Source organism: Pseudomonas sp. 8(2025), from assembly GCF_052665325.1.
Map to the genome: position 1 here is coordinate 1 of NZ_JBQOIE010000008.1, position 112,341 is coordinate 112,341.

Annotated in this window: 99 protein-coding genes and 1 tRNA gene (1 of these 100 only partly in view); 38 read left to right on the plus strand and 62 right to left on the minus strand. The window is 64.0% G+C overall.

All coding sequences use genetic code 11. The annotated features are described in order from the left end of the window. Positions 1-275: hypothetical protein (locus tag ACUXVH_RS16250; protein ID WP_445495391.1), on the minus strand; the 275-nt coding region annotated here is incomplete at its 3' end. 27 nt (positions 276-302) lie between these two features. Continuing rightward, positions 303-2,045 carry a ShlB/FhaC/HecB family hemolysin secretion/activation protein gene (locus tag ACUXVH_RS16255; RefSeq protein ID WP_065364365.1) on the minus strand — a complete coding sequence of 581 codons (1,743 nt, stop codon included), beginning with the start codon at positions 2,043-2,045 and terminating at the stop codon, positions 303-305. A gap of 312 nt (positions 2,046-2,357) precedes the next feature. Here ACUXVH_RS16255 and ACUXVH_RS16260 point away from each other — a divergent pair, with 312 nt between their 5' ends. Beyond that, positions 2,358-2,633, plus strand: coding sequence for a hypothetical protein (locus tag ACUXVH_RS16260; RefSeq protein ID WP_011059888.1), 276 nt, complete (start codon positions 2,358-2,360; stop codon positions 2,631-2,633). A 61-nt stretch (positions 2,634-2,694) separates the two neighbouring features. Here ACUXVH_RS16260 and ACUXVH_RS16265 read toward each other — a convergent pair whose 3' ends face one another. Further along, positions 2,695-4,035, minus strand: coding sequence for a DEAD/DEAH box helicase (locus tag ACUXVH_RS16265; RefSeq protein ID WP_011059887.1), 1,341 nt, complete (start codon positions 4,033-4,035; stop codon positions 2,695-2,697). A 193-nt stretch (positions 4,036-4,228) separates the two neighbouring features. On the opposite strand from ACUXVH_RS16265, the gene ACUXVH_RS16270 reads away from it, so the two are divergent. Then, complete coding sequence (locus tag ACUXVH_RS16270; protein WP_011059886.1) at positions 4,229-5,527, plus strand: mechanosensitive ion channel family protein; 1,299 nt, start codon at positions 4,229-4,231, stop codon at positions 5,525-5,527. Positions 5,528-5,616: 89 nt separating this feature from the next. On the opposite strand, the gene ACUXVH_RS16275 is transcribed toward ACUXVH_RS16270, so the two are convergent. The 3 genes from ACUXVH_RS16275 to ACUXVH_RS16285 form a co-directional block, all read right to left on the minus strand. After that, positions 5,617-6,480, minus strand: coding sequence for a carboxylate/amino acid/amine transporter (locus ACUXVH_RS16275; protein WP_041116582.1), 864 nt, complete (start codon positions 6,478-6,480; stop codon positions 5,617-5,619). Between the two features lie 258 nt (positions 6,481-6,738). Continuing rightward, positions 6,739-7,338, minus strand: a complete 600-nt coding sequence (locus ACUXVH_RS16280) for an FMN-dependent NADH-azoreductase (protein ID WP_065364366.1) — start codon at positions 7,336-7,338, stop codon at positions 6,739-6,741. 158 nt (positions 7,339-7,496) lie between these two features. Next, positions 7,497-7,811: a hypothetical protein gene (locus ACUXVH_RS16285; RefSeq protein WP_011059883.1), complete on the minus strand. Its 315-nt coding sequence runs from the start codon at positions 7,809-7,811 to the stop codon at positions 7,497-7,499. A gap of 49 nt (positions 7,812-7,860) precedes the next feature. On the opposite strand from ACUXVH_RS16285, the gene ACUXVH_RS16290 reads away from it, so the two are divergent. From ACUXVH_RS16290 to aqpZ, 5 genes are all read left to right on the plus strand, one after another. Further along, positions 7,861-8,784 carry a LysR family transcriptional regulator gene (locus ACUXVH_RS16290; protein WP_011059882.1) on the plus strand — a complete coding sequence of 308 codons (924 nt, stop codon included), beginning with the start codon at positions 7,861-7,863 and terminating at the stop codon, positions 8,782-8,784. Positions 8,785-8,814: 30 nt separating this feature from the next. Beyond that, the gene (locus tag ACUXVH_RS16295) at positions 8,815-9,618 is read left to right on the plus strand and encodes an alpha/beta fold hydrolase (RefSeq protein ID WP_011059881.1); all 804 of its coding nucleotides are present in this window, start codon (positions 8,815-8,817) and stop codon (positions 9,616-9,618) included. 3 nt (positions 9,619-9,621) lie between these two features. Continuing rightward, positions 9,622-10,185, plus strand: coding sequence for a peptidylprolyl isomerase A (locus ACUXVH_RS16300; protein WP_011059880.1), 564 nt, complete (start codon positions 9,622-9,624; stop codon positions 10,183-10,185). Positions 10,186-10,275: 90 nt separating this feature from the next. Then, on the plus strand, positions 10,276-12,108 hold the full coding sequence (locus ACUXVH_RS16305; protein ID WP_053149644.1) for an ABC transporter ATP-binding protein: 1,833 nt from the start codon (positions 10,276-10,278) through the stop codon (positions 12,106-12,108). A 322-nt stretch (positions 12,109-12,430) separates the two neighbouring features. Then, the gene (aqpZ, locus tag ACUXVH_RS16310; RefSeq protein WP_011059878.1) at positions 12,431-13,129 is read left to right on the plus strand and encodes an aquaporin Z; all 699 of its coding nucleotides are present in this window, start codon (positions 12,431-12,433) and stop codon (positions 13,127-13,129) included. A gap of 16 nt (positions 13,130-13,145) precedes the next feature. On the opposite strand, the gene ACUXVH_RS16315 is transcribed toward aqpZ, so the two are convergent. Both ACUXVH_RS16315 and ACUXVH_RS16320 read right to left on the minus strand, forming a co-directional pair. Then, the gene (locus tag ACUXVH_RS16315) at positions 13,146-14,270 is read right to left on the minus strand and encodes a GNAT family N-acetyltransferase (RefSeq protein ID WP_011059877.1); all 1,125 of its coding nucleotides are present in this window, start codon (positions 14,268-14,270) and stop codon (positions 13,146-13,148) included. Between the two features lie 75 nt (positions 14,271-14,345). Beyond that, positions 14,346-15,245, minus strand: coding sequence for a LysR family transcriptional regulator (locus tag ACUXVH_RS16320; protein WP_065364367.1), 900 nt, complete (start codon positions 15,243-15,245; stop codon positions 14,346-14,348). 90 nt (positions 15,246-15,335) lie between these two features. Here ACUXVH_RS16320 and ACUXVH_RS16325 point away from each other — a divergent pair, with 90 nt between their 5' ends. Continuing rightward, complete coding sequence (locus ACUXVH_RS16325) at positions 15,336-16,703, plus strand: MFS transporter (protein WP_065364368.1); 1,368 nt, start codon at positions 15,336-15,338, stop codon at positions 16,701-16,703. Further along, a complete protein-coding gene (locus ACUXVH_RS16330; RefSeq protein WP_065364369.1) occupies positions 16,684-17,085 on the plus strand; it encodes a nuclear transport factor 2 family protein in 402 nt (133 codons plus the stop codon). Before ACUXVH_RS16325 ends, ACUXVH_RS16330 begins: the two co-directional genes overlap by 20 nt. A 104-nt stretch (positions 17,086-17,189) precedes the next feature. On the opposite strand, the gene ACUXVH_RS16335 is transcribed toward ACUXVH_RS16330, so the two are convergent. The 6 genes from ACUXVH_RS16335 to aceK form a co-directional block, all read right to left on the minus strand. Continuing rightward, positions 17,190-18,524: an OprO/OprP family phosphate-selective porin gene (locus ACUXVH_RS16335; protein WP_065364370.1), complete on the minus strand. Its 1,335-nt coding sequence runs from the start codon at positions 18,522-18,524 to the stop codon at positions 17,190-17,192. 425 nt (positions 18,525-18,949) lie between these two features. Continuing rightward, entirely contained in the window at positions 18,950-19,183 is a 234-nt protein-coding gene (locus tag ACUXVH_RS16340; protein WP_011059872.1) for an anti-sigma factor family protein, read from the minus strand. Beyond that, positions 19,177-19,791, minus strand: coding sequence for an RNA polymerase sigma factor (locus tag ACUXVH_RS16345; protein WP_011059871.1), 615 nt, complete (start codon positions 19,789-19,791; stop codon positions 19,177-19,179). The genes ACUXVH_RS16340 and ACUXVH_RS16345 overlap by 7 nt, the downstream gene beginning before the upstream one ends. Before the next feature lie 77 nt (positions 19,792-19,868). Beyond that, complete coding sequence (locus tag ACUXVH_RS16350) at positions 19,869-20,990, minus strand: beta-ketoacyl-ACP synthase III (RefSeq protein WP_019093329.1); 1,122 nt, start codon at positions 20,988-20,990, stop codon at positions 19,869-19,871. A gap of 274 nt (positions 20,991-21,264) precedes the next feature. Beyond that, entirely contained in the window at positions 21,265-25,176 is a 3,912-nt protein-coding gene (hrpA, locus tag ACUXVH_RS16355) for an ATP-dependent RNA helicase HrpA (RefSeq protein ID WP_011059869.1), read from the minus strand. 135 nt (positions 25,177-25,311) lie between these two features. Next, the gene (gene aceK / locus ACUXVH_RS16360; protein ID WP_011059868.1) at positions 25,312-27,033 is read right to left on the minus strand and encodes a bifunctional isocitrate dehydrogenase kinase/phosphatase; all 1,722 of its coding nucleotides are present in this window, start codon (positions 27,031-27,033) and stop codon (positions 25,312-25,314) included. A gap of 248 nt (positions 27,034-27,281) precedes the next feature. On the opposite strand from aceK, the gene ACUXVH_RS16365 reads away from it, so the two are divergent. Both ACUXVH_RS16365 and ACUXVH_RS16370 read left to right on the plus strand, forming a co-directional pair. Further along, positions 27,282-28,181, plus strand: coding sequence for a DMT family transporter (locus ACUXVH_RS16365; RefSeq protein ID WP_445495402.1), 900 nt, complete (start codon positions 27,282-27,284; stop codon positions 28,179-28,181). Between the two features lie 560 nt (positions 28,182-28,741). Continuing rightward, entirely contained in the window at positions 28,742-31,894 is a 3,153-nt protein-coding gene (locus ACUXVH_RS16370) for an autotransporter outer membrane beta-barrel domain-containing protein (RefSeq protein ID WP_445495404.1), read from the plus strand. A gap of 110 nt (positions 31,895-32,004) precedes the next feature. On the opposite strand, the gene ACUXVH_RS16375 is transcribed toward ACUXVH_RS16370, so the two are convergent. The 4 genes from ACUXVH_RS16375 to cysK form a co-directional block, all read right to left on the minus strand. Further along, positions 32,005-32,382: a hypothetical protein gene (locus ACUXVH_RS16375; RefSeq protein ID WP_053156843.1), complete on the minus strand. Its 378-nt coding sequence runs from the start codon at positions 32,380-32,382 to the stop codon at positions 32,005-32,007. Positions 32,383-32,730: 348 nt separating this feature from the next. After that, a complete protein-coding gene (locus tag ACUXVH_RS16380; RefSeq protein ID WP_019093320.1) occupies positions 32,731-33,594 on the minus strand; it encodes a DMT family transporter in 864 nt (287 codons plus the stop codon). Positions 33,595-33,946: 352 nt separating this feature from the next. Beyond that, positions 33,947-34,885 carry an aspartyl/asparaginyl beta-hydroxylase domain-containing protein gene (locus ACUXVH_RS16385; protein ID WP_011059858.1) on the minus strand — a complete coding sequence of 313 codons (939 nt, stop codon included), beginning with the start codon at positions 34,883-34,885 and terminating at the stop codon, positions 33,947-33,949. A 226-nt stretch (positions 34,886-35,111) separates the two neighbouring features. Beyond that, positions 35,112-36,086 carry a cysteine synthase A gene (cysK, locus tag ACUXVH_RS16390; RefSeq protein ID WP_011059857.1) on the minus strand — a complete coding sequence of 325 codons (975 nt, stop codon included), beginning with the start codon at positions 36,084-36,086 and terminating at the stop codon, positions 35,112-35,114. Positions 36,087-36,325: 239 nt separating this feature from the next. On the opposite strand from cysK, the gene ACUXVH_RS16395 reads away from it, so the two are divergent. The 3 genes from ACUXVH_RS16395 (at position 36,326) to ACUXVH_RS16405 (ending at position 39,582) form a co-directional block, all read left to right on the plus strand. Beyond that, positions 36,326-37,402: a DUF748 domain-containing protein gene (locus ACUXVH_RS16395; protein ID WP_065364374.1), complete on the plus strand. Its 1,077-nt coding sequence runs from the start codon at positions 36,326-36,328 to the stop codon at positions 37,400-37,402. Between the two features lie 143 nt (positions 37,403-37,545). Then, positions 37,546-38,391 carry an AAA family ATPase gene (locus ACUXVH_RS16400; RefSeq protein ID WP_011059855.1) on the plus strand — a complete coding sequence of 282 codons (846 nt, stop codon included), beginning with the start codon at positions 37,546-37,548 and terminating at the stop codon, positions 38,389-38,391. A gap of 12 nt (positions 38,392-38,403) precedes the next feature. Next, complete coding sequence (locus ACUXVH_RS16405; protein WP_445495409.1) at positions 38,404-39,582, plus strand: vWA domain-containing protein; 1,179 nt, start codon at positions 38,404-38,406, stop codon at positions 39,580-39,582. Positions 39,583-39,653: 71 nt separating this feature from the next. On the opposite strand, the gene ACUXVH_RS16410 is transcribed toward ACUXVH_RS16405, so the two are convergent. From ACUXVH_RS16410 to ACUXVH_RS16425, 4 genes are all read right to left on the minus strand, one after another. Continuing rightward, positions 39,654-40,571, minus strand: a complete 918-nt coding sequence (locus tag ACUXVH_RS16410; RefSeq protein ID WP_445495411.1) for a 5-oxoprolinase subunit C family protein — start codon at positions 40,569-40,571, stop codon at positions 39,654-39,656. After that, positions 40,568-41,272: a 5-oxoprolinase subunit PxpB gene (gene pxpB, locus ACUXVH_RS16415; protein WP_011059852.1), complete on the minus strand. Its 705-nt coding sequence runs from the start codon at positions 41,270-41,272 to the stop codon at positions 40,568-40,570. Before pxpB ends, ACUXVH_RS16410 begins: the two co-directional genes overlap by 4 nt. Continuing rightward, positions 41,269-42,021, minus strand: coding sequence for a 5-oxoprolinase subunit PxpA (locus ACUXVH_RS16420; RefSeq protein ID WP_445495414.1), 753 nt, complete (start codon positions 42,019-42,021; stop codon positions 41,269-41,271). Before ACUXVH_RS16420 ends, pxpB begins: the two co-directional genes overlap by 4 nt. A 71-nt stretch (positions 42,022-42,092) precedes the next feature. After that, positions 42,093-43,376, minus strand: coding sequence for an MFS transporter (locus ACUXVH_RS16425; RefSeq protein ID WP_011059850.1), 1,284 nt, complete (start codon positions 43,374-43,376; stop codon positions 42,093-42,095). A gap of 137 nt (positions 43,377-43,513) precedes the next feature. On the opposite strand from ACUXVH_RS16425, the gene ACUXVH_RS16430 reads away from it, so the two are divergent. Continuing rightward, positions 43,514-44,434, plus strand: coding sequence for a LysR family transcriptional regulator (locus tag ACUXVH_RS16430; protein WP_210692922.1), 921 nt, complete (start codon positions 43,514-43,516; stop codon positions 44,432-44,434). Positions 44,435-44,646: 212 nt separating this feature from the next. Here ACUXVH_RS16430 and ACUXVH_RS16435 read toward each other — a convergent pair whose 3' ends face one another. The 3 genes from ACUXVH_RS16435 to ACUXVH_RS16445 are packed head-to-tail and all read right to left on the minus strand — an operon-like array spanning position 44,647 to position 46,507. Continuing rightward, on the minus strand, positions 44,647-45,189 hold the full coding sequence (locus tag ACUXVH_RS16435; protein ID WP_011059848.1) for a DUF2937 family protein: 543 nt from the start codon (positions 45,187-45,189) through the stop codon (positions 44,647-44,649). 10 nt (positions 45,190-45,199) lie between these two features. After that, positions 45,200-45,976, minus strand: coding sequence for a class II glutamine amidotransferase (locus ACUXVH_RS16440; protein WP_011059847.1), 777 nt, complete (start codon positions 45,974-45,976; stop codon positions 45,200-45,202). Positions 45,977-46,009: 33 nt separating this feature from the next. Beyond that, positions 46,010-46,507 (minus strand): MFS transporter, encoded by a 498-nt coding sequence (locus ACUXVH_RS16445; protein WP_123430222.1) that lies wholly within the window; start codon positions 46,505-46,507, stop codon positions 46,010-46,012. 100 nt (positions 46,508-46,607) lie between these two features. Between ACUXVH_RS16445 and ACUXVH_RS16450 the strand changes: the two genes are divergently transcribed. After that, the gene (locus tag ACUXVH_RS16450; protein ID WP_445495418.1) at positions 46,608-48,662 is read left to right on the plus strand and encodes a S9 family peptidase; all 2,055 of its coding nucleotides are present in this window, start codon (positions 46,608-46,610) and stop codon (positions 48,660-48,662) included. A gap of 102 nt (positions 48,663-48,764) precedes the next feature. Beyond that, a complete protein-coding gene (locus ACUXVH_RS16455; RefSeq protein WP_011059844.1) occupies positions 48,765-49,238 on the plus strand; it encodes a cyclic nucleotide-binding domain-containing protein in 474 nt (157 codons plus the stop codon). A gap of 30 nt (positions 49,239-49,268) precedes the next feature. On the opposite strand, the gene ACUXVH_RS16460 is transcribed toward ACUXVH_RS16455, so the two are convergent. After that, the gene (locus ACUXVH_RS16460; protein ID WP_445495420.1) at positions 49,269-49,580 is read right to left on the minus strand and encodes a hypothetical protein; all 312 of its coding nucleotides are present in this window, start codon (positions 49,578-49,580) and stop codon (positions 49,269-49,271) included. A gap of 75 nt (positions 49,581-49,655) precedes the next feature. Here ACUXVH_RS16460 and ACUXVH_RS16465 point away from each other — a divergent pair, with 75 nt between their 5' ends. The 4 genes from ACUXVH_RS16465 (at position 49,656) to ACUXVH_RS16480 (ending at position 51,888) form a co-directional block, all read left to right on the plus strand. Next, positions 49,656-50,342 carry a spermidine synthase gene (locus tag ACUXVH_RS16465; protein WP_015634551.1) on the plus strand — a complete coding sequence of 229 codons (687 nt, stop codon included), beginning with the start codon at positions 49,656-49,658 and terminating at the stop codon, positions 50,340-50,342. Positions 50,343-50,391: 49 nt separating this feature from the next. After that, a complete protein-coding gene (locus ACUXVH_RS16470) occupies positions 50,392-50,769 on the plus strand; it encodes a YajD family HNH nuclease (RefSeq protein WP_011059841.1) in 378 nt (125 codons plus the stop codon). Between the two features lie 197 nt (positions 50,770-50,966). Beyond that, positions 50,967-51,434: an RNA methyltransferase gene (locus ACUXVH_RS16475; RefSeq protein WP_011059840.1), complete on the plus strand. Its 468-nt coding sequence runs from the start codon at positions 50,967-50,969 to the stop codon at positions 51,432-51,434. Between the two features lie 82 nt (positions 51,435-51,516). After that, positions 51,517-51,888 carry a YgaP family membrane protein gene (locus tag ACUXVH_RS16480; protein WP_011059839.1) on the plus strand — a complete coding sequence of 124 codons (372 nt, stop codon included), beginning with the start codon at positions 51,517-51,519 and terminating at the stop codon, positions 51,886-51,888. 44 nt (positions 51,889-51,932) lie between these two features. Here the strand turns inward: ACUXVH_RS16480 and ACUXVH_RS16485 are convergent, their stop codons facing one another. Together ACUXVH_RS16485 and ACUXVH_RS16490 are read right to left on the minus strand one after the other, a co-directional pair. Beyond that, a complete protein-coding gene (locus ACUXVH_RS16485) occupies positions 51,933-53,168 on the minus strand; it encodes a hypothetical protein (protein WP_445495424.1) in 1,236 nt (411 codons plus the stop codon). Positions 53,169-53,213: 45 nt separating this feature from the next. Then, a complete protein-coding gene (locus tag ACUXVH_RS16490) occupies positions 53,214-53,663 on the minus strand; it encodes a YcgN family cysteine cluster protein (RefSeq protein ID WP_015634549.1) in 450 nt (149 codons plus the stop codon). Between the two features lie 274 nt (positions 53,664-53,937). Here ACUXVH_RS16490 and ACUXVH_RS16495 point away from each other — a divergent pair, with 274 nt between their 5' ends. Continuing rightward, positions 53,938-54,531 (plus strand): nitroreductase family protein, encoded by a 594-nt coding sequence (locus ACUXVH_RS16495; RefSeq protein WP_011059836.1) that lies wholly within the window; start codon positions 53,938-53,940, stop codon positions 54,529-54,531. Between the two features lie 113 nt (positions 54,532-54,644). Here the strand turns inward: ACUXVH_RS16495 and ACUXVH_RS16500 are convergent, their stop codons facing one another. The 4 genes from ACUXVH_RS16500 to ACUXVH_RS16515 all read right to left on the minus strand — a co-directional run bounded on the left by ACUXVH_RS16500 (position 54,645) and on the right by ACUXVH_RS16515 (position 57,906). Next, complete coding sequence (locus tag ACUXVH_RS16500) at positions 54,645-55,577, minus strand: D-2-hydroxyacid dehydrogenase (RefSeq protein ID WP_011059835.1); 933 nt, start codon at positions 55,575-55,577, stop codon at positions 54,645-54,647. A gap of 120 nt (positions 55,578-55,697) precedes the next feature. Next, positions 55,698-55,991: a YcgL domain-containing protein gene (locus tag ACUXVH_RS16505; RefSeq protein WP_011059834.1), complete on the minus strand. Its 294-nt coding sequence runs from the start codon at positions 55,989-55,991 to the stop codon at positions 55,698-55,700. Beyond that, complete coding sequence (gene rnd, locus ACUXVH_RS16510) at positions 55,988-57,121, minus strand: ribonuclease D (protein WP_011059833.1); 1,134 nt, start codon at positions 57,119-57,121, stop codon at positions 55,988-55,990. The genes ACUXVH_RS16505 and rnd overlap by 4 nt, the downstream gene beginning before the upstream one ends. A gap of 122 nt (positions 57,122-57,243) precedes the next feature. Next, positions 57,244-57,906, minus strand: a complete 663-nt coding sequence (locus ACUXVH_RS16515) for a class I SAM-dependent methyltransferase (protein WP_041116529.1) — start codon at positions 57,904-57,906, stop codon at positions 57,244-57,246. A gap of 163 nt (positions 57,907-58,069) precedes the next feature. On the opposite strand from ACUXVH_RS16515, the gene ACUXVH_RS16520 reads away from it, so the two are divergent. After that, on the plus strand, positions 58,070-58,858 hold the full coding sequence (locus ACUXVH_RS16520) for a transporter substrate-binding domain-containing protein (protein WP_011059831.1): 789 nt from the start codon (positions 58,070-58,072) through the stop codon (positions 58,856-58,858). On the opposite strand, the gene cynR is transcribed toward ACUXVH_RS16520, so the two are convergent. Beyond that, positions 58,831-59,721: a transcriptional regulator CynR gene (gene cynR / locus ACUXVH_RS16525; protein WP_011059830.1), complete on the minus strand. Its 891-nt coding sequence runs from the start codon at positions 59,719-59,721 to the stop codon at positions 58,831-58,833. The genes ACUXVH_RS16520 and cynR overlap by 28 nt on opposite strands. Before the next feature lie 109 nt (positions 59,722-59,830). Between cynR and ACUXVH_RS16530 the strand changes: the two genes are divergently transcribed. The 5 genes from ACUXVH_RS16530 (at position 59,831) to ACUXVH_RS16550 (ending at position 64,434) form a co-directional block, all read left to right on the plus strand. After that, complete coding sequence (locus ACUXVH_RS16530) at positions 59,831-60,490, plus strand: carbonic anhydrase (protein ID WP_011059829.1); 660 nt, start codon at positions 59,831-59,833, stop codon at positions 60,488-60,490. A 36-nt stretch (positions 60,491-60,526) separates the two neighbouring features. Next, the gene (gene cynS / locus ACUXVH_RS16535; RefSeq protein ID WP_011059828.1) at positions 60,527-60,997 is read left to right on the plus strand and encodes a cyanase; all 471 of its coding nucleotides are present in this window, start codon (positions 60,527-60,529) and stop codon (positions 60,995-60,997) included. Between the two features lie 208 nt (positions 60,998-61,205). Then, entirely contained in the window at positions 61,206-62,390 is a 1,185-nt protein-coding gene (locus ACUXVH_RS16540; protein WP_161466750.1) for a cyanate transporter, read from the plus strand. 16 nt (positions 62,391-62,406) lie between these two features. Further along, positions 62,407-63,315 carry a DMT family transporter gene (locus ACUXVH_RS16545; protein WP_445495431.1) on the plus strand — a complete coding sequence of 303 codons (909 nt, stop codon included), beginning with the start codon at positions 62,407-62,409 and terminating at the stop codon, positions 63,313-63,315. A 180-nt stretch (positions 63,316-63,495) separates the two neighbouring features. Then, positions 63,496-64,434, plus strand: a complete 939-nt coding sequence (locus ACUXVH_RS16550) for a LysR family transcriptional regulator (RefSeq protein WP_072451020.1) — start codon at positions 63,496-63,498, stop codon at positions 64,432-64,434. Positions 64,435-64,437: 3 nt separating this feature from the next. On the opposite strand, the gene ACUXVH_RS16555 is transcribed toward ACUXVH_RS16550, so the two are convergent. The 7 genes from ACUXVH_RS16555 to ACUXVH_RS16585 all read right to left on the minus strand — a co-directional run bounded on the left by ACUXVH_RS16555 (position 64,438) and on the right by ACUXVH_RS16585 (position 71,257). Beyond that, positions 64,438-64,803: a 5-carboxymethyl-2-hydroxymuconate Delta-isomerase gene (locus ACUXVH_RS16555; protein WP_011059824.1), complete on the minus strand. Its 366-nt coding sequence runs from the start codon at positions 64,801-64,803 to the stop codon at positions 64,438-64,440. A gap of 82 nt (positions 64,804-64,885) precedes the next feature. After that, positions 64,886-66,073 carry a low temperature requirement protein A gene (locus ACUXVH_RS16560; RefSeq protein WP_015634542.1) on the minus strand — a complete coding sequence of 396 codons (1,188 nt, stop codon included), beginning with the start codon at positions 66,071-66,073 and terminating at the stop codon, positions 64,886-64,888. Between the two features lie 229 nt (positions 66,074-66,302). After that, a complete protein-coding gene (locus tag ACUXVH_RS16565; protein ID WP_011059822.1) occupies positions 66,303-67,223 on the minus strand; it encodes a LysR substrate-binding domain-containing protein in 921 nt (306 codons plus the stop codon). A 99-nt stretch (positions 67,224-67,322) separates the two neighbouring features. Next, positions 67,323-68,651: an MFS transporter gene (locus ACUXVH_RS16570; RefSeq protein WP_015634541.1), complete on the minus strand. Its 1,329-nt coding sequence runs from the start codon at positions 68,649-68,651 to the stop codon at positions 67,323-67,325. Positions 68,652-68,723: 72 nt separating this feature from the next. After that, complete coding sequence (locus tag ACUXVH_RS16575) at positions 68,724-69,656, minus strand: BKACE family enzyme (RefSeq protein WP_011059820.1); 933 nt, start codon at positions 69,654-69,656, stop codon at positions 68,724-68,726. 99 nt (positions 69,657-69,755) lie between these two features. Then, positions 69,756-70,544 (minus strand): SDR family oxidoreductase, encoded by a 789-nt coding sequence (locus ACUXVH_RS16580; RefSeq protein WP_011059819.1) that lies wholly within the window; start codon positions 70,542-70,544, stop codon positions 69,756-69,758. Beyond that, complete coding sequence (locus ACUXVH_RS16585) at positions 70,541-71,257, minus strand: GntR family transcriptional regulator (RefSeq protein ID WP_445495436.1); 717 nt, start codon at positions 71,255-71,257, stop codon at positions 70,541-70,543. Before ACUXVH_RS16585 ends, ACUXVH_RS16580 begins: the two co-directional genes overlap by 4 nt. Positions 71,258-71,554: 297 nt before the next feature. Between ACUXVH_RS16585 and ACUXVH_RS16590 the strand changes: the two genes are divergently transcribed. From ACUXVH_RS16590 to ACUXVH_RS16605, 4 genes are read left to right on the plus strand one after another with little or no spacing between them, the layout of a single operon-like run. Next, positions 71,555-73,675, plus strand: coding sequence for a 3-hydroxyacyl-CoA dehydrogenase NAD-binding domain-containing protein (locus tag ACUXVH_RS16590; protein WP_445495438.1), 2,121 nt, complete (start codon positions 71,555-71,557; stop codon positions 73,673-73,675). Positions 73,676-73,692: 17 nt separating this feature from the next. Next, entirely contained in the window at positions 73,693-74,874 is a 1,182-nt protein-coding gene (locus ACUXVH_RS16595; RefSeq protein ID WP_015634539.1) for an acetyl-CoA C-acyltransferase, read from the plus strand. Between the two features lie 10 nt (positions 74,875-74,884). Beyond that, a complete protein-coding gene (locus ACUXVH_RS16600; RefSeq protein WP_041116513.1) occupies positions 74,885-76,072 on the plus strand; it encodes an acyl-CoA dehydrogenase family protein in 1,188 nt (395 codons plus the stop codon). Between the two features lie 10 nt (positions 76,073-76,082). After that, positions 76,083-77,216 carry an acyl-CoA dehydrogenase family protein gene (locus tag ACUXVH_RS16605; protein WP_047284350.1) on the plus strand — a complete coding sequence of 378 codons (1,134 nt, stop codon included), beginning with the start codon at positions 76,083-76,085 and terminating at the stop codon, positions 77,214-77,216. Between the two features lie 312 nt (positions 77,217-77,528). On the opposite strand, the gene ACUXVH_RS16610 is transcribed toward ACUXVH_RS16605, so the two are convergent. The 3 genes from ACUXVH_RS16610 to ACUXVH_RS16620 are packed head-to-tail and all read right to left on the minus strand — an operon-like array spanning position 77,529 to position 81,636. Then, positions 77,529-78,497, minus strand: a complete 969-nt coding sequence (locus ACUXVH_RS16610) for an NAD(P)H-dependent flavin oxidoreductase (protein ID WP_019093303.1) — start codon at positions 78,495-78,497, stop codon at positions 77,529-77,531. Between the two features lie 31 nt (positions 78,498-78,528). After that, the gene (locus ACUXVH_RS16615; RefSeq protein WP_081002084.1) at positions 78,529-79,884 is read right to left on the minus strand and encodes an MFS transporter; all 1,356 of its coding nucleotides are present in this window, start codon (positions 79,882-79,884) and stop codon (positions 78,529-78,531) included. Between the two features lie 48 nt (positions 79,885-79,932). Beyond that, on the minus strand, positions 79,933-81,636 hold the full coding sequence (locus ACUXVH_RS16620; RefSeq protein ID WP_445495443.1) for a long-chain fatty acid--CoA ligase: 1,704 nt from the start codon (positions 81,634-81,636) through the stop codon (positions 79,933-79,935). Between the two features lie 322 nt (positions 81,637-81,958). Between ACUXVH_RS16620 and ACUXVH_RS16625 the strand changes: the two genes are divergently transcribed. Then, the gene (locus ACUXVH_RS16625; RefSeq protein ID WP_015634532.1) at positions 81,959-82,408 is read left to right on the plus strand and encodes a PaaI family thioesterase; all 450 of its coding nucleotides are present in this window, start codon (positions 81,959-81,961) and stop codon (positions 82,406-82,408) included. Positions 82,409-82,566: 158 nt separating this feature from the next. Next, the gene (locus ACUXVH_RS16630) at positions 82,567-83,355 is read left to right on the plus strand and encodes an IclR family transcriptional regulator (RefSeq protein WP_015634531.1); all 789 of its coding nucleotides are present in this window, start codon (positions 82,567-82,569) and stop codon (positions 83,353-83,355) included. 197 nt (positions 83,356-83,552) lie between these two features. Here the strand turns inward: ACUXVH_RS16630 and ACUXVH_RS16635 are convergent, their stop codons facing one another. The 13 genes from ACUXVH_RS16635 to dapA form a co-directional block, all read right to left on the minus strand. Beyond that, complete coding sequence (locus ACUXVH_RS16635; RefSeq protein WP_445495446.1) at positions 83,553-86,540, minus strand: two-partner secretion domain-containing protein; 2,988 nt, start codon at positions 86,538-86,540, stop codon at positions 83,553-83,555. 143 nt (positions 86,541-86,683) lie between these two features. Then, positions 86,684-87,826 (minus strand): fimbrial protein, encoded by a 1,143-nt coding sequence (locus tag ACUXVH_RS16640; protein WP_445495448.1) that lies wholly within the window; start codon positions 87,824-87,826, stop codon positions 86,684-86,686. Positions 87,827-88,046: 220 nt separating this feature from the next. Next, complete coding sequence (locus tag ACUXVH_RS16645) at positions 88,047-91,082, minus strand: two-partner secretion domain-containing protein (RefSeq protein ID WP_445495450.1); 3,036 nt, start codon at positions 91,080-91,082, stop codon at positions 88,047-88,049. A 75-nt stretch (positions 91,083-91,157) separates the two neighbouring features. Continuing rightward, positions 91,158-92,909, minus strand: a complete 1,752-nt coding sequence (locus ACUXVH_RS16650) for a ShlB/FhaC/HecB family hemolysin secretion/activation protein (RefSeq protein WP_445495452.1) — start codon at positions 92,907-92,909, stop codon at positions 91,158-91,160. Beyond that, positions 92,884-93,642 carry a fimbria/pilus periplasmic chaperone gene (locus tag ACUXVH_RS16655; protein ID WP_065364395.1) on the minus strand — a complete coding sequence of 253 codons (759 nt, stop codon included), beginning with the start codon at positions 93,640-93,642 and terminating at the stop codon, positions 92,884-92,886. Before ACUXVH_RS16655 ends, ACUXVH_RS16650 begins: the two co-directional genes overlap by 26 nt. Next, the gene (locus tag ACUXVH_RS16660) at positions 93,642-96,224 is read right to left on the minus strand and encodes a fimbria/pilus outer membrane usher protein (protein ID WP_019095804.1); all 2,583 of its coding nucleotides are present in this window, start codon (positions 96,222-96,224) and stop codon (positions 93,642-93,644) included. Before ACUXVH_RS16660 ends, ACUXVH_RS16655 begins: the two co-directional genes overlap by 1 nt. Positions 96,225-96,400: 176 nt before the next feature. Then, positions 96,401-97,144: a fimbrial biogenesis chaperone gene (locus ACUXVH_RS16665; RefSeq protein ID WP_065364396.1), complete on the minus strand. Its 744-nt coding sequence runs from the start codon at positions 97,142-97,144 to the stop codon at positions 96,401-96,403. 27 nt (positions 97,145-97,171) lie between these two features. Beyond that, the gene (locus ACUXVH_RS16670; RefSeq protein WP_011059800.1) at positions 97,172-97,738 is read right to left on the minus strand and encodes a fimbrial protein; all 567 of its coding nucleotides are present in this window, start codon (positions 97,736-97,738) and stop codon (positions 97,172-97,174) included. A gap of 568 nt (positions 97,739-98,306) precedes the next feature. After that, positions 98,307-98,396: transfer RNA gene (locus ACUXVH_RS16675), tRNA-Ser, on the minus strand. Positions 98,397-98,480: 84 nt separating this feature from the next. Next, positions 98,481-99,194, minus strand: a complete 714-nt coding sequence (purC, locus tag ACUXVH_RS16680) for a phosphoribosylaminoimidazolesuccinocarboxamide synthase (protein WP_011059799.1) — start codon at positions 99,192-99,194, stop codon at positions 98,481-98,483. Positions 99,195-99,222: 28 nt separating this feature from the next. Beyond that, a complete protein-coding gene (locus ACUXVH_RS16685) occupies positions 99,223-99,981 on the minus strand; it encodes an MBL fold metallo-hydrolase (protein WP_011059798.1) in 759 nt (252 codons plus the stop codon). 4 nt (positions 99,982-99,985) lie between these two features. Further along, complete coding sequence (bamC, locus tag ACUXVH_RS16690; protein ID WP_011059797.1) at positions 99,986-101,101, minus strand: outer membrane protein assembly factor BamC; 1,116 nt, start codon at positions 101,099-101,101, stop codon at positions 99,986-99,988. A 17-nt stretch (positions 101,102-101,118) separates the two neighbouring features. Next, the gene (gene dapA, locus ACUXVH_RS16695) at positions 101,119-101,997 is read right to left on the minus strand and encodes a 4-hydroxy-tetrahydrodipicolinate synthase (protein ID WP_011059796.1); all 879 of its coding nucleotides are present in this window, start codon (positions 101,995-101,997) and stop codon (positions 101,119-101,121) included. A 326-nt stretch (positions 101,998-102,323) separates the two neighbouring features. Between dapA and ACUXVH_RS16700 the strand changes: the two genes are divergently transcribed. Beyond that, entirely contained in the window at positions 102,324-102,884 is a 561-nt protein-coding gene (locus tag ACUXVH_RS16700; RefSeq protein WP_011059795.1) for a glycine cleavage system protein R, read from the plus strand. Between the two features lie 9 nt (positions 102,885-102,893). Next, positions 102,894-103,367, plus strand: coding sequence for a peroxiredoxin (locus ACUXVH_RS16705; protein WP_011059794.1), 474 nt, complete (start codon positions 102,894-102,896; stop codon positions 103,365-103,367). Positions 103,368-103,403: 36 nt separating this feature from the next. Here the strand turns inward: ACUXVH_RS16705 and ACUXVH_RS16710 are convergent, their stop codons facing one another. Beyond that, the gene (locus ACUXVH_RS16710) at positions 103,404-104,474 is read right to left on the minus strand and encodes an AI-2E family transporter (protein WP_011059793.1); all 1,071 of its coding nucleotides are present in this window, start codon (positions 104,472-104,474) and stop codon (positions 103,404-103,406) included. A gap of 40 nt (positions 104,475-104,514) precedes the next feature. Next, positions 104,515-104,754 carry a sulfurtransferase TusA family protein gene (locus tag ACUXVH_RS16715; protein ID WP_065364397.1) on the minus strand — a complete coding sequence of 80 codons (240 nt, stop codon included), beginning with the start codon at positions 104,752-104,754 and terminating at the stop codon, positions 104,515-104,517. 232 nt (positions 104,755-104,986) lie between these two features. Here ACUXVH_RS16715 and ACUXVH_RS16720 point away from each other — a divergent pair, with 232 nt between their 5' ends. Beyond that, positions 104,987-106,420, plus strand: a complete 1,434-nt coding sequence (locus ACUXVH_RS16720; RefSeq protein WP_011059791.1) for a M48 family metalloprotease — start codon at positions 104,987-104,989, stop codon at positions 106,418-106,420. A 75-nt stretch (positions 106,421-106,495) separates the two neighbouring features. On the opposite strand, the gene ACUXVH_RS16725 is transcribed toward ACUXVH_RS16720, so the two are convergent. The 4 genes from ACUXVH_RS16725 to rpoE all read right to left on the minus strand — a co-directional run bounded on the left by ACUXVH_RS16725 (position 106,496) and on the right by rpoE (position 110,316). Then, the gene (locus ACUXVH_RS16725) at positions 106,496-107,926 is read right to left on the minus strand and encodes a DegQ family serine endoprotease (protein WP_041116486.1); all 1,431 of its coding nucleotides are present in this window, start codon (positions 107,924-107,926) and stop codon (positions 106,496-106,498) included. Positions 107,927-108,150: 224 nt separating this feature from the next. Further along, a complete protein-coding gene (locus ACUXVH_RS16730) occupies positions 108,151-109,107 on the minus strand; it encodes a MucB/RseB C-terminal domain-containing protein (RefSeq protein ID WP_065364398.1) in 957 nt (318 codons plus the stop codon). Between the two features lie 8 nt (positions 109,108-109,115). Continuing rightward, positions 109,116-109,703, minus strand: coding sequence for a sigma-E factor negative regulatory protein (locus ACUXVH_RS16735; protein ID WP_011059788.1), 588 nt, complete (start codon positions 109,701-109,703; stop codon positions 109,116-109,118). Positions 109,704-109,734: 31 nt separating this feature from the next. Continuing rightward, entirely contained in the window at positions 109,735-110,316 is a 582-nt protein-coding gene (rpoE, locus tag ACUXVH_RS16740; RefSeq protein WP_007930230.1) for an RNA polymerase sigma factor RpoE, read from the minus strand. Positions 110,317-110,874: 558 nt separating this feature from the next. Here rpoE and nadB point away from each other — a divergent pair. Beyond that, on the plus strand, positions 110,875-112,341 hold the 5' portion of the coding sequence (gene nadB / locus ACUXVH_RS16745; protein ID WP_011059787.1) for an L-aspartate oxidase. The gene runs 150 nt beyond the window's last position; 1,467 of the gene's 1,617 nt are visible here — the first part of the coding sequence; it begins with the start codon at positions 110,875-110,877; its stop codon lies beyond the right edge, outside the window.

Sequence of the window (112,341 nt, forward strand, 5' to 3'; positions counted from 1 at the left end):
TGGCCGACGTTGTAGTCGCTGAACTTGTTGTGCGACAGGCCGCTGCCATTGGGCGTGGCAATGTTGACGATGGGCACGCCATTGCCGGCCTGTCCCAGTGTTGTGCCGCTGCCGTTGACCACGATGCCGTCGGCCATCGCCACCACGGGCTGCCAGAACATCACGTTAGCCAGGATGAACGCCAGACCGCGTTTGGACAGCCCCCAGAACGTATCCCGCGCTTGCAGGGTGGCGGAAGGCTGGCGGGCCAGAAAGGCGAACTGACGAGCGTCCATGTCGTATATCTCGGGCAAAGAGCGGAGTTAAAGGAACAGGTCCAGGCGGAAATAGATCGGGGCTTCCCGTTCACTCAGGGCTTCGGGCCGTTCGAGGGAATGGGCAAAGGTCACGCTGGCGGCAAGGTGCTTGCCCCGGGCGAAGAATTCGATGGAGTCGCTGGAGACCCGGCCATGCTGCTCGGCGTTGTAGCGGTCGTTGCGGATCGCGCCGAAGTCATAGCCCAGCCCCGCGCCGTATTCGGCGAACACCGGGCGCAGCCAGTCCCAGCCCACCGGACGAGTCCAGCGCAGGTCGTTGCGCCAGTAGTAGCCGCTGTCGCCGTTCAGGCTCTGGTCCTTGTAGCCGCGGATCGAGGACTGGCTGCCCAGGCTCATGCGTTGCGAACTGAACAGCACGTCCTCGCTGCGCTGGCCAGTGACCAGGCTGCTGAACACCAGGGATTCTTCCCCCAGCTTGAACGGCTGCAGGTAGCTGGCGGTGGCGCTGTACTTGCGATAACGGGCGTTGGCCTGGCGGTTGCCGAAACGGTCGCGCTGGTTTTCACGCTGGGCATCGAAGGCGCCGATGCCGTCCTGCAGCCCCAGGTCGAGGTTGAGAAAACCGCTGCCGATGCGCCGGCCATGGTTGATGCCGAACTGCGCCTCGCTGAGGCGGTTGCTGCTGTTGCTCAGTTTGCTGTCTTCGATGTAGTTGTTGGTGCGCAGGTAGCTCAGGCCGGTATTGAGCGAGGTTTTGCTGAGGGCGTCGCGATGGATCACCCGCTCCAGGCGCAACTGGTGATTCTGGCTGTCGCCGGTCTGCTTGAAGTTGAAGCCCACGGCCTGGGCCAGAGAACGGTATTCGCTCTGGCTGTAGCTGTAGCTGAGGTTCCACCAGCCAAACGGCAGGTTGTAATAGAGCATGGCGTTGCGCGAGGTTTTCTGGTGGTCGCTGATGGCGTCGTGGCCGCCGCGCAGCACCAGTTGGTCGGCCAGCCCCAGGGGGCTGTCCCATTCGAAGGAGCTGCCCCACTGCTGCTCGCCGGTGCTCTTCTGGCCCTCGTTGCTGCGTGATAGGCCAACGCGCCAGGGCTTTTGCGCGTTGTTCTTGACCAAGACCTCGCTGCCGCCCACGGCCTGGCCCGGGGCCAGTTCCATCTGCGCCTGGTTCGACGGCAGGCGGTTGAGCTGGTCCACCATCTGTTCGATCTGCCGCAGGTTGAGCAGCTCACCGCTACTGCCGGGGAAGGCCATGTTCAGCTCACGGGCACTGAGCTTGCTGTCTTCGGCGGCCTTGAGCCCTTCTAGCTTGCCCTCCACCACCAGCACTTGCAGGTGGCCGCTGGAGAGGTCTTGCTGCGGCAGGTAGGCACGGCTGGTGACCAGGCCTTTTTCGATATAGCGGTCGGTGATGACCTTGAGCAGTTCATTGAGCTGCGCTACCCCCAGGCACTGGCCGATGTAGGGCTGGAGCAGGCGCTCGCGCTCGGCAGCCGACAGCGAGTCGGCGCCCTTGAGCTGGATGTCCTTGATCGGGAAGCAGCGGCTGTCGGCCGGCGCCGTGGGCGCTACAGGCGCGGCGCTCTTGCCGGGCAGGTCCTTGAGTTCTTCGAGGCGCCGCTGCTGTTCTTCCAGCAGGCGGTTCTGGCGGTCGCGGATCAGGTCCTGGTCGCCGGGGTTGAAAGCCGGGCCCGGCAACGGCGCGGCAGTGGCGCTGGGCAGCGCAGTGACCAGCAGCAAGCAGGACAAGGCACAGCACAACCTCATCCCGAGGGTGGAGAGAGACATATTCGGTCCTTCGAAACGGCAGCAAGGGTAGAGAAAGGGCGCGCGATGTTAATGTGCCACCATTCTGACGTCAATTAAGCGCGAGCATCGTCGATGGATGGCTGGTTTTGCGGGGCACGCGCCCTGCTACAAGGCCGGATGCTAGAGCTATCGGCGGCGCCGGCAAATCAGATCCATCTGAATTGCCGAGTAAGAATTCCTGATCAGGCACGGCAATCAAAGCCGCGGCCACCGGCTCAATCCAACTGAACTTTCCCTGCCTCCGCTGCCTCAACCGGATGACTGCCCGTTCCGAATCACGAGGCCTACGCCATGAAGAACCTGAGCATTCTTACCCTCGCCAGCAGCCTGCTGTTCGCCCTGCCCACCTGGGCCTGCACCCCGGACGAAGCCACCGCCAAGCGCGAACAGCTGGCCCAGGAAGTCAGCAAGATCACCGAGCAGAACCCGGCCAAGGCCAAGGAGATCAACGCCGAACTGCAGAAGATGGACCTGAGCACCTCCAGCAAGGACCTGCCGGACAATTGCCAGTTGATCGACCAGCGGCTCAAGGAACTGGCCACTGCCGAGAAAAAGGCCGAGAGCTGACACCCGCAAAGCAAAAAGCCCGGACCAGGTCCGGGCTTTTCATCTGCATCAGGCGCCAGGCTTATTCAGCGGCGGGGGCCTGTGGCTTGCGGCGCTTGAGCGGCGCCAGGCCATCCTGGCTGACCAGGCTGTCGCTCTTGGGCCGATTGGCGGTCTTGCGCTTGGTCGGGGCCTTGGCCACGGCCTTTTTCTTGTCGCCCTTGGCGTCGGTCTTTTTCTTCTTCACGCCCACCGCCTTGCCGGAGGCCTTGACCTTCTTCGGCCCGCTGTAGGTGCCTTTGACTTCCTTGATGGTGCGGCGCTCGAAGCTCTGCTTGAGGTAGCGCTCGATGCTCGACATCAGGTTCCAGTCGCCGTGGCAGATCAGCGAGATGGCCAGGCCATCGTTGCCGGCACGGCCGGTGCGGCCGATGCGGTGCACGTATTCGTCGCCGCTGCGAGGCATGTCGAAGTTGATCACCAGGTCCAGGCCGTCAACGTCCAGGCCGCGGGCAGCGACGTCAGTGGCCACGAGGATCTTCACCCCGCCCTGCTTCAGGCGGTCGATGGCCAGCTTGCGGTCCTTCTGGTCCTTTTCACCGTGCAGGACGAAAGCCTTGTAGTCCTGGGCCACCAGGCGGCCGTAGATGCGGTCGGCCATGGCCCGGGTGTTGGTGAAGACGATGGCCTTCTGGTAGGTCTCGTTGGCCAGCAGCCAGTTGACGATCTGTTCTTTGTGCTGGTTGTGGTCGGCGGTGATGATCTGCTGACGGGTGGTTTCGTTCAGCTGGCTGACGCTGTTGAGTTGCAGGTGCTCAGGGTTGTTGAGGACCTTGGCGACCATTTCCCGCAGGCCGGAGCCGCCAGTGGTGGCGGAGAACAGCATGGTCTGCTGGCGGTTCGGGCATTCGTCCACCAGGCGCTGCACGTCTTCGGCAAAGCCCATGTCGAGCATGCGGTCGGCTTCGTCGAGCACCAGCACTTCGACTTCCTTCAAATCCAGGTTGCCGGCGTTGAGTTGCTCCAGCATGCGCCCCGGAGTGCCGATGAGGATGTCCGGCACCTTGCGCAGCATGGCAGCCTGGACCTTGAAGTCTTCACCACCGGTGATCAGGCCCGACTTGATGAAGGTGAACTGGGAGAAACGCTCGACTTCCTTGAGAGTCTGCTGGGCCAGTTCCCGAGTCGGCAGCAGGATCAGGGTCTTGATGCTGACGCGGATCTTCGCCGGGCCGATCAGGCGATTGAGGATCGGCAGGACAAAAGCCGCGGTCTTGCCGCTACCGGTTTGTGCCGTCACCCGCAGGTCACGCCCTTGCAGCGCGAGCGGAATAGCCGCTGCTTGCACCGGCGTCGGCTCGACAAATTTAAGCTCGGCCACGGCTTTGAGCAGGCGTTCGTGCAGGGCGAATTGGGAAAACACGGGTGCTACCTCGAAGATATGCAAAAAAACAGCTGCATAGGGTACCGGTTTCGAGCGCGAAGGCCGAGTTTCTTTGTGCAAACGGTGGCAAAGAGTTGGTTTTTTGTTAACCGATTTGTCCTTAACCGTAACTTTCCCAGGGTTAAATGCTCTAATCCCCCTCCTGTGCCTTATAGAAGAATCGTTTTAGCCCATGGATTTCAAACAGCTCTGGCTCAATACCCAGGATCTCTGGGGAGCACTCGACCAACACCCTCTCCTGCACGCCGGCATCGGCCTGGCCCTGTTACTGGTGGTCGCCCTGCTGGTCGGACGAGTGGCACGCTACCTGGTGCTGCACGCGGTCAAGCTGCTGGGCCGCCAGCCGGCCCTGCACTGGCTCAACGACCTGCGCCACAACAAGGTATTCCACCGCCTGGCACAGATGACTCCATCCCTGGTGATCCAGTTCGGCCTGCACCTGGTACCGGAGCTGAGCAAGACCAGCCTGCTGTTCCTCGGCAACCTGGCCATGGCCTTCACCATCCTGTTCCAGCTCCTGGCCCTGAGCGCCCTGCTCAATGCCCTGCTGGACATCTACGCGCGCACCGAACACGCCCGCACCCGCTCGATCAAGGGCTATGTGCAGTTGGCGAAAATGGTGTTGTACGTGTTTGGCGCGATCATCATCGTCGCCACCCTGATCGACCGCTCGCCGCTGTTGCTGCTGTCGGGCCTGGGCGCCATGTCGGCGGTGATCCTGTTGGTCTACAAGGACACCCTACTGTCCTTCGTGGCCAGCGTACAGTTGACCAGCAACGACATGCTGCGGGTCGGCGACTGGATCGAAATGCCCCAGGTCGGCGCTGACGGCGACGTGGTGGACATCACCCTGCACACGGTCAAGGTGCAGAACTTCGACAAGACCATTGTCTCGATCCCCACCTGGCGGTTGATGAGCGAATCGTTCAAGAACTGGCGCGGCATGCAGCAGTCCGGCGGCCGGCGGATCAAGCGCAGCCTGTACATCGACGCCAGCGGCGTGCGCTTCCTGCATGACGACGAAGAAGTGCGCCTGAGCAAGGTGCGCCTGCTCACCGACTACATCGGGCGCAAGCAGTCCGAGCTCAAAAGCTGGAACGAAGCCCAGGGCAACGTCGCCGCGCTGTCGGCCAACCGCCGGCGCATGACCAATATCGGCACCTTTCGCGCCTATGCCCTGGCGTACCTGAAGAGCCACCCGGAAATCCAGCCGAACATGACCTGCATGGTGCGCCAGATGCAGACCACGGCCCAGGGCATTCCCCTGGAGATCTACTGCTTCACCCGCACCACCGCGTGGGTGGATTACGAGCGCATCCAGGGGGATATCTTCGATTACCTGCTGGCGGTGATGCCGGAATTCGGCCTGAACCTGTACCAGCAACCCAGCGGCACCGACCTGCGGGCCGGCCTGCTGCCCGCGGTGCTGGGTGCCAGCCATGTGCCGACAGTAGAGAAGCAGGCTCTGTAACCCGGTAGGAGCTGGCTTGCCAGCGAAGGCGTTGGCCGGCCAGACGCAACGCTTGCGGGCCCTTTCGCCGGCAAGCCGGCTCCTACAGGTTAGGGCCTCAGGCGCGGCGCCGCGCCCCGGCGGCTGATCCACACCGCCCCCAGAATCACCAACCCGCCCAGCAACAGCCGCCCCAGGTCTTCGTGCTGGTTCCAGATCAGCAGGTTGATCAACAGCCCCACCGGCACATGCAGGTTGTTCATCACCGCCAGGGTGGCGCCCGTCACCAGGCACGCGCCCTTGTTCCACCAGTACATGCCCAGGGCCGTGGACACCAGGCCGAGGAACAGCAGCACCGCCCATTGCAGCGGCGCGTCGGGCAGGTAGTGGGCCTTGCCGAACAGCAGGAACGCCGGCAACACCACCAGCAGCGCCCCCAGGTAGAAGTAGCCGAAGCGCCGGTAGTGCGGCTCGTCGCTGGGGTAGCGCGCCACCAGGTGCTTGTACAGCACTTGCCCGGCGGCATAGGTGAAGTTGGCCAGTTGCAGCAGCAAGAAGCCCATGAAGAAGTCCGGGTTGACGCTGTCGTAGCGGATCACCACCGCGCCTGCCACCGCCACCAGCGCCGCCAGCAGGCCCCAGGGGTTGAAGCGCCGGTTCAGGGCGTCTTCGATCAGGGTCACATGCAACGGCGTGAGGATGGTGAACAGCAGTACTTCCGGCACTGTCAGCACGCGAAAGCTCAGGTACAGGCACACGTAGGTGATGCCGAACTGCAGCGCACCGATCAGCAGCATGCCGCGCATGAAGGCCGGGGCCACCCGGCGCCAGCGGGTCAGTGGAATGAACACCAGCCCCGCCAACAGCACCCGCACCAGCACCGCGAAGTAACTGTCGACATGCCCGGCCAGGTATTCGCCGATCAGGCTGAAGGAAAACGCCTGGATCAGCGTGACAAAAAGTAGATAGCCCATGTTCGCCTCGTCTTGAATGGCGGCGACGATAGCGGTTTTGCCCCCTCAGATGAAATCCCGGGCAAAAAAAAGCCCGATCTCGCTAGGCGTGCAATCGGGCGTCGGTACTGAAGGAGCAACCAGTACAAAGGGAGGTTCGATGCGCGAACCGGCTTGAAGGGGATGCGCAGGCGCTACTTGAACACCGGTGGATTATCTGCGGATTAACGGCGCCGCCCTGCCCTTCGCTGAGCGGCGCCTGGGCTCAAGAGTCGGGGCTCAGGCCACCTGGGCCAGCTTGGCATTGGCCTGGTTCAGGCCCTTCTCGTGGAAATCGCCCCCCAGGTTCAGGCCTTCGGCGTGGATGAACTCCACATCGTGGATGCCGATAAAGCCCATCACCTGGCGCAGGTAGGGTTCCTGGTGGTCCGCGGTGCTGCCGGCGTAGATACCGCCGCGGGCAGTAAGCACGTAGGCACGCTTGCCGGTGAGCAGGCCCTGGGGCCCGGTGTCGGTGTACTTGAAGGTCACCCCGGCGCGCAGTACGTGGTCGAGCCAGGCCTTGAGGGTGCTGGGAATGGCGAAGTTGTACATCGGCGCGGCCATGACCAGGACGTCGGCGGCCAGCAATTCCTCGGTCAATTCATTGGAGCGTTGCAGGGAGTCCTGCTCGGCGGCGCTGCGCTGCTCGGCGGGTTTCATCCAGCCCCCCAGCAGGTTGGCATCCAGGTGCGGCACCGGGTTGCGGGCCAGGTCGCGTACCATGATCGAATCACCCGGGTGGGCGGCTTGCCATTGCTGGATAAAGGTCTGGGTCAACTGGCGGGATACGGAATCCTGCTGGCGGGCACTGCTTTCAATGATCAGGACGCGGGACATGGCACAAATCTCCATCGGGGTATGCGTAAGTCGATGGAGCGCAGATTAAACAGAGTGATATCGATGAAAAAGCGCAAATAACTGCTATAACCAATCAACAAATTCGTTTATAAGCGGAGCCAGCCCTGCAGCAACCGGCCGGGCCGGGCCCACTTCGATCATTTGGCCTGGCAGGTCAGGTCCAGGCGCAGCTTGATGATCTTGCGATTGAACTTGGCGGTAACGTTCTTGCTCTGCCCTGCGGCGACTTCCACCTTGCGGGTGCGCGGCGCTTCGGGGCCATTGCGAAACACCACCGAGCACAGCGCATCGCTCTTGCCGTAGTTGTTCAACTGGATGGAGCCGATGTCTTCATCGGTGTCATAGGCCGTGTAATCGATGCTCTGGCCGTTGAGCTGCTTCTCGACTTCGATGGGATAGGCCCAGGCGCTCAAGGGCAACAGAGCCAGCAACACACAACAGAATTTTCTCATTCGGCAGTCTCCAGTAAGGAGCGCCAGCTTAGGACAAGAGGAGCCCCTCATGAAAGCGCCCCGCGTGACCCTGGATCAATGGCGCACCCTGCAGGCGGTGGTCGACCACGGCGGTTTCGCCCAGGCCGCCGAAGCGCTGCACCGGTCCCAGTCCTCGGTCAGCTACACCGTGGCCCGCATGCAGGACCAGCTCGGCGTGCCGCTGCTGCGCATCGACGGCCGCAAGGCAGTGCTCACCGAAGCCGGCGGCGTGTTGCTGCGCCGCTCCCGGCAACTGGTCAAGCAGGCCAGCCAACTGGAAGACCTGGCCCACCATATGGAACAGGGCTGGGAAGCCGAAGTGCGGCTGGTGGTGGACGCTGCCTACCCCAACGCGCGCCTGGTACGCGCCCTGACCGCCTTCATGCCGCAAAGCCGTGGCTGCCGCGTGCGCCTGCGCGAGGAAGTGCTGTCCGGGGTCGAGGAAGTGCTACTCGAAGGCGTGGCCGACCTGGCCATCAGCGGCTTCAACATTCCCGGCTACCTGGGTACCGAGATGAGCTCGGTGGAGTTCGTCGCCGTGGCCCACCCGGAACACGCCCTGCACCGCCTGCAGCGGGAACTGCATTTCCAGGACCTGGAAAGCCAGTTGCAAGTGGTGATCCGCGACTCCGGCCGCCAGCAACCGCGAGATGTCGGCTGGCTCGGCGCCGAACAGCGCTGGACCGTGGGCAGCCTGGCCACCGCCGCGACCTTCGTCGGCAGCGGCCTGGGCTTTGCCTGGCTGCCCCGGCACCTGATCGAGCGCGAGCTGCGCGAAGGCCTGCTCAAGGTCCTGCCCCTGGACCAGGGCGGCAGCCGCCACCCGACCTTCTACCTTTACTCCAACAAGGACAAACCCCTGGGCCCGGCGACGCAGATCCTCGTGGAGCTGCTGCGCACCTTCGACACCGCGCCCCTGGATGCGCCCTTTGCCGCCCCCGAGCAAGCCTGACGCCCCACCCACCAGAACAGGAGTTCTGCCATGGCCTATTTCGAGCATGAAGGTTGCACCCTGCACTACGAGGAATACGGCCGGGGCGAACCCCTGCTGCTGGTCCATGGCCTGGGCTCCAGCGCCCTGGACTGGGAAAAACAGATCCCCGCGCTCTCGGCCCGCTATCGGCTGATCGTCCCGGACATCCGCGGCCACGGGCGCTCCGACAAGCCCCGGGAGCGCTACAGCATCAAAGGCTTCACCGCCGACATCGTGGCGCTGATCGAGCACCTGAACCTGGGCCCGGCCCACTACGTCGGGCTGTCCATGGGCGGCATGATCGGCTTCCAGCTGGGGGTGGACCAGCCGCAGTTGCTCAAGAGCCTGTGCATCGTCAACAGCGGCCCCGAGGTCAAGCTGCGCAGCGCCAACGACTACTGGCAGTGGTTCAAGCGCTGGAGCCTGGCCCGGGTGCTGAGCCCGAGCGCCATCGGCAAGGCCCTGGGCCCGCGGCTGTTTCCCAAGCCGGAGCAGGGCGAGCTGCGGCAGAAGATGGCCGAGCGCTGGGCAAAAAACGACAAACGTGCTTATCTCGCCAGCTTCGACGCCATCGTCGGTTGGGGGGTTCAGGAACGTCTGTCACGAATCACCTGTCCAACCCTGGTCGTCAGCGCCGACCGCGACTACACCCCGGTGGCGCTCAAGGAGGCTTATGTCAAACTGCTGCCGGACGCGCGGCTGGTGGTGATCGAGGACTCCCGACACGCCACGCCGCTGGACCAGCCGCAGCGCTTCAACCAAACCCTGCTGGACTTCATGACCACAGTCGACACCACCACCCAGGATCACTGACCCATGCTGAAAAAAATCGCCCTCGTCGCCGGCTCCGTACTCTTCGCGGCCAACCTGATGGCCGCGCAACCGGCCAAGGCGCCCCACGTCCTGCTGGACACCAGCTTCGGCAAGATCGAAGTGGAACTGGACCCGGTCAAGGCACCGATCTCCAGCAAGAACTTCCTCGACTACGTCGACAGCGGCTTCTACACCAACACCATCTTCCACCGGGTGATCCCGGGGTTCATGGTCCAGGGCGGTGGCTTCACCGCGCAGATGGTGCAGAAAGACACCCGCGACCCGATCAAGAACGAAGCCTCCAACGGCCTGCATAACGTGCGTGGCACCCTGTCCATGGCCCGCACCTCCAACCCCAACTCGGCCACCAGCCAGTTCTTCATCAACGTCGCCGACAACGCCTTCCTCGACCCGGGCCGCGATGCCGGCTACGCCGTATTCGCCAAGGTGGTGAGCGGCATGGACGTGGTGGACCAGATCGTCAACTCCCAGACCACCACCAAGCAGGGCATGCAGAACGTGCCGATCGACCCGGTACTGATCAAGTCGGCCAAGCGTATCGACTGATACTTCGCAGCCTGTCCCGACGGCGGCGCCCTACCCGGCGCCCCGTCCGTTTTCTGCACAGGAGAGCCCGTACCCCGGGCTTCAGACCCCATGCTCTTTCGTCGTTTTGAACAACTGATCGACATCTTCCGCGACGCTCCCAGCGCCACCCCGCCCAACCGGGTCCTGCCCTTCTACTTCCACTACATCAAGCAAGTCTGGCCGAGCTTCGTCGCCCTGCTGGTGGTGGGCCTGTTCGTGGCCCTGATCGAGGTGTCGCTGTTCAGCTACCTGAGCACCATCATCGACCTGGCCCAGGGCACCCCCAGCGTCCAGGTGTTCACCGACCACGGCCTGGAACTGGCCTGGATGGCGGTGGTGGCGCTGCTGTTCCGGCCCCTGATGGTGGGCCTGCACGACCTCCTGATGCACCAGACCATCAACCCTGGCATGACCAGCCTGATCCGCTGGCAGAACCACAGCTACGTGCTGCGCCAGAGCCTGAACTTCTTCCAGAACGACTTCGCCGGGCGCATCGCCCAGCGCATCATGCAGACCGGCTATTCGCTGCAGGACTCCTCGGTGCAGGTGATCGATGCCCTGTGGCACGTGACCATCTACGCCATCGGTTCCCTGGTGCTGTTCGCCGACGCCGACTGGCGCCTGATGATCCCGCTGCTGCTGTGGATCGCCGGCTTCATCGGTGCCATGCGCTACTTCGTGCCACGCATCCAGAAGCGCTCGGTGGACGCCTCCGACGCCCGCTCCAAGCTGATGGGGCGAATCGTCGACGGCTACACCAACATCACCACCCTCAAGCTCTTCGCCCACACCCACTTCGAGCAGAGCTACGCCCGCGAGGCGATCGCCGAGCAGACCGAAAAGAGCCAGCTGGCCGGGCGCGTGGTCACCGCCATGGACGTGACCATCACCAGCCTCAACGGCCTGCTGATCGCCGGCACCACCGGCCTGGCCCTGTGGCTGTGGAGCCAGTCGCTGATCAGCGCCGGGGCCATTGCCCTGGCGACCGGGCTGGTGATCCGCATCGTCAACATGTCCGGCTGGATCATGTGGGTGATCAACGGCATTTTCGAAAACATCGGCATGGTCGAGGACGGCCTGAAGACCATCGCCCAGCCCCTGCAACTCACCGACCGCGAGCAGGCACCGAAGCTGGCGGTGGCCCAGGGCGGCGTGCGTTTCGAACATGTGGAATTCCACTACGGCAAGGCCAACCGGGTCATCAGCAACCTCAACCTGGAGATCCGCCCGGGGGAGAAGATCGGCCTGATCGGCCCGTCCGGGGCCGGCAAATCAACCCTGGTCAACCTGCTGCTGCGCCTCTACGACCTGCAGGGCGGCAAGATCCTCATCGACGGCCAGGACATCGCCGGGGTAACCCAGGAAAGCCTGCGCGAACGCATCGGCATGATCACCCAGGACACCTCGCTGCTGCACCGCTCGATCCGCGACAACCTGCTCTACGGCCGCCCCGACGCCACCGACGAGGAACTCTGGGAAGCAGTGCGCAAGGCTCGTGCCGACGAGTTCATCCCGTTGTTGTCCGACGCCCAGGGCCGCACCGGCTTCGACGCCCATGTCGGCGAGCGCGGGGTCAAGTTGTCCGGCGGCCAGCGCCAGCGCATCGCCATTGCCCGGGTGCTGCTCAAGGATGCGCCGATCCTGATCATGGACGAAGCCACCTCGGCCCTGGACTCGGAAGTGGAAGCGGCGATCCAGGAAAGCCTGGAGACCCTGATGCAAGGCAAGACCGTGATCGCCATCGCCCACCGCCTCTCCACCATCGCCCGCATGGACCGCCTGGTGGTCCTGGAACAGGGGCGCATCGCCGAGACCGGTACCCACGCCGAACTGCTGGCCCACGGCGGCCTGTATGCGCGCCTGTGGCAGCACCAGACCGGAGGCTTCGTCGGCATCGACTGAGCCTCTGTAGCCGCTGCCGCAGGCTGCGATCGGCCCCGCAGGGGCCGTAGAACCGGAGTTCGCGGTTCGTCTGGTAAAACGCGGCGGCCGCCTTGCGAGTCCTGCGGCAGCGGCTACAGGGTGCTAATCAGCTACAGAAAGTTGCCGCACAATGCGCCAGAGCCCCCGGTTTCAGGGGGCCCTGGCGTTTTTCATGGGCGAGTGGAATTGCGCCGAAAGCCTGCTGTACTCAGCCTAGGTTCCGGAGCGGAACCTGTAGTTAACCTGCGGGATGCATAACAGTTGTATCGCGTTGATAGGTTGACCTATCAAGGACTCTCTCATGTCTTTGTTCAAACGTTCTGTCACCGAATTGCTCGGTACGTTCTGGCTGGTCCTGGGCGGTTGCGGCAGCGCCGTGCTGGCGGCGGCCTTTCCCAACGTCGGTATCGGCCTGCTCGGGGTCGCCCTGGCCTTCGGCCTGACGGTGCTGACCATGGCCTTCGCCATCGGCCATATCTCCGGTTGCCACTTGAACCCCGCGGTGTCCGTCGGGCTGGTGGTGGGTGGACGCTTTCCGGCCAGGGAACTGCCGGCCTATATCGTCGCGCAGGTGATCGGCGGAGTGATCGCCGCGGCGCTGCTGTACTTCATCGCCAGCGGCAAGCCGGGGTTCGAACTGGCCTCGGGGCTGGCGTCCAACGGCTATGGCGCACACTCCCCCGGGGGCTATTCCATGGCCGCGGGTTTTGTCTGTGAGTTGGTGATGACCCTGATGTTCGTGGTGATCATCCTCGGCGCCACCGACAAACGCGCCCCGGCGGGGCTGGCGCCCATCGCCATCGGCCTGGCCCTGACCCTGATCCACCTGATCTCGATCCCGGTCACCAACACCTCGGTCAACCCGGCCCGCAGCACCGGACCGGCGCTGATCGTCGGCGGCTGGGCGTTGCAGCAGCTGTGGATGTTCTGGCTGGCGCCGATCCTTGGCGCAGTGATCGGCGGCGTGGTCTATCGCTGGCTGGGCAAGGAAGACGGCTGAGCAACGCCGGCGAGGGTCACGCCTGCCGATAGGGCAAGGCGTCCCTCGCCTCTTGCGCATAGGCGCGGATTCCGGCCTGTTCCTGTTGCAGGAAATCCTTCACCGCAGCCTTCAGCCCGGGATGGCGCAGGTAGTGCCAGGAGCGGGTGAGCACCGGTTCGAAGCCGCGAATCAGCTTGTGTTCGCCCTGGGCGCCGGCGTCGAAGCGCTGCAGCCCCTGGGCGATGGCGTACTCCATGCCCTGGTAGAAACAGGTCTCGAAATGCAGGCGGTCGAACTCCGCCAGGCAACCCCAGTAGCGCCCATAGAAACTGTCGCCGCCCACCAGGCTGAAGGCCATGGCCACCGGGCGCCCGCCCTGCTTGGCCAGGACCACGCGGATCGCTTCGGGCATACGCTCGGCCAGCAGGCTGAAAAATGCTCGGGTCAGGTAGGGTGACTGGCGCCGCACCGCGTAGGTGTTGGCGTAGCAGGCATAGACGAAATCCCACTGCGCCTGGTCCAGTTCATGGCCTTCGAGCCACTGGAAATCAATGCCCTGCCCCGCCACCTGCTCGCGCTCCTTGCGCATCTGCTTGCGCTTGCGCGAGCTCAGGGCATCGAGGAAATCCTGAAAGTCCCGGTAGCCACGGTTCTGCCAGTGAAACTGGCAGCCCAGGCGCTGCAACCAGCCCGGTTGCTGCTCCAGGGCCGCGTCGCTGAAATCGTCGGTGAAGTTGATATGGGCACTGGAAAGCCCTTCGATCTCCAGGTAGCCGGGCAGGCTTTTCAGCAGTTCGAGCGCATCTGCCTGGGTCGCTGCCAGCACCCGGGCGCCGCTCACCGGGCTGAACGGCACCGCCGTCAGCAGCTTGGGGTAGTAGTCGATTCCGGCCCGGTCGCAGGCATCCGCCCAGCCATGATCGAACACGTATTCGCCGTAGGAATGCCATTTGCGATAGCTGGGCAGCGCCGCCAGCAGCCGACCGTCTTCGACATGCAGCAGGTGCTCGGCCTGCCAGCCAGAGCGCGGGCCAAGGCTGCCGCTGTCTTCCAGGGCACTGAGAAAGGCGTGGCGCACAAAGGGTTGCCCGTCCTTGAGCAGGCCATCCCATTGCGCAGGATCGACGGCGGACAGGCTGTTCAAGGATTGCAGCGGCATCGGGGTCCCCGGAATTCAGATCGAACAACCCGGGGAGTATCCTCCATCCCCGGGTTCACCGAAACCGCCGCAGCGCTAGCGCCCCAGGTGCTCCGCCAGAAAGTCGATGAACACCCGGGACTTGCGCGGCAGGTGCGCACTGTTGGGAAACAGCACATGCACCGGCTGCGTGGCCAGCCGGTACTCGGGCAATACCCGCACCAGCCGCCCGTTGCCCAGGTCATCGAGGACCATCCACTCCGGCAGCACCGCCAGCCCCAGGCCGGCCAGGGCCATGGCGCGAATCGCCGTCGCCGAGTTGGACTCGTGCCCGGGGCTGACCTTGACCTCCACCTCGCCACGGCGCGGATGGCTGAAGGTCCAGCCCGGTGGCCCGCCCAGGTTGCTGTTGCCAATCCAGGGCCAGGCATCGAGCTCTTCAGGCTGCGTCACCTGCCGGTCCTTGAGCAGCGCCGGGCTGGCCACCAGGACAATGGCGTAGTCCGCCAGCTGGCGCCCCTTGAACCCCGAGTCCGCCAGGTGCCCGAGGCGGATCACCAGGTCGAGCTTTTCCGCCACCAGATCATTCAACGACGAGTTGAAGTGATAACTCAGGCGCACCTCGGGATAACGCGCGGTGAACAACGGCAGGATCGGCAACACGAACGCCTCGGCATACTCCGCGGTGGAGCTGATGCGCAACTTGCCACTGACCCGGTCGCGCCCGTGCAGCACATTGTCGAAGGCGGTGTCGATATTGGCGACAATCCCCTTGAACTCGTCGTAGAGGGCCTGGCCGGTCTCGGTCAGTGTCACCTGCCGCGTGGTGCGGATCAGCAAGGTGCTCGCCAGCGCTTGCTCCAGAGCCTTTATGTGCAGGCTGGCCATGGCCTTGCTGATGCCCAGGTACTGCGCGGCGCGGGTGTATGAGCCGAAGTCCACCACCGCAAGAAAGGTCTGTACCCGGTGCAGCTGGCCGTGAAAATTTTCGCTCATTGTCAAATCCTATTAAACAATGCGTCAAGTATAGGCACCTCGACACCCTGCCCCCAAGCTCCCTAAGCTGCGCGCCAAAAGGGAGACGGCATGACTTACAGATACAAAGTGGCGGTGGTATTCCTTCTCGGATTCTTCATCGACTGCGTCAACATTTTCATGTCGGCGGTGGCCCTGCCCACTATCGCCGCCCAACTGCAAGTGTCCAGCGCCGCCGTGGCCTGGGTCGCCAATGCCTACATCCTCGGCCTGACCCTGGTGATCGCCATCAGCACCTGGCTCGCGGCGCGTTTCGGCAACCGCCAGGTGCTCTGCGCCTCGATGCTGCTGTTCAGCGTTGCCGGGCTGATGTGCGGGCTGGCCGACAGCTTCATGCCACTGGTGTTCTGGCGGCTGGTCCAGGGCATGGCCGGCGGCCTGCTGATTCCCCTGGGGCAGGCACTGACCTTCAACCTGTTCCAGGGCACGCAACGGGCGCGGATCTCCACCCTGGTGATGGCCGTGGCGCTACTGGCGCCAGCGCTGTCGCCCACGGTGGGTGGGGCCATTGTCGACCACAGTTCCTGGCGCTGGGTGTTCTTCGCCAGCCTGCCGCTGTCGCTGCTGGCGGCGTTGCTGTCCTGGTGCTGGATCAACGCCGAGCGCTCGGCGCCACCGCCGCGCCCGGACCTGCGCGGCCTGCTGCTGGTGACTGCGAGCCTGGGCTGCCTGTTGCTCGGCATGTCGCTGTACGGCAGCGGCTACCCGGCCCATCAGGCCGCACCGGGCCTGGTTGCCGGCCTGCTATTGGCCGAGTGCTACCGGCGTCACTGTCGGGCCTGCGCCCGGCCCATCGTCGAACTGCGGCTGCTGAAAAATCCGCGCCTGGGCCTGTCGGTGGCTATCTATCACGCGATCCCCGGGGTCTTCACCGGGGTCAATCTGCTGAGCCTGTTCTTCCTTCAGGAGAGCCTGCACCTGAGCGCCCAGCACAGCGGCATGTTCATGCTGCTGTATGCCGCCGGCGCACTGCTGGCGATGCTCGCCTGCGGACGTTTGTACAATCGCCTGGGCGCCGCACGGCTGTTCGCCATCGCCCTGGTGCTGCACAGCGCCGGCATCGCCAGCCTGTACGGGGTCGACTCGCTGGCCGATCTGCCCCTGATCAGCCTGGCCTACCTGCTGATGGGCCTGGGCGGCGGCGCCGGTGCCAATACCGCGCAGACCACCGCCCTGCTGGACTTCGACGGCGCCGATACGCACAAGGCCAGCGTGATCTGGAACATCAACCGGCAGATGGCCTTCAGCCTCGGCGCGGCCTTGCTGCTGATGCTCTACAACCTGCTGCTGGGTTATCGGGGCGTCACCGGCGCCTACCACCTGAGCCTTTTGCTGGCCGCCGCAGCCGGCCTGCTACCCCTGTTGGCCCTGAACCGACTCCCACCACCCGAGGCCTCCCATGCCCAACTCGATCGCTAGACAGGCGCAATACAGCGTGCACTGGATTCACCAACTGATTCACAGCGTCTTCACCAACCAGCGCGGGGATGCCGAGGCCTGCATCGATCCCTTGCTGGGGCTGTTCGCCGAAGACTTCCAGATGGTCACCACCGGCGGCGCCATGGTCGGTCGCGAGCAGGTGGAACAGCTGTTTCGCGAAGGCCTGGGCCAACGCCCCGGTCTGGAAATCAGCATCAGCCAGGTGTGCTGTGTGTGGCAGGAAGGCCAGAGCGCGGCGATCCACTACAAGGAAACCCACCGCCTGGGCCAGGTCGAAAGCGCGCGCCTGTCCCTGGCGATCATTCGCGTGCAGGGCGATGCGGCGCAGTGGCTGTACCTGCACGAAACCGCCTGCCCTTGAGAGGCGCCCGTGCAGCGGGCAAAAAAAAACCCCGCCGGGGCGGGGTTAAAACGAGAGGAGCTATAACGGATGAGAAAGAGCTCTACCTGGGTGTTGCAACAGCGTTAGAACACGTACTGCACACGGGCTACGAGGGCATCGCCGCTGTCATCGCCAGCGTTGTTGGTGATCTTGTCGGTGTTGACCTTGATGTAGTTGGCGGAAATCTTGATCGCCTCGTTGGCGTACCAGTTGACCCCGATGGTGTTCATGGTGGCCTTGGCATCGCCGACGTCACGGGTGGCGGTGGCGGCTACGACGTTCTTGTCATCGACCTTGATGTTGTCGTAGCGGTAGAACACTTCCCAGGCACCGTACTGCTTGTTCTCGGGCTTGATGGTGTCGAACTTGGCGCCGTCGAGTTTGTACACCCGGGCCTCGCCGGTCAGGGTATAGGCCAGTTGGCCGTAGAAACCGGTGGCCTTGACGTCCTTGTAGGCGTTGCTGTCGGCCTGCAGCTTGCGGGTCAGGTATTCCGCCTGGGCCGAGAACGGGCCGGTGGCGAAGGCGAATTCACCGCCGAACACCCGGTCATTGTCATAGGCGCCAACGGCCGTCTGGCTCGACGCGTTGAGGCCGGCACCGCCGCCGAAGGTGGCACGGTTGCCGTTGGTGCCGGCATCGTTGCCGCCGTTGGTGGCGATACCACGCACGCCCAGGCGTGGGCGGATCCGCGAGTCGAAAGCGGTGTCGCTCACATCACGGCTGGCAAAGTCCAGACCGAAGTGCAGGACGTTGCCGGTCTCGTGCATCGGGGCGAACACGGCACGGGCGTTGAACTGCTTGACGCTGTCGCCGTCCTTGTCGTTGATATCCTTGGCCGCCACGCTGCCGGACAGGTAGGCCATGTCGGCGACCACCGAGCTGGCCTGCAGGCCCATGCCGTTCTCGTGGGAGTTGACCCAGTCGGCCAGCTCGTAGGCGGCGTTACGCTCCATGGCGGTGACCCACTTGGAACTGGTGGCCTTCTCCAGGCCGAAGTCTTCGTCGAAGCGGCCGGCGCGCAGGGTCACCGGCTTGAAGCCGACGTAGGAGATGGACGCCTCGTCGAAGTAACCGTCATCGGCGGTGCCCGAGTTGTGGGAGAAGTCGTAGTTGATCTGGTATTTCCAATCCTTGTAGGCGGTGCCGCCCAATTCCAGATAGGCGCGGCGGAAGTACGCGCCGTCGCCGCTGTCACCATTCTTGGTGTAGAACCCGTCGAAACGGCCATAGTCGGCTTGCAGACGACCGCCCAGCTTGAAGCTGAACGCGGAGTCGGTGGTAGCAACCTCAAGGCCGCCCTTGGTTTTGACTACGATATCGGCGCCGTCGGTGGTGACGGTGCCAGCGAAAGCCTGGGCGGTTACTGCCAGGGCCAGGGCGCTGGCGGCAAAACCGGCGAAGTGCTTACGGATCATCGAAGAGTTCCCCTAATTGGTGGTCTGTAGCGTTGGAAAACACGCGGGGTTGGCCCGCTGGTGTTGGGTGGGAATCTTGGCGAGGGGTTATTTCAGCCGGGTTGCTGATAGATAAAGATTTGATTACAGGGGAACTTTTTTACTTCGAAATGAAATAAGGCAAAAAGCCTGTACTAGAGCCTTTGCCCTGGGTTTTGCGGGGGAATAGGGGGACACAAGAACACTGTCACCTTTGATCGGATGACAGTTTCATGTGGCGTCTGTAGCCGTCGAGTCCCGGCGAGGCGGCGAACGGCTCCGTAGGAGACGCCGCGATCCTGAGGGCGCTGGAGGTTCGGCGGGAGACCGTCAAGCAAGGCCCTGCGGGCCTTTTCGCAGCCTCGCCGGGGCTCGACAGCGGCTACCGAGCCATGGGGGAGGCAGGATCAGCGGTGGTTCTGGCGCTCGGCGGCCAGACGCTCGGCCAGTTCGTCGAGACCTTCCAGGGGCGGCTCCGGAAGCACCCGCAAGGTGGCCTGGAGCAGGCGCATCTGGCGAATGAAACGCCGGCAGTTGGGGCAGAACAACAGATGATGGCGCACCATCAAGCGCTCGCGAAAGCTCAACTGGCCATCGAGATAATCGCTGGATCGTGCCACTTGTTCCTTGCAGGTCAGCATTGGCCGGTTTCCTCAAAATGCTCCACGGTGGCGAAGACCTTCAGACGCGCCCGGTGCAGCAGTACCCGGACATTGGAGAGCGTGAGCCCCAAAAGGTTACAGATCTCTTCCAGCTCCAGGCCCTGGCGTTCGCGCAACAGCAGGACACTGCTCTGCAACTCCGACAGGCTGAGCAAGGTGTGCTCCAGGCAGTCACGCAGTTCGGACTCGGTCAGCAGGGCCTCCGGGGTGTCTTCGTGCCAGGCGAAAGGCGCCACCAGCCAGTGACCATCGCTGGAGGAGAAACGCTCATCACCCACGGTGCCATGGGGCGCCGGCAGATCGTCGAGCAACACTTCCCGGCGGTTCTGCTTGTAGCGGCTCTTGGCCGCGTTGGCGGTGATGGTCAGCAGCCAGGTCTTGAGGCTGGAACGCCCCTGGAAACCCGCCAGGTTGCGCACCACCGACAGCCAGGCGTCCTGTACCACTTCGTCGGCGTGGCGGTTGCCGACAATGGCGTAGGCCACGGCGCGCATGGCGCTCTGGTAGGTGCCGACCAGTTCCTTGTAAGCCTTTTGTTCGCCCGCCAACAGGCGCTCTAGCAGTTGCGTGTCATCAGCAGCGGCCATTCGTGCCTCGTTCAATCATGCAGGTTTGAGGGGGTGTGACGCGCCAATCCCGCCCGACGCCACACCCCAACCCTGGATCAACGCTTGCGCAGCAACACGCTACCGATCGAATAACCGGCGCCAAAGGAGCTGAGCACGGCCAGGGAACCGCTGGCCAGGTCGTCCTGGTACTTGTGGAAGGCAATCACCGAACCCGCCGAACTGGTGTTGGCGTAGGTGTCGAGAATCACCGGCGCTTCTTCCACCGAGGCTTCGCGGCCCAGGAGCTTCTTGACGATCAGGTGGTTCATGCTGAGGTTGGCCTGGTGCAGCCAGAAGCGCTTCACGTCGCTGACGTTGAGCTGGTTTTCTTCCAGGTGCGCAGCGATCAGCTCGGCCACCATCGGGCATACATCGCGAAATACCTTGCGGCCTTCCTGGACGAACAGCTTGTCGCGGGCACCGATACCCTCTTCCGCGGCGCGGTTGAGGAAGCCGAAGTTGTTGCGGATGTTGTTGGAGAACTGGGTCAGCAGCTTGGTGCTGACGATGTCGAACTGGTGCTCGGAGGTGGCCAGGTCGGCTCGCTCGATGACCACCGCGGTGGCGGCGTCGCCGAAGATGAAGTGGCTGTCGCGGTCACGGAAGTTCAGGTGCCCGGTGCAGACTTCCGGGTTGACCATCAGGATCGCCCGGGCCTGGCCCAGTTGCACGCTGTTGCAGGCCGCCTGGATGCCGAAGGTCGCCGAGGAGCAGGCCACGTTCATGTCGAAGCCAAAACCCTGGATGCCCAGTGCGGCCTGGACTTCGATGGCGATGGCCGGGTAGGCGCGCTGCAGGTTGGAGCAGGCGACGATCACCCCGTCGATGTCGGCGGCAGTCTTGCCGGCCCGCTGCAGGGCTTGCTCGGCGGCGGCCACGGCCATCTGGCAGAGTACCGACCATTCGTCGTTGGAGCGTTCCGGCAGGCGTGGAGCCATGCGCTGCGGGTCGAGGATGCCGTCCTTGTCCATGACGAAGCGGCTCTTGATGCCCGAGGCCTTTTCGATGAAGGCGGCGTTGGATTCGGTCAGGGCCTGCACTTCGCCGCGCTCGATGGCGGCAGCGTTGTCACTGTTGAACTGGTGGACGTAGGTATTGAACGATTCCACCAGCTCTTCGTTGGAGATGCTGTTGGCCGGGGTAAACAGGCCGGTGCCGCTGATGACGACGTTGTGCACGGTCGTTCCTCTAATGTGTTGAGGCAGAAGGTATTGGCACTCACGTGCCAAACCGTAAAGGGACGACTCCCGCCAGGGGAGCCGTTTCTGGCATCGCTTTATTCCGATCCGCCCAGGCTGCCTGCGATGCAGAAAGCCGGGGCCGGCATTTATGACGGCGGAGTTTGCCATAACCTCCGCCATTTCGCCGCAACTGCAAGATCGACGGAGTCAACCCTGTACCGCCCCTGGCGGCGCTTTCGCTGGCACGCCAGCGCCTGCGAAGGGCTTTAGATCAGGCGTCGACCAGGCTCCACTGCTTGCTCAGGCGCTTGTCGGAAATCGGCACCTTGGTCCCCAACTGCTGGGCGAACAGGGACACCCGGTACTCCTCCAGCCACCAGCGGTACAGCTCCAGCTGCGGGTCGCGCTTGCCTTCCTGGGCATGCTTCTGGGCCCGGGTCTGGTACTGGCTCCACAGGCCCGTGAGCTCGCTGCTCCAGACCCGGTCCTTCTGCACCTGGCTGCCGAGTTTCTCGAAGCGCAGTTCCACGGCCTTGAGGTAACGCGGCAGTTCCTTGAGCCACAGGGCCGGGGTTTCCCGGACAAAGCCCGGGTACACCAGGTTCGCCAGCTGGGCCTTGATGTCGTTGAGGGCCACGGCCTGGGCCAGGTCGATCTTGCCCTTGAAGCGCTTTTGCAGGCCGTGCCAGAGCTTGAGGATCTCCAGGGTCAGGCGTGCCAGGCGCTCGGCGTGCTCGGTCCAGGCACCACGCTTGCGCTCGGCCAGGGAGGCCAGGCCCGCGCCATCCCGAGGCAGCACGGCCTCGCCTTCAAGAATGCAACTGTCGAGGCTGGCCAGGAGAATGTCCTCCACCAGCGCATCGACCCGGCCCAGTTCGCGGTACAGCAGGCCCAGCTCGGTAAGGCCCGGCAACTTGCCCCGCAGGAACTTGGCCGGCTCGGCCAGTTGCTGCAACAGCAGGCGCTGCAAGGCCCGGCGATGCTGGAACTCGGCTTCGGCAGCGGTGGAGAAGCGCCCTTCCTTGACCGTACCCGCCTCCTCCACCAGGGCCGGGTACACCGTCATCGACAGCCCGGCGATCTTCTGCTGGGTCTTTTCCGCCACCGCGGCAAATACCTTGGCTTGCACCGGTTGCTGGCTCTTGGCAGTCTGCGGCACCGCCAGGGCAGCCTGGCTGGCTTCGGCGAAACGCGCGGTCAGTTCGGCCAGGTCGCGGCCTTCGCCGAGGAACTTGCCCTGGGCGTCGACGATTTCCAGGTTCATCCGCAGGTGGCTTTCCACCTGTTGTTCGGCTTCGCTCCAGGCCTCGTCGCTGACCCGGGCACCGGTCATGCGCAGCAGCTCGCGGCCCAGGGCCTGGGGCAAGGAGCCCTCGGCGAAGACCATGCGCTGCAGGGCGGCCTTGACGAAGTCCGGCACCGGCACGAAGTTCTTGCGCAGGGCCTTGGGCAGGTTGCGCACCAGGGCGATGCACTTGGCCTCGATCAGCCCCGGCACCAGCCATTCCAGGCGTTCGGCGGGCAGTGCCGGCAGTAGCGGCGCCGGCACCCGCAGGGTTACGCCGTCCCGGGGATGGTTGGGTTCGAAGTGGTAACTCAGGGCCAGTTCCAGGTCGCCGATATGCAAGGTGTCCGGGTACTGCTTGGCGGTGACCTCGCTGGCCTCGCGAGCCAGCACGTCTTCCTCGCGCATGATCAACAACTGCGGGTTCTTCTGGCTGTGCACCCGGTACCAGCTGTCGAAGGTCGCGGTCTGGTGGATCTCCGCTGGCAGGCGTGCGTCGTAGAAGGCGAACAGGGTTTCCTCGTCGGCCAGGATGTCGCGGCGCCGGGCCTTGGCTTCCAGGGCATCGAGCTGTTCCAGCAGTTGGGTGTTGGCGCTCAGGCACTTGGCCTTGGACTGGATTTCGCCACGCACCAGGGCCTCGCGGATGAACAGCTCGCGGGACACCACCGGGTCCACCGGGCCGTAATGCACTGGCCGGCGGCCGACCACGATCAGGCCGAACAGGGTGATCTGCTCGTAGGCCACTACCTGGCCGCGCTTCTTCTCCCAATGGGGCTCGAAGTGGTTCTTCTTCACCAGATGGCCGGCCAGGGGCTCGATCCAGTCCGGCTCGATCTTGGCCACCATGCGCGCATAGAGCTTGGTGGTTTCCACCAGCTCGGCGGTCATCAGCCATTGCGGGCGCTTCTTGCCCAGGCCCGAGGACGGGTGGATCCAGAAGCGCCGCTGGCGGGCCCCCAGGTAGTCGCCGTCTTCGGTCTTCTGGCCGATCTGGCTGAGCAGGCCTACCAGCACCGCCTTGTGCAGTTTCGGGTAGTCCGCCGGCTCCTTGTTCAGGCTCAGTTGCAGGTCGCGGCAGATCAGGCTCAATTGCCGGTGCGAATCACGCCACTCGCGCAGGCGCAGGTAGTTCAGGAAATTCTTGCGGCACCAGTTGCGCAGCGGGCTGGCGGTGAGGGCCTGGCGCTGTTCTTCGAAGCCGCGCCACAGGTTGACCAGCCCGGCGAAGTCCGAATCCACGTCCTTCCACTGGGCGTGGGCCTGGTCGGCGGCCTGCTGGCGCTCCGGCGGACGCTCGCGGGGGTCCTGGATCGACATGGCGCTGGCGACGATCAGCACTTCCTGGAGGCTGCCGAGCTTGGCCGCTTCCAGCAGCATGCGGCCCATGCGCGGATCCACCGGCAGGCGCGCCAGTTGCCGGCCCAGTGGTGTCAGCTGGCTGTTGCGGTCGACTGCCGAGAGTTCCTGCAGCAGGTTGAAACCGTCGCTGATGGCCTTTCCATCCGGCGGCTCGATAAACGGGAAGGCGGTGATTTCCCCCAGGCGCAGGTGCAGCATCTGCAGGATCACCGCCGCCAGGTTGGTACGCAGGATCTCCGGGTCGGTGAATTCCGGCCGGCCGAGGAAATCTTCCTCGCTGTACAGGCGTACGCAGATCCCCGGTTCGACCCGGCCGCAACGGCCCTTGCGCTGGTTGGCGCTGGCCTGGGAAATCGCCTCGATGGGCAGGCGCTGGACCTTGGCCCGGTAGCTGTAGCGGCTGATGCGCGCAGTGCCGCTGTCGATCACGTAGCGGATGCCCGGCACGGTCAGCGAGGTTTCGGCGACGTTGGTGGCCAGCACCACGCGGCGGCCCGGGTGGGACTGGAAGATGCGCTGCTGTTCCGCCGGCGACAGGCGCGCGTACAGCGGCAGGATCTCGGTGTGCTTGAGCTGGGCCTTGCGCAGCATCTCCGCGGCGTCGCGGATCTCCCGCTCGCCGGGCAGGAACACCAGCACATCCCCGGGGCTGCGCCTTTCACTGCGTTCATGGGCGGCGATTTCATCCAGGGTGGCGAGGATCGCCTGGTCCACCGTGAGGTCGTCCTCGACCCGGTTGCCCTCCTCGTCCTGTTCCAGGGTCAACGGGCGATACCAGGTTTCCACCGGGAAGGTACGGCCGGAGACCTCGACGATCGGCGCGTTATCGAAGTGCTTGGAGAAGCGCTCAAGGTCGATGGTCGCCGAGGTGATGATGACCTTCAGGTCCGGGCGCCGCGGCAGCAGGGTCTTGAGGTAGCCGAGGAGGAAGTCGATGTTCAGGCTGCGCTCGTGGGCCTCGTCGACGATGATCGTGTCGTAGCGTTCCAGGTAGCGATCGTTCTGGGTTTCCGCCAGCAGGATGCCGTCGGTCATCAGCTTGATCAGGGTGCTGGAATCGCTTTGGTCCTCGAAGCGCACCTGGTAGCCCACCAGCGAGCCCAGGGGCGTGGCCAGCTCTTCGGCGACCCGGCTGGCCACGCTGCGGGCGGCAATCCGCCGGGGCTGGGTATGGCCGATCAGGCCATGCTGGCCACGACCGATTTCCAGGCAGATCTTCGGCAACTGGGTGGTCTTGCCCGAGCCGGTCTCGCCGGCAATGATCAGCACCTGATGCTTGAGCAGCGCCTCCTTGATCTCGTCGCGCTTGGCGGCAATCGGCAGGCTGTCGTCATAGCGGATCTGCGGCACGCTCTGGCGACGCGCCGTCACCAGGTTGCAGGAAGCCTGCATGCGCTCCAGCCACTGGGCGAGCTTGGCCTCGTCGGGCTTCTTGCGCAGTTCGAGCAACTGCCGGCGCAACCGGTGACGGTCGCCGAGCATGGCTTGATCGAGGTTTTTCAGCAGTTGGTCGATTGCAGGCGATTCGTCAGTCATCAGGTACGCAAGGGTCGTCTATTTAGGCAGGGCGCGATTGTCGCAGAAAAGTCCATGCAATACGTAGGAGCCGGCTTGTCGGCGAAGGGGCCAGTGAGGGCGCCCTCGCCGGCAAGCCGGCTCCTGCACGTCTATTTATTCGTCTTCCAGGCCTTGGCGCCGGTAAGGGAAGACATCGATCACCTTGCCGGCGCGGATGGCCTCCTGCAGGCCCTTCCAGTAATCGGCGTTGTACAGCTCGCCGTGCAGCTGGTCGAACAGCTTGCGCTGGCCGGCATCGGCGAACAGGAACGGCGGGAACTCCTCGGGAAACACGTCGTGGGGGCCGATGGAATACCAGGGTTCGGAAGCCATTTCATCTTCCGGGGTACGGGGGGCCGGAATGTGGCGGAAGTTGGCTTCGGTGAGGAAGCAGATTTCGTCGTAGTCATAGAACACCACCCGGCCATGGCGGGTGACGCCGAAGTTCTTCAGCAGCATGTCGCCGGGGAAGATGTTGGCCGCCGCCAGCTGCTTGATCGCCAGGCCGTAGTCCTCCAGGGCCTCGCGCACCTGGGCTTCGTTGGCATGCTCCAGGTAGAGGTTGAGCGGGGTCATGCGCCGCTCGGTCCAGCAGTGGCGGATCAGTACCGTCTGGCCTTCCACCGCCACCGTGGAGGGCGCCACTTCCAGCAGTTCCTCAAGGCACGCCGGGTCGAACTTGCTCAGGGGGAAGCGGAAGTCGGCGAACTCCTGGGTATCGGCCATGCGGCCCACCCGATCCACGCTTTTCACCAGCCGGTATTTCTCGATCACCGTGGCCCGGTCGACGTTCTTCGACGGCGAGAAGCGGTCCTTGATGATCTTGAACACGGTGTTGAAGCCCGGCAGGGTGAACACGCTCATGACCATGCCGCGCACCCCGGGCGCCATGATGAAGCGATCGTCGGTGCTGGCCAGGTGGTTGATCAGGGCACGGTAGAACTCCGACTTGCCGTGCTTGTAGAAACCGATGGAGGTGTACAGCTCGGCGATGTGCTTGCCCGGCAGGATGCGCTTGAGGAAGCCGATGAATTCCGCCGGCACCGGCACGTCCACCATGAAGTAGGAACGGGTGAAGGAAAAGATGATCGAGACGTCCGCCTCGTCGGTGATCAGCGCGTCGATCTGGATCCCCCGGCCTTCGCGGTGCAGTAGCGGGATCACCAGCGGCCACTGTTCTTCATGGGTGAAGATGCGCCCCACCAGGTAGGCGCCCTTGTTGCGGTAGAGCACCGAGGAAAACAGTTCCAGGGTCAGTTCCGGGTCCTTGCACACCCAGTCCGGCAGGTTCTCCCGCAATTGCGCCTCCAGGCGCCGCAGGTCCCCCGGCAGGTCGGCGTAGTCCTCGCTGAAGCGGTAGTCGGCGAACACCTGTTCGAGCATCGTCGCCAGTTCGCCCTGGGGCTTGTAGCTGCGGGTCTGCGCGGCCCGGGCCCGGCGCAGGCTGGGCCGGGTGGTGTGGATGAACATGCAGCCGTCGCTGATCAGGTCGTGGCTGAACAGGCCGCAGAAGATCGAGTTGTACCAGGTCTCGGACAGCTCATCGTCAAAGCGCAGGTCGATCAGGCTGATGTAGGCGCTTTTCACCAGTGGCCACTGGCTGACATCCATCAGCGACTCGGTGCTGAAGGCCTGGTGCAGGCGGGCCACGGTCTCGCCCACCTTCTCTTCATACAGGTTGATCCGCGCTGCCGAGGCCTTTTGCGCTTGCTGCCACTGCGCCTGCTCGAAGCGTTGCCGGGCACCGTCGGTGATCTGGCGAAAGTGCTCGCGGTAGTCGTCGAAGCCATCGAGGATCATTCGAGCGATATCGGCGGCGGGCCATGACTGCGACATAAAGAGACCTCTGCGGGAATTTACGATGCCAGAGCTTAGCCAGTGAAACGAGGTGAAGAGAAGCGTATTTTTGTGATGGGACGTACGCCGAAAAATGACCCGGCGGTCGCTCTGTCTCCAGGCCTCTGCAACGCAGGATTGAACGCAACAATCGGGGTGCGGGTTTTCTTTGCCCCGTGCGCCAATAAGGTTTGCCATGCCCGGCCACGCTGGGCAAGATCCCTCGCCCCGAACCCAAGGAACCTCCTGTGAAACCTGTCGATCTGCTGCGCCTGCTGTCGCTGGCCGCCATCTGGGGCGCGAGCTTCTTGTTCATGCGCATCATCGCCCCGGTACTGGGCAGCGTGCCCACGGCCTTCTTCCGGGTGTCCATCGCCGCGATCGGGCTGCTGGTGATGCTGGCGTTGATGCGGGTCGACTGGAACTTCCGCGGCAAGCTCAAGACCGTGCTGCTGCTCGGGGTGATCAACTCCGGGATACCCGCGACGATGTACTCGGTGGCGGCCCAGGTGCTACCCGCCGGCTACTCGGCGATCTTCAATGCCACCACGCCGTTGATGGGGGTGCTGATCGGCGGCCTGTTTTTCCATGAACGCCTGACCCCGAGCAAATTCGCCGGGGTCTGCCTGGGCCTGCTCGGCGTCGGCATCCTGACCCGCGCCGGCCCCGTGGCCTTCGACCGAGACCTACTGCTGGGCGCCCTGTCCTGCTTGATGGCCACCACCTGCTACGGCTTCGCCGGGTTCCTCGCCCGACGCTGGCTGGACCAGGCCGGCGGCCTGGACAGCCGCCTGTCGGCCCTGGGCAGCATGCTGGGAGCGACCCTGCTGCTGTTGCCGCTGTTCGCCTACAACGCCATCAGCCAGCCGCCCCCCAGCTGGGGTGGCTGGAGCGTATGGCTATCGCTTTTGGGGCTGGGGCTGGGCTGCACCGCGTTTGCCTACGTGCTGTATTTCCGCCTGCTCAGCGCCATCGGCCCGGTGCGTTCGATGACCGTGACCTTCATGATCCCGCCATTCGGCGTACTGTGGGGCGCGTTGCTGCTGGACGAGCCGCTGTCCATGGCCCACCTGTATGGCGGCGCGCTGATTGCCGCCGCGCTGTGGCTGGTGCTCAGGCCGGGACCCCGGGCCATCCCGAGCGAATAGCTGACCGATCGCTGATCTCCCCCAGATACCTGCGGTGGTGGAATAACAAGGAAAGTTAAAAACAACTTTCAAGCACTCCCCCCACCGCCTCATCTAAAACACACTTCCATCCTCGTCACACTCCCCCGCAAAAAATCTGGAAAGATGAAATTCTACTGATCCAGAAATCAAGTATCAGACACTTCCAATCTAAAACAACTTAAACAACCTACAAATAACAAAGACGATTCTGCGCCTTTAATCAGATATTCCTTACTCCCCCGAAATACTCCATCTCCCCTCTGCCCCTGCCTGTAGCACGCCCCTATCCTCTTTGAACCACCGAACCCATTGCAACTTCCCGGACCGTTCCAACACCGCCAGAACTTGCACGAATACAACACTCGAGTCGGACTTTTTACAGCACGAGCCTAGGACAACTCACAACCCAATAGTTCTTATTTCGTCTCGAGAGTTAGCCCCTCCAACGCTGTAACTCCCCCTTGCACAACGCTATTTGCCAACACGCTCAATGTTGTTTTCAAACCCTCGACTGAACAGGCATCGCCTTGAAGAATAAAATGTTGCAAAAGAACCATTTCAAATACGCCAGTACCACGACCGCTGTTGCTCTAGCACTGAGTTCGTTATCCCCCGCGGTCCTTGCCGAGACGACCTGGACCGGGGATGCCTACCACCTGGCAGTCGACCCGAACGGCAACGCCTATCGGGTCAACGAAGACAACGCCTGGGAAAGAAATGGCAACTGGAGCAAGGGCGCTCCCGCCAGCAATGAAGTCGTCAACGTTGACAGGCCGCTCAGCAGGGGAACCAACGATGTCGCGCAATTGGATAGCGCACAAATGATCGGCAGTCTCAACGTCGGCACCAGCAGCAATGGCCTGGGCCAGTTGAATGTGGGCGGCAACGGCTGGCTGGAAATCGCCGACGCACTCACCCTGGGCAGCGTACAAGGCGCCGTGGGCAAGGCCTCATTCAACAACGGCGCGAGACTGGGCACAGCCGGTGACTTGATCGTCGGCAAAAGCGGGTCCGGCGAGTTGAACCTGGGCAGCGGCTCGCGAGCCCACACCCAGGGCAATGCTCTGATCAGCGCCGAGCAGGGTGCATCTGGCGCGCTCAACGTCGATGGCGGCGCAACCCTGACCAGCGACAAGACATTGACTGTCGGCGGTGCCGGCAACGGTTCGCTGACCGTCGGCAACGGCGCTCAGGTCAACGCTCGGGACAGCATTGTGGCGGCCGACCCGGGCGCCACCAGCGCTATCAACATCAGTGGCGCAGGCAGCCAATTGAACGTCTCCGGCAACATGACCCTGGGCCAGAGCGGCAAGGCGGCCCTGACGCTGGCCGATCAAGGCCAGGCCAGGGTCGGCAGCGGCGCCCTGCAGATTGCCCGGGACGCCAGCGCCAGCGCTGCGCTCTATGTGGGGGCGGCCAGCGCCAATGCCGCTGACGCTCGGGCTGCGGGCCAACTGGATGCCGCACGGGTGATCTTCGGCCTGGGCCAGGGGCTGGTCCAGTTCAACCATAGCGACAGCGACCACTCGTTCGACGCCGGCTTCGAAGGCCATGGACGCATCAGCCACATCGCCGGACAGACCCTGTTCAACGGTGACTCCAGCACCTTCAGCGGCGAACTGCATGTCCAGGGTGGCGAACTGCTGCTGAACAACGCCATGGCCGGACAGGTGCAGGTCGATCGCAACGCCAGCCTGCACATCGGCGCCCACAACGGCAGTGCCGGCGCAGTACTGAGCGATATCGGCAACGATGGCCAGGTGGTGTTCGATCGCAACAACTCGTACCAGTACGACCAGGTGATTTCCGGTAGCGGCTCGGTCGAGCAACGTGGTACCGGTACCACCGTGCTCACCGCAGAAAACACCTACAGCGGCGGCACGCTGATCAGCAACGGCACCCTGCAACTGGGTGCCGGCACAAGCGGAGGCCGCAGCGGCTCGATTCTCGGTGACGTGCAGATCGATGCGCCCGGCAGCCTGGTGTTGAACCGCGCCGACAGCTACCGCTTCGGGGGCTCAATGGCGGGTAGCGGTACGCTCAACAAGCGCGGTACCGGCCGCACCGAACTGAGCGGCAACAGTTCCAACTTCCACGGCCAGAGCCAGGTCGAAGCCGGTATCCTCGCCGTCAACGGCACCCTCGGTGGCTCCACCGACGTGCATACGGGCGCGACCCTGGCCGGCAATGGCCAGGTCGGCAATGTCACCCTGCACGACGGTGCCACAGTGGCCCCGGGCAACGACATCGGCACCCTCACCGTGTCTGGCAACCTGGACCAGCACAGCGGCTCGACCTTCTACACCGAACTGCTGAGCACTGGCGCCAGCGACCGACTGCAGGTGAACGGCGCAGCGCGGCTGGACGCAGGCAGCATCGTCAACGCCGACAAGCTCGACAGCGCCCGCTACGAGCTGGACAGGCGCTACCTGATCCTCGCGACCCAGCAGGGCCTGAGCGGTCGCTACAACCTGACCGGCGATACCCGAGTCTCGACGTTCTACAATCTGGTGGATAACTACGACAGCCACAACGCCTACCTGGATGTACAGCAGACCCGTCTGTTCCAGGACGCCGCCCTCTCGCGCAACCAGCGCGCCACGGCCACTGCGCTGCAAAGCCTGAAGGGTTCTGCCGTACCGGCTCTGACGCCACCGGTGCACAACAAACTATTCGAGGCCATCGCCTACCTGCCCGACGATCACCAGGCCCGCTCGGCCTTCGAGCAACTGTCCGGGGATTTCCACAGTTCGACCCGTTCGGCGCTGATCCAGGACAGCCGCCTGGTCCGCGACGCGGCAAACAGTCGCCTACGTTCGGTGACCGCCACCCAGGACATTGGCGCCAGCCGTGACAGCGATTCAGGCCTGACCCCCTGGATCACCACGCTGGGCAACTGGGGGGAGCTCAAGGGGGGCAGCAATGTCGCCAGATTGCGCAGCGACACCCAGGGCGTGCTCGCCGGTGTCGACACCCAGGTCGGTGACAGCGGTCATATCGGCGCGTTAACCGGTTACAGCCGAACGGAACTGAAAAGCTCGTCACGGGATGCTTCCAGCGACAACGACAATATCCACCTGGGGGTCTATGGCGGGGCCCAGGTCAGCGACTTCGACCTGCGTGGCGGCCTGGCCTACACCTGGAGCCGGATCGACGCCAAGCGTTCGGTGAACTTTGCCGGCTACAGCGACCATCTGCAGTCCACCCATCAAGCCGGCACCCTGCAGGCGTTCGGTGAAGTGGGCCGGCGCCTGGACTTCGGCCCTTCAGTACAGCTGGAACCCTTTGCCAACCTGACCCACGTGCAGGTCAAGAGCGATGGCTTCAAGGAACATGGGGGCCTCGCTGCCCTGAGCGCCAAACAGGTCTCGGACCAACAAACGTTCGCCACCCTGGGGTTGCGTGCCAGTGCCAGCAAGCCACTGGACAGCGGCAAGTCGCTCAGCCTCTTTGCCAGTGCCGGCTGGAAACATGCCTTGGCCGGCGCTACACCGGCCAACACCTATCGTTTCGACGCAAGTGATGCTTTCCGTGTCGAAGGCGTGGCCTATTCACGCAACAGTGCAGTACTCGAAACGGGCGTGGAAACCCGGCTGACCCCTGAGTTGAGCCTGGGCGCCGCATACAGCGCGCAACTGGGTGATGCGTCCAGCGAGCACGGCCTGCGCCTGAACGCTAGCTACCAGTTCTGACCCGGCCATGACCATGGTGCGGCGGCTACGCCGCGCCATATCGCTGATCGGGCGGCAGCCAGGCCCTCAGCTTGGCGTGCTATGGCCAGAGGCTGCCGACGGCTGCGGCTTCAAGGAACACTCAGGGTGATCAGGTAGGCGCCCGAGGTCACGGCCTTGCCGGCCTGGTCGATAACGGCATAGTGCTGGTCGTAATAGCGCCCCTCGCGCCCGCTGTCGGCCAGGAGCTTGACCTTGACTACGGAGTTTCCCGGGCCGCTGGCGCTGGCCAGCGGGCCGACCCGCCGAACGTCAATGGATCCCCCGCGCGAGCCCTGAGGGCACTGCCGCAAGTTCAGCCCATCGCTGGCAGCATTGGAGGTGCAGTTGGACTCTACGATCTTGCCGTAAAAACGGATGATGCCTTGCCCTGAGGGAGTGGCGGCAAGGCAACTGCCCGATAGCCCAAGGAACAGACTCAAAGCAGTGGAAGCAAGCGCTACGTTCATCCTGACTCTCCTTGTGTGTAAGGACTGTATCGTCAGTCTAGGTACGGGCTTTAGATTTTGAGAAAAGTCTGATGGACTGTTTGGAAGCATTAGAAAAGAAGTCCAATCAACTGGTTATCAAAATCACCTGCAAGCGTTGCTCAGGCGACTCTTCGAGCTGCCTCACGCGGCGCTGAAGCCCTATCCCAATGCAGTTGGCGAGTACCTTTTCGACAATGATGCCATATGGCCACCATTCGACATAAAAGTCGACCCTTCATGCCATAAATAGGGAAAACAACCGACCGGGCATTGCACCCGGCCGGTGTCGTCAGCGACGGCGCGCAGAGCTCACGCCGCCCAGGGCGGTCAAGGCTGCTTGCGGAACACGAACACCAGCCCGACGATGATCAGGCCCATGCCCACCAGGCTCAGCAGCCCCAGGCGGTTGCCGAAGAACAGGTAGTCCATCAGCGCGGTCACCGCGGGCACCAGGTAGAACAGGCTGGTGACATTCACCAGGTTGCCCTGGGCAATCAGCCGATACAGCAACAGCGTGGCCAGCACCGACACCACCAGCCCCATCCACAGCAGTGGAATCACGAAACCTGCACTGTGCTCGAAGTGAAACGGCTGGAACGGCACGAACAGCGCGCACAGCAGCAGCCCTGCCAGGTACTGCACCGGCAGCGTGCCCAGGGGATTGTCGGTGATGCGTTTCTGCATGATCGAACCGGCGGTCATGCTGACCAGGGCCAGCAGCCCGCACAGCATGCCGGTGATGGACATCCCCGCCAGGCCGATGCTCTGGTAGACCACCATCACCAGCCCGGCAAGCCCCAGGCTCAGGCCAAACAGCCGGCTCCAGGAGCGCTGGCGCTCCATCAGCACCACCGTGAGGATCGGCTGCACCCCCATGATGGTGGCCATGACCCCAGGGGTCACCTTCAGGTCCAGGGCCAGGATGTAGAAGATCTGGTAGGCCCCCAGCAGCACCAGGCCGGTGGCCACGGCAAAGCCCATGGCCCGGCGCCCACGGGGCAACCTGAGCTTGAGCAGGGGCGCCAGCAGCATCAGGCCGATCAGGGCAATGACGAAGCGCAGCAGCAGGAAGGCAAAGGGTGAAGCGTGGGCCAGGCCCCATTTGGAGAAGATGGCGCCACTGCTCCACAGCAGGACGAACAGGCTCGTGGAAGCGGCCGCGAGCGCGGACTTTTTTGAAATGAGCAACATGAAAACCACCTGTAATCAGGCAAGAAGCCAATTCAGCCGAGGCTGAAGTTCAGTAGTGTTTTTTTCAGGCGGGCGCAGGGAACAGCAGCGGTTGCTGATCAGCCCGAGAAGCCAACGCCCGGCGGTGATACGACTGCGTACACCGGCGTGCTACTGACAGGTGGGGGGTAATGACCGATCTGCACAGGCTGCTGATTCCCGCACGGCACGACGCCAGCGTTGACCGCTGAAACCACTACCGCGCTGAGAAGGGAAAAGGCCATGTACTGATGGTTCTCGAGAGAGGAAAAACCTGAGTCGCTGGACTCATCGGACGCCGAATATAACCAGCGCCCGATATTCATTGCAAGATTTATCCGAACAGCCACTTCCACAGGACTACCAGCACGACCACTGCCAGCACCGGGCGCAGGATGCGGTACAGCTTGGGATGGCGGCGCTTCCACTGCTTGACCACGCCACTGAAGCTGTCGCTGAAGCGCTTGCTCCAGGCGTAGGCCTGGTTGATCCCGCCGACACGCTCGTCATCCAGGTTCTGCGGCGCGGTGGCGCGGCCCAGTTGGGCGCTGACCCAACGGTTGATGCGGGTCATCAGGCGGCTGCTCAGCGGACGCTCGATGTCACAGAATAGGATCACCCGGGTGATCTCGGTTTCGTTCTTCACCCAATGCACGTAGGTCTCGTCGAACATCACGTCTTCACCGTCGCGCCAGGCGTACTCCTGGCCATCGACGAAGATCCGGCAGGCGTCGGAGTTGGGGGTCGACAGGCCCAGGTGATAACGCAGGGAACCGGCGAAGGGATCGCGGTGCGGGTTGAGGTGGCTGCCGCCGGGCAACAGCGCGAACATCGCGCCCTTGACGTTGGGAATCGCGCTCACCAGCTCGACGGTCTTCGGGCACAGGGCCTCGGCCGAGGGCAGCGGCTTGTCGTACCACTTGAGGTAGAAGCGCTTCCAGCCCTTCTTGAAGAACGAGCCGAAGCCGGCATCGTTGTTCTTCTCGGCGGCGCGGATGTAACCCTCGTCGAACAGGTGCATGGCCTCTTCGCGGATCACTTCCCAGTTGTCCCGCAGGATGTCCAGCTCGGGAAACTTGCTGCGGTCCAGGTACGGCTTGGAAGGCACCCCGGAGAACAGGTACATCAGGGCGTTATAGGGGGCGAACAGCGCCGAATGGTTGACGAACTGGCGCAGTACCGGCAGACGCGCCTTGCCGCGCAGGTGCACGTAGAGAATGCTGCCGACGAACAGCGACAACACCGCGACCTTGGCGGTAAAGGAAAAGCTCATGCAACGACTCCTTGGAAATAGGCACCTGTAGGGGGAGCGTTCACCCGACCTGGCAGCCGGCAATGATAAACACTCCTGGGCCCTGGAAAAACCCGCACAACCCAACATTCAGCGTTAACGGTTATGCAACAAAGGCGTTAAGTAGCATAAGCAGCCAGGCCCTGGCCTGATATGGGTCAGCATTCGCCGGCAAGCCGGCTCCTGCGGGCGAATGCCTGATCCGTGCTTACTGCTGGTTTTCCTGCTCGGTGAACAGGTCGCTGAAGAGCATGCTCGACAGGTAGCGCTCACCGGAGTCCGGCAGGATCACCACGATGGTCTTGCCCTGCATTTCCGGGGTTTCCGCCAGGCGTACCGCCACCGCCATCGCCGCGCCGCAGGAGATGCCGCAGAGGATGCCCTCTTCCTGCATCAGCCGCAGGGCCATGGCCTTGGACTCTTCATCGGTCACCAGCTCCACCCGGTCGACCATCGCCAGGTCCAGGTTCCTGGGCACGAAACCGGCACCGATGCCCTGGATCTTGTGGGGGCTGGGCTTGATCTCTTCACCGGCGAGTTTCTGGGTGATCACCGGAGAAGTCGCCGGCTCCACCGCCACCGAGAGAATCGGCTTGCCCTGGGTCTTCTTGATGTAGCGCGACACACCGCTGATGGTGCCCCCTGTGCCAACCCCGGCCACCAGCACGTCCACCGCGCCGTCGGTATCGTTCCAGATTTCCGGACCGGTGGTCTTTTCGTGGATCGCCGGGTTGGCCGGGTTATCGAACTGCTGCGGCATGAAGTACCTGGCCGGGTCGCTGGCAACGATTTCCGCCGCCTTTTCGATCGCCCCCTTCATGCCCTTGGCCGGCTCGGTGAGCACCAGCTCGGCGCCCAGGGCCTTGAGCACCTTGCGCCGCTCGATGCTCATGGACGCCGGCATGGTCAGCATCAGCTTGTAGCCACGGGCGGCGGCGACGAAGGCCAGGCCGATCCCGGTGTTGCCCGACGTGGGCTCGACGATGGTCATGCCCGGCTTGAGCTTGCCGCTGCTTTCGGCGTCCCAGATCATGTTCGCGCCGATCCGGCACTTCACCGAATAGCCCGGGTTGCGTCCTTCGATCTTGGCCAGGATGGTCACCCCGCGCGGGGCGATGCGGTTGATCTGCACCAAGGGCGTATTGCCGATGGAATGGGCGTTATCAGCAAAAATTCGGCTCATGGCTGGGTCCTTATGCAGCAGTGAAGAAGTCCCCAAGGGTATGCCTGGCGCCCTTGAGCGTCCAGTCGCGCAACACCCGGGCCAGTCGGGCCTATGCAAGACACACATCAGCGACGCCGAGTTCATGGCCCGGCTCCTGCGTTCCCCGAACCTGCGCCCCAGGCCACCCCGGGAACATTGACTCGAACGTCTGCCAACGGACGCAGTCAATGCCTGTATACGGCTGGAGGCTGCTGATCATGAAAGCTCGTTACCGTTGGCCCCTGTGGGTCCTGGCAAGCCTGGTGGTGCTGCTGGTGGCCCTGCATATCGCCCTGCCCTACCTGGTGCGCGACTACTTGAACGACAAGCTGGCGGACATGGGCGACTACCGCGGACGCATCAGCGACATTGACCTGGCCCTGTGGCGCGGCGCCTACCGCATCAATGGCCTGGAGATCGTCAAGGTCAGCGGCAAGGTGCCGGTGCCCTTCGTCAAGGCGCCGCTGATCGACCTCTCGGTGAGCTGGCATTCGCTGTGGTACGACCACGCGGTAGTGGCCAAGGTGCAGTTCATCCAGCCGGAGCTGAACTTCGTCGACGGCGGGGCCGACAAGCAGGCATCGCAGACCGGTGAGGGCACCGACTGGCGAGCCCAACTGGGCAAGCTGCTGCCCATCACCCTCGACGAACTGCGGATCGATGACGGCAAGATCCACTTTCGCAACTTCAGCTCCAAGCCGCCGGTGAACATCGGCGCGACCCAGGTCAACGCCAGCTTCTACAACCTGACCAACGTGGTGGACACCCAGGGCAAGCGCGATGCGCGCTTCGACGGCAAGGCCCTGCTCCAGGGCCAGGCGCCCATGGAAAGCACCGCCACCTTCGACCCCTTGAGCAACTTCGAGAACTTCGAGTTCCGCCTGCGGGCCCGGGATATCGAGCTCAAGCGCTTCAACGACTTCGCCTCGGCCTACGGCAAGTTCGACTTCAATGCCGGGCACGGTGACGTGGTGATCGAAGCCCAGGCCGAGAAGGGCCAGTTGCACGGCTATATCAAGCCGCTGTTGCGGGACGTGGAAGTCTTCAACTGGCAGCAGGACGTGGAGAACCGCAACAAGAGCATTTTCCGCTCGGTGTGGGAGGCCCTGGTGGGCGCCGGGGAAAACCTCCTGAAGAACCAGCGCAAGAACCAGTTCGCCACCCGGGTCGAGCTCAGTGGCAGCGTGCACCAGCAAGATATCAGCGCGTTCCAGGCGTTTTTGCAGATCTTGCGCAACGGTTTCATCCAGGCCTTCAATGCCCGCTACGAGCAGCCCAAGCCGTCGCCTGACTGAGTCACCCCGTGACGCTCCATTCAGAGACTGAATGGGGCGTCCACGTTCACAGTCGACCGGGCAGCGCGTTATAGTCGCGCCATCACTCCCCATTCAATCGACCTGCCCCGGGCAGCTCGCCGTCACCGTTCGAGGAATTGCAGATGAAGTTCGAAGGCACCAGCGCATATGTCGCCACCGATGACCTGAAGCTGGCAGTCAATGCCGCCATCACCCTGGAGCGTCCGCTGCTGGTCAAGGGCGAACCCGGCACCGGCAAGACCATGCTTGCCGAGCAACTGGCCGAATCCTTCGGCGCCAAGCTGATCACCTGGCACATCAAGTCCACCACCAAGGCCCACCAGGGCCTGTACGAGTACGACGCGGTCAGCCGCCTGCGCGATTCGCAACTGGGCGTGGACAAGGTGCACGACATCCGCAACTACCTGAAGAAGGGCAAGCTGTGGGAAGCCTTCGAATCCGAGGAGCGGGTGATCCTGCTGATCGACGAGATCGACAAGGCCGACATCGAGTTCCCCAACGACCTGCTGCAGGAACTCGACAAGATGGAATTCTACGTCTACGAGATCGACGAGACCATCAAGGCCAAGCAGCGGCCGATCATCATCATTACCTCCAACAACGAGAAAGAGCTGCCGGACGCCTTCCTGCGTCGCTGCTTCTTCCACTACATCGCCTTCCCCGACCGCACCACCCTGCAGAAGATCGTCGATGTGCACTACCCGGACATCAAGAAGGACCTGGTCAGCGAAGCCCTGGACGTGTTCTTCGATGTGCGCAAAGTGCCGGGCCTGAAGAAGAAGCCCTCGACCTCGGAACTGGTGGACTGGCTCAAGCTGCTGATGGCCGACAACATCGGCGAAGCGGTGCTGCGCGAGCGCGATCCGACCAAGGCCATCCCGCCCCTGGCCGGCGCCCTGGTGAAGAACGAGCAGGATGTGCAATTGCTCGAACGCCTGGCGTTCATGAGCCGTCGCGGTAGTCGTTAAGAGGCTGATGCCATGCTGCTCAACCTGTTCAATGAAATGCGCGCGGCCAAGGTGCCGGTGTCGGTGCGCGAGCTGCTGGACCTGATCAACGCGCTCAAGCAGCGCGTGACCTTCGCCGACATGGACGAGTTCTACTACCTCGCCCGGACGATCCTGGTGAAGGACGAACGGCATTTCGACAAGTTCGACCGGGCCTTCGGCGCCTACTTCAACGGCCTGGAAAAACTCGACGACCACCTGCAGGCGCTGATCCCCGAGGATTGGCTGCGCAAGGAGTTCGAGCGCTCGCTGACGGATGAAGAGCGGGCGCAGATCCAGTCCCTGGGCGGCCTGGACAAGCTCATCGAAGAGTTCAAGAAACGCCTGGAAGAACAGAAGGAACGCCATGCCGGCGGCAACAAGTGGATCGGCACCGGCGGCACCAGCCCGTTCGGCTCCGGTGGCTTCAACCCGGAAGGCATCCGCGTCGGCGATGCCGGCAAGCGCCAGGGCAAGGCGGTGAAAGTCTGGGACCAGCGCGAGTACAAGAACCTCGACGACTCGGTGGAACTGGGCACCCGCAACATCAAGGTGGCCCTGCGCCGGCTGCGCAAGTTCGCACGCCAGGGTGCGGCGGAGGAGCTGGACATCGACGGCACCATCGACCACACCGCCCGGGATGCCGGGCTGCTGAACATCCAGATGCGCCCGGAACGGCGCAACAGCATCAAGTTGCTGTTGCTGTTCGACATCGGCGGCTCCATGGATGCCCACGTGAAGATCTGCGAGGAACTGTTCTCGGCCTGCAAGACCGAGTTCAAGCACCTGGAGTACTACTACTTCCACAACTTCATCTATGAGTCGGTGTGGAAGAACAACATGCGCCGCGGCTCCGAGCGCACCTCGACCCAGGACCTGCTGCACAAGTACGGCGCCGACTACAAAGTGATCTTCGTCGGGGATGCCGCCATGGCTCCCTATGAAATCACCCAGGCCGGCGGCAGCGTGGAGCACTGGAACGAAGAAGCCGGCTACGTGTGGATGCAGCGCTTCATGGAGAAGTACAAGAAGCTCATCTGGATCAACCCCTATCCCAAGGACACCTGGGGCTACACCGCTTCGACCAATATCGTTCGCGAGTTGATCGAAGACCAGATGTACCCACTGACCCTGCGTGGCCTGGAAGAAGGCATGCGTTTCCTGTCCAAGTAAACCCGTTCGCCAGCAAGCCGGCTCCTACAGGGCGATGTAGGAGCCGGCTTGCCGGCGAAGCTTTCAGCCCCTCACCCGAACCGGCGCAGGAACGCCACCTGCTGCCGATGCGCCGTTTCCTGCACCACCGGCGCCAGGCGCACTTCGCTGCCCGGCAGGCACTGCGCCAACCGCGCCAGTGATAGCGGCGTCAACGCTCCCAATCGCGGATAGCCGCCAATGGTCTGGCGGTCATTGAGCAGGACAATCGGCTGGCCGTCCGGCGGCACCTGGATCGCCCCCAGGGGAATGCCCTCGGAAATCATCGGCCGGCCCTGGTACTGCAATACCGGCCCGAGCAAGCGCGCGCCCATGCGGTCGGCCCGGCTGTCCAGGCTCCAACTGCTATTGAAGGTATCGAACAGACTCAAACCGCTGAACTGGCCGATCTGCGCCCCCAGGATCACCTCCAGCGGTGCAACGGATTGCCAATCCGGCAGTTGCTCAGGCGCCAGGCTCTTGAGCGCACCGCCAGCTCCCGAATAACTCAACACCCCACCCTCGCCCAGGGCGCGGCCATAACCATCGGGGCCACCCAGGGCTTCACGCAACACACTGGCGCAACTGCCCAACACCTTGGGCGCGTCGAAACCGCCAGGGGCGGCCAGATAGGCCCGGGCCCCAGAAAATGGCTGGGTGAATCGCAGCCGCTGGCCCTTTTGCAGGATGAAACTGCGCCCCGGGGTCAAAGGCCGCTCATCCACATAGGCCCCAAGATCAGCCCCGGCCAAAGCCAGCAGGCAATAGTCCTCGGCCTGCAGGGTGAAACCGCCCAGGGTGATTTCCACCACCGGCGCATCCAGGGCATTGCCCAGCAGCCAGTTGGCCCAGGACATCGACACCCAGTCCAGCGCCCCGCCCTGGGTCACGCCCAGGTGGCGCACGCCAAAGCGCCCGGCATCCTGCAGCAGGCACAGCGGGGTGCTGGCCTCGATCGTCAGTCGGCTCATGCCGGCACCTCCAGTGGCGTGTCATCGCCCCCCAGGCGCAGGAACTCGGCCCGCTCCACTGGGGCAAAGCGCACCCGGTCCCCCGGTTGCATCAGGCTGTAGCCGTCGCGCTCGCGATCGAACAACCGGCTCGGGGTGCGGCCGATCAGGTTCCAGCCCCCCGGCGATACCACCGGGTAAGCCGCGGTCTGCCGTTCGGCGATCCCCACACTGCCCGCCGCCACCCGCTTGCGCGGGGTGTTCAGCCGCGGCGCCGCGAGTGCCTCCTCCACCAGCCCCATGAAGGCAAACCCGGGAGCGAAGCCCAGGGCAAACACTTGATATTCACGCTGGCTGTGACGCTCGATCACCTCGGCCACCGACAGCCCGCTGCGCCGGGACAACAGCACCAGTTCCGGCCCGACACTGAGGTCGTACCACACCGGCAGCACGTGCTCGCGCCCGGCCTGGGTGGTGCCGGGCGCCAGGTCGGTCAAGGCGACCTCGATCCGCTGCCGGGCCTCGGACGGGCTCAGGGCCAGCAAATCGTAATGCACCATCAGCGTGGTATAGGACGGCACCAGATCGACCAGAGATTCGCCGAAGGCCCGCCGCAGCCCTTCGGCGGCGGCCAGCATCCAGGGCATGTTGTCCTCGGCGATCACCTCGAACAGCCGCACCATCAGGCAGTCGATGGCAACTACTTCAACCTGTGGCTTCATAGGCCGGACTGCTGGTTCAGGGCCTCGCGAATGCGCTGCACCGCCGCCACCGAACTGGCGTTGTCGCCATGCACGCACAGTGTGTTGGCGTGCAGCAGCAAGGCGCTGCCGTCGCTGGCGGCCAGGGGCTCGCCGCGGGCGATGGTCAGGGCCTGCTGGAGGATGGTTTGCGCGTCATGGTGCACCGCCCCCGGCAACTGCCGCGACACCAGATGCCCGGCGTTGTCGTAGGCGCGGTCGGCAAAGGCTTCGAACCACAGGGGCACGCCGTACTCATCGCCCAGGGCCTGGGCCGCGCTGTTGTCGCGGGTGGCCATGAGCATCAGCGGCAGTTGCGGGTCGTAGGCTGCCACGGCCTGGATCACCGCCCGCAGTTGCGCAGGCTTGGCCATCATGTCGTTGTACATCGCGCCATGGGGTTTGACGTACTCGACCCGGCCACCCTGGGCCCGGCAGATGCCGTCCAGTGCTCCGACCTGGTAGTGCAGCAGGTCCTGGATCTCCTCGGGCGAGTAGCTCATGGAGCGGCGGCCGAAGCCGGCCAGGTCCTGGTAGGCCGGGTGCGCACCGATGCGCACGCCATTGGCCAGGGCCAGGGCCACGGTCTTGCGCATGATGCCCGGGTCGCCGGCGTGGAAACCGCAGGCGATGTTGGCGCAGTCGATAAAGGGCATGACTTCGGCATCCAGGCCCAGGGTCCAGTTGCCAAAGCTTTCGCCGATGTCGCAATTCAATAACAGGCGGCTCATGGTCAGTGTTCCTGTGTTTTTATAAGGGGTCCGCTGCGGGGCAGCGCTGGCAATGCCCCGCAGATTATCAGTTAGCGTGCCTCAAGTTCCTTGCCGCGGGTTTCCGGCAGGCTCAAGGCTGCCAGCACCACCACGCCGTAGGACACCGCGGCAAAGGTGCCGATGGCCGCGCCCAGCGGCACATGCTGGCTGAGCAGGCCGATCAGCAGGGGGAACAGCGCCGCCAGCGCCCGGCCGCTGTTGTAGCAGAAACCCTGGCCGGAACCGCGGATGCGGGTGGGGAACAGTTCGGTGAGGAACGCTCCCATGCCGCTGAAGATGCCCGAGGCGAAAAAGCCCAGGGGAAAGCCCAGCCAGAGCATCACCGCGTTGCTCACCGGCATTTGCGTATAGAGCAGGACGATGGTGAAAGAGCCGGCGGCGAACAGTACGAAGTTCTTCTTGCGCCCGAGAATATCGGTCAGGTAGGCGCTGATCACATAGCCCATGTAGGAGCCGAAGATCACCATGGCCAGGTAGCCGCCGGTGCTCAGCACGCTCAGGCCGCGCTCGGTCTTGAGGAAGGTCGGCAGCCAGAAAGTGATGGCGTAGTAGCCGCCCTGGGCCCCCGCCGCCAACAGCGATGCGCGCAGGGTGGTGCTGAGGATCCCCGGGGCGAAGATCTCGTAGAACCGGGCCGGGTTGCTGGGCTCTTCCCGGGCCCGGGTTTGGCGATAGACCTCAGGGTCCTTGACCAGGCGGCGGACGAAAATCACGAAGATCGCCGGCAGGATGCCCAGCAGGAACAGCCCGCGCCAGGCGTCTTCCGGCGGCAGCAGGGAGAACAGCAGCGCATATAGCAACGCCGTTATGCCCCAGCCCAGGGCCCAGCCGGACTGCACCATGCCCACCGCCTTGCCACGGTTCTTGGCACGGATCACCTCGCCGATCAGTACCGCCCCGGCGGTCCACTCGCCACCGAAGCCGAAGCCCATCAGGGTCCGGGCGATCAGCAACTGCTCGTAGTTCTGCGCCAGGCCACACAAAAAGGTAAAGAATGCGAACCACAGGACCGTGAGTTGCAACGTGCGCACCCGGCCAATGCGGTCGGAGAGGATCCCGGCGATCCAGCCCCCCAGGGCGGAGGCCAGCAAGGTACTGGTATGGATCAGCCCGGCTTCGGCGGAGGTGATGCCCCACAGTGCGATCAGGGTCGGGATCACGAAACTGAGCATCTGCGTGTCCATGCCATCCAGGCCATAACCGAGCTTGCAGCTCCAGAATGTCCGGCGCTCCTGCTGGTTGATGTCCCGGTACCAGTCAAACGGGCCGGCGCGGCGCGGGGCCTTGGCGGCCAGTGTTTCGGGCGCACTCATGGCGATCTCCAGGGTAATTTATTGGTGTTGTTCTGGGCCCCGACGACGCATATCGTGGGTTGGCGCATTCTTCGGCTCGAGCGCCAACTGCGTCCAACTAATAAAAACTGCCCTTATGCATAAGAAAAGTTGATCCCATGAACCTCAAGTTCCTCGAAACCTTCGTCTGGGTCGCGCGGCTGAAGAGCTTCAGCCACACCGCGGAAAAACTCTTTACCACCCAGGCGGCGATCTCCAGCCGCATCGCGGTGCTGGAGGGCGAGCTGGGCGTGAAGCTGTTCCTGCGCGACTCCCGGGGCGTCAGCCTGACCCCGGAAGGCGTCAAGGTGCTGGAGCACGCCGAGCAGATGCTCGACACCCTGCAGGTGCTGAAACAGTCCATCCAAGCGCCGTCGAGCAAGGTCGGGCGGGTTCGCATCGGGGTCATGGATACGGTGATCCACACCTGGCTCAGCCCCCTGGTGGCGGAGATGATGGACCACTACCCGCAGGTGGAAATCGAGCTGGTGGCCGACACGTCGCTGAACCTGTGCGAACAGTTGCAAAAGGGCTTTCTGGACCTGGTGCTGCAAACCGACCTGCTGCGCCAGGAAAGCATCCGCAGCCTGGAACTGGCCAGCTATCCCATGGGCTGGATCGCCGCCAGCAACTCGATCTACAACCGCGACTACGCCAACGTCGCCGAGCTGGCCCGGGAACGGATCGTCACCTACTCGAAGAACTCCCTGCCCCACCAGCAGGTGCTGAGCCTGATGCAGGCCAACGGCGTGCTGGCGCCGCGGCTCAACTGCGTCAACTCGGTGTCGGCCATCACCCGCCTGCTGCGGGACGGCTTCGGCATCGGCGCCCTGCCGCCGGTGCTGGTGCGCGAGGAACTGGCCCGGGGCGAACTGACCCTGCTGGCCATCGAACAGCGCCCGCCGAACCTGCAAGTGGTGGTGTCGTGGCGGGTGGGAGTGGAATTGGTGGAGGACATAGTCGAGCTGTGCCAGCGCGTGGTGCAGCGCTATGGGCAGAAGGTCGGCGCGGATTACCTGGTGCTCATGGAACCCCAGTGAACATCGCCATCGCCCCCCTCGTAGGAGCTGGCTTGCCAGCGAACCGCGCGCAGCGGTGTGTCAGGCGCGCCGCTTTCGCCGGCAAGCCGGCTCCTACACAGAAAACAAAATCGATACGGCTCCCGTAGGAGCTGGCTTGCCAGCGAAGGCGATCTTCAGTCAGGCGCAAGCCACGCGGCCCCCTTCGCCGGCAAGCCGGCTCCTACAGGGGGTCAGAGGCCTTTGAGGTCGCGCTCTTCAATCGGGCGGCTCTGGCGCAGGCGCTTGCCGCCCAGCACTACCCAGTCGATCAGCCGGTACAGGCATTCCAGGCCGAAGGACAGCAGCAAGGCGCCACTGATACCCCAGATCATGGCTTCCGGGGTCAGCAGGATCTGGTAGCTGTAGCCGTCCCAGGTTTCCTTGCGGATTTCCGGGTCGGGGGCCAGGGCCACTTGCAGCAGGCGGATGTACCAGGGCCCCTGCATCGCCTGGTATTGCTTGTCCAGGGCCAGCTGGCGGCTGAGCAAGCCGCTCAGGCTCTCGGCATCGCTGCGAAACACCGGATCGTCGCTGGCCCGGTAATGGGCCACCAGGGCGTTCATGTCGCCCTTGAAGAATTGCTGCGCGGTGCCCTGGAAGCCCTGCAGGCTGTGCTGCGACTCGATCAGATGCGCCTCGACGCGCTTGGCGTAATCACTGATGAAACCCGGCACTTGCACACCGATCAACAGGCCGGCGGCGAACAGCACCAGCCGCAGATAACTGAGCAACATAGGGATGTCCTTATTCGGTCTGGCCATGGCTGACGCATTCACCGCGCCGCCACAGGCTCCACTGGCCCGGCTGGTAGCGGGTCCAGGTTTCGTTTTCGGTCAAGGGTTCAGTGGCGATCACCGTGACCACGTCGTTGGGCGTGGTTTCGGCCTGGAAGTCGACGATCACATCCACATCCTTCAGCCGCGCCGGGCCGAATGGGGCGCGCCGGGTGATCTGCGCCAGTTTGGTCGAGCAATAGCAGAACAGCCAGTCACCGTCGCTGAGCAGGCCGTTGAACACGCCCTTGCTGCGGTATTCGCTGCAGGCCTGGATCAGGGTCGGCAGCAGTTCCTCGATTTCCACCGGCTCGGGAAAGGCGGCCCGCACCCGGTTCAGCAGGTCACAGAAAGCCGCTTCGCTGTCGGTATCGCCCACCGGGCGGTAGAAGCTGGCCTGGGGCTGGAAATCCGCCAACTGGCCATTGTGCGCAAAGCACCAGTTGCGGCCCCACAGCTCGCGGACAAAAGGATGAGTGTTGGCCAGGCAGACCTTGCCGACGTTGGCCTGGCGGATATGGCCGATCACCACTTCGCTCTTGATCGGGTAACGCTGAACCAGGTTGGCCACTTCCGACTCGCTGCTGGCCGCCGGGTCCTGGAACAGGCGCAGGCCGCGGCCTTCATAGAAAGCGATGCCCCAGCCGTCGCGATGGGGGCCGGTGCGGCCGCCGCGCTGCATCAGCCCGGTAAAGCTGAAGACGATATCGGTCGGTACATTGGCGCTCATGCCCAACAACTCACACATGCTCGGACTCTCGCTTCAATGCCGGGGGCAGCGTTACAAACGCGGTTCGACCCGCGTATTCAGGGGGGTGCCGGCTGCAGGCTGGCGGCCGTAACGGTCATTGCCGGCGCCACCGAAGGGCTGGTCATCCTCCACTTCGGCAGCCTTGGCGGCAGCTTTCGCCGCTTCGTTGCGTTCCCGGCGCTCCCTGGCCGCGCGCTCGACGGGCCAGCGGATCAGCACGAACAGCAGGTAGACGCCAAAGGCGATCATGCCGTACATGAACAGGTCGGATACCGCACGCCAGGCGTTGTTGCCGACCTTGAAGGCTATATCCAGGGCGGTGATGGCCACGGCCGGGGCAAATTTTTCCTTGACCGGGTCGATGATGGTCGGGCTGAACAGCAGCACCGCCACCAGCACTCGCAGCGGTTCGCGCAGCCAGCGCCACATCCAGCGGGTCAGGCGCATCCACACCAGCAGGCAGCCCAAGGCGGCGAAGGCATAGAGCCCCCAGGCGATCAGATAGTCGTTCTCGGTCATGGTGTCCATGGCAAGGCAGGCAAAGAGGCGCTTATGATAACGACTTTTGCCGTGTCAGGCTGCACCGCCGTCTGCCCAGCCCTCATTTGTCATCGCCCGAGAGCCACCCATGCCCTTAACCGCCAACGACACCAGCGCCCCGATTGCCCACAAGGCCGAAGGCGCTGACCCGTATGCCTGGCTGCAGGAACGCGACACCGACGCGGTGCTCGATTACCTGAAGGCTGAAAACAGCTACCTGGACGCCCAGTTGGCGCATCAGGGGCCCCTGCGTGAAACGCTGTTCCAGGAGATCAAGGGGCGGATCCTCGAAACCGACCTGTCCCTGCCCTCGCCCTGGGGCCCGTACCTGTACTACACCCGCACCACCGCCGGCGACGAATACGCCCGCCACTACCGCTGCCCGCGCCCGGCGGACGACAGCCTGACGGTGGACGAAAGCCGCGAGCAACTGCTGCTGGACCCCAACGCCCTGGCCAATGGCGGCTTCTTCTCCCTCGGGGCCTTCAGTATCAGCCCCGACCACCAGCGCCTGGCCTACAGCCTCGACACCACTGGGGAGGAAATCTACACGCTGTTCGTCAAGGAACTGGCCAGCGACAAAGTCAGCGAGCTGTCCTTCGACAACTGCGACGGCAGCATGACCTGGGCCAACGACAGCCTGACCCTGTTCTTCGGCGAGCTGGACGATACCCACCGCCCGCACAAGCTGTTGCGCTACCGGCTGGATGGCACCGCCGCCGAGGAAGTGTTCCACGAACCGGACGGACGCTTCTTCCTGCATTGCTACCGTTCCAGCTCCGAACGCCAACTGCTGCTGTCCCTGGGCAGCAAGACCACCGGCGAGACCTGGGCCCTGGACGCCACGCAGCCACAGCTGCCGTTCACTTGCCTGGCGCCGCGGGTCGAAGGCCATGAATACGATGTCGACCACGGCCTGCTGGACGGCCAATGGACCTGGTTCATCCGCAGCAACCGCGACGGCATCAACTTCGCTCTCTACCAGGCCGCGGACAACGGCGTGATCCCCGAGCAGGACGACTGGCAACTGCTGGTGCCGCACAACCCCGAGGTGATGCTCGACGGCGTGACCCTCAACGCCGCAGCCATGACCCTGAGCCTGCGCGAAGGCGGCCTGCCGATCATCGAAGTGCACCCCCGGGACCTGCCGGTGTACCGCGTGCAACTGCCGGATGCGGCCTACAGCCTGCACGTGCAGAACAGCCTGGAGTTTTCCAGCGAGCGCATCCGCCTGCGCTACGAGGCCCTGAACCGCCCGGCCCAGGTGCGCCAGCTGCAACTGGCCGACGGCCAGCAGCAGGTGCTGAAGGAAACCCCGGTACTGGGCCCGTTCGACCCCGAGGCCTACGTCAGCCAGCGCCTCTGGGCCACCGCCGCCGACGGCACCCAAGTGCCCATCAGCCTGGTGGTCAAGCGCGACTGCCTGGGCCAGCCGACGCCGCTGTACCTCTACGGCTACGGTGCCTACGGCGAAAGCCTGGACCCCTGGTTCTCCCACGCCCGCCTGAGCCTGCTCGATCGCGGCGTGGCCTTTGCCATCGCCCACGTGCGCGGCGGCGGCGAGCTGGGTGAGGCCTGGTACCGCGCCGGCAAGCAGGAACACAAGCAGAACACCTTCAGCGACTTCATCGCCTGCGCCGAACACCTGATCGCCCAGGGCCTGACCAGCGCCCAGCAGTTGGCCATCAGTGGCGGCAGCGCCGGCGGCCTGCTGATCGGCGCGGTACTCAACCAGCGCCCCGACCTGTTCAAGGTCGCCATCGCCGAAGTGCCCTTCGTCGATGTGCTCAACACCATGCTCGACCCGGAGCTGCCGCTGACCGTCACCGAATACGACGAATGGGGCAACCCCGAGGAGCCCGAGGTCTACGCACGGATCAAGGCCTACGCGCCCTACGAGAACGTGCGCGCCCAGGCCTACCCTGCGCTCCTGGTGATCGCTGGCTACAACGACAGCCGCGTGCAGTACTGGGAAGCGGCCAAATGGGTGGCCAGGTTGCGGGCCACCAGGACCGACGACAACCCGCTGCTGCTCAAGACCGAGCTGGGGGCCGGCCATGGCGGCATGAGCGGGCGTTACCAGGGATTACGTGACGTAGCCCTCGAATACGCCTTTATCCTGAACATTCTGGGCCTGGCCTGAGGAACTCCCGGCGGCGTTCCTGTCTTAACCCAGAACGCCGCCGGCAACCGCCGGACCGGGCCTGCGCCCGTGCAACAGACACAAGAAAAAGACCGTGATCCCATGTCCGAACCCACCTTACTGAACAACGAGATCCGCGACTGGCTGATGGACTGCGGCCTGTTCGACCAGTTGTTGCCCGCCGACTTCAACGCTGCGGCCGGCTACTTCAGCATCAGCAGCATCGCCGAGGGCGAAGCGATCTTTCATGAGGGCGATGCCGGCAGCTTCATGTGCATCATCCACAGCGGCCAGGTAGCTGTGCAAAAGCGCAACCACGACGGCCAGCCCCTGACCATCGCGACCCTGCGCAGCGGCCGGGCCTTTGGCGAAATGGCGGTGCTCGATGGCGAGCGACGTTCGGCTACCTGCGTGGCCGCCAGCCATTGCCAGTTGCTCAACCTGGGCAAGGACTCCCTGGAGAAGATGCTCAACGATGCGCCAAAGATCGCCGCCAAGATCATCCGCGCCCTGGCCGTGTCGCTGTCAAAGCGGCTGCGCATGGCCGACGGCCAGTTGCTCGCGCAGCAGATCTGAGCCCCGGGGTACCCTCGCCCGCTACATCCATCAACCCTGAACCTTGGGTTTGCTGTCGTTCTGCTCCAGCCCCGGCAGGGTCTGGTCCTTGGGCGGCCTGGGCATGTCGATCGGCGGCAGCAGGGGCGCGCTGCCACTGCTGCCGGCTTTCGGCGTGCTGGGCGGGGTGACTTGCGGATAAGGCGTAGGGGTCGCGGTACCCGGGGTGCCGAGGGTCGGCGCCGGGGTCACCACCGGGGCACTTTGCGGCTCGTCGGCCAAAGCCGGGCCGGCACCAAGCGCCAGGGCTGCGGTGAGGGCGAGCGCCGCTTGGGCAATCACCGTTAGAATAGTGCGCTTCATCAATGGCTCCATTGCTATTGTCTGGCGTCAGGCTACTCCCAACCGGGGCGTTTTGCCTTCCTCAATGAGATCTCCATGAAACGTTTCGTACTGCTGGACACTACTGCGATTCCTGAAAACGGCGGTGCCTTGTGCCTGTTCGAATACGGTGAGGATTTCGTCATCAAGATCCAGGGCGGCGACGGCGGCCAGTTGATGAACACACGCATGCACGGTTCCGAGGACGCCCTGGCGCAGATCCCTTGCAGCAAGGTCGCCGGGCGCCCGAACTCGCGGGTGCTGATCGGCGGCCTGGGCATGGGCTTCACCCTGGCCGCGGCTCTCAAGCACCTGGGCAAGAGCGCCGAGGTGGTGGTCGCCGAGCTGGTGCCCGGGGTGGTGGAATGGAACCGTGGCCCGCTCGGCGAAAAGTCCGGCCGGCCGCTGCTGGACCCGCGCACGGTGATCCGCCTGGAAGACGTGGCCAAGGTCCTGCAGGCCGAGCCCCAGGGCTTCGACGCGATCATGCTCGACGTCGACAACGGCCCCGAAGGCCTGACCCAGAAAGCCAACAGCTGGCTCTACTCCAGCGCCGGCCTGGCCGCCTGCGCCCGGGCCCTGCGGCCCAAGGGCATTCTTGCGGTGTGGTCGGCCAGCGCCGACCGGCAGTTCTCCGAGCGCCTGCGCAAGGCCGGCTTCAAGGCCGAGGAAGTGCAGGTCTTCGCCCATGGCAATCGCGGCACCCGGCACACCATCTGGATTGCCGAGAAGCTCAAGGCCTGAGCTAAACTTTGTCCATTACCGTCATTAGTCCTTCTACAAAGGTGAACCCATGAGTTCGTCCACTCCCCCGTCCAACACCGCCAAGCTGGACCGTATCCTTGCCGACGCCCAGCGCGACCGGGAAATGGGCTACCGCGACAAGGCACTGAAAATGTACCCCCATGTCTGCGGCCGCTGCGCCCGGGAGTTCTCCGGCAAGCGCCTGAGCGAGCTGACCGTGCACCACCGCGATCACAACCACGACAACAACCCCCAGGACGGTTCCAACTGGGAACTCTTGTGCCTGTACTGCCACGATAACGAGCACTCGCGCTACACCGACCAGCAGTACTTCGGCGAAGGCTCCCTGAGCACCCCGAAAGTCGCCAAGGCGACCCACAACCCGTTCGCCGCCCTGGCCGGGTTGATGAAGAAAGACCCGGAGTAAGCACCAGCCGCCGGGCATATTGTGGCAAGCGAGCGTGCTCCCGTTCGGCGGCAAGGCAGCTGTAAACCCTGTGTCCCCGGCCGGCCCGCTACACTGCATTGGCCGGCGTCGGGAGCAAGCTCCCTCGCCACAACAAGCCACCGAGCCGTGGGCAATCCCCGTATAATCGCGCTCTTTTCCCCCAAGGCGCTTTGTTCGTGGCAAACAAAAGGTACAGCTGCATCGGTTTGTATAACCCCAAGTCACCGGAGAACGTCGGTTCGGTGATGCGCGCCGCCGGCTGCTATGGCGTCGCCTCGGTGTTCTACACCGGCAAGCGCTATGAGCGGGCCCGCGACTTCGTCACCGACACCAAGAAGGTCCACCAGGACATTCCGCTGATCGGCATCGACGACCTGAAGAAAATCCTCCCCCTGGGCTGCATTCCGGTGGCCGTGGAACTGGTCGAGGGTGCCCGCCCACTGCCCGAATACACCCACCCGGATCGCGCCCTGTACATCTTCGGCCCGGAAGACGGCTCCCTCGACAAGGAGATCCGCGACTGGTGCGAGGACGTGGTCTACATCCCCACCACCGGTTGCATGAACCTGGCAGCGACAGTCAACGTGGTGCTCTACGATCGCCTGGCCAAGGGCAACAACACCCGCTCCGGTCCCAAGTTCTGAGCACACGCCGGTCATTGTCCGGGAACCTGTGACGCCTTCGTGCAGTCAGCCTTGTATCCCTTACCGCCCTTGGAGACAGATCATGAGCGAGCGCAAACAGCTGCAAACCATCGAATCGACCCCGTTCCAGAGCCAGCCCACCCAGAATGTCCAGGGCTGGGAGCGCATCGGCTCGCTGGCCGGCGGCGTGGTGATGATGGGCAAGGGCCTGCGCCGTGGCGGCGTATTCGGCCTGATCCAGGTAGCCATCGGCGGCGTGGCCCTGGCCCGGGGCATCACCGGGCACAGCTCGGCGAAAAGCCTGCTGGAGAAAAGCCGCCAGGACATGAACAACGTGCGCAACAAGATCGAACGCGCTGCAGAAGAGCTGCGCAACCTGAAAGCCGATGCCGAAGCCGCCGGCCGCAACGCCAAGGCCGCCAGCAATGATGAAGTGAAGGTGCCCAAGGCCTGAGGCCGGGGCGTCCTCATGGACGCCTGGGCCCCAGCCGCGCCGGGTCAGCGCAGCAGGCTGGAGTCGAGGACCCTGGAGGACTCGCCCAGCACGCTTTCACTGAGCTGGATGAATTCGGCGGTGCTGACGCTTTCCAGGCGCATCGCCGCTTGCAGGACATCGTCCAGGGAGCGCTTGTTGCGGGTCTTGAGGCGAATCTCCCGATCCAGCTCCTGCAATAGCAACACCGCCTTGGCCACTGTGGCGCTGTCCACCTGTTCGCCGCGCAGGCTGGTGACCTTGTGGCCGTCCCGGGCCAGGCGCTTCTCCAGCACCTGGTAACGTTCATCGCTGATGCCACCGGCACGGCGCAGCAGCTCGATGGCGTAGTACTGCGCCAGCCCTTCACTGATCCAGTCGCTGCGCTGGCTGTCGTTGATCCGTGCCAGAGATTGCACAAGCTCCCGCAGCAAGGGGCTGGCGCCGCTCTCGCTGACCAGCGGCAGGCGGCTGTGCAGGAACAGTGAATCGCGCCCGGCCAGGCTGCCGCGCCACATCGGATCGGCCGCGCCGACGATCAACAGCTTGCTCGGCTGGCGGGGAAACACCGCCTGCACCTGCGGCCAGACAAAGGTCAGCAGGGTCAGCACATCCATGCGCCGCATACCCTGGCCCAGTGGCGAGACCACGCTGACGTCGGTTTCCCCCAGGCGCGTGCGGCGGCTGCCCAGGGTGCCAGCGAGCATCCAGCCGGCGGGACGGTCGAACAGCCGCGAGGGGTTGTCGATGCGAAAACGGTGCTTGCCGATCCGCGGCCAGGCGGTCTCGATGCTCTTCCAGCCGGCGGGCAGTTCGAAATCCAGGCGCGCCACCAGCTCGATGCCGTCCTGCTGGTCCAGGTGCGCCGGCGGCACCAGGGTTTCGCCGCGCAGCAGGGCCCAGTTGGCAGTACTGCGGCTGTCATAGCTGCCCTTCTTGATGCTGTGGTTCAGGCGTACCCGGTAGCTCAGGCTGGCCTTGCCGCTGGCCGGACGCCAGACACCACGCTGACCGCCGGCACCGGCGGGGGCGGCCTGCCATTGGCCGTCGGCCTTGAAGTCGCTGTAGTCGCCGGTCGAGCCCAGATCGAAATCCAGGCTGCGCAGCGCCGCGCCGTCGGCCAGGGTCAGGCGCACTTCGGCCTGATCGCTCTGGGGCAGGAAGCGCACGTGATAATCCAGATCGACCTTCTTCGCCGCAAACGCCGATGCGCTCAATGCCAGCATCGCAGCGGCCAGCGCCAGCTTCGCCCCCACCCTCATACCCTCTCCTTGCTATTGAAACCTTGAAGCCGGCGCGGCGAACCCTCAGCCTGCGCGGAAAATCAGATGATCCTCCCAATCCTCTTCCGCCACGCTGCCTTCGGCGAGCATGCGGCCGGACTGGGAAATACGCTCGTGGTGCACCGCATCGCGGTCGCCGCACACAAGGTGGTGCCAAAGGGGCAGGTCCTTGCCCTCGCTCACCAGGCGGTACCCGCAGGTGGGAGGCAGCCACTTGAATTCGTCGGCCTTGCCCGGGGTCAGCTGGATGCAGTCGGGCACCGAGTCGCGGCGGTTGGGGTAATCGCTGCACTGGCAGGTCTTGAGGTCCAAAAGCTTGCAGGCGATGCGCGTGTAATAGACGCTGTTGTCGTCCTCGTCTTCAAGCTTTTGCAGGCAGCACAGACCGCAGCCATCGCACAACGACTCCCATTCGTCCTGGTCGAGTTGTTCGAGGGTTTTGCGTATCCAGAAAGGTTCGACTTTGGCGGCCATGGCTCAAGCATCAATATCCGAGGGTGAAAAGGCCGCCAGTCTAGTGCCGAAGAACCGGCGGGCCAAGCGCTGGCGACTGTCGGTAGGCCGGGACTTGTCAGCGGGCCATGGGCACAGTAGCTTTGCCCCTCGGACCGACCCGCGTCCGTGTGCCATTAACGCTTGACCGCGTTGCACCCGGCAAACCGCACGGGGTCAGGAATACCCCTTCGCTCAGCTCATCTGCGCTTGCCGGTTTATTCCACTCATCTCACATGCTGCCAGGAGTTTTTCCATGAGCGCCAACACTCGCGTTGCCGACTACGCCATCCACCCGCAGTTCACCCAGCGCTGGTCGCCCCGGGCCTTCACCGGCGAAAGCATCCCCGAAGAAACCCTGCTGAGCTTCTTCGAAGCCGCACGCTGGGCGCCTTCGGCCTACAACTCGCAGCCCTGGCGCTTCCTCTATGCCCGCCGCGACACGCCGAACTGGGAACGCTTCCTCGGCCTGCTCAACGAATTCAACCGTGGCTGGGCGCAACACGCTTCGGCCCTGGTGATCGTGATTTCCAAGACCACCTTCACCGTGCCCGGCGCCAGCGAGGAAACCCCGGCCCTGTGGCACACCTTCGACACCGGTTCGGCCTGGGGGCACCTGGCCCTGCAAGCCAGCCTCAGTGGCTGGCACACCCACGGCATGGCCGGTTTCGACCAGGAACTGACCCGCAAGGAACTGAAGATCCCCGAAGGCTATGCCGTGCACGCCGCCGTGGCCGTAGGCAAGCTGGGAGACAAGTCGACCCTGGCCGACTACCTCCAGGCCCGGGAAGAGCCAAGCCCGCGTCGCCCCCTGAGCGAAACCGTGGCCGAAGGCGATTTCAGCCTCTAAAGCCGCGATCGCCTCTGTAGGAGCGAGCTTGCTCGCGAAGCCCTGAAGGGCGCCGCGCTTGCCTGGCAAGCGCGGCTTTCGCGAGCAAGCTCGCTCCTGCGATCAGGTCAGTTTCAATAGCCCCGGGCGAAATCCACTTCGCCGCGCAGGGCCTGCCCAGCCTGATAAGCCCGCAGGTTGTCGACGAACAACTGCACCATCAATTCCGGCGAGGTCGGCGCCGAACTGTGGCCCGTCAGCAGCAAGCCCCAGGCGGTCCAGAACGGATGCCGTTGCGGCAAGGGCTCCTGGCGGCAGACATCGATCACCGCCCCCGCCAGATGCCCATCCTTGAGGGCCTGCACCAGGTCCGCATCGACCACCGCCACGCCCCGGCCAACATTGATGAACAACCCCGTGGGCTTGAACTGCTTGAACAGCGCCGCGTCGTACAGGTCGTGGGTGCTCGGGGTGTTGGGCAGCAGGTTGACCACGTAGTCCACCTCCCCCACCAGGCGCCCCAGGTCTTGCAGGCCGGCCACTTCGATAAAGGGCGCCTGCTCCCGGGGCTGGCTGGCGATGCCGTACAGCTTCACGCCAAACGGCAGGAGGAACTGCGCCACGCTCTGGCCGATGTCGCCGGTGCCGACGATCAGCACCTTGCGCCCCACCAGGCTCTGGCCCAGGCGGTTGTCCCACTTGCGCTCGACCTGGCTCACCAGGCGCGCCAGCACCTCGCGCTCATGGCCCAGGATGTAGGTCAGCACGTACTCGGCCATCACCTGGCCGAAGATGCCCACGGCCCGGGTCAGGCGGTAGTGCCGCGGCAGGCCGTCGGCCAGCAGCGGGGTAATGCCGGCCCAGGTGGATTGCAGCCACTGGGGCTGGTGCCCCTGGCGCAGCAGGGTGGCCAGCAGGTCCGGCTGCCCCAGCCAGACCGGACAATCCGCCGCCAACCGTGCCAGCTCGGCGGAGTCGCCACTGGTCAGCACTTCCAGCTCCGGGGCCGCCTGACGCAACAGGCGGGCATAAACAGCGTGATCGTGTTCGGCAATCAGAACGCGCATGGCTCAAACCTTAAAAAACGGTGCAGGCAGCCGCCGACGGAGAATCGCTCCATCGATCAAGGCGGCTGCCAGGTCAGTCAGTTGCACTTACAAGGACGCCCGGGACCGGGCGTCTACAGGTCAGACCGGATCATTGCGACGCAGCAGCTCTTCGGGCAAGTGCTCGATGTACTCGTCCTCTGCCGGTGGCATCTGCAGGTGGTAGCCCTGCTTGTCGAGGTTTTCCAGCACCTGGTGAATGTCCTCGCGGGACAGCTTGCGCTCCGGGCTCAGCACCAGGTCGAAGGCATGTTGCGGCTTGCCGAAGGCCAGCAGCAGGTTTTCCGGCACGCGTTCCAGAGCCTCGCTTTTGAGCACGTAGAGGTACATCTCGTTCTTGCGCGGGCTTTTGTAGATGGAGCAGATACGTTTCAAGGCTGTTCTCCGGCGGTGGCCAGGCTGTCCAGCAGCGCCTGGCCCATCAATTCGCGGCGCCAGCCACGCAACGAATCAGGCAATTGGTAAGGCCCATTGGGGAAGCCGCTCTTGAGCAGGCTCTCCAGGGTTTTCTTGCGCAGCATCACTTCCGGGGCGATCCCCAGGCGCTCGGCCTGGGCCTGGCCCACGGCCTTGAGGCGCTTGAGCAGGGCCGCGGCTTCGATCGGCAGGGGTTCGGGCACGGCCGGCGGCCATTGATCCGGGCCGACGCTGGCGGTGCGCTTGATCAGGTCGAGGAGGAACTCGCCGTCCTGGCGCACGGTACGCGGGTGCATGTCTTCGATCTTGGCCAGCGCCGACAGGTTGTCCGGCTGGGTCTTGGCCAGGGGCCACAGGGCATGCTCGCGCACGATACGGTTGCGCGGCAGGTTGCGGGCACGGGCCTCGCGCTCGCGCCAGGCACACAGCTCACGCAAGACCGCCAGCTGGGCGCGGGACAGTTTCCAGGCCAGCTTGGCTTCGCGGTAGACCTCGTAGGGGTCCACTTCGCGGCGCAGGTTGGCCACCAGCTCGGCGCCGTCTTCCAGCACCCAGCGGTACTTGTCCTCGGACAACCTGGGCCGCAGTTCGGTGAACACCTGGGCCAGGTGCACGGCGTCTTCGGCGGCGTAGCTGACCTGGGTTTCCGACAGCGGGCGCTGCAGCCAGTCGGAACGGGTCTCGCCCTTGGGCAGGTCGATGCCCAGGACTTCCTGCACCAGGCGCGAATAGCCCATGGAGAAACCCAGGTTCAGGTAGGCGGCCGCCAGTTGCGTGTCGAACAACGGCGCCGGCAGGCTGCCAGTCAGGCGCAGCAGGACTTCAAGGTCCTCGCTGCAGGCGTGCACCACCTTGACCACTGCCGGATTCTCCAGCAGGGCCGCCAGTGGCTGCCAGTTGTCGATGGTCAAAGGGTCAATCAGGTAGGCGCGCTGCCCATCGCCAATCTGCAACAGGGCGGCAATGGGATAGAAAGTGTCGACCCGCATGAATTCGGTGTCGAGGGCGACGAATGGCAACTGCTGCCACTGGGCGCAAAGCTGACCGAGGCTATCGTTGTCGCGAATCCAATGTATATCGATGGCCACACGGCTCTCCCTTGAAGAATGGCGCGCAGTATATATCGCCTCCGGCGATTTCCGAGCATTCACCCGACAAGAGCAAGTGAGAAACCATCTGCCGGAGGGCAAGAATAGTCCGAGACTCTGGGCTAACCCTGTTTTCTCAGCACGTAGACCCGCGAAGGCGCCCAACCGGGCAGCAGGTCCCGATGGTCGAGCACTTCAAAACCGGCTTCGCGGAACTCCGCTTCCAGCTGCACCTTGCTGGCCAGCGGCGGCATGCCGGAGCTGGCAGAAGCGGGTCGGGCGATCTGCAACAGCGGTTCGATCCGCGTGGCCAGGATCACCGTGTCCCGGCTGACCCGGTAGAACTCGCGCAGCAGGGCCAGGCGATCCTCGCCCCGGGTCACGTGGGCAAAGAGTTGCATGCAGATGATGCAGTCCACCGCATTGGCCGACAGGCCGATATTGAACGCCGAACTGTGAAAGGTCTTGACCCGTTTCAGCAGGCTGGCCGGGTGGTGGGTCTGGGCATGGTTCAACATGTCCTGGGAAGGGTCCGCCGCCAGAATCACCCGGTTGCCGTGCTCGCCCAGCACCGGCCAGTAGCGCCCGGCGCCGCAGGCCACATCCAGGATCAGCCCCGGCTCGCCGGCTTCCTTCAGGGCGTGACGCACCAGGCGTGCCGTGCGCCAGACAGCCAGGCGCGCACCAATCCCGGCTGGCCGGGGCTCGCGGCAGACGCGCGCGTGCTCCTGGTCGTAGCGCCGAGCGAACTCCAGTTCGATGGACGGTGGGGGATGGGACGACATGAACGGCGAACTCTTTTTGGAATCCAGGGGCCACAGGTTAACGTGCCATTCGTGAAAAAAAGGTCGAAAGCCCGCATCGCCTTCCAGCACCGGTACTTGCCTTGCCTGGCCGGCGGCTGGCGCCAATAATGCTCCGCCCCCCTGCCCCTCAAGGAACGATTCCATGCTCCCGCGCCTGCTGTTGTGTACCCTGCTGGGCCTCAGCGCCCCAGCCCTGAGCTTCGCCCAGGAGCCCTCCTCGCACCTGGACCAGGTGATCGAGCGCGGCCACCTGACGGTCTGCACCACCGGCGACTACAAGCCCTACAGCTACCTGCGCGACGACGGCCACTACGAAGGCATCGACATCAGCCTGGCCGAATCCCTGGCCGAGAGCCTCGGGGTGCGGGTGAAGTGGGTCAACACCACCTGGAAAGGCCTGATGGCGGACTTCCAGAGCCAACAGTGCGACATCGCCGTCGGCGGTATTTCGGTGTCACTGGAGCGGCAGAAAAAAGCCTTCTTCAGCCAGCCCCTGGGCATCGACGGCAAGATCCCCCTGGTGCGCTGCCAGGATCTCAAGCGCTACCAGACCCTGGAACAGATCAACCAGCCCGAGGTGCGCCTGATCGAGCCACCGGGCGGCACCAACGAAATCTTCGCCCGGGCCCACCTGCCCAAGGCCAGCCTGACCCTGTTCGCCGACAACGTGACGATCTTCGATCAGTTGCTGACCCACCGCGCCGACGTGATGATCACCGACGCCTCGGAGGCGCGCTTCCAGCAACGGCACAAGCCGGGGCTGTGCGCAGTCAACCCCGAGCGCTACCTGCAATACAGCGAGAAGGCCTTTCTCCTGCCCCGGGACGATGTGGCCTGGAAAAGCTACGTCGACCAATGGCTGCACCTGAGCAAGGCCACCGGCGCCTACGACCGGGTGGTCAATCAGTGGCTGGCCGCGCCCTCGTCCTGATCCAGCAGCAGCTGCCGGAAAGCCTGGCAGGCGGCGCTGCGATAGGCACCCTTGCGCCCCAGCAGCACCACGCTGCGCGGCGCCGGTGGTGACTGCAAGGCCAGGGTGCGCAGCCCCGGCTGCTCCCGGGCAATGGAGCTGGGCAGGATGGTCGCCAGTTGCCCGCGCCGGACCATCTCGACAATCGCACTGACCGAATTGGCCTCGGCGGCGATCGGCGGGGCAATGCCCTGCTGCCGGCAATACAGGTCGATGTGCCGGCGGGTGGCGAAGTCGGCGCTGAGCAGCACCAGGGGCTGGCGGCCCAGGGCCTCGGCACTCAGGGGCAGGCGCTCGGGCTGCGGATACTGCGGGCCGACCATCAGGCTCAGGGTCTCGATGAACAGCGCCTGACTCTCGATCTCCGCCAGGTGCTCGCCGGCGAAGGCGATACCCAGGTCCAGGCGGTCTTCGGCCAGGGCCGCCTCCAGGCGGTCCTGGGTCATTTCCTCGATGCTCAGGCCGATTCCCGGGTGCTGCCGGTAAAAGCGGCTGAGCAAGGGCCCGGCCAGGTAGGCGGTAAAGGTCGGGGTCAGTGCCAGGCGCAGCGAGCCGCGGCTCAGGTCCTGCACATCGTGGATCGCCCGCCTGGCCGCCTCCAGGTCCTGCAGGGCGCGGCGGGCATAGGCGACATAGGCCTGGCCGGCATCGGTGAGCCGCACGCTGCGCCCGGAACGGTCGAACAGCGGCGCCCCCAGGCCCTCCTCCAACTGCTTGATCTGTTGCGACAGGGTCGGCTGGGACACATGCAGCGCCTCGGCAGCCCGGGTGAAGTTGCAATGCTCGGCCACGGCCAGCAGGTAACGGATGTGACGCAACAGCATGGGGAATTCCAACTATAGGCTGTACTTATGGAAAGCATAATAAGCCGGTCTTGGACGCTATAGCTGAAAACTTCCATCCTTGCCCCATCAGCGACGCAAGGAGAACCCCATGCAGAACATCATCGACGGCTTCCTCAAGTTCCAGCGCGAAGCCTTTCCCCAACGCAGTGAACTGTTCAAGCAACTGGCCAGCACCCAGAACCCCGGCACCCTGTTCGTCACCTGCTCCGACAGCCGGGTGGTGCCCGAACTGCTGACCCAGCAAGAGCCCGGCGACCTGTTCGTGATCCGCAACGCTGGCAACATCGTGCCCAGCTACGGCCCCGAGCCGGGTGGCGTATCGGCCACCGTGGAATACGCGGTGGCAGTGCTGGGGGTGAGCGACATCGTCATCTGCGGCCACTCCGACTGCGGCGCGATGACCGCCATTTCCACCTGCAAGTGCCTCGACCACCTGCCCGCCGTGGCCAACTGGCTGCGCCATGCCGAGTCGGCCAAGGTGATCAATGCCGCCCGCCAGCACGCCTCGCCCGCCGAGCACCTGGACGCCCTGGTGCGCGACAACGTGATCGCCCAACTGGCCAACCTCAAGACCCATCCTTCGGTGGCCCTGGCCCTGGAACAGGGCCGGCTCAACCTGCATGGCTGGGTCTATGACATCGAGAGCGGCGCCATCGTCGCCCTCGACGGCAACACCCAGCGTTTCGTCTCCCTGGCCGAGTACCCGCACACCTGTGCCCTGGCCAGCCAAGCTTCCAGCGCTGCCTGAGCAGCCCCCGTTTCGTCACTCAAGAGGAGTCACCCCATGCTGCAATCCCAATTCGCCCAAGCTCCACGCCTGGCCCTGGCCGACACCATCATCGACGCCAAGGCGCGCAAGAACCTGTCGTGGCAGGACCTCACCGACGGCACCGGGCTGAGCCTGGCCTTCGTCACCGCCGCCCTGCTGGGCCAGCACGCCCTGCCGGCCACCGCCGCCGACCTGGTGTGCGACAAGCTGGGCCTGGACCAGGACGCCAGCCGCCTGCTGCAGAGCATTCCCCTGCGCGGCAGCATCGCCGGCGGCATCCCCACCGACCCGACCGTGTATCGCTTCTATGAAATGCTCCAGGTCTACGGTTCGACCCTCAAGGCCCTGGTCCACGAGCAGTTCGGCGACGGCATCATCAGCGCCATCAACTTCAAGCTGGACATCAAGAAGGTCGAAGATCCGGAAGGCGGTTCCCGCGCAGTGATCACCCTGGACGGCAAGTACCTGCCGACCAAGCCGTTCTGACCCCGGGTTGCAGGTTGCTCCAGCGGTAGGTGCCTGCCGGGCGTGCGTATCGTCCGGTTTGCGGCCCTGCGGCCCGGATCGCAGCCTGCGGCAGCGGCTACAGGTCCGCGGTGTTATTTAGTTTTTAAATAACACCGCGGACTTTCTGATTTGCCCCCACTCCAGACCGAGCCGCCTAATCGGGTCCTTGTTTGTTGAAGGTCCGACCATGGAAAACGTTCGTGCAACTTCCCGCCCCGCACTCTGGCTGATGGTCAGTGTGATTCTGGTGGCGCTCAATCTGCGTCCGTCGATGGCCGCCGTCGGCCCGCTGCTGTCGGGCATTCGTGGCGATATCCCCTTGAGCTTCAGCCTGGCTTCCCTGCTGACCATGCTGCCGGTCATGGCCATGGGCCTGGCGATGTTCTTCGGCATGGGCATCAGCCAGCGCCTGGGCGAGCACCGCACCGTGGTCCTGTCGCTGCTGGTCATCGGCCTGGCCACGGTCTCGCGGCTGTTCATGGATTCGGCGGCCGAGCTGATTCTCAGCGCGGTGCTGGCCGGCATCGGCATCGCCCTGATCCAGGCACTGCTGCCGGCGCTGATCAAGTCGCGCTTTGCCGACAATGTCTCGTTGTTCATGGGCCTGTACGTCACCTCGATCATGGGCGGTGCAGCGCTGGCCGCGTCGTTCTCGCCCCTGGTGATGAACCACAGTGGCAGTTGGCGCCTGGCCCTGGCGATCTGGGCCGCCCTGGCGCTGCTGGCCCTGGTGTTCTGGTACGCCCAGCGCGCGGCCCTGCCCAGGCTGCCGGGCAAAGGTGGAGCACGGGAGTCCTTTGCCGGTAATCGCCGGGCCTGGCTGCTGGCGGTGTTCTTCGGCCTCGGCACCGCTTCCTACACCTGCGTGCTGGCATGGCTGGCGCCCTACTACGTGGAGAACGGCTGGAGCGAGCAGAACGCGGGCCTGTTACTGGGCTTTCTCACCGCCATGGAAGTGATTTCCGGGCTGGTCACCCCGGCCATCGCCAACCGCAGCCAGGACCGGCGCCTGGTGCTGGTGGCCCTGCTGGCACTGATCATCGCCGGCTTCTGCGGCCTGATCCTCAGCCCCAAACACCTCAGCCTGCTGTGGCCGTGCCTGCTGGGCCTGGGAATTGGCGGGCTGTTTCCCATGAGCCTGATCGTCTCCCTGGACCACCTCAGCGACCCGCGCCGCGCCGGTGGCCTGACCGCTTTCGTGCAGGGCATCGGCTACCTGATTGCCGGGCTGTCGCCGTTGCTGGCGGGCATGATCCGCGACCAGCTGGGCAGCTTCGAATGGGCCTGGTGGTCACTGGCCGCGGTGATGCTGGTGATGATCCTCATGGTGCTGCGCTTCGATCCGAAGCATTACCGCCAGCACATCCGCTGAGCCGGGAGAGGCCATCATGAACCCGGTGAACTTCACCCAGGCCAACCTCGGCATGCTGCTGTGGGCGGTGCTGATTGCCGCTTCATTCTTTGCCGCCGCCGAGGTCAGCCAGGCCATCGACCCGGTGCTGCTGACCGCCCTGCGCCTGTTGTTCTCGGCGCTGATGTTCGTGCCTCTGTTGTGGCTCAAGGGTTCGGCGCCCATGACCCTGGCCGGCTTGCGCGCCCATGGGCTGCTGGGCCTGCTGCTGGCGCTGTGTTTCGGTTCGCTGTTCGAAGCCCTGCGCTATACCTCGGCGGTCAACACCGGGACCCTGTTCACCCTGGTGCCGCTCTTGACCCTGGTGTTCGAAGCCTGGCTGCTGCCTGGCAGCGGCCAGCGGCGCCGCCTGCTGCCGATGCTGGTGGCGGGGGCCGGGGCGCTGCTGCTGATCCTCAAGGGCGGCGCGCAAGGGCAATTGCCGTCGCTGTACGCCATGGGTATCTACGCCCTGGGCTGCCTGGCCATGGCCGCCTACTCGCCGCTGAGCCAGCGCTTCAAGGCCGGCAGCCTGCAAGGGCGCAGCCCGGCGGCCATGACCTTCTGGAACATGCTGTTCGGATCGCTGTTCCTGTTTGTCGCCAGCCTGGCCAGTGGCGGCTGGCGCAGTGCCGCGCTACTGCGCGGCAACGACCTGCTGTGGCTGCTGTACCTGGCGCTGTTCGCCACCCTGGCAACCTTCTGGCTGCTGCATCGGGCCATCGGCGTCATCGCCCCGTCCACGGTGATTTCCTACATCTACCTGAGCACCCTGTTCCTCACGCTGTTCCACTGGTTGTGGCTGGGCCAGGGGCCACAGTTGACAGAAATGCTCGGCGCCCTGCTGGTGGCCCTGGGCATGCTCGGCCTGGTGCGCGGCAGCCGCCCGACAGCCGCGGCGGCCTGAAATCTACCCGGGACAAGCACCATTGCAGTGCGCGAAACTGCGCAGGTCGTGTTATCGGACATTTATGTCCCGATGCTGTCCGCGAATCCCCGCCCCGGGCATTTAATTAGGACGATCGTTCCGCTAGCATCGATCCGGTTTGCGCGCCACCGGCGCCAGGTGCTCAGCGGGATGGAACGGATGCTCATCAGCAATGTGCTCAGAAAACTCGACATGCAGGACCTCATGGTCTTTATCGCGGTGTACGAGCAAAGCAGTGTCACCGGGGTTTCGGAAACCCTCTGCGTCAGCCAGTCGACCGTCAGCTACTGCCTGAAGAAACTGCGCAACGGCTTCGAGGACGAACTGTTCATCAACACCCGCACCGGCATGCGCCCGACCTACAAGGCCACCAGCATGTACAACCACGTGCTGAGGATCCTGGAGAGCATCAACCTGTGCCACAGCGGTGTGCCGGCCTTCGACCCGACCCGCCAGGCCGTGACCTTCAACCTCTGTGCCCCGGAATACTTCGAGCTGCTGATCCTGCCGCGCCTGCTCAAGGGCTTCGACTACGCCGACCTGCCGGTAACAGTCAACGTGCAGAAGCTGGAAAGTGATATTCCCGCCGAGGACCTGCGCGATGGCAGCGTCGACCTGGTGATCTGTTTCGGGCCCGACTTCCATCGCGGCCACGCCGACTTCAAATCGCAGATGCTGCTGGAGGACGACTTGGTGTGTGTCTTCGACAAGCGTGCGACCCCGCCCAGGGAACCGCGCTTCAGCCTGCAGTCGTTCGTCGAGCGGCGGCACGTGTTTCCCACGCCCTGGACGTCGGACAGCAACATGGTGGACGGCTGGCTGGCGCGCCAGGCCCACAAGCGGCAGATCGTCGCCCGCTCCAACAGCTACAGCGCAGCGCTGAAGATGATCACCGGCACCGACTTCCTCCTCACCCTGCCCCGGCGCATCCAGGCACTGCTGGCCAACGAGGCAGTGTTCAACCATTGCGAGGCCCCCAGCGGCCTGCCGGGATTCAGCCTGGACATGCAGTGGAGCCAGCACACCGATCAGGACAGCGCGCAGACCTGGTTCCGTGAACAGATAGTCAAGGTCTGCGCCGAGCAGGGGCTGGCCTGATCCTCAGCGGCCGACGGCGGCCTTGCTGTAGGACGCGCGGTCGATATCGACGATCTCCACGCACAGTTGCACCTGGACATCCGCCGGCCATGGCGCCAGATCCTGCAACACCGCCAGCAGGCTCTCGGACAACTGCTTCTTGACCTCTGGCGAACGGCCGCTGAGCAAGGCCAGCTTGACGTGGACAAAGCCGCGCTCGCCAATCCCGGTGCCGACCCGGAACGCTTCGACCTTGACTGCGCGGCTCTTGATGTCGAACTCGTCGGAGAACTGCCCGGACGCCACCAGCCCATGATTGAGTCGCAGCAGCGCCTTGTCGACGTCCAGTTGCGGCAGGTTGGCGGTGTATTCCATATGCAGGTGCGGCATGGCAAAGCTCCCGGTCAGTCAGGGGTAAAAAGGCGCTCCATACTACACAACCCGCCCCACGCCGCCGCAGTAGCCGTTAGCCTCATTGCCTGGACGCCGCCCTTTCCCGCAGGGCGAGGGTTTCCCAGGCCGCCACCAGCAGCATCACCAGGGTGGTCAGGCTGCCCAGCGCCAGGGCGGAAAACCACTGGTTCCAGGCCGCGGGCAATAACAGCAGCAAGGCCGCGAGCCCGGCCAGGTGCGACAGCGGCGGCAACGGCCGCTCGTTCATCACCCACTTGAACAGCGCGCAACCGAGCAGGAACAGCCAGGGCCCGCCGACGATCACCAGCACCGCGGCTTGGCTGGCATGCTGCGGGTGCACCAGCACCAGTTCATCGGCTACCGCGCTGACGATGATCCCGGCGACGATCAGCACATGCAGGTAGGTGTAGGCAATACGCGCCTGGCGCCCCGGGTCGCTGGAGTGGGCGATGCGGTGGTGGGCACGCTCGGCGCCGCTGTCGAAATACACCCACCACATGGCAATGCTGCCCAGCACCGCCACCACGAAAGCCAGTACCCCTTCGGCACTGGTGGCCAGCTCGGCGAAGGTGGCGCCGGTGACCAGCAGGGATTCACCCAGGGCGATGATCACGAACAGAGCGCAGCGCTCGGCCATGTGGTTGCCTTCGACATTCCAGTCTTCCAGGGTCGAGCGGCCGAGCCCCGGCACCCAGAAATACAGCGACGGCGACAGCACCTCGATGGCCAGGGCCAGCCCCCAGCACGCCAGGCGCTGCGGGCCTTCGAGCAGGCCACCGGTGATCCAGAAAACGCCCGAGAACATCAGCCACAAGAGGATCCGCTGGAAGTTGCGGGTCATGTTCAGCGGCTCGCCGCGCACTGCCCACAGTGAATAGGCGGTGCGCCCCACCTGCATGAACACATAGGCGCCGGCGAACAGCAGCCCACGCTCGCCGAAGGCCTGGGGAATCGACGAGGACAGCAGCAACCCGGCCACCATCAGCACGAACAGGCCGAGGCGGATCGGCAGGGCTTCCGGGTCCAGCCAGTTGGTGATCCACGAGGTGAAGATCCACACCCACCACACCGCCACCATCAGCAACGCCACCTGCAGCGCTCCGCCCAGGGACAGATGAGCCAGCAGGGAGTGGGACAGTTGGGTCACGGCAAACACGAACACCAGGTCGAAGAACAGCTCGACCATGCCAACCTTGCCGCTGTCGTGGCTGCCACGCCCACGCAACAGGGAACGGGAACGACTCATGGGCACACTCCACCGATCAATGTTTCAACAGACGATCCACACAGCAAAGCAGCCGCCTGTGCCTATGCCAAGCTGGCGGCCTCCGTTCACTGCGCCGCTGCCGCAGGCTGCGACCCGGTCCGCAGGACTGGCAAGGCCGCCCACCCGATCCGCCAGGCAGACCGCATGGGCAGGTTTGGGTCCCGCTGCGCGGTCCATCGCAGCCTGCGGCAGCGGCTACCAGGCGCGATTAGCTCGCGAGGGGCGCCCGCTCGCTCATGAAGGCTTCCAGCCGCGAGCGCAGCCAGCGTTCGGCGGGGTCGGTGTCCACATGGCTGAGCCAGACCATGGACAGGTCCAGGGTCGGGGTCTTGAACGGAAACGGCTCGCAGTACAGCTGCCCCGAGGCGGCCATGGCGGCGGCGGCATAGTCGGGCAGGCTGGCAATCAGCTTGGTGCCGGCGAGCAGGGCCGGCAGCGAGCTGTACTGGGGCACCGACAACACGACCTGGCGGGTGCGGCCGATCTCCGCCAGCCACTCATCGGCGAAGCCGGCGACATTGGCGGTGTGGGACACCAGCACATGGGGCCGCGCGCAGTACTCGTCGAGGGTCAGCGGTGTGTCGCTGGCATCGGCCCGCAGCACGCTGGGCTGGATATGCCGCAGCAGCTTGCGCTTGGCGTTGGCCGGCAGGCCGCGGGTCTGGCTGATGCCCACGGTGATATCGCCGGACGCCAGTAGGTCGGGAATCCGCCAGTAGTCCACGTGCTGCACCACGACCACCACTTGCGGCGCTTCCTGGCGCAGGGCCCGCAGCAGGGGGGGCAGCAGGCCGAACTCGACGTCGTCGGACAGGCCGATGCGAAAGGTCATGGTGCTGCTGGCGGGATCGAAATCGTGGGTCAGGCTCAGGGCCGAGGACAGTGCGTCCAGGGCCGGCGACAGGTGCTGGATGATCTGCTCGGCACGGGCCGTGGGCTCCATGCGATGGCCGACGCGAATGAACAGCGGGTCGTTGAACATCGCCCGCAGGCGGTTGAGCGCGGAACTGATGGTGGGCTGGCCGAGGAACAGCTTCTCCGCCACCCGGGTGACATTGCGCTCGAGCATCAGCGCCTCGAACACCACCATCAGGTTGATATCGGCCTTGCGCAGTTCATTGCGATTCATTGATGTTGCCCCCGGTCCCCAGACGGGAAGCAGTGTAGAAAGGCCGGAGGGCTGGCGTCCAGGCAAGATCTGCCAAGCGACGCCAACCCCGGGCAGACCTCAGGCGGAGTTTCTCGCCAGCCCACTCGCCCTTTGCTCACAGCGGTCCTCCTGGCCCTGGCGCAAACGCAGGGCCGCCAATGCCGCCACCAGCAGCACCAGGGCAATCACCTTGAGGCCATTCATGGCATTGCCGGTGCTCATCTCGATCGCGCCCATCACCGAAGGGCCGACAAAACCGCCCAGCAGCCCGCAGGAATTGACGAAGCCCAGGCCACCCGCCAACGCCGCGCCTTTGAGCCGTGAAGCCGGGTACAGGAAGATGATCGACTGCACCACGAAGAACATCAGCGCCGCCACGCAGAACCCCAGCAGGCTGAACACCGGCCCGGAAAACGCCGCGATCGACAGCCCCGCCGCCATCACCAGCAAGCCACAGACCAGCAGGCGCCGCGAGCGTTGCGGGCTGTTGGCCAGCCGGGGCAAGGCGATAGCCCCGACGGCTGCGGCGATCCAGGGCAGCGAGGTCAAAAGGCCAACGCTCATGATGCTCAGGTTGCCGTACTTGCCGATGATGCTGGGGAGGAAAAAGATCACGGTGTAGATGGTGATCTGATGGCAGAAGTAGACAAAGATCGCCAGCAGGATCTGTGGCGTGAAGCATTGCCGGAACGAGTGCCCGCCCTGCCCCGCGCCCTCGTCGGCTTCCCGGGCCAGGCGCTGTTCGATGGCCGCCGCTTCCTCGGCGCTCAGCCAGGGAGCACGGCTCGGGCGGTCCGGCAGGCGCCGCCATACCACCCAGGCGAAGAACACCGCCGGCAGGCCTTCGAGCAGGAACATCCACTGCCAGCCGTGCCAGCCCAAAAGGCCGTCCATCTTCATCAGCGCCGCGCCCAGCGGGCCGCCAATGATATTGGCCAGGCACACCCCCAGCAGGAAATAGCCGGTGGCCCGGGCCCGCTGCTGGCGGTCGAACCAGTAGGTCAGGTACAGCATGACCCCGGGAAACAGCCCGGCCTCGGCGATCCCCAGCAGCAGGCGCAGCACATAGAAGGAGGTCTCGCCCTGGACGAAAGCCATGGCGGCGGAGATCAGCCCCCAGGTCACCATGATCCGGGCGATCCAGAAGCGCGCGCCGACCTTGTGCATGATCAGGTTGCTCGGCACTTCGGACAGCGCATAGGTGAGGAAGAACAGTCCGGCCCCCAGCCCGTAGGCCGCGGCGGAAATCCCCAGGTCCACATCCAGCTGATGCTTGGCCAGGGCGATATTGGTGCGGTCGAGAAAACTCAGGACATAGGCCGCGATCAGCAGCGGCATCAGCTTGAGGAACATCAGCCGGGTCAGTTGTTGCGGGTCCCGGGGCGGCGCGGCGGTTGCAGTGTTCATGGGCATATCCCTTTGTAATTGTTATGCGGGATCGCCAGCGCCCGGAAGGCGCCGGCAGCGGGCCTGCGGGGCTTAGAACGCGACCTGGTCGCGTCCCTTGAGCCCGAGCAGGGTGCGGGCTTCGTCCGCCGTCGCCACCCGGCCGCCCAGGGCCTCGATGACGCTGCGGATGCGTCGTACCTGGTCGGCGTTGCTCGCCGCCAGCTTGCCGGGGCCGTCCCATAGCGAGTCCTCCAGGCCGACCCGGGCATGGCTGCCCATGGCCAGGCCCATGGTCGCCAGGGGAATCTGGTTGCGCCCGGCGCCGAGGATCGACCAGTGATAGGCATCGCCGAACAGCCGGTCAGCGGTGCGGCGCATGTGTGCCAGGTCCTCGGGGTGGCCGCCGATGCCGCCCCGCAGGCCGAACACCGACTGGATGAACAGCGGCGCCTTGAGCAGGCCGCGCTCCAGGAAATGCGCAGCGGTGTAGAGGTGGCCGATGTCGTAGCACTCGATCTCGAAGCGCGTGCGGTTCTCGGCACAGGCGCTGAGGATATGGGCGATATCGCGGAAGGTATTGCGGAAAATCCGGTCGTCGCTTTCCTCCAGGTACGGCCGCTCCCAGTCGTGCTTGAACTCGGTGAAGCGGTTGAGCATTTCGTACAGGCCGAAGTTCATCGAGCCCATGTTCAGCGAGGCCAGTTCCGGCTTGAACTCCAGCACCGGTTGCAGGCGCTCCTCGACACCCATGGTCGGCGCGCCGCCGGTGGTGAGGTTGATCACCACGTCGCAGGCGGCCTTGATCTGCGGCAGGAAGCGCCGGAACAGCTCGGGGTCCTGGCTCGGCCGGCCGTCCTCCGGGTCCCGGGCGTGCAGGTGGACGATGGCCGCCCCGGCCTCCGCGGCGGCGATGGCCTCGGCGGCGATCTCCCCGGCCGTGACCGGCAGGTGGGGCGACATGGACGGGGTATGAATGGCACCGGTAACGGCGCAAGTGATGATGACGGGTGTTTTTCCAGGCATGACGGTACTCCGACTTTTATTCTTGATGAAAAAAATCCCAGGGTGTCGCTACAGGTTTCAGCGCCGGCGGTCCTCGCCGGCGCGGCCAGCCGGCGGGAGCTAGAGGTATTCGACGTTGCCGTCGACGCTGATCGCCTGGCCGGTGACGTTGCATGCCGCCGGCGAACAGAGGAACAGCGCCATGGCCGCCACGTCTTCGGCACTGACCATGCGCTTGAGGGAGATCTTCTCCAGGTACTGCTCGCGCATCTGCGCCACCGGTACCCCGGTCTGTTCGGCCCGGGCCTGGATCACCGCCTCCATCCGCGGCCCCTCGACTATCCCCGGCAACAGCGCGTTGACCCGGATATCGCTGGCACCCAGCTCCGCCGCCAAAGACTTCATCAACCCGACAATCGCCCATTTGGTAGCGGCATAAGGCGTGCGCCAGGCGTAGCCCAGGCGCCCGGCCACGGAGGCGATGTGCAGCAGGTGGGCCTTGTCCGAGGCCTTGAGCAGGGGCACCGCGTGGTGGGCGAAGCGGTATTGCGCGGTCAGGTTGATATCGATGGTGCGCTGCCAGTCGGCATCGCTGACGGCATCGATGCCCGCGGTCGGCCCGGCAATGCCGGCGTTGTTGACCAGCACATCGAGGCCACCGAAGTGCTGCACCTGAAGCTTGAACAAGGCTTCGATCTGCGCCGGGTCGGCGACATCGGTACGGGTTGCCAGGGCCTCGGGGTAGCGATCGCGAAAGGCCGCCAGGGCCGCTTCACTGACATCGCACACATGCACCTGGGCGCCGGCTTCAAGGTAGGCAGCGGCCAGCACTTCACCGATGCCCGCCGCGCCACCGGAAATCATCACCCGCAAGCCCGGATAAGGCTGCAAACGCTGAAGGATGCTCATGCCCGGTCTCCTTTGCGCTGAGCTGCACCGTCGCTCTTGGCCAGCAGGCGGCCCAGGGAATCCGCCGCCTGCATGATGTCGTCGGTGACCGCTGCTCGCGCCGCCGGGCCATCGCCGGCGACCAGGGCCTCGACGATTCGGTTGTGGGCTTCCATGGAACGTTGCAGGTGGGCCTTGTCCGGCGCCACCAGGGCGAAGCAGGGGCCCATGTGCAGCCAGAAGTTCTCCACGGCGGCCATGGTCAGTTCGGCCCGGGCCACCGCATAGATGCGCCGGTGGAAAGCGAAGTTGGTCCACAGGTAGCGGGAGACATCCACCTCGTCGGCGGCCTTCTGCATCTGCCGGCAGAGATCGGCGATCTCCTGCATATCGGCCTTGTGCAGATGCTGCACGGCCTTTTCCGCCAGCAGCCCCTCCAGGGCCACCCGTGCATCACGGATTTCCCGCAGGCGCTCCACCGTCATCATGCGTACCCGCAGGCGGGAGGTTTCCGTGACCTCGAAGGCATTTTCCGCACTCAAGCGCTGCAGGGCTTCGCGCACCGGCATCGGGCTGGAACCCAGGGCTTCGGCCAGGCCACGAATGGTCAGTTTCTGGCCGGGCTGGAATCGGCCACTCATCAAGGCTTCGCGAATCTGTCGATACACCTGTTCCTGCAAGGTATCGCGAGAAACCTGACGCAAGGTAGGCAGGGGGATAGGACCTTCGGACATGGGGGTGACACCTGTGTTGTGATTCTTGTGGGCAGCAATATGTGATCACAAATCAAATATGTCAAATATTCATCCTCACGTCTCTGAAGCAATCAAGGGCTTAAATCAAGTAAAAAGAATCTTTTTATTCCGCACTGCGAAACACTATTCCGTATTGACCCACTAATTTATTGATGACAGGATTATTTTCACCAGCCGATTCAAACAGCGGAATCCAATCCTGATTTCCGTTCAGCGCCCGGAGCCCCCTGGGCAACCATCGGCCTCACGCTGCCCTTTCCTCCGGAGACTGCTGCAATGAGTCGCGACACCGCCCAGCCCTCTGTGGCATCCACCCTGCACGGCAACATCCTGGTCCTTACCCTCGACAACCCGCCGGTGAACGCCCTTGGCGTGGAGGTCAGGCGCGGGCTGCTGGCCGCCCTGGACAGCGCCGCCGACGATCCGACGGTGGCCGCCATCCTGCTGGTCGGCGCCGGGCGCCACTTCTGTGGCGGCGCCGATATTCGCGAATTCGGCCAGACGCCCCAGGCCCCGGCATTGCCAGCGGTGGTCAAGCGCATCGAGGACAGCGCCAAACCGGTGGTGGCGGCCATCCAGGGCGTGGCACTGGGAGGCGGCCTGGAAGTGGCCCTGGCGGCCCACTACCGCCTGGCCCTGGGCAGCGCCCGCCTCGGCCTGCCGGAAGTGCTGCTCGGCCTGCTGCCCGGGGCCGGTGGCACTCAGCGCCTGCCACGCCTGATCGGTGCCCGGGCGGCCCTGGAACTGATGCTCAGCGGCCGTCACCTGAATGCCCGGGAGGCCCTCGACCTGGGGGTGGTGGACCGCCTGGCGGAGGGTGAGGATGCCCTGGCTGCCGGCCTGGCCTATGCCCGCGAGCTGGTGGACAGCCATGCCGGCGTGCGGCGCACCCGGGATGCCCGGGCCCTGGGCGATCAGCATCTGCAACGCGAACAGATCAACGCCGCCCGCGAACAGCTCACGCACAAGGCCAAGGGCCTGCTGTCGCCGCAGAACATCATTCGTGCGGTCGAGGCGGCCCTTGACCGGCCCTTCGATCAAGGCCTGGAGGAAGAACGCCGGCTGTTCCAGGAATGCCTCGACAGCCCGCAGCGTGCCGGGCTGGTACACGCCTTTTTCGCCGAGCGCGAAGTGCTCAAGGCCCCGGAAACCCGCATCGCCCAGCCTCGCCCCATCGAACAGGTGGCCGTGGTCGGCGGCGGCACCATGGGCGCCGGCATCGCTGTCTCGGCCCTCGACGCCGGCCTGCAGGTCACCATGATCGAGCGCGACCAGCAGGCCCTGGACCGCGGCCGGGGCAACGTCGAGAAGGTCTATGACGGGCTGATCGAAAAAGGCCGCCTGGATGCCGCCGGCAAGGCCGCGACCCTGGCCCGCTTCCGCGCCAGCCTGGACTACCAGGACCTGGCCCGGGCCGACCTGGTGATCGAAGCGGTGTTCGAGGACATGGCCGCCAAGCAGGCGGTGTTCAAGGAACTGGACCGGGTGTGCAAACCTGGCGCGGTACTGGCCAGCAACACCTCCTACCTGGACCTCAACGCCATCGCCGACAGCGTCTCGCGGCCTGCCGATGTCATCGGGCTGCACTTCTTCTCCCCCGCCAACATCATGAAGCTGCTGGAGATCGTGGTCCCGGCCAAAGTCGCACCGGACGTGGTGGCCACGGCCTTCGAACTGGCGAAGAAACTGCGCAAGGTGCCGGTGCGTGCCGGGGTCTGCGATGGTTTCATCGGCAACCGGATCCTCGCGGTCTACCGCCAGGCGGCGGACTACATGATGGAGGACGGCGCTTCGCCCTATCAGATCGACCAGGCCCTGCGCGACTTCGGCTTCCCCATGGGGCCCTTCCAGGTGGCCGACCTGGCCGGCGGCGACATCGGCTGGGCGACGCGCAAACGCAAGGCCGCCACCCGCAATCCCAACGCGCGCTACGTGCAGATTGCCGACCGCCTGTGCGAGCGCGGCTGGTTCGGACACAAGACCGGCCGTGGCTACTACCTCTATGCCCAGGGCCCGCGCAGCGCCACCCAGGACCCGGAAGTCCTGGCCATCATCGACGCCGAGCGGGCCCGGGCCGGCATCACGCCCCGCCCCTTCGGCAACCCGGAGATCCTGCGGCGCTACATGGCGGCGATGATCAACGAAGGCGCCAACGTGGTGCACGAAGGCATCGCCCTGCGCCCCCTGGATGTGGACATCACCTTTATCCATGGCTACGGCTTCCCGCGCTATCGCGGTGGCCCGCTCAAGTACGCCGACCAGTACGGCCTGCCCCAGGTGCTGGCGGACATCCGCGAATTCGCCGAACAAGACCCGCTGTTCTGGAAAGCCTCGCCGCTGCTGGAGCAGTTGGTGGAGCGCGGCGAGAACTTCGACAGCCTCAACCACAGCCATTGACTCAAGGAGCACGCGCCATGCGCGAAGCCGTCATCGTATCCACCGCACGCACGCCCCTGACCAAGGCCCACCGCGGCGAATTCAACATCACTCCCGGCCCGACCCTCGCCGCTTTCGCGGTACGCGCCGCCGTGGAACGGGCCGGCATCGACCCGGGGCTGATCGAGGACGCCATCCTCGGTTGTGGCTACGGCGAAGGCACCACCGGGCGCAACGTCGCGCGCCTGGCGGTGGTCCGCGCCGGCCTGCCCATCGGCATCGCCGGCACCACGGTGAACCGCTTCTGCGCCTCCGGCTTGCAGGCCATCGCCATGGCCGCCGGGCGTATCGTGGTCGATGGCGCCCCTGCCATCATTGCCGGTGGCGTGGAAAGCATCTCGCAGATCCGCGGCCGCGGCAGCGACGACCCGGATCTCGATCCCTGGCTCGTGCAGCACAAGCCGGAGCTGTTCCTGCCGATGATCGAGACCGCGGACATCGTCGCCGCGCGCTACGGCATCAGCCGCGAGGCCCAGGACCGTTTCTCGCTGCGCAGCCAGCACAAGACCGAAGCGGCGCAACGGGCCGGGCACTACCGCGAGGAAATCATTCCCTGCACCACCACCATGGCCGTGACCGACAAGCAGAGCGGCGAGGTCAGCCAGCACCAGGTCACGGTGGACGCCGACACCTGCAACCGCCCGGGGAGCACTTACGAGGCCCTGGCCAAACTGGAACCGGTGCTGGGCCCGCAGCGCTTCATCAGCGCCGGCAACGCCTCGCAACTGTCCGACGGCGCCTCGGCCTGCGTACTGATGGAGGCCCGTGAAGCGGCCCGCGCCAACCTGCAACCGCTGGGCGTGTTCCGTGGCATGGCGGTGGCCGGTTGCGAACCCGACGAAATGGGCATCGGCCCGGTGTTCGCCGTACCCCGGCTGCTGGCCCGGCACGGCCTCAAGGTGGACGACATCGGCCTCTGGGAACTCAACGAAGCCTTCGCCTCCCAGGCGCTCTATTGCCAGCAGCGGCTGGGCATCGCCGATGAATGCCTGAACGTCAACGGCGGGGCCATCGCCCTCGGCCACCCGTTCGGCATGACCGGCGCGCGCCTGGCCGGCCATGTGCTGCTCGAAGGTCGGCGCCGCGGGGTCAAGTACGCCGTGGTCAGCATGTGCATTGCCGGCGGCATGGGCGCCGCCGCGCTGTTCGAAATCTATTGAGGACGCCGACATGGACCTGAGTTTCACCCCCCAAGAAGAAGCCTTCCGCAATCAGGTGCAGGCCTTCCTCGCCGAACACTTGCCCAGCGAACTGAGTGACAAGGTGGCCAATGGCGAACGCCTGTCCAAGGCCGACATGGAGCATTGGCATTCGACCCTCAACACCCGCGGCTGGCTGGCCAACCACTGGCCCGAGGCCTTTGGCGGGCCGGGCTGGAGCGCCGTGGAGAAATTCATCTTCGAACTCGAATGCGGCCTGGCCAACGCGCCGCGCATCGTGCCGTTCGGGGTCAACATGCTGGGCCCGGTGCTGATCAAGTACGGCACCCCACAGCAGCAGGACTACTGGCTGCCGCGCATCCTCGACGGCCGCCACTGGTGGTGCCAGGGCTATTCGGAACCCGGTGCCGGCTCGGACCTGGCGGCGGTCAAGACCACGGCCGTGCGCGACGGCGATCACTATGTGGTCAACGGCCAGAAGACCTGGACCACCCTGGGCCAGCACGCCAACATGATTTTCTGCCTGGTGCGCACCGACCGCGAGGCCAAGCCCCAGGAAGGCATCAGCTTCCTGCTGATCGACATGGCCAGCCCCGGGGTCGAGGTGCGTCCGATCATCACCCTGGAAGGCGACCACGAGATCAACGAGGTGTTTTTCACCGACGTGCGGGTACCGGTGGCCAACCTGGTGGGCGAAGAAAACAAGGGCTGGACCTGTGCCAAGTACCTGTTGACCTACGAGCGCACCAACATTGCCGGGGTCGGCTTGTCCATGGCCGCGCTGCAACGCCTCAAGCGCGTGGCAGCACAGCGCACCCGCAATGGCCGGCCGCTGCTGGAAGACCCGCAGTTCGCTGCACGCCTGGCCCGGGTCGAGATCGACCTTGAGAACATGAAGACCACCAACCTGCGGGTGATCGCAGCGGTGGCCGGCGGCGGCGCACCCGGCGCGGAAAGCTCGATGCTGAAGATCTGCGGCACGGAAATCCGCCAGGAGCTCACCGCTCTGCTGCGCCGGGCCATGGGCCCCGCCGCCCGGGTCATGCAGGACGAAGGCGACACCGGGGCGATGGACCTGGGCCCGGCCTTTGCCAGCAGCGCGGCGGCGCAGTACTTCAACAATCGCAAGCTGTCGATCTTCGGCGGCTCCAATGAAATCCAGAAAAACATCATTTCGAAAATGATTCTCGGGCTCTGAGGGGGCGCACATGAACTTCGAACACAGCGCAGAACGGCGCATGCTCGGCGACAGCTTGAACCGCTTTATCGCCCAGCACTACAACCTGGAAAAACGCCAGCAGAGCCTGCAGTCAGGCCAGGGTTTCAACTCCGGGATCTGGCAGCAGCTGGCAGAGATGGGGGTGATCGGCGCCCTGTTCAGCGAAGCCGACGGTGGCTACGGCGGCGGTGGTTTCGACCTGGCCCTGGTCTTCGAGGCCGTGGGCCGCGGGCTGCTGGTGGAACCGCTGCTGGGCAGCGCGGTGCTGGCCGGGGACGCCATCGCCAGCGCCGGTAGCGAAACGCAGAAGATCGAGCTGGCGCAGATCATCGACGGCAGCCTGATCGCCGCCCTGGCCCATGACGAACCCGACAGCCACTACGAACTCAACCGGGTCGCCTGCCGCGCCGAACCCCAGGCCGACGGCTGGCGCCTGGATGGCACCAAGAGCCTGGTGCTGCACGGCGAGCAGGCCGGGTTGCTGGTGGTGTCGGCCCGCACCGCCGGGGCCATTGACGACAGCCAGGGCATTTCGCTGTTCCTGGTGCCCAGGGACACCCCGGGCCTGGAGATCCGCGGCAGCGCCACCCTCGATGGCGGCCCCGTGGCGCAGGTGCGCCTGAACCAGCTGCTTGTGCCGGGCTCCGCCCTGCTGGGCACCCTGCACCAGGGCCATGCCACCCTGGAGCGGGCCATTGGCCGCGGCGTGCTGGCGTTGTGCGCCGAAGCCCTGGGCGCCATGGAAGTGGCCAAAGTGGCGACCCTGGATTACCTGCGCACCCGCCAGCAGTTCGGCCGCCCGATCGGCAGTTTCCAGGCACTGCAACATCGCATGGCGGTGCTGCTGCTGGAGATCGAACAAGCGCGCTCGGCGGTGATCAATGCCGCCTCGGCCCTGGAGGCCGATCGCCTGGACCGCGAGCGAGCGCTGTCAGCGGCCAAGGTCAGCATCGGCCGCATCGGCACCCTGGTGGCGCAAGAATGCATCCAGTTGCACGGCGGCATCGGCATGACCTGGGAGCTGCCCCTGGCCCATTACGCCAAGCGGCTGGTGATGATCGACCATCAGTTGGGGGACGAGGATCACCACCTGCAACGCTACATCGCCCTCGGCAAGCAATAGGCCCCATGAATCGCGGCCCGGGCGGCCACCTGAGCCTGTCGCAAGGGCAGCAGGTGTCGCCGCCTTCCTTGCCCGGTGCGCAGCGCGCTGCCCGACGCTGCGCTCAATCCCCCTGCTGAACCCAAGCCAAGCCTGGCGCCGCATCAGCGCGGCGCCCGGCAAGGGCGTGGCCGAGGTCGACAACCGCTACCTGGAGGTCATGGAAAGCCTGGCCTACCGCGGCCACGCCCTGAGCCTCATCCACAAGATCTGGTAGATCGCGAAAACGACGCTGCCGGCCATTGCCGGCAGCCTCCCCTTCCCACTTGCGCGTTACAGCAACCGGGTGCGCAGCTCCTGGCAGGCCTGCTGATACTCCCTGCCCAGGCGCGCCACCAAGTCTCCGGCGCTCGGTACGCCGTCAACCACGCCAATCCCCTGGCCGCAGCCCCAGATCTCCTTCCAGGCCTTGGGCTTGTGCCTGTCTGCGCCGAAGTTCATTTGCGAGGGATCGCTGCTGGGCAGGTCATCGGGGTCCAGCCCCGCGGCCACCAGCGAGGCCTTCAGGTAATTGCCGTGCACCCCGGTGATCAGGTTGGTGTAGACGATATCCTCGGCCGCCGACTGGCTGATCATCTGCTTGTAGCCCGCCACCGCGTTGGCCTCTTGGGTGGCGATAAAGGCCGAGCCGATGTAGGCCAGGTCCGCCCCCAGGGCCTGGGCCGCGAGGATCGAACGCCCCGAGGCAATGGCCCCGGAAAGCAGCAGCGGGCCATCGAACCATTGGCGGATTTCCTGCACCAGGGCAAACGGCGACTGGGTGCCCGCATGCCCTCCGGCGCCGGCCGCCACGGCAATCAGGCCGTCGGCGCCCTTGTCGACGGCCTTGCGCGCAAAACGGTTGTTGATCACGTCGTGCAGCACGATGCCGCCGTAGCTGTGCACCGCCTGGTTGATCTCGGGGCGCGCGCCCAGGGAGGTGATGATGATCGGCACCTTGTGCTGCACGCAGACCGCCATGTCCTGCTCCAGCCGGTCATTGGAGCGGTGGACGATCTGGTTCACCGCAAACGGCGCGGCGGGCCGCTGCGGGTGCAGCCGGTCGTGCTCGGCCAGGGCCTGGGTGATCTGCTCGATCCACTCCCCCAGGCGCTCGGCCGGCCGTGCGTTCAACGCCGGAAAGGAACCGACGATCCCGGCCTTGCACTGGGCGATCACCAGCTCGGGAGTGGAAATGATGAACAGCGGCGCGGCCACCACTGGCAGGCGCAAATGCTGGGTGAGAATCTTCGGCAGGCTCATGTTCGGGCTCCTGGGCAATCCAATGGGTAGTTCATGATTCGGCGACGACCGCAGCGACCTTGGGCACCCGGGCGATGCGCGCGGTCACCAGTACCAGCCCGCCCGCCAGCAGGTACATGACAATCCCCAGGTACATGCTCGACACGTGGCCGCCGGTATGGCTGTTGATCACCCCGTTGAGCCAGGGTGTGACCGCCGGGCCGAGGTTGCCCAGGCTGCTGATGAAGGCAATGCCCCCGGCGGTGGCCGCCACCGACAGGTACTCGCTGACCAGGGCGAAGAAGATCGGCGTGCCGGCCTTGATCCCCACGTAGGCAAAACCCAGGGCCGTAACCGACAGCAGCAGGTGGCCGTTGAGCAAGGTGGTGACCGCCAGGCCGAACACCGCGATGGCCATGCAGCCGACGAAGTGCCAGCGCCGCTCCCGGTGCTTGTCGGAGTGCTGCCCGATCAGCACCATGCCGACGATCCCGACGATATTGGGGATCGCGGTGATCAGCCCGACCTGCAACAGGTCCTTGCTGCCCCAGCCCTGGATCAGGCTCGGCATCCAGAACACCAGCATGTAGGTGGCGCCCAGGAACATGAAATAGGCCGTGGACAGCAGGTAGATCCTGGGGTCGCGAAACATCTGCGCCAGGCTGTCCTGGGATTTGTCCCGGGCGTTCGCCAGATCCCGGGCCATGTCGGCGTCCAGCAGGCGCTGTTCCCCGGGGCTGAGCCAGCGGGCCCGGGCCGGGCTGTCCTGCAGATAGAAAAAAGCCACCACCCCCAGGACACTGGCCGGCAGCCCCTGGATCATGAACATCCATTGCCAGCCGTGCAGGCCGACCGCGCCGTCCAGGTACTTGAGGATGCTGCCCGAGACCGGCCCGGCAATCAGCCCGGCGACCGCGGCGGCGGTCATGAAGATGGCGATCACCTGCCCCCGGCGCGGCGCCGGGAACCAGTAGGTGAAATACAGGATCACCCCGGGGAAGAACCCGGCCTCGAAGGCCCCCAAAAGAAAACGCAGAACGTAGAACTGCATCGGGGTGCTGACGAACATCATCGCCGCGGCCACCAGGCCCCAGCAGAACATGATCCGCAACAGGGTCTTGCGCACGCCGCTGCGCTTGAGCATCAGGTTGCTGGGCACTTCGAAGATGAAGTAGCCGATGAAGAAGATCCCCGCCCCCAGGCCATACACCGCATCGCCGAACGGCAGGGTCTGCTTCATCTGCAACTGGGCGTAGCCGATGTTCACCCGGTCCAGAAAGGCCACCATGTAGCACAGCATCAACAGCGGCAGCAGGCGCCAGCGGATCCTGGCGTACAGCGTGTCGAGCTGCCGGGCATGCTCGGGTGAGGCGTGGGGATCCTGGACCGTTATTGTTGTTGTAGTCATTGTCGTCTCCGACGCAGTCGCGGGTTGGCCCGCCTGGGAAATCACTCTTCAGCTATGGGTCGCCTCGCGATCCTGGAGCACGCGCCACATCACCTTGCCGGAGCCGGACTTGGGCAGGCTGTCGACGAACTCCAGCACCCGCGGCACCTTGTAGGCGGCCATGTGCTCGCGCGCCCAGGCGATGATCTCTTCGCTGGCGGTGTGGCCCCGGGCCTCGCTGCGCAGCACCACCAGGGCCTTGACGCTTTCCCCGCGGTAGGCGTCCCGGGTGGCGATGACACAGGCTTCGTGCACCGCCGGGTGCTTGAACAGCAGCGCCTCCACTTCCGCCGGCCAGACCTTGAAGCCGCTGCTGTTGATCATTCGCTTGAGGCGGTCGGTGAGAAAGAAATAGCCCTCCTCATCCATGTGCCCCAGATCGCCGGTGCGCAGGAAACGCTTGCCCTCGAACTCGACGAACGCCGCCTCGGTAGCTTCAGGGTTGCGCCAGTAGCCTTTGAACAGCATCGGGCCAAAGGTGATGATTTCCCCCACCTCGCCGGGTGCAAGTTCCTCCAGGGTGCGCGGGTCCACGACCCGTGAATCGACGCCAAAGAACGGCATGCCCAGGCATTGCAGCTTGGCCCGCTCAGGGGGGTTGCCATGGCTGGCGGCGGCGGTTTCGGTGAGGCCGTAGCCTTCGAGAAAAGTCAGGCCGAACTCCTGGCGCAGGCGCTGCGCCACCGCCTCGGGCATCGCCGCCCCGCCACCGTTGATATGCACCAGGCTCGACAGTTCGAAGTCCTGGTAATGGGGGCTGGCGAACAGGTCGATGACCATGGTCGGGATGCAGGTCCAGTGGGTCACCCGGTACCGCGAGATCAGCCGCCCGGCCAGCTCCCGATCCCAGCGCGGCATGATCACCGTACTGGTGGCGTCGAACACCGCCCGCAGGACAAAGCACACCAGGCCGGTGATGTGGAAGAACGGCACGACCCCAAGGCCCACCGACTCCACGGTGGATTGGGTCCAGCTACCGCTGACCGCGTTGCTCATCAGGCTGCGATGGGTGTGCATGCAGCCCTTGGGATGGCCGGTGGTGCCCGAGGTGTATTGCAGCAGCGCCAGGTCATCGGCCTGGGCAGTGTGCGGGCCGGGGCAACGTGCCTGGGCCAGGGCCTGGTTCCAGCGCTGGTAGCCTTCGGGCAGCGCTGGCTCGCTGCGCAGCCAGGCATCGATCTCGGCGCTGGCGACCTCCGCCGGGTGCATGTCCGCCGGCGCCGGCATGGCATCGCTGTAGCGGGTCACCAAGACCCGGTGCAGTCGCTGCTCGGGTTCGAGGCTGGCATTCGCCGCCTGGGCGATGGGCGCCAGGTCCGCGGCGCAGATCAGTACCCGCGCCTGGGCATCGCCGAGCTGGTAGCTCAGCTCTTGCACCTTGTTCATCGGGTTGATCGGCACCAGCACCGCATTGGCCCGCAGGATGGCGTAGCAGGCGATGATGAATTGCGGGCAGTTCTGCAGGTACAGCGCCACCCGGTCACCGGGCTCGACCCCTTCGCCCTGCAACCAGCCGGCCAGCGCCAGGGCCTCGGCCTGCAACTGGGCAAAGCTCAGCGTGTGGCCGAAAAACCGGTAGGCGACCTTGTCCGGGTAACGCCGGGCCGCCACCTCCAGGTTGAACCAGAGCGAGGTGGCCGGCACCGACAAGGCCAGGGGCAGGCGCTTGGGCCAGACACGGTGATGGGGGCGATGGGTACGAGCGGTGGACATGGAAGACTCCTTCAAGCCCGGGAATGATCGAGGGAACAGCCATGGACAGCGTCATCCGGTGCCGGCTGGCCAGCCAGGCCGCACGTTGATGGGCCACCGCCCCGGGTCGATCCTGCCCCATGCGGGGCGTGATTTTCAACCACTTATATTCCGCTGTGCGAAATAACATTCCATATTGACCAGTAGAATATTCGCTGACATCCTGCATTTCAACGAGCCATTTGCCCTGCGAAACACAATCAGAACAATCACTGCTGCCTGGCCACGGGGAACACCTGCCCTCCAGGACACCCGACCGGGACTGACCCAAGAGCCATCGCCCATGAGTGCCGTACCCGAAGTTTCGATGCTGCAAGGCCTGTTCAGCGGATTCGCGGCCCATCTCGGGTTGAACCTGCGGGAATACCAGCAGGCGCAAACCGTCATCGCGGTCACCGTCCAACCTCATCACCTCAACCAGGCCGGCAATCTGCACGGCGGTGTCATCGCCTCCCTGGCCGACACCGCCATGGGCATGAGCGGCACCTGGCATGCCGACCCCGCCCAGTGGCGGCTGGCCCTGACCCTGTCCCTGAACATCAACTACATGGCCGCGATCCCACCGGCCACCGAGGTCCGGGCCGTGGCCCGCCTGCGTGGCGGCGGGGCCAAGATCTTCATGGCCAGCTGCGACCTGCTGGATGCCCAGGACCGCCTGCTGGCCAGCGCCGAAGGGGTGTTCAAGCGCGGCCGCCTGCGCGCGGCAGCCACTGAGGTTGTGGCGTGTCCTTGATTGGCCGGTGATGGCGTCAGGAACGGAATTGGGTTTCGTCAGGGAATCGCAGATTTCAATTGCGGCGGTTCCGGGATAACATTTTTCCTTTGTTTCCACGAATCCGCTGCGTGGTCAACCGGCATTGCGCCCGGCACCAGCCCCTACCGGAAGACCCCATGCAAGACCCGAACGACTCCCCGGAACAAGCGCCCAAAGACCGTAAGTTCGTCGAAGCCCTGGCCCGAGGCCTGGAAGTCCTGCGGGCCTTTACCCACGGTCACGCGGTACGCGGCAACCAGGACATCGCGCGCATCACCGGCCTGCCCAAGCCCACGGTGTCGCGCCTGACCTACACCCTGACGCAGCTGGGCTACCTCAAGTACAACCAGGACCTGGAGAAGTACCAGCTGGATTCAGCGGTACTGGCCCTGGGCTACGCCTACTCCGCCAGCCTGCGGGTGCGCCAGCTGGGCAAGCCGTTCATGGACGAGTTCTCGCGCCGCACCAACACCACCGTCAGCCTGACTTGCCGCGATCGCCTGTCGATGATCCACGTCGACAGCAGCCGCCCGCCGGAAGTCGCCAGCCTGCGCATGGAGCCCGGGCTGCGCCTGCCCCTGGCCACCAGCGCCGCCGGGCGCGCCTACCTGGCCGCCACGCCGAAAATCGAGCGTGACCACCTGTTGGGGGAAGTGGCGAAAAAGCTCGGTGATGAATGGCCTGCCCTGGAAAAATCCCTGGAAGACTCCTTCCGTGAATACGAAGAGTTCGGCTTCTGCCTGTCACTGGGCGAGTGGGACCGCAACGTCAACGGTGCCGGCGTGCCACTGCGCCTGGCCGACGGCAGTATCATGGCCCTGACCTGCGGCGCCCCGAGCTTCCAGCTGTCCAGCGAAAAACTCGAAAGCTCCCTGGCCCACCAACTGGTGATGCTGGCGCGGGACCTGGAAAGCCTGGGCGTCTGAGGCAGGCCATAAAAAACCCCTGATCCGCGATGGATGCAGGGGTTGGTTTCAAGGTTGCCCAAACGCCAGCCAATCGAAAGTGCCCAAGGGCAGGACACTCCATCGATGCTGAAGCAGGCAGCCGATTCCGGACACGCCCTGGGTTGCCAGGGCATATCCGAAGTGGGCAAGCGCCTCTATCGACGGCCGGGGGCGATTCAGTTGCCCATCACCCCCTGGTTGAAGTCGGCCGCCTGACTGAACGGGCGGTCGTAACCCAGGCTTGCGTAGTTGGGCGCAATCACCTGGATATTGCCGAAGGCTGCGGACTGGCGAATGTCACCCAGGTCCACTCCCGCCAGGCCGCCCAGTTGAGCATCCCGGCTACCGGTGACGGTACCGCTGGCAAGCGCGTTGACGATCCGCGCGTTGTTCTGCCCCACCAGGCCACCGACCACGCTGTAACTGCCCCCGGAGACATTGCCCTTGGCCGAAGCGGTGTCGATAAGGCTGTCACCCTTGAGAACGCCATGCGTACCCACCAGGCCGCCCACCGCGCTCTTGGCACCAGCACTGGCATCACCACGGGCTTCCACCGACTTCAGGTCCCCGGCGTTGTAGCCGATGAGCCCGCCGACATGGCTTTGGTCCTTGCCCACGACGTTGCCCCAGGCCGTTGAGTTGGCAACCAGCCCGCCCACGTTGTAGCCGACCAGCCCGCCCACGTTGCTGTTGCTCGCGCCCTGGACCAGGCCGAAGGCCTCGGCAAGGCTGATGTGGCCGTCGATGTTCTGCCCCACCAGACCACCGATGTGCAGGCTGCTGCCGCCATTGACCGAACCACTGGCCGTGACGTTGTGCAACGTGCTGTCCTGGTTCAGGCCCACCAGGCCACCGGCCGTGGCAAAGTTCTTGCCCAGCAGCCCGCCACTGGCGACAGAGTCACTGATGCGGCCCGACTCGTTGCGCCCCACCAGGCCGCCGGCATGGCTCGCGCCATTGCCCGAGACCGCCGTCGAAGACTGGGAACCCTCGATGCGGCCGCCCTGGTTGTAACCCACCAGGCCACCCAGGTTGGTGCCCTTGTAGCTGTAGCTGTCACCACTGGAAACCGTTCCAGAACTGGAGGAACCGGCAATCAGCCCTTGATGATTGACGCCCACCAACCCGCCCACACCGCCCTCGGCGTTGCTGGCGATGCTGGCGGTGAGCCGGACATCGGCGCTGCTGTTGGTCACGGTGCCGCCACTGCCCGCCACCTGACGGTTCTCGCCCACCAGGCCACCGGCCGCCGAGGTAAAGCTATTGCCCAATACCACACCGGCCACCGACGACGCGTCGATGGAGCCACCGGCGTTGCTGCCCACCAGCCCGCCGACCAGGTTGTCCTGCCGGCCCTTGGCATTCACCCGCAGTTTGCTGGCACTGACGTTGGCGATTTTCCCGCTGTTGCGCCCCACCAGGCCACCGACGGCACTGCTACCGGTGGTGGACGTGGCGCCGTTGATGGTCATCGAGGCCAGCTTGAGGTTGCCGATGCTGCCGGACGAACTGGCGAACAGCCCGCCGTCGGTGCCGTTGCTGTTGACCGTCAAACCGCTGAGGGTGTTACCCAGGCCCTCGAAGACGCCGCTGAAGGTTTGCTGCCCACCGATGGAGGTCAGGCGTGCACTGCTGTCGATGGAGTTGCCCAGCACGTAGCGGCCCGCCAGATCCTGGTCGATCGCCTGCAACTGCGTGGCGTTTTGAATCACGCTGTAAGCTTCGCCGTTGGCATCGAAGCGGGCGCCGTTGCCGGACAGGGTGACGCCGCCATTCTGGCCCAGCGCAAAGTTGCCGCCATGGTTCAGCCCGAGGCTGCTGTTGCTGCCGCTCAGCGTCAGCTGACGATTGAGCTTGATGTCCCCCTGGGCGTTGAGTTCCACCCGGGCATTGGCGCCACCGGCAAACAGGCTGTCATCCAGGCGGATGTCCTTGGCCGAAGAGAGGGTCAACTGGTTGCCACTGAACCAGAAGAGCCCGTTTTCCACCGCCACGTCGCCCTTGCCACTGGCCAGTTCGATATGAGTGGTTGCCAGGTTGCGCGACAAGGTGTCGGCATGGGCAGTGTTGCTCTTGGCGGTGAGGAAGGAGCCCACCTTGACTTCGTTGCTGGCGATCTTCCAGGTGCCCGTCTGGCCATCCCTGGCCTGGGTGTCGACCTTGGTCGTCAGTTGCACCCGAGTGTTGGCGCCCCGGGTCTCGATCACCCCGCCATCGCCCTTGCCGTCCAGCGCACTGGCGCGCAGCGAGCCATCAACGCTGACCACGCCCACGTCGCCGCCATCCAGGGTAATGCGCCCGGCCTTCTGCGACAGGGTGTTGGCTTCGACGGTGCCCTGGTTGTTGACCACCGTCTGCAGCACGGAGCCCGCGCTCTTGGCGGTCATCAGCACCTGCCCGCCATCGGCCTTGAGCAGGCCGGTGCCGGTGTTGTGCACCAGCGCGTCGAGCGCTGCGCTGTCGACATGCAGGTCCAGCAGTTGGTTGTCATCGAAGCTGACGGTGAAGCCATCGCCTGCGGCCAACGCCACACGGCCGTTCTGCGCCTTGATGGTGCCCTGGTTGGTCACCCTGGCCCCGAGCAGCGCCACGCCACCGCCGTCAGCGGCAGTGATGGAGCCCTGGTTGACCACCTCGGCTGCCGAGGTGCCGGCGAACTTGTAGTTGCCGGCCTTGAAATCGGCATCGCTGATATCCCGGGTCGAAGCCACCAGACCACCGACATTCACCTGAGCGCCCTGGCCGAACACCACGCCGTTGGGGTTGATCAGGAACACCCGGCCATTGGCATTGATCTGCCCGTGAATCTGGCTGCCATTGACACCCACGACCCGGTTCAGGGCGATCGAAGTGCTGGTGGGCTGGTTGAAGGTCACCGACTGACCGTTCTGCACGTTGAAATCCTTCCACTGAGTGACCAGCTTGTCCGTCTGCTGATTGATGGACATGTGCTGGCCCTGGGTATGGAAATCGGCACTGCCGGACACCACCTCCCCTCCCGTGGGCAAGGCAAACGCCGAAGGCAACCCGGTCAATGCCAACAGACTGGCAACTGCCACCACCAGGCCCTTGCCGGAGCCGGCACGCCGACGCCGGGCGCCTTCGTGAGTGACGTTCCAGCAGCCCTGGGCCTGGTTCCATACCAATGCATAGATCTTGTTCATGAAAACTCCATATCGATTTATCTACGTACTGCAAACCTTTGCAGCACGGCACTGCCGCTGAAGCGCTCGCTAGGCCTTCAAACTGGACGACGGTGTTGGGTAGAACTTGCCCACGGACGGCCCGGCTCAATGAGCGGTCGCGATCATGGGAAGGTAAAAGTGAACTCTGCAGCCCCGTTGGCAGCCCCTCCGGCGTGAACCTCCTGGTCATTGCCGATGCGGATGTAGCTGGCTCGCAGGGGAATGCTTGCGCCATCGCCGATGCGCTGCATCTCGTAGCTCTGGCCGCTGTACTCGATGCGCTCCGAGGTCAGCCCATTGGTCATGACAATGCCGAACCCGCGGGTGGTGGAATCGATCAGGCCCAGCACGCCCTTGACCGAAGAGCCCCCTGACTTGTCGATAAAGCTGATGCGAGGCCGGGCCTGCATCGAACAGCGGCTCAACCCGATGCTGAAGGGAACCTCGGGCGAGGTGGCATTGACCTGGGGAAAGTCCGCCAGGGAGAAGCGCCCCAGGCGCACGCCGATCTCCTTGTAGGCTTCCACCACACAGGTCTTGGGCAGCTCGATGTCCATGTTGAAGTCCAGGCCGCCCATGACCAGGCTCTTGCGGCAGCTGTAGGTCAGCGGCGGGCTGAGCTTGCCCAATTGGGATCCCAGGGTTGATTCGTTTTTTTCCAGGTCGTACGCATACAACTGCAGGTAGGACGAGCCTGTTACCTGGGTCACTTTGAGAGTGCCCGTGGGCAACTGATCCGGCGGTACGGTCAGGATCAGCGATTGAATAATCTGGGTGACCATGGTCTGAGCGGGTAAACCGCTCTCGTAGATCAGGTCATCATTTTTTTCCAGGACAATGGGAGAAGTGACCTGGGTCACTCGTATTCTCTCCCGCCCTTGCGGAGCTACGTCCAGTCGCAGGCCAATGCCGGCGACATCGGTAGGCGCGGCGTCATCGGTCTGCGGCGTACCGGGGCTCCAATGTCCGGCGGTCACCAGCTCCCGCGGTTTCCCGGAGATCGCCAGGTTGAAACTGGTATGCAAGGTCACCGTACGCTCCCACAACACGGTTCCCACCGGGGTATTGGTGTTCAACGGGTTGACCAGCCTCCAGGGAGAACCGGCCTTGCTGCTGAGGTTGCAGTCCCTGGCATAACCGTTCAACGAGGCCGCTTGCGCCTCTGCGCCGCCCCAGCCGCAAAGCACCCCTGCGAGCATGACGCCATGAACCCACAGGGGCAGCGGTCTGCAATCGGCTACAAGCCTCAGCCATTGGCGAATCATCTGTCTTTCTCCCTGTCTGCGCCTTGGTGATACCGCCCCTGACAAGGGCAGCGTTCTGCACAAACGAGATGGATTGCCCAACAGTGGCCGGCTGCTTGCGGCCACCCTTAAAAAAGATCATCAAGGAACGAGACAAGCAGGTACCCGCCAGCAGCCGGAACCCGGTGCGCCAGGCGCACCGGGGGCAACTGCCATTCCTCGGATCAGTGGTTGTGGATCATCAGTTGCGAATGTCGCCCTGGTTCAGGCCGACCGCGGGTACCTGAGTCGCCAGGCCCAGCGCCGTGTTGTAGCGCATGTCGCCGTAGTTGACCCCGACCAGGCCGCCGTAGGTCTGGGCGTAGTTCGACACGAACTTGACGTTGCCGTAGGCCACGGAGTTGCGCAGATCGCCCATGTTCAAGCCGACCAGGCCACCCAGGCGGGCATAGGTGCCGCCGCTCACCTGACCATTGGCCAGGGAGTTGGTGATGAACGAATTGTTCTGGCCGACCAGGCCACCCACCGAACTCTGGCTACCGCCCACCACATTGCCTTTGGCCGAGGCACTGTTGATCCGGTGATCGACAAAGTCGCCGTTGGTCCCCACCAGCCCGCCGACAAAGCTGTTGGCGCCGCCACTGACGTCACCGCTGGCCTCGGCCGAACTCAGGTCACCGTCGTTGTAGCCCACCAGGCCGCCGACGTAGCTGAGGTTGCCGCCGCTGACCTTGCCACGGGCCACGACATATTCGGTGTTGCCACCAAAGTTGTGCCCGATCAGGCCACCGATGTTGCCGCTGGCTCCGCCGACCACATCACCTGTCACTTCAGCCGTGTGGATCCGACTGTTGTCGTTCTTGCCCACCAGCCCGCCGACGTTGGCACCGGTCGAATCGCTGACCTTGCCTGTGGCCTTGACGTTATTGAGCTCGCTGTTCTGGTTCCAGCCCACCAGGCCACCGGCAGCCACGGAGCCCGCACCGACCACCGCGCCACTGGCGCTGGAGTCGACGATAGCGCCGTTGTTGTTGAAGCCCACCAGGCCGCCGATACGGCTGGCGGTGTACCCCCAGACGCCGACCGAGGAGCTGGCGCGTTCGATCCTGCCACCCTGGTTGTAACCCACCAGGCCACCCAGGTTCGGGTCCTGGACGTAACGGTTGAACCCGGTACCGACGGTGCCAGCACTCGAAGAGTCGCTAATCAGGCCGCCCTTGTTGACGCCTACCAGGCCGCCCATGCCGCCATTGGTGGTGACCTGCATGGTGCCCAGCACCCGCACGTCGGTGGTGCTGTTGGTAATGGTGCCGAGGCCAGTCGAAGCGACGTTGTTTTCCCCCGCCAGCCCACCGACGGCGGAGGTGTTGGCATTACCGGTCACTGTACCGGCCATCGAGCCACGATCGATGGTGCCGCCGGCGTTGACACCGACCAGGCCGCCGACAATGTTGTTCTGGTTGCTGTTGGCGAAGACGTTGAGGTTGGTGCCACTGACGTTTTCGATGCGGCCGGTGTTTACGCCGACCAGACCACCGATTTTGCCGAAGCCTGCGTTGGAGGTGGCACCGTAGATGTTCATCGACGCCAGCTTGAGGTTGCTGATGGTGCCGGACGAGCGCCCGAACAGACCGCCGTAAGGGCCGTCGGTATTGACCGTGAAACCACTGATGGTATTGCCCAGGCCGTCGAAGACCCCGTTGAACTCTCGACTGCCACCAATGGACTTGATGCTGCCGGTGCCCTTGATGTCGTTGCCCAGCACATACAGGCCGTCGAGGCTGGTACCGATCGCCTGCAATTGCGCGGCGTTCTGGATCACCTTGTACAGGTCGCCATTGGCGTCGAACCAGGCGCCACTGCCGGACAGGGTGACCTGGCCCTTCGGCCCCAGGGCGTAGCTGTTGCCGTAGTCCAGGCCCAGGCTGCTGTTGACCCCGGTCAGCGCTACTGCACCATTGATCTTGATGTCCCGATTGGCATTGAGTTCGATACGGGCGCCCGCACCGCTGCTCTTGAGGTTCTTGTTGAGGCTGATGTCCTGGGCCGAGGCCACGCTCAATTGATTGCCGCTGGCCCAGGCGATATCACCATCGATCGACACGTTGCCGGCCTTGCTGTTCAACTCGATGTTGGTGGTAGCCAGGTTGTGCGACAGGGTATCGGCATACACGGTGGTTTCACCGGGCGTGGAGGTCGGATTGACCGTGACGTCCGAAGAGCTGATCTTCCAGGTCCCGGCCCGGCCATTGTTGGCCAGGGTGTTGACCCGGGCGGCCAGTTGCACCTTGGTGGTGGCGCCCTTGGTTTCCACCACGCCGCCATCGCCGATGGCAGTCAGTGCGTTGGCGCTCAGCGAGCCGCCGACGTTGACCACGCCGACGTCACCGCCGTCCAGGGTGATCTTGCCGGCCTTGCGCGACAGGGTGTTGGCTTCGATGGCGCCCTGGTTGTTGACCACGGTCTGCAGCATCGAGCCTGCGCTCTTGGCGGTCATCAATACCTGCCCGCCGTCGGCCTTGAGCAGCCCGCCGTTGCTGACCAGCGCATCGATCGCCGCGGCATCGACTTTCAGGTCCAGCAGGTTGTTGCTGTCGAAGCTGACGGTGAACTCGTTGCCGCCACCCAGGGCCACGCTGCCCTTCTGCGCCTTGATGTCACCTTCGTTGCGCACGGTCTTGCCGATCAGCGCCACGCTGCCGCCATCGGTGGCGGTAATCATGCCGTTGTTGACGACTTCAGCCTGCGAGGTCCCGGCGAACTTGTAGTTGCCGGCGGTGAAGTTGGCATCGGTGATGTTCTGGGTCGAGGCCACCAGGCCACCGACGTTGACCTGGGCGTTGTTGCCGAATACCACCCCGTTGGGGTTGATCAGGAACACCTGGCCGTTGGCATTGATCTGCCCCTGGATGTTACTGCCATTGACGCCAGTCACCCGGTTCAGGGCCACCGAGGTCTTGGTCGGCTGGCTGAAGGTCACCGTCTGGCCACGGTTCACGCTGAAGTCGTTCCAGTTGGTGATCAGCTTGTCGGAGTGCTGGTTGATCGACATCTGCTTGCCATTGTCGAACGTCAGGATGTCCGCCGTGCCGGAGACCACCGTGCCTCCCGTCGGCAACGCGAAGGCCACAGGCAGAACACCAATGCCCAGCAGCCCGGCCACCATCACCACCAGGCCCTTGCGTGTTCCGGAGCGGCGACGACGGCGTGCGCCCTCGTCGGTCACACTCCAGCAGCCCTGGGCCTGATTCCACACCAATGCATAAACCTTATTCACGTTGACTCCTTATCTACTTATTAACGCCCTGCAACCTATGCAGGACGGCACCACCTCCGAAGCACACGCCGGCCTTCAGAAATACTGTGTCGCGCTGGCCCAGATCCGCGGCGTGCGCTCGGGCCCGCTGCCTTCCTGGTTGTTGTCCAGGGCCCAGGCACTGGTCACGCTGATCTGTTGCGAAGGACCGCTCCAACTGGCACCCACACCGGCGCCCGACAACTGGCGGCGGTTCTCGTCGTGGATCCAGGGGCTCTTGTTGACCTGCACCGCGCCGTGATCGACAAACGCCTTGAGCTGCCAGCGCGGGGCCAGGAGAAAGCGCAGTTCCAGGCTGGCCTGCCAGCCCTGGTCGCCACTGCTGGTCCCCTGGGGATAGGCGCGCACATCGAAGGGGCCGCCGATGCCGAATTTTTCCGAGCTGTCCAGGTTGGTCGAGGACCATTGGCCGTTGAACTGGCCATAGAGCTGAAAGCGCGGGCTCAGGTACTGCAGGCGCGCGGCATTGAGGTTGAGCTTCTGAAAGCCACCGTTGGTGCCGGCCGTGAAATGGTCGCGCCACTGGTCCATCGGGTCGTCGATGCTCAACCGGCCACTGCCGTAGGTGAGGTAGAAGAAGTTCTGCCCGCCGCCGAGCAGGCTGTCCTGGGAGTTGCCGTTGAGGCTCAGGCTCCACAGTTCCACATGCTTCTGGCTGCTGACTTCGAACAGATCGATGTCGTCGCGCAGGCGCTTGTCCTCGTACTGCAACTGGGCGCTGAGATCGAAGGTGCGGCTGCGGATCAGCGGCTGAGTGATGAAGACACTGCCGATGCTCGCCTGGCCGTGGGCCTCCAGCACCTCGAAGTCCCGGCTCAACTCGTAGTTCATCCGCGAATAGGCCACGCCCACACTGGTGGACCAGGGGCCCAGGGGAAGCTTGTAGGCGGCGCGGTAGTAACGCTGGTCCTCGTCGCTGCCGAGCAGGCGCAGGTTGAACTGATCGCCCAGGCGCAAGGGGTTGTTGAGGTTGAGGCTGCCCCCGAGGCGGTATTCGCCGGTGTAGTAGCCGCCGAAGTTGTCGGCCTCCAGGGTGCCGCTGGCCCAGGGCCCGGGCTGCGCATTGACCAGCAGGTCGGTGGTGCCGCGCTGCTCGCCGGCACTGAGAGTGCCCTTGACCCGGACCCCGGGAAGGTCGCTCAACAGCAGCAGGCTGCGTTCAAGATCTTCACTGCGGACCGCGGTATCGCTGTGCAGTGACGACAGCGGGCCTGTGATCACCGAGTTCAGGGCCCGGGACTGGTTGTTTACTTGAATACGACCGTAGCGACCTTCCATGACCTCGATACGCACCACGCCGTCCTCGATGTCCTGGGCCGGCAGGAAGGCCCGGGCCAGCATGTAGCCCTGGCTCTGGTAATAGGTCGTCAGGCGCTCGGCGGCCGCGCGCAGCTGGTTCAGGTCCAGCTCCTGGCCCTTGAGGTCCGCCAGCAGGGCTTGCAGCGTCTCGTTGCTGAACACCTGGTTGCCGACGATCACGAAGTCGTTGACCTGCAAGCGGATGCCGGAGGTGTCCGGAGCCTGGGCAGGGGCGCTCGGCGGCTTCGCCGGCAGGTCCAGCTCCGGTGCCGGCTGCTCCGGCAAGGCCGGTTGCGTGGCCTGGATGTCGCGCATCGCCTGCCCGGCGTTGGGCACATACACCGCGGCAGCCGCCACTGCGGGCAACATCAGCAGCAAGCCCAGGCAACCCCCGGACAATCGCTGCCAGCGCCGTTCAAGGCCCCCCGCAAGCAGGCTGTTCGACGACTTGCCCAAGGCAACTTCAGTCTTGTATCCGCGCACTTCCACTCAGCGTCTCCCCGCTGTCAGTTGCCACTTGGTAATGAACCACCGCCTGATCCGGGGTAATTCCCTGCATATCGGGCAGGGCGATCCGCGCCGAGCCGAAGGGCTCCACGGTGATCCCCTGCAATGTGATTGATCGATTGCCGCTGCCCAGCGCCACCTCAGCGAAGGACACGTAGTACGGGGTCGGGTTGCCGGCCAGCAGCGCAGCGCCAGCCTGCCCCGGCGCCACAAGGCTCCAGCGCAACTGGCGGACCGATTCGTCAGCCTTGCCGGACAAGCCCTGGGGGCGGTACAGCAGCTTCATGCGCATGCGCGATGCCAGCCGCAGCAAGTCGTCCTTCGCGGCCGCCAGGGGCGGTACTTCGAGAAAGTTGATCCAGAACACCGACTCCCGATCGCCGGGTAATGGCTCGCCGCTGTAGCGCAGGACCAGGGCTGCGTTCTGCCTTGGCTCGAGCCGGGAGATGGGTGGCGACAGCACGAACGGCACCACCAGGGCGCTGGGGTCGGCCTCGGCGTCGCCCTTGTCCAGCCAGGCCTGCAACAGGATCGGCGCACGGCCGCTATTGCCGACCCGGATGCTGATGGCCGGCTTGCCGGCGGGATAGATGAACCGTGTGCCGACAATCGACAGGTCGGCCTGGGCCCAGCCGCTGGACAAGGCCAGCAGCCCCAGCAGCCACCGGCAACCACGCAGGGAGCAAAGACGGCGATATCCGCCTTGATGGCCCATCAAGGCCGCTCCTCTACCGAACCTGCCGGCATCGCCCGGCAGGGGCGCTGAAGCACCACATAGCCCGTGGCGGAGGCCGTATCGCGGGGCGGCAACTGGTAGTCGATCAGGCACTGCTGATCCGGCTCCTGGCCCCATTCCACGCGAATCGTGCCCTGGTCCTGCTCGGTACGCAGCACCAGGCGGCTGCCCTGGCCCACCGCCCCCAACTCGGCACCGTCCTGGGCATCGACGGCCACGGCAGCAAACGGCAACTGCTGGCCATCGGGCTGCTGGCTGTCGATCAGCACCGCACGCGCCCTGCGGGTCGGGTACGAAAGCATCACCACCGCCCCCGCCACCGGCGCCACATGGCGCGAGCTGAGCAGCAGCTCGACGTCGTCGGCAACGCCAGTGGGGTCGATGTCCACGGTGTTCAATTGATAGGGGCTCAGGCTGGAGACCACGGCATAGCCGCTTCCATCCACCCGCGTATCGGCATAGCCGACCCGGGCGCCCTTGGCATCGGGAGCATGCACCAGGCCCGTGGTTTCACTCAGGGTCTGGGCGAAGGTCAAGCCACCCGAATGCAGCACCATGCCCCCGGAAGCCCCCAGAGACTGCTGGCGATAGTCGCGCCCCTGGGAAAAGCTCGAACTCAGGGAAACCTCGGGCAGGAAATAGTTGAGGCTGGCGTTGGTCGAGGTTTCGCCCTGGCGCTGGTCATGGGCGGCGGACAACGCATAGGTGGCGTCGCCATCCTTGTCCAGTACGCCGGAAATGCCGCTGGTGTAGTGCGCGCCAGAACGCTTGTCGTGGCTGGCGTAGCTGTTGATCGTGGTACCCCGGCGCCCTTCCCGCCCCAGGGGAATCGACAGGCTGAAGCTGAAAAACGTGTTGTCCGCCCCCGCGCCTGCCCGCGAACCACTGCTGGAAGCACGCATGCGCTGAGCCATGAAGGAGTAGCTGTTACCGCGCCACTGGTTGCTGTAGCCCATGGCGAAGTTCAGGGTCTGGCCCTGGCGATTCCAGTACTGGAGGCTGGAGCCCGTGGCATAGAGCTGCCCTGCGCCGTCGCCCAGTTGCTGGTTGATGTTGATATCCAGGCGGTCACGGACCCGGGCGAACGAGTCGACGCTCTCGCCCTGGTTGACGTGGTCCTGCAGGCTGATGGCGTCATGCAGGCCCAGGTAACCGCTGGTGGAATAGCGGTAGGCCAGCAATGAGAAGTTGGTCCCGCTGTTGGGCAGGTTCTTGCTGTAGGACAGGCGCACGCTTTGGCCCTGCATGCTGCCGCCCCGGGGCAGCTCGGTTCGGGCCTGGGTCAGGTCCAGGCCAAAAGCCCCGAGGGAAGTATTCAGTGCGCTGCCGATCAGCGCCGACATGTAGCTGCCGGTGAGTGCCGTGCCGGCATAGCCGGTCAATTGGTTATCCAGGCCGTAGTGCAGGGTGCCCTGGGCCACATATTGCTCGCTGCCACCGAGCCCGGGGTTCGCCACCTTGCCCGCCGTCAGGCTGTAGCGTGAGGTGCCGGGGCGCAGGGTTTGCACGGTGGTGGCAAAAGGTACGGTAAAGCGGCTGGTCTGGCCGTTGGCCTCGGTGACCGTCACGTCCAGATCCCCACCAAAGCTTGCCGCTTGCAGATCGGAAATCTCGAACGGCCCCGGTGCAACGGAGGTTTCATAGATCATGTAGCCGCGCTGATAGACCGAGACCTTGGCATTGGTGCTGGCCGTGCCGCGGATCTGCGGTGCGTAGTAGCGCTGGCTCTCGGGCAGCATGCGCGGATCGCTGGCCAGCCGGACACCGCGAAACGATACCGAGTCGAACAGATCGGCTTCGGTCACGCTCTCTCCCACCAGCAACTGCGAGTGCCAGGCCGGCAGGTCGGTCTGGGCATAGATGTAACCGCGCTGATAATGGCCGCCCACCTCCGGCGACCAGGTGGCGGTGCCGCTGTGACGCAGACGCCAGTCACCCAGGTTGAGCCCCAGGTTGAGCCCGGCATAGCCATCGGTCTGGCTTCGCCCATTGCTCTGGGAACTGAACAGGCTGGTGTTGTAGTTGAGCGTGGCCGCGGACACGCCGTAATCCCAGCTCGCCGGATCGACATAGGTTTTCGACAGGTTCTGCTGCAGGAAAAGCTGCGGCACCGACAACTCGATCTTCTGTTCCGCAATTTTGACGCGGGTGGTCGCGCCAGGGATGTAGCTGCCAAGGTCGCCGCAAAACAGCCCATCGCCCATGAGAGGGTGAGAGGAATGGGTGCCCAGGCTCGCATCGGTCTTTTTCAAGTCGATACCCAACTGCTGCAACAACGAACGGTCGTAGCACGGCTGGCTGCCCTGTGGGTCATCGCTGGCGCGGAACTGGATTTCCTGCAACGCTCGCCACTGACTGCTCACCAGCACATCAAGCAAGTACGTGCCGGGCGCGACATAGCCCAATTGTTGAAAGCGCGAGGTATCGATGGGAGTGCCCTTACCTTGAAATAGCATCTGGCTGTCGAACAACACATCCTGGCTGGAGCCCGTATCCGCGGCCTCTGCCGTCGCCGGCGCAATGCCGTCCTGGTCGGCCACCAGCACCATGGAATTGCTCATCAGCACCGCCGCCAGACACAGTGACTGCGTCGCCGGAACCCGTCTGCGGCCGGATGAAGGCCCAGAACAGCTCGCACGCAAATGCCGATGGCACGGAATACGCGACATAACGAGATCCCTGCCCCTCAAGAAAACCAAGCCACTGAAAAGCCCGCAGAAGTGATGAGGCCACCCCGTCAAAGAAGCGACTTTTTCAGCTGGCCTCGGCCGCCGAAATCATCGATCACCTCATATTCGATTGATGCCTTGGCCGGCTGTGACGGAGCGCTCGCCGGCCAGGGGAAAGACTCATATCCGAAGGGTGCGACCATGCCTGGCTTCAAATCGAATCGACGGCCTGACACAGCAACTTCCATGCGTCCGAAGGACACGTAATAAGGTGTTGGGTTGAACACTTTGATAACCGGAACTTGCGAAGCGCCTGCTCGACTTAATTCCCACTTGAGTTTTTCGCCAGCCATGCCCGCATTGCCAATCAAGTTATCAGGACGGAAGAAAATCTTGATCCGAGTCCTGAATGCAAACTGCAATACGTTCTCGTCCTGTTTTCGCCGTGGTGGCGTTTCCAGTACATTCAGCCAAAACAATGACTCGCGATCTTTTGCCAAGGGTTCTTTTGAATAAGACACACGCAATATTGCCGCCCCCCCCGCTTCCACCCGACTGACTGCAGGAGCCAGAAGAAAAGGAACCTTGATTTCCTCAGGAGACTTGTTGGCATCGCCTTCGTCGATCCAACTTTGCGCCAATAAGGCCACAGAGCCGGTGTTACTCAACTTCAATGTAACTTCACGAGCATCTGCTGGATAAACCAGGCGCGTACCTTCCAGTACTATCCCGGCATGCGCGACCCCCGACAGTATCCCCAGGAACATGACACCGATAACGAGAGAATGAACAAAACGCGCAGTCGGCGTCATGACCTGCCCCTTAATAACTAACTGCTGTTATTGGTACGCAAGGGTGTAGCGGATGTAGGACACGCCCGAACCTGCACCGACGGAGGCTTCAGTAGATACGTAAGCGGCCTGGTACTTCAGGGTTGCAGTCTTTTCAGTGGAGATCGTAGCGACCTGGGGTGCGGCTTCCGCCTGACCCAGGACGATCTTCGCCGGAGTACTGCCGTGGTCGTTGTAGATCTGGATCTGCACGCCCCTTGCAGGCTTGCTACCGATCAGCTTGAGGTTGCCGGAGGCAGGGTCGACGTTGCCGAGTTGATCGAACTCGATGGAAACGCTCTTACCAGCAGTACAGCTGGCACCCGAAAGCTGTAGTACGAACGGTTTCAGCGTAGAGGTCTTGCCGATCTCGCTAAATACAGACGGGTTGATAGTACCGAGTTCAACGTTAGTCTCGTTACCTTCGCCCGGGGCCTTGCCGTTGATATCGCAGGTGGTGTCAGAGATGCTGCCACTGAACTTCACCACGCCATCGGTAGCCTGGGCAAAGGATGGAATCAATGCTGCCAGCATCAACCCGGAAGTTGCCATGGACAAGAGAGTCTTGCGTTTCATCTGATTTCCTTTTCCAAATGATTATAAGGAAGCAACAACAAAACACTTCCCTCCGAAAGCAACCGACAATAATACTGCCGCCAGCTTGGAAGAACGGATTTGCCTGACCTTATAAAAGTTAATTAATGCTGCTTGTTCCCGGCATCCCGGCCGGCTTGAACTACAAGTTCGGATCGGGTCTGCCAGCAGCGACCAAGCATATAGAAGAGTCGATTTATTTGGATCAAGATCACTACAGCATGATTTCCGGGAATGCTCCCGCAGAGAAACAGGAAATTTCTCGGAATGGGAAACCAACTTAAACAACAGACAAACTAAAGTTATTCGCTAATAACAACTTCCTGGAATATCAATCCAATAGCCGATAACAGCATCAAGTATTGTGGACTATTGATATTTGGCCAAGCACCGCCGAATCGACCGGGCGCAGGACGCACTGATTCCGCCGGCGCTAACAGTTCGGCAGAAGGCGTTGCTGGAAAACGAGGGGGGCGCACGGCCCGGTGCGGCCGATTGCGAGCAACAAAAAAGCCCCGGAAATCGATGATTTCCGGGGCTTTCATTTGTATGGCGGAGAGATAGGGATTCGAACCCTAGGTACCGGTGAAGGTACAACGGATTTCGAATCCGTCCCATTCGGCCACTCTGGCATCTCTCCAACGGCGCGCATCATAACAGCACCTTTGCTCGAAGCGAAGCCCCCCGAGCAAATTTTTTCCGTGCTATCAGATGCTTGCGTCGATTACAGCGGTACGCCGAGGCGCTGGGCCACTTCTTCGTAGGCTTCGATCACATCGCCCAGGCCCTGGCGGAAGCGGTCCTTGTCCATCTTCTTCTTGGTGTCCTTGTCCCACAGACGGCAACCGTCCGGGCTGAACTCGTCGCCCAGGACGATGGAGCCGTCGCTGAACACGCCGAACTCCAGCTTGAAGTCCACCAGCAGCAGGCCGGCGTCATCGAACAGCTTGCTCAGCACTTCATTGACCTTGAGCGACAGCTCTTTCATGCGCGCCAGTTGCTCGGCAGTACCCCAGCCGAATGCCACCACGTGGGATTCGTTGATGAACGGGTCGCCCTTGGCGTCGTCCTTGAGGAACAGCTCGAAGGTGTAGGGGTTGAGCTTCATGCCCTCTTCCACGCCCAGGCGCTTGACCAGGCTGCCGGCGGCGTAGTTGCGCACCACGCACTCCACCGGAATCATGTCGAGCTTCTTCACCAGGCATTCGTTGTCGCCCAGCAGCTTGTCGAACTGGGTCGGCACGCCGGCGGCTTCGAGTTTCTGCATGATGAAGGCGTTGAACTTGTTGTTCACCATCCCCTTGCGGTCCAGCTGCTCGATGCGCTTGCCGTCGAACGCCGAGGTGTCGTTGCGAAACAGCAGGATCAAGCGGTCGGCGTCGTCGGTCTTGTAAACCGATTTGGCTTTGCCGCGGTAGAGTTCTTCACGTTTTTCCATGATGGGCTCCGCTTGCTAAGTAGGTGGGCTAGGCGATGTGGCGCCAGTCGAGCCCTGAATCTTGATCGGCCAGTTGCAGCCAGTCCGGGTCGCACCCGAGGGTGTCGACAAAACATTGCCGGGCCAGCTGCGGCAGGTTGTTCTTGCTGCTCAGATGAGCCAGGACCAGGTGCTGCAGGTCCTGCCATCCCAATTCGGCCACCAGGCTTGCGGCCTGATGGTTGTTCAAATGTCCCAGGTCGCCGCCAACCCGCTGCTTGAGAAAGTACGGGTAATAACCCCGTGCCAGCCGATCCCGGCAATGGTTGGCCTCGATCATCAAGGCATCCAGGCCACGGTAGCCGTCCAGCACCCCGGCGCAGTAGGAGCCGAGGTCGGTCAGCAGGCCGAAGCGCCGCTGGCCATCACTGAAGACAAATTGCGTAGGTTCCTGGGCGTCGTGGGCCACGGCAATCACGTCGATGCGCAAGGCGCCGATCTGCAGCGACTCGCCACCGCGGACAAAACCCGCGACCTCCACCGGTTTGCGCATCCCGCGCAAGGTGCCCTGGCTGAGGTAGACCGGTAGATTGTAGCGCCGAGACAGCAAACCCACGCCATGCACGTGGTCGGCATGTTCGTGGGTTACCAGGATGGCGCTCAACTGCGCGGGATCGACTCCCAGACGCAGCAGGCGCCGCTCGGTTTCCCGCAGGGAGAAACCACAATCCACCAGAACGCAGGTGTCGGCACTGACGATCAGCGTGCCATTCCCTTGGCTACCACTGCCGAGAACGGCAAAACGCATCGGATCAGCCCAGGTTGTCCTGAATCACGCCCAACACTTTGCGTGCCACATCGGCCGGCGCCACGGTGTTGATGTTCTTCTCGACGGTGACCTGGACGTTCTCGCCTACCTTGCTCAGGCGAACCTGATAGCGCTCGGCACGGGCTTCGATCTCTTCCTTGGCCGGCTTGCTGCCGAACAACTTGCCGAAGAAGCCCGGCTCGTCGTCTTTCTTCTCGGCTTTTTCCGCCAGGTTGATGTAGTACAGGCCCAGGCTGCGGTTGATGTCCTCAACCCGCCATTCGCCCTGTTCCAGGGCACGGCCAACGCTGGACCAGGCGCGATCGAGGTCGGCGCCCAGGTTCAGCACCGGGTTGCCGCTGCCATCCTCGCTGAGGCTGACTCGGCTCGGGGTATCGAAATCGCGGGCCGCCAGCAGAGACACCGAACCGCCCTTCTCGGAGGTGCGGCTCATGCTTGCCAGCATGTCGTCCACCAGCGCTGCGTCCAGGCCGGTGTTGACCGAACGGTTGGTGAATTCCACGTCGGCAGTGCTGCCGGCGGGACGCTCGGCACTGACCACGTAGACTTCACTGGTGTTGCGCTGCACGCCCGGCTCGATACGGACCCGTACGCGGGTTTCGCTGTCGGCGGCGACGCCGGCACTGCTCAGGCGCTTGGCCACGGCAGCGGAAAGTTCGTCGGAACGCTGCCAGCCGGTGGTGAACTCACCGGTTTGCGGGCGCTGTTGATCCAGGCGGAAACCGTTGTCCTGGAAGAACTGCACCGCCACTGGCCAGACTTCGGCCGGTGGATGCTGGGCCATGACCCAACGCGAATCGCCGCTCTTTTGCAGGGTGTAGTCGCTGGCATCGGCAATGGCCGACAGCGGCTGGGGACGAGGCACTTCGTACTCGCCCTTGACGTTGTCGTCGGCCACGTTGCGCGGAATCGGCAGCAGAGGGTCCAGACGCTTGGCGGTCTGTACATCCGGCGGCAATTGCATCGGTGCTGTTTGTTGCGCTTGCAGGTAATCGCTACCCCGGTCACGGAAGTAGCCTTCCGGGCCCCAGATCCAACCGCAGCCACTGGTGCTGGAGATAATCAAGGCAAGTGCGGAAAGTCCGGCCATTCGCTTCATGCGTTGTACTTCCTCAATTAAACCAAGACGCCGGACTGGCGCATGGCCTGCCGCAGCGGTTCGTGACAGGCGGCACTGAGCCAGGTGAGCGGCAGACGGATACCGTCCGGCATCAAGCCCATTTCGTGCAGGGCCCATTTCACGGGAATAGGGTTGGATTCGATGAACAGAGTCTTGTTCAGCGGCATCAGGGTCTCGTGGATCTCCCGGGCCTTGGCAGCATCGCCGGCCATGGCCGCGGCGCACATCTGGCTCATGGCCCGTGGCGCGACGTTGGCGGTCACCGAGATATTGCCCTTGCCGCCCAGCAGGATCAGCTCGACTGCGGTGGCGTCATCGCCGGAGTACACCAGGAAATCGCCGGGCACGCCGGCCAGGATGGCCTTGGCGCGCTGCAGGTCGCCGGTGGCTTCCTTGATGCCGATGATGTTCTTCACGGAGGACAGGCGGATCACGGTCTCGGCCTGCATGTCGCATGCGGTGCGGCCCGGAACGTTGTAGAGGATCTGCGGGATGTCCACGGCCTCGGCAATGGCGCGGAAATGCTGGTACAGGCCTTCCTGGGTCGGCTTGTTGTAGTACGGGGTCACCAGCAGGCACGCATCGGCGCCGGCGATCTTCGCATTGGTGGTCAGCTCGATCGCTTCGCGCGTCGAGTTGGCGCCGGTACCGGCGATCACCGGAATGCGCCCTGCAACCTGGGTGACCACCCGACGAATCACTTCGATGTGCTCGTTCACATCCAGGGTGGCCGACTCACCTGTGGTGCCGACCGCCACGATGGCGTTGGTGCCCTCTTGCAGGTGGAAGTCCACCAGTTTGCTCAGGCTGTCCCAGTCGAGATTTCCCTGTGCATCCATGGGTGTGACCAGTGCCACCATACTGCCCGCAATCATGCAACCGCTCCTGCCGGAAAAAGAGAGCGGTAATGGTACTGGCGCCAAGTTCCTTGCACAAGCGAAGTCCCGCGCCATGAGCATTCCCCTGAGCGATGGTTTTCGCTACCCTTCAGGCTTTGATCGCTACTGATAAGCGTGTAGACCGGGTTATCGCCTGCCTGTTGGATCTGCAAAGCCCCATTCCCGCGTTGCCAGCCTGTGTTCCGAGCGTTTCGGGGCCAGTCGCCGGCTTGTGGTCCGAGGCCTTGAAGTTCCGCCGGCGACGCTTGCCCGGTACTGGCTTGTCAAAAAGTACCGACCGCTCATCGCTTTAGGAATGCTGCATGTCCACCCCCACAGTTCGCGAACAATTCCTTGTCATCAGTGCCCTCGGCGCCAACCCCATGGAGCTGACCAACGTCCTGTGCCGCGCCAGCCATGAAAACCGCTGCGCCGTGGTGACGTCGCGCCTGACCCGGCATGGCGAGTGCAGCGCGCTGGTTCTGGAGATTTCCGGCAGCTGGGACGCCCTGGCGCGCCTGGAAAGCAGCCTGCCGTTCCTGGCCAAGAAGCATGCCTTCACGGTCAACGTGGTGCGCAGCGCCGCCCTGGAAAGCCGCCCCCAGGCCCTGCCTTATGTGGCCTACGTCAGCGCCGCGTACCGCTCGGACATCGTCAATGAGCTGTGCCAGTTCTTCATCGACCATCAGGTCGAGCTGGAAAACCTCACCTGCGATACCTACCAGGCTCCACAGACCGGCGGCACCATGCTCAATGCCACCTTTACCGTGACCCTGCCCGCCGGCACCCAGATCAGTTGGCTGCGCGACCAGTTCCTGGACTTTGCCGATGCCATGAACCTCGACGCGCTGATCGAACCCTGGCGCCCACAGAACCCTATGTAAGGAAGCCCCATGGCCGTTGCTATCGATCAACCTATTGCCGATTTCCAGGCCCCCGCCACCAGCGGGCAGACCGTCAGCCTGTCCGACCTCAAGGGCAAGCAAGTGGTGATCTACTTCTATCCCAAGGACAGCACCCCGGGCTGCACCACCGAAGGCCAGGGCTTTCGCGATCAATACGCCGCCTTCCAGGCTGCCAACACCGAAGTCTTCGGCGTTTCCCGCGACAGCCTGAAGTCCCACGAGAACTTCAAGTGCAAGCAGGAATTCCCCTTCGAGCTGATCAGCGACAAGGACGAAGCCGTCTGCCAGCTGTTTGACGTGATCAAGCTGAAGAAGCTCTACGGCAAGGAATACCTGGGCGTGGACCGCAGCACCTTCCTGATCGACAAGGACGGTGTGTTGCGCCAGGAATGGCGCGGGGTGAAGGTACCCGGGCACGTCGACGCCGTACTGGCCGCGGCCCAGGCCCTGAACAAGGCCTGAAATGACCGGGGCGGCTGTATCAGCCGCCCCGTTTATCTAGAGGAGAGGTGCCACCACCGGGTCCTTCCTGGGCCAGGCATCCAGCACTGCCTTGAACAGGGTCGCCAGGGGAATCGCAAAGAATATCCCCCAGAACCCCCACAGCCCGCCAAACAGCAGCACCGCACAGATGATCGCCACCGGGTGCAGGTTCACCGCGCCGGAGAACAGCAGTGGCACCAGCACGTTGCCATCCAGGGTCTGGATGATCCCGTAGACCGCCATCAGGTAGATGAACTGATCGCTCCAGCCCCACTGGAACAGCGCAATCAGCGCCACCGGTACCGTTACCACCACGGCGCCGACATAGGGCACCACCACCGAGACCCCCACCAGCAGAGCCAACAGGGCCGCATAGTTCAGGCCCAGGGCGACGAAGGCGATGTAGGTCACCCCGCCACAGATGACGATCTCGATGACCTTGCCGCGAATGTAGTTGGCGATCTGCCGGTTCATTTCATGGGCCACGCGAGTAATCAGCGTACGTTCGCGGGGCAGATAGCTGATCACCCAGCGGCTGATCATCGCCCGATCCTTGAGGAAGAAGAACACCAGGATCGGCACCAGTACCAGGTAGATCATGATGTTCACCAGCAAGGGCAGGCTGGACAGGGAGAAGGTCAGCGCCCACTGGCCGAACTTGCCGATCTCGCCCCTGGCCACTTCGATGGCCTGCAGCACCTGCTCGTCGGACACAAGATGCGGGTAGCGCTCGGGCAACAGCAGCAACAGCGACTGCCACTTGGCGAGCATGCCCGGCAGCTCGTTGAACAGGGTGATCAACTGATGCCAGAGCAACGGCACCACCACCAGGATGAACACCAGCAGCAGCCCCATGAACAGCGCGAACACCAGCCCCACGGCCGCCCCGCCAGGCAGGCGCAGCCGCTCCAGGCTCACCACCAGCCCCTGCATCAGGTAGGCCAGGACCATCCCCGCCAGCACCGGCGCGAGCATGCCGCCCAGGGTCAGGACGGCAGTGAAGGCCAGAAACAGCAGAACGGCCAGCACCACCGCCTCTTCATCCGAGAAGTAGCGCTGAATCCAGTCACGTAGCACTTTGAACATCGATGTTCCTTAGATGAAGGCCCTCAAGGGCAGACTGCGCTCAGGCCTTTTTCAACCAGTAGCGATACACCCCGGCCTCATCCTCTTCATGCAGCAGGGTATGACCGGCCAGGCGGGCGAAAGTGCGGAAGTCACGCTGGGAGCCGGCATCGGTGGCAATGACCTTGAGTACCGCGCCACTGGCCAGGCGATTGAGTTCCATCTTGGCCTTGAGCAGCGGCAGCGGGCAGTTCAGGCCGCTGGCGTCCAGCTCGGCATCATGGGCGACAACATCGGTCATTGGGTTACTCCGATCATCAATTCAAGGCGTCTAGAATACCCTGCAAGCCAGGCCCGCCGGCAATAAAGAAGGCCGACACCAGAGCACTGCCGCGCGCTGCCGAAGCCACGATCAGGTAGACGCCGGAATTTACCCAAAAGCACTTTTTATCCTCAGAGTTTTCACTGGCTTTGTCTGGTCCCCGGCCAGGTGTCCAGCTACAGTAGAGCCTTTGTCGATTAAGGCTTTGTGCATGAATGTATTGCGCCCTACCCTGCTGACGCTCGCTTGCCTGCTCGCCTCACCGGGCTTCGCCGACGACCTGCCGTCACTTGGTGATGCCAGTTCAGCCATTGTCTCTCCGCAACAGGAATACCAACTGGGCCGTGCCTGGCTGGCGTTGCTGCGCAGCCAGGTTTCGCAGCTCAACGACCCGCAACTCAAGGACTATGTCGAAACCAGCGTCTACAAACTGGTGGAAACCAGCCAGGTCAACGACCGGCGCCTGGAGTTCATCCTGATCAACAGCCCGCAGCTCAACGCCTTCGCCGCTCCCGGGGGAATCATCGGGGTCAATGGCGGGCTGTTCCTCAATGCCCAGACCGAAGGCGAGTACGCCTCGGTGCTGGCACACGAACTGGCGCACCTTTCCCAGCGCCACTTCGCCCGTGGGGTCGAAGCCCAGCAGCGCATGCAGGTGCCGATGATGGCCGCCCTGCTGGCCGGGATCGTGATTGCCGCCGCTGGCGCCGGGGACGCGGGGATCGCCACCATCGCCGGCACCCAGGCCGCAGCCATCCAGGAACAGCGGCGCTTCTCCCGGCAGAACGAGCAGGAAGCCGACCGCATCGGCATCCTCAACCTGGAAAAGGCCGGCTACGACCCGCGCTCGATGCCCACCATGTTCGAACGCCTGATGCGCCAGTACCGCTTCGATGCCAAGCCGCCGGAATTTCTCCTGACTCACCCGGTGACCGAATCGCGGATCGCCGACACCCGCAACCGTGCGGAACAGGCCCGGCAAGGCGGCACCGAAGACAGCCTTCGCTACCAGTTGATCCGCGCCCGGGTGCAACTGACCTATGAGGAATCGCCAGGGCTGGCCGCCAAGCGCTTTCGCGCGCAGCTCGATGAGAACCCGAAGAACGACATCGCTCGCTACGGCCTGGCCATCGCCCAGATCAAGGGCAGCCAGTGGAACGAAGCACGGGAAAACCTCAAGCCCCTGCTGGCCAAGTCGCCCAACGACGTGACCTACAACCTGGCTCAGATCGAACTGGACATGGCCAACAGCCGCCTGCCGGACGCGCAGACTCGGGTCGAAAGGATGCTCAACCTGTACCCGGGCAATTACCCCTTGAACCAGATCCGCGTGGACCTGCTGCTCAAGCAGAACCGCCCGGCCGATGCCGAAAAGGCCCTGGAAGGCCTGCTGAAAAGCCGCCCAGACGACCCGGATGTCTGGTACCTGGTGGCGGAAACCCGCGGCCTGTCGGGCAATATCATCGGCCTGCACCAGGCCCGAGCCGAGTACTTCGCCCTGGTGGGCGACTATCGCCAGGCCATCCAGCAGTTGGACTTCGCCAAGCGCCGGGCCGGTAGCAACTTCCCCCTGTCGTCGAGGATCGACGCTCGCCAGCGCGAGATGATGGACCAGGAACAGATGGTCAAGGACATGATGCGCTGACATTGACGCAAGCCACAAAAAAGCCCGCCTCTTACGAGGCGGGCTTTTTATTGGGCAACCTCAGGGGCTGGCGAATTACTCGGCCAGCTTGAAGGTGATGAAGCTGGCTCGCCCCTGACGCAGTACCCGCATGGACACCGAGCGGTTCTTCGGCAATGCCTTGGCGATTTCAGTGAACTCCTTCGCCGAAGTGATCGCCTGATTGTTCAGGTGAGTGATCACGTCGCCCGGCTGCAAGCCGATCAGCGCCGCAGGACCGTCCTGGACTTCCTTGATGACTACCCCGCCCTTGAGGTCAAAGGCTTTCTTCTGCTCATCGTTGAGCTCGACCACCGCTACACCCAGACGGTTGCTGCTGCGCTCGACACCCGACTTGGGCAGCATGCTCAGGTCTTTGTCTTCTTCAGGAATCGCGCCGACGGTCAGCTCGACATTCTTGCGCTTGCCGTCGCGGATCACTTCCAGGTTGGCCTTGGCCCCGGCCTTCAGCGCGCCTACCAGGTGCGGCAGGTCGGCTGACATGACGATGGGCTGGCCATTGAGGCTGAGGATCACGTCACCCACTTGCAGGCCGCCCTTGGCCGCCGGGCCATCATCCTGGATCTGTGCAACCAGCGCGCCGGCCGGTTTCTCCAGGCCGAAGGATTCAGCCAGGTCCTTATTGACCTCCTGGATTACCACGCCAAGCCAGCCACGGCTGACTTTGCCACCGGCTTTCAGCTGGTTGGAAACGTCCATCGCCACATCGATCGGGATGGCGAAAGACACGCCCATGAAACCACCGGAGCGGGTGTAGATCTGCGAGTTGATCCCCACCACTTCACCGGCCAGGTTGAACAGCGGGCCACCGGAATTGCCCGGGTTGATCGGCACGTCGGTCTGGATGAAGGGCACGTAGTTTTCGTTCGGCAGGCTGCGACCGATGGCACTGACGATACCCTGGGTCACGGTATGGTCGAAGCCGAACGGCGAGCCGATGGCCACCACCCACTGGCCGGCCTTGAGGTCCTGGGATTTACCCAGTTTCAGCACCGGCAGGTCTTTGCCATCGATTTTCAGCAGTGCTACGTCGGAGCGTGGGTCGGTACCGATCAGCTTGGCTTTCAGCTCACTGCGATCGGCCAGACGCACAAGAATTTCGTCCGCATCGGCGATCACGTGGTTGTTGGTGAGGATGTAACCGTCCGCGGAGATGATGAACCCGGAACCCAGCGACTGCGCTTCGCGCTGACGATCCCCGCGCGGAGAGCGTGGCTGGGGCATGCCCCGCTCGAAGAACTCGCGCAGCATTGGCGGCAGGCCTTCGAGGTCGGGCATCTGCGCCGAATTGGAAACCCGGCGGTCCGGCAGTTTCTGCGTGGTACTGATGTTCACCACCGCAGGCGAGGCCTGCTCGACCAGTTGGGTGAAATCAGGCAGCTCGGCCGCCTGGGCAGAAACGGCCTGCCCAAGCACCAGCACGGTGGCAAGAATGGTGAAGTAGGACTTCAAGCGTGGTATCGACATACGGCTCCCGTTACGACGAGCGTGGTTAAGCGATATGGAACAGCAAATACCGAAACTGCAGGGGCGGCATCTTTGTTCCAGGAACGACAAATAAGGTAAGAACCGAGGGGGTTCTGACCTATAGAAAAACTCTGGGAATTTTGCAAATGAAATTGCTGACCAAACATTTCATCTTCTCAATTGTGGAGCGGGCATCACTGACCTCTTACACAACCAACAAAGGCTCATTGCTTGGCAGTGGTATCGGAACGCATCGACAGCGCAATACGTTCAGCAGTACCAATGGGGATCTCCCCGACCACCGTGACCATCATCTCGCCATCGGGGGTAGTCAGGCGGCGTGATACAGCCACCGTAGGTCCGAGCTGAGTGCGGGTATCGGTGACCGTCGCGCCGTTGAGCGGCTCGAGAAACACCGAAAAGCGCGCCAGACCATCGTCATACAGCAGGCTGTTGACCATGGATTTGGTTTCCGGATCCTTGCGGGCACTGCTGCTGGTCAATTCGAAGCCCGGAGGCAGCCAGTCGGAATGCCAGGTTTGCACAGTCTTGACCGCCGAGGCCTTGTCGCTGTCCAGAGACACCGGCTTGCAGCCAGCGCTGGGACGCAACTCGACGTCGTCAGGGACATCCGCAGTATCCAGGCGAGTGAACTGGAAGCGCTCCAGCAACTGCCCCTTGTCGTTGAGCAACAGGGACTTGAGCGGCAGCCCGGTCTCACGATCCAGGTGGAGCTCGAAACCATAGCGATGCTGGTCCTTGGGCGTGACCGAAACGATCACCGCCTGGCGACCGGCCACGCGCGACTTGCCGATGACAGCAAGGTTGTACCAATTCTTGAGTTTTTGCGGGTCCAGGGCTCGGGCGGCACCGTCAGGGGAATCCCCGAGACCTGCCACCAACTCGCCACTGACGCACTGGGTACGACCATCGACACGCACCACCTCTTGAGCGGACCCATCGAGCTGGATCAACCGCTCACGGACCTTTCCATCCTGGACACGATGCCAGATGTTATGGGTAGAAAAACTACCGTTGCGCTCGTAAACGAAAGTGCCCTGAAAGCTTTGCTGCTGTTCCGCTTGCCCAAGACGCTGCAGCCAGTCCTGGGCTTCGTCGGCATGGGCTGGAACCGCAAACCAGCCACTGAGCAGAAGCGTTAATAGAGGTATGGCGCGCATGATCCTCCTTAGCGGTTTTCCAGGCTTGCCGCACGGGCGTAAGGCAGAGCGCTTTCAGTGCCTTTGAGTGCAGCTTGCTGGGCGTGCTGGCGCAAGTAGCTTGGCAGACGCTGATCGTGCCAGCCTGGCTGCCCTTGCAGTACGCCATTGGCCATGGGGCCAGTAGCTTCCGAGCTTTCATTGTAGCCGGCCAGTACTGCCGGCCCTTTGACTTGTGGAGTCGCCAGGGTGGGCTGGCCGGTTTGCTGTGCCAGTTCGACACCTGCGATCTCGTCCTGGTTGTACAGGCGAACACCGGCCAGCACGGCCACGGTCACCGAGGCAGCTACTGCCAGACGGCCCAGGCTGCGCCAAGGTCCGCGGGAGGCTTTGGCCGGCACGGCCTCATCAGCCAGAGCTGCAGAAACGGCAGCGGCGATGTCCAGACGCGGAAGCAGCAACTCCTTGTGCATGGCTGCCCGGGCGATTTGATAACGGGCCCAGGTCTCACGGGTTTCCACTTCGTCGACGGCATTCAATACCCGACGCAATTCCAGTTCGTCCGCTTCGTTATCCATCACCGCGGACAGCGATTCCTGCAGGGCTTCACGACTCATGGCGGTTCCTCTCTTGGCTGTCGCCGCTGTCTCAGGTTTCCTGCAACAACGGCTGCAGGGCTTTATCGATGGCTTCCCGAGCGCGGAAAATCCGGGAGCGCACGGTACCCACCGGACACTGCATGACGCTCGCAATGTCCTCGTAACTCAGACCATCGAATTCACGTAAAGTTAAGGCCGTACGCAAATCTTCAGGCAGTTGCTGGATGGTTCGATGGACGGTGCCCTCGATCTCATCCCGCAGCAACGCACGCTCCGGCGATTCGAGATCCTTCAGGCCATGATCGCCGTCATAGAACTCCGCATCCTCAGAACTTACATCGCTATCCGGCGGCCTGCGGCCGCGTGAAACCAGATAGTTTTTCGCCGTGTTGATGGCGATACGGTACAGCCACGTGTAAAACGCGCTGTCACCCCGAAAATTACCTAGCGCACGGTAAGCCTTGATAAAAGCTTCTTGTGCAACATCCTGGGCTTCATGGGTGTCGTGCACGAAACGCACGATCAACCCGAGAATTTTGTGCTGGTACTTCAGCACGAGCAGATCGAACGCTCGCTTGTCGCCACGCTGAACGCGCTCGACCAGCTGCTGATCCTCTTCCTGGGTTAGCATGAACACTCCTCGATAAGCTCGGAGGAGGCTTGCATCACTAAACGATCAGGCTTGCAAACATAGACTCGGGCTTTTCGCAAAAGTTCTCCCCCTCCAAGCAAGTTTCCTGCGGGCTCTGATCCGGCACGCACGAAAAACGCAGCACGGGCGAGGCCGGCTGCGCGAATAATCCTGTCGTCGAATTCTGTCACAAGGGACACACTGTAAACCTTGGATATAACCGACGCTGTCCCTTCTTTCAGGCAACCTTCTATTGAGTTTGGGGCCTTGGCAAAAGTTCCCAATCTTTATAGCTGCGCCAGACGAAGATTGTGTAACGGTGGCAAGAAAAACCGCCCTATGTCTTCGATCAGCCGCTCCAGAGGCTGGAATGCTCCGAATATCGGACTGACCGAGAGCAACGCTTTTGCTCGGTGAAGTCGCACAATGCCATGAAGGCGCGACTATTGTGCCGATCCCCCCCTCTATATACTAGTGGGCTGTGTGGCTGCTTTGACTTGCCGATTCAGGCGTCTTGCGCCAACCCCTTCCCGGGTCGCTTTGAGCGGAATCCTTCAAATGAGCCAACAGTTTCAACACGATGTTCTGGTGATTGGCAGCGGTGCCGCCGGCTTGAGCCTGGCCCTGACCCTGCCCAGCCACCTGCGTATTGCCGTCTTGAGCAAAGGCGACCTCGCCAACGGCTCGACATTCAGGGCCCAGGGCGGCGTCGCGGCCGTGCTGGATGATACCGACACCGTAGAATCCCACGTCGATGACACCCTCAATGCCGGCGGCGGCCTGTGCCACGAGGATGCGGTGCGCTTTACCGTTGAACACAGCCGCGAGGCCATCCAGTGGCTGATCGACCAGGGCGTGCCCTTTACCCGCGACGAAGACTCCAGCAGCGACGACAGCGGCTTCGAATTCCACCTGACCCGCGAGGGCGGCCACAGCCACCGGCGGATCATCCACGCGGCGGATGCCACCGGTGCGGCCATCTTCAAGACCCTGCTGGCCCAGGCTCGGCAACACCCCAATATCGAATTGCTGGAACAACGGGTCGCCGTCGACCTGATCACCGAAAAACGCCTGGGGCTGGAAGGCGACCGCTGCCTGGGAGCCTACGTGCTCAACCGCAGCACCGGCCAGGTCGACACCTTTGGCGCACGCTTCGTGATCCTCGCCTCCGGCGGCGCAGCCAAGGTCTACCTCTATACCAGCAACCCCGACAGTGCCTGCGGCGACGGTATCGCCATGGCCTGGCGCTCGGGCTGCCGGGTGGCCAACCTGGAATTCAACCAGTTCCACCCCACCTGCCTGTATCACCCATTGGCCAAGAGCTTCCTGATTACCGAAGCCCTGCGTGGCGAAGGCGCCCACCTCAAGCTGCCCAACGGCGAACGCTTCATGCCGCGCTTCGACCCTCGGGCCGAGCTGGCACCACGGGACATCGTGGCCCGGGCCATCGACCATGAAATGAAGCGCCTGGGCATCGACTGCGTGTACCTGGACATCAGCCACAAGCCGGAAGCCTTCATCAAGAGCCACTTCCCCACCGTTTACGAGCGTTGCCTGGAGTTTTCCATCGATATCACCCGACAGCCGATCCCGGTGGTGCCGGCCGCGCACTACACCTGCGGCGGGGTGATGGTGGACCAACAGGGCCGCACCGACGTGCCGGGCCTGTACGCCATTGGCGAAACCAGCTTCACCGGCCTGCACGGCGCCAACCGGATGGCCAGCAACTCGTTGCTGGAGTGCTTCGTCTACGCCCGTTCGGCGGCGGCCGACATCCTTCGGCAACTGCCCCAGGTGTCGATCCCCATCGCCCTGCCCGCCTGGGATGCCAGCCAGGTCACCGATTCCGATGAAGACGTGATCATTGCGCACAACTGGGACGAGTTGCGGCGGTTCATGTGGGACTACGTAGGCATAGTGCGTACCAACAAGCGCCTGCAGCGGGCCCAGCACCGGGTGCGCCTGCTGCTGGACGAGATCGACGAGTTCTACAGCAACTACAAGGTCAGCCGTGACCTGATCGAG

Excerpts from the sequence above, each read along its gene's own strand:
- ACUXVH_RS16325 (WP_065364368.1), top strand. The coding sequence starts at position 15,336 with ATGACTTACAGATACAAAGTGGCGGTGGTATTCCTTCTCGGATTCTTC.
- purC (WP_011059799.1), bottom strand. The coding sequence starts at position 99,194 with ATGGAAAAACGTGAAGAACTCTACCGCGGCAAAGCCAAATCGGTTTAC.
- aceK (WP_011059868.1), bottom strand. The coding sequence starts at position 27,033 with ATGTCGCAGTCATGGCCCGCCGCCGATATCGCTCGAATGATCCTCGAT.
- ACUXVH_RS16460 (WP_445495420.1), bottom strand. The coding sequence starts at position 49,580 with ATGAAGCGCACTATTCTAACGGTGATTGCCCAAGCGGCGCTCGCCCTC.
- ACUXVH_RS16275 (WP_041116582.1), bottom strand. The coding sequence starts at position 6,480 with ATGGGCTATCTACTTTTTGTCACGCTGATCCAGGCGTTTTCCTTCAGC.
- ACUXVH_RS16520 (WP_011059831.1), top strand. The coding sequence starts at position 58,070 with ATGCTCCCGCGCCTGCTGTTGTGTACCCTGCTGGGCCTCAGCGCCCCA.
- ACUXVH_RS16705 (WP_011059794.1), top strand. The coding sequence starts at position 102,894 with ATGGCCGTTGCTATCGATCAACCTATTGCCGATTTCCAGGCCCCCGCC.
- ACUXVH_RS16710 (WP_011059793.1), bottom strand. The coding sequence starts at position 104,474 with ATGTTCAAAGTGCTACGTGACTGGATTCAGCGCTACTTCTCGGATGAA.
- pxpB (WP_011059852.1), bottom strand. The coding sequence starts at position 41,272 with ATGAAGCCACAGGTTGAAGTAGTTGCCATCGACTGCCTGATGGTGCGG.
- ACUXVH_RS16300 (WP_011059880.1), top strand. The coding sequence starts at position 9,622 with ATGCTGAAAAAAATCGCCCTCGTCGCCGGCTCCGTACTCTTCGCGGCC.
- ACUXVH_RS16280 (WP_065364366.1), bottom strand. The coding sequence starts at position 7,338 with ATGTCCCGCGTCCTGATCATTGAAAGCAGTGCCCGCCAGCAGGATTCC.
- cynR (WP_011059830.1), bottom strand. The coding sequence starts at position 59,721 with ATGCTGTTGCGTCACATCCGTTACCTGCTGGCCGTGGCCGAGCATTGC.
- ACUXVH_RS16665 (WP_065364396.1), bottom strand. The coding sequence starts at position 97,144 with ATGACGCCGACTGCGCGTTTTGTTCATTCTCTCGTTATCGGTGTCATG.
- ACUXVH_RS16685 (WP_011059798.1), bottom strand. The coding sequence starts at position 99,981 with ATGCGTTTTGCCGTTCTCGGCAGTGGTAGCCAAGGGAATGGCACGCTG.
- ACUXVH_RS16610 (WP_019093303.1), bottom strand. The coding sequence starts at position 78,497 with ATGAGCCTGCCGAAGATTCTCACCCAGCATTTGCGCCTGCCAGTGGTG.
- ACUXVH_RS16600 (WP_041116513.1), top strand. The coding sequence starts at position 74,885 with ATGGACCTGAGTTTCACCCCCCAAGAAGAAGCCTTCCGCAATCAGGTG.
- ACUXVH_RS16660 (WP_019095804.1), bottom strand. The coding sequence starts at position 96,224 with ATGAGCAATTCCATGGTGCTGGTGGCCGACCAGGACGGCATTGCGCCG.
- ACUXVH_RS16635 (WP_445495446.1), bottom strand. The coding sequence starts at position 86,540 with ATGAACAAGATCTATGCATTGGTATGGAACCAGGCCCAGGGCTGCTGG.
- ACUXVH_RS16715 (WP_065364397.1), bottom strand. The coding sequence starts at position 104,754 with ATGACCGATGTTGTCGCCCATGATGCCGAGCTGGACGCCAGCGGCCTG.
- ACUXVH_RS16615 (WP_081002084.1), bottom strand. The coding sequence starts at position 79,884 with ATGACTACAACAACAATAACGGTCCAGGATCCCCACGCCTCACCCGAG.
- ACUXVH_RS16515 (WP_041116529.1), bottom strand. The coding sequence starts at position 57,906 with ATGTCGTCCCATCCCCCACCGTCCATCGAACTGGAGTTCGCTCGGCGC.
- ACUXVH_RS16335 (WP_065364370.1), bottom strand. The coding sequence starts at position 18,524 with ATGATCCGTAAGCACTTCGCCGGTTTTGCCGCCAGCGCCCTGGCCCTG.
- bamC (WP_011059797.1), bottom strand. The coding sequence starts at position 101,101 with ATGAAGCGAATGGCCGGACTTTCCGCACTTGCCTTGATTATCTCCAGC.
- ACUXVH_RS16480 (WP_011059839.1), top strand. The coding sequence starts at position 51,517 with ATGAGCGAGCGCAAACAGCTGCAAACCATCGAATCGACCCCGTTCCAG.
- ACUXVH_RS16455 (WP_011059844.1), top strand. The coding sequence starts at position 48,765 with ATGTCCGAACCCACCTTACTGAACAACGAGATCCGCGACTGGCTGATG.
- ACUXVH_RS16595 (WP_015634539.1), top strand. The coding sequence starts at position 73,693 with ATGCGCGAAGCCGTCATCGTATCCACCGCACGCACGCCCCTGACCAAG.
- ACUXVH_RS16545 (WP_445495431.1), top strand. The coding sequence starts at position 62,407 with ATGAACCCGGTGAACTTCACCCAGGCCAACCTCGGCATGCTGCTGTGG.
- ACUXVH_RS16270 (WP_011059886.1), top strand. The coding sequence starts at position 4,229 with ATGGATTTCAAACAGCTCTGGCTCAATACCCAGGATCTCTGGGGAGCA.
- ACUXVH_RS16625 (WP_015634532.1), top strand. The coding sequence starts at position 81,959 with ATGAGTGCCGTACCCGAAGTTTCGATGCTGCAAGGCCTGTTCAGCGGA.
- ACUXVH_RS16330 (WP_065364369.1), top strand. The coding sequence starts at position 16,684 with ATGCCCAACTCGATCGCTAGACAGGCGCAATACAGCGTGCACTGGATT.
- ACUXVH_RS16260 (WP_011059888.1), top strand. The coding sequence starts at position 2,358 with ATGAAGAACCTGAGCATTCTTACCCTCGCCAGCAGCCTGCTGTTCGCC.
- ACUXVH_RS16605 (WP_047284350.1), top strand. The coding sequence starts at position 76,083 with ATGAACTTCGAACACAGCGCAGAACGGCGCATGCTCGGCGACAGCTTG.
- ACUXVH_RS16540 (WP_161466750.1), top strand. The coding sequence starts at position 61,206 with ATGGAAAACGTTCGTGCAACTTCCCGCCCCGCACTCTGGCTGATGGTC.
- ACUXVH_RS16585 (WP_445495436.1), bottom strand. The coding sequence starts at position 71,257 with ATGTCCGAAGGTCCTATCCCCCTGCCTACCTTGCGTCAGGTTTCTCGC.
- ACUXVH_RS16370 (WP_445495404.1), top strand. The coding sequence starts at position 28,742 with ATGTTGCAAAAGAACCATTTCAAATACGCCAGTACCACGACCGCTGTT.
- ACUXVH_RS16375 (WP_053156843.1), bottom strand. The coding sequence starts at position 32,382 with ATGAACGTAGCGCTTGCTTCCACTGCTTTGAGTCTGTTCCTTGGGCTA.
- ACUXVH_RS16495 (WP_011059836.1), top strand. The coding sequence starts at position 53,938 with ATGAGCGCCAACACTCGCGTTGCCGACTACGCCATCCACCCGCAGTTC.
- ACUXVH_RS16465 (WP_015634551.1), top strand. The coding sequence starts at position 49,656 with ATGAAACGTTTCGTACTGCTGGACACTACTGCGATTCCTGAAAACGGC.
- ACUXVH_RS16550 (WP_072451020.1), top strand. The coding sequence starts at position 63,496 with ATGCTCATCAGCAATGTGCTCAGAAAACTCGACATGCAGGACCTCATG.
- ACUXVH_RS16400 (WP_011059855.1), top strand. The coding sequence starts at position 37,546 with ATGAAGTTCGAAGGCACCAGCGCATATGTCGCCACCGATGACCTGAAG.
- ACUXVH_RS16580 (WP_011059819.1), bottom strand. The coding sequence starts at position 70,544 with ATGAGCATCCTTCAGCGTTTGCAGCCTTATCCGGGCTTGCGGGTGATG.
- ACUXVH_RS16315 (WP_011059877.1), bottom strand. The coding sequence starts at position 14,270 with ATGCCGCTGCAATCCTTGAACAGCCTGTCCGCCGTCGATCCTGCGCAA.
- ACUXVH_RS16560 (WP_015634542.1), bottom strand. The coding sequence starts at position 66,073 with ATGAGTCGTTCCCGTTCCCTGTTGCGTGGGCGTGGCAGCCACGACAGC.
- hrpA (WP_011059869.1), bottom strand. The coding sequence starts at position 25,176 with ATGACTGACGAATCGCCTGCAATCGACCAACTGCTGAAAAACCTCGAT.
- ACUXVH_RS16290 (WP_011059882.1), top strand. The coding sequence starts at position 7,861 with ATGAAAGCGCCCCGCGTGACCCTGGATCAATGGCGCACCCTGCAGGCG.
- ACUXVH_RS16295 (WP_011059881.1), top strand. The coding sequence starts at position 8,815 with ATGGCCTATTTCGAGCATGAAGGTTGCACCCTGCACTACGAGGAATAC.
- ACUXVH_RS16720 (WP_011059791.1), top strand. The coding sequence starts at position 104,987 with ATGAATGTATTGCGCCCTACCCTGCTGACGCTCGCTTGCCTGCTCGCC.
- ACUXVH_RS16700 (WP_011059795.1), top strand. The coding sequence starts at position 102,324 with ATGTCCACCCCCACAGTTCGCGAACAATTCCTTGTCATCAGTGCCCTC.
- ACUXVH_RS16345 (WP_011059871.1), bottom strand. The coding sequence starts at position 19,791 with ATGGCCGCTGCTGATGACACGCAACTGCTAGAGCGCCTGTTGGCGGGC.
- ACUXVH_RS16555 (WP_011059824.1), bottom strand. The coding sequence starts at position 64,803 with ATGCCGCACCTGCATATGGAATACACCGCCAACCTGCCGCAACTGGAC.
- ACUXVH_RS16320 (WP_065364367.1), bottom strand. The coding sequence starts at position 15,245 with ATGAGCGAAAATTTTCACGGCCAGCTGCACCGGGTACAGACCTTTCTT.
- ACUXVH_RS16570 (WP_015634541.1), bottom strand. The coding sequence starts at position 68,651 with ATGAACACTGCAACCGCCGCGCCGCCCCGGGACCCGCAACAACTGACC.
- ACUXVH_RS16430 (WP_210692922.1), top strand. The coding sequence starts at position 43,514 with ATGAACCTCAAGTTCCTCGAAACCTTCGTCTGGGTCGCGCGGCTGAAG.
- ACUXVH_RS16670 (WP_011059800.1), bottom strand. The coding sequence starts at position 97,738 with ATGAAACGCAAGACTCTCTTGTCCATGGCAACTTCCGGGTTGATGCTG.
- ACUXVH_RS16655 (WP_065364395.1), bottom strand. The coding sequence starts at position 93,642 with ATGGGCCATCAAGGCGGATATCGCCGTCTTTGCTCCCTGCGTGGTTGC.
- ACUXVH_RS16725 (WP_041116486.1), bottom strand. The coding sequence starts at position 107,926 with ATGTCGATACCACGCTTGAAGTCCTACTTCACCATTCTTGCCACCGTG.
- ACUXVH_RS16425 (WP_011059850.1), bottom strand. The coding sequence starts at position 43,376 with ATGAGTGCGCCCGAAACACTGGCCGCCAAGGCCCCGCGCCGCGCCGGC.
- ACUXVH_RS16470 (WP_011059841.1), top strand. The coding sequence starts at position 50,392 with ATGAGTTCGTCCACTCCCCCGTCCAACACCGCCAAGCTGGACCGTATC.
- ACUXVH_RS16420 (WP_445495414.1), bottom strand. The coding sequence starts at position 42,021 with ATGAGCCGCCTGTTATTGAATTGCGACATCGGCGAAAGCTTTGGCAAC.
- ACUXVH_RS16730 (WP_065364398.1), bottom strand. The coding sequence starts at position 109,107 with ATGCGCGCCATACCTCTATTAACGCTTCTGCTCAGTGGCTGGTTTGCG.
- ACUXVH_RS16410 (WP_445495411.1), bottom strand. The coding sequence starts at position 40,571 with ATGAGCCGACTGACGATCGAGGCCAGCACCCCGCTGTGCCTGCTGCAG.
- ACUXVH_RS16445 (WP_123430222.1), bottom strand. The coding sequence starts at position 46,507 with ATGGACACCATGACCGAGAACGACTATCTGATCGCCTGGGGGCTCTAT.
- ACUXVH_RS16440 (WP_011059847.1), bottom strand. The coding sequence starts at position 45,976 with ATGTGTGAGTTGTTGGGCATGAGCGCCAATGTACCGACCGATATCGTC.
- ACUXVH_RS16620 (WP_445495443.1), bottom strand. The coding sequence starts at position 81,636 with ATGTCCACCGCTCGTACCCATCGCCCCCATCACCGTGTCTGGCCCAAG.
- ACUXVH_RS16530 (WP_011059829.1), top strand. The coding sequence starts at position 59,831 with ATGCAGAACATCATCGACGGCTTCCTCAAGTTCCAGCGCGAAGCCTTT.
- ACUXVH_RS16255 (WP_065364365.1), bottom strand. The coding sequence starts at position 2,045 with ATGTCTCTCTCCACCCTCGGGATGAGGTTGTGCTGTGCCTTGTCCTGC.
- ACUXVH_RS16640 (WP_445495448.1), bottom strand. The coding sequence starts at position 87,826 with ATGATTCGCCAATGGCTGAGGCTTGTAGCCGATTGCAGACCGCTGCCC.
- ACUXVH_RS16485 (WP_445495424.1), bottom strand. The coding sequence starts at position 53,168 with ATGAGGGTGGGGGCGAAGCTGGCGCTGGCCGCTGCGATGCTGGCATTG.
- ACUXVH_RS16450 (WP_445495418.1), top strand. The coding sequence starts at position 46,608 with ATGCCCTTAACCGCCAACGACACCAGCGCCCCGATTGCCCACAAGGCC.
- cysK (WP_011059857.1), bottom strand. The coding sequence starts at position 36,086 with ATGAGCCGAATTTTTGCTGATAACGCCCATTCCATCGGCAATACGCCC.
- ACUXVH_RS16305 (WP_053149644.1), top strand. The coding sequence starts at position 10,276 with ATGCTCTTTCGTCGTTTTGAACAACTGATCGACATCTTCCGCGACGCT.
- ACUXVH_RS16395 (WP_065364374.1), top strand. The coding sequence starts at position 36,326 with ATGAAAGCTCGTTACCGTTGGCCCCTGTGGGTCCTGGCAAGCCTGGTG.
- ACUXVH_RS16490 (WP_015634549.1), bottom strand. The coding sequence starts at position 53,663 with ATGGCCGCCAAAGTCGAACCTTTCTGGATACGCAAAACCCTCGAACAA.
- ACUXVH_RS16575 (WP_011059820.1), bottom strand. The coding sequence starts at position 69,656 with ATGCCTGGAAAAACACCCGTCATCATCACTTGCGCCGTTACCGGTGCC.
- ACUXVH_RS16590 (WP_445495438.1), top strand. The coding sequence starts at position 71,555 with ATGAGTCGCGACACCGCCCAGCCCTCTGTGGCATCCACCCTGCACGGC.
- ACUXVH_RS16435 (WP_011059848.1), bottom strand. The coding sequence starts at position 45,189 with ATGTTGCTCAGTTATCTGCGGCTGGTGCTGTTCGCCGCCGGCCTGTTG.
- ACUXVH_RS16285 (WP_011059883.1), bottom strand. The coding sequence starts at position 7,811 with ATGAGAAAATTCTGTTGTGTGTTGCTGGCTCTGTTGCCCTTGAGCGCC.
- ACUXVH_RS16405 (WP_445495409.1), top strand. The coding sequence starts at position 38,404 with ATGCTGCTCAACCTGTTCAATGAAATGCGCGCGGCCAAGGTGCCGGTG.
- dapA (WP_011059796.1), bottom strand. The coding sequence starts at position 101,997 with ATGATTGCGGGCAGTATGGTGGCACTGGTCACACCCATGGATGCACAG.
- ACUXVH_RS16380 (WP_019093320.1), bottom strand. The coding sequence starts at position 33,594 with ATGTTGCTCATTTCAAAAAAGTCCGCGCTCGCGGCCGCTTCCACGAGC.
- cynS (WP_011059828.1), top strand. The coding sequence starts at position 60,527 with ATGCTGCAATCCCAATTCGCCCAAGCTCCACGCCTGGCCCTGGCCGAC.
- aqpZ (WP_011059878.1), top strand. The coding sequence starts at position 12,431 with ATGTCTTTGTTCAAACGTTCTGTCACCGAATTGCTCGGTACGTTCTGG.
- ACUXVH_RS16500 (WP_011059835.1), bottom strand. The coding sequence starts at position 55,577 with ATGCGCGTTCTGATTGCCGAACACGATCACGCTGTTTATGCCCGCCTG.
- ACUXVH_RS16565 (WP_011059822.1), bottom strand. The coding sequence starts at position 67,223 with ATGAATCGCAATGAACTGCGCAAGGCCGATATCAACCTGATGGTGGTG.
- ACUXVH_RS16630 (WP_015634531.1), top strand. The coding sequence starts at position 82,567 with ATGCAAGACCCGAACGACTCCCCGGAACAAGCGCCCAAAGACCGTAAG.
- ACUXVH_RS16385 (WP_011059858.1), bottom strand. The coding sequence starts at position 34,885 with ATGAGCTTTTCCTTTACCGCCAAGGTCGCGGTGTTGTCGCTGTTCGTC.
- rpoE (WP_007930230.1), bottom strand. The coding sequence starts at position 110,316 with ATGCTAACCCAGGAAGAGGATCAGCAGCTGGTCGAGCGCGTTCAGCGT.
- ACUXVH_RS16340 (WP_011059872.1), bottom strand. The coding sequence starts at position 19,183 with ATGCTGACCTGCAAGGAACAAGTGGCACGATCCAGCGATTATCTCGAT.
- ACUXVH_RS16735 (WP_011059788.1), bottom strand. The coding sequence starts at position 109,703 with ATGAGTCGTGAAGCCCTGCAGGAATCGCTGTCCGCGGTGATGGATAAC.